Origin of the sequence: Pseudonocardia sp. Ae505_Ps2, from assembly GCF_001932425.1 — a bacterium.
Classification (GTDB): domain Bacteria; phylum Actinomycetota; class Actinomycetes; order Mycobacteriales; family Pseudonocardiaceae; genus Pseudonocardia.
In genome coordinates, this window is sequence record NZ_MCIP01000001.1 from 4,473,623 (window position 1) to 4,585,025 (window position 111,403).

Consider the following 111,403-nt stretch of genomic DNA (forward strand, 5'->3'; position numbering starts at 1 on the left):
AGGCCAACGTGTGGCGCTGGGTCCCGGACCTGCTGCCGCTGCTCGGCGACGACGACCCGCTCGGCGTCGACCACTTCGCCACCCACCGGGTCCCGCTGGAGGAGGCGGCCCAGGCCTACTCGATGTTCCAGGACAAGAGCGACGGCGCGGTGAAGGTGCTGTTCACCCCCTGAGCACGTCATGATCCTCGTCGTCCGGTGTCGAGCCCGTGCTCCAGCGGCAGCCCCCGGTCGGCGACGACGTCCTTCATCACCAGGGTCGAGGACAGCCGCTGCACGCCGGGCAGCGTGGTGAGGCGCTCGTCGTAGAGCCGCTGGAACGCGGGCAGGTCCCGGGTGATGATCCGCAGCAGGTAGTCCGGGTCGCCGAACAGCCGCTGCGCCGCGACGACCTGCTCGATGTCGTCGACGGCCGACTCGAACGCCTGCACCGTGTCCTGCACGGCCTCGTGCATGGTCACGAACACCAGCGCGTCGAACCCCAGGCCGAGCCGGTGCGCGTCGAGGTGGGCGCGGTAGCCCGCGATCGCCCCGGAGGACTCCAGGGCACGCAGCCTGCGGTGGCACGGCGACACCGACAGCCGCACCCGCTCGGCCAGCTCGGTGACGGTCAGGCGACCGTCGGCCTGCAGCTCGGCAAGAATCTTCCGGTCGATCGTGTCCACGGAGAAGAATCTTGCACCATGCCGGGTGCTCGGTGGGAACAACGGGAACACCTGTCGGCGCCTCGTGCCTAGCGTCGTGGCATGCCGATCGGAAGTGTGCTGGGGTTCTCCGGCCTGTCGTTGCTGCTGGTCCTGACGCCCGGCGCGGACTGGGCGTACATGATCCGCGCGGGGCTGCGCGGGCGGACCGTGCTGCCGTCGCTGGCGGGGCTGCTCGGCGGGCACCTGGCGCTCACCGGGCTGGTCGCGGCCGGGATCGCCGCGGTCGTCGCGCGCCGGCCGGAGGTCCTCACCGTGCTCACCGCCGTCGGCGCGGTCTACCTGCTGGTGCTCGGTGCGACGACACTGCTCCGACCGGCCGGTCCCGCCGTGGCGGCCGTCGACGGCGGGGGGTCCGGGCTCGGCGACCTGGTCCGTGGCGCCGGGGTCAGTGGGCTCAACCCGAAGGCGCTGCTGCTGTTCCTGGCGCTGCTGCCGCAGTTCACCGACCCGGCCGCGCCGGTCCCCGTCGGCGGTCAGATCCTCCTGCTCGGCCTCGTGCACGTCCTCGGCTGCGCGCTCGTCTACACCGGCGTGGGTGTCGGCGCCCGCGCCGTCCTGGCCGCCCGGCCCGCCGCGGCGCGCGTGGTGTCCCGGGTCGCGGGTGCCGCGATGGTGACCCTCGGCGCCGTGCTGCTGGCATCCCAGCTCGCGACGGTGTAATCATGTAAGCATCGATGCGGGAGGTGCGCGATGACAGGACGAGGACGCGGGCGGGGCGGCTGGCAGCAGGCCGACCTCCCCCCGGCCGACGACGCCGCGGCGTGGTTCTCCGGACGGCTGCCCGACGGGTGGTTCACCGGGGCGCCGGAGGTGACGGTCGACCGGGACGAGATCGTCGTGGTGGGGGAGCTGCCCCCGCTCGATGCCGACCACCCCGACACCGACGAGGGGCGGGCCGACGCCGCGGCCGCCGAGGCCGGGCGGATCTCGCGCTTCCGGGAGGAGACCCGGGACCGGCGGATCGAGATCGCCCGCCAGGCCGAGAGCCGCTACCGGCGCAAGGTCGCCTGGGGCGCGCGGATCGGCGGGACCCGCGAGCTGTTCACGACGATCTCGGTGCCGGTGATGACCCGGCTGCGCCAGCCCGAGCGGGCGGTGCTCGACACCCTCGTCGACGCCGGGGTGGCCCGGTCCCGGTCGGACGCGCTGGCCTGGTCGGTGCGCCTGGTCGGCCGGCACACCGACGAGTGGCTGGCCGAGCTGCGCGCGGCGATGGGGCGGGTGGAGGAGCTGCGCTCGCAGGGCCCGGAGTGAGACCGCGCTGAGACAGACGGCGGCAACCGCTCGACCGGACGTCGCGCGGGCCGGGGCCGTCCGTCGCAGCCGCGCCGCCGTCCGTCCCATATCCGGACCGGAGGCGTGTGAACGCGGCGTCGCCGGGAAAGATCCTGGTCATGTCGATCCTCGCGTTCGCACACCGGGCCCTGGCCCGCCGTGCGCGGCCGGGCCGGGCGTCGGACCTGTGCTACTCGTGCATGCGGCCGGTGCAGTTCTGCGCCTGCCCGCCCCGCACCGCCTGCTAGTTCCCGACCGGTCTCATCCGACCCGCAGCACGTCGCGCCGCGGGTCGAACTCCACTGCGCCCGCCGCGTGCAGCTCGCGCAGCCAGCCCGCCATCGGCCACCAACCCCACCGGGTGTGGAACAGCCGGGCGTTGCCGACGATCTCGGCGATCCGGGCCGGGTCGGTACGGGCCGGCGGATGGTGCTGGTGGTAGGCGTGCGCCCCGCCCACCCACACCAGGTCCAGCCCGCAGGACAGCGCGAAGTCGGTGTCCTCGCCGCCGTAGCCGGCATAGTCCTCGCAGAACCCGCCGCCGGTCCGCCACGCGTCGGCGGTGACGGCGAACGACAGCGACCAGAACAGCTCGCGACGCGGTTCGGCCACCAGGGTTCCGTCGGCCGGGGCCGGGCGCGCCGGGTGCGGATCGGTGTGCCGGTGCAGGTCCTGCTCCGGCAGCACCCCCGCCGGCAGGTAGGTGACCGGCCCGCACAGCAGCGCGTCCGGGCGCCGTGCCGCGGCGTGGCGGTAGCCGTCGACCAGGTCGTCACCGGGCAGGCAGTCGACGTCGAGGAACACCAGCAGCGTCGCCCCGTCGGCGAGCGCGGCGACCGCCCCGGCGTTGCGTGCCGCGGCCAGCGGCAACGGGCCCGGTGCGGGGACGGTCAGGACCCGGGTCGGAGGGCCCTCGCCGTCGGTCACGGGGTCCTCGCCCATCCCGACGACGACGTGGCCCACCGGCGGGCCCGCGGCGAGCACACGTCGCTGGCGGGCGAGGTGGTCGGTGCGGCCGCGCACCACGGTGACCACGGCGACCCGCGTCGCGGGCGCCCTCACGCGGCGATCCGGTCGAGGACCGCGGCCGCCCGTTCCGCGGCCCGACCGTCGGACCAGCGCGACCAGCCCGCCCCGCCGCGGGACAGCGCCTCGTCGAGCACCCCCGGCCAGTCGGCCGGGGCGGGCCAGCGGTCGCGGACCGTGGCGAGCCCCGCCGCCCGCAGCACCGCACCGGTGGCGGTCTGCTCGCCGTACGGGCGCTCGGCCGGGACGACGACCGCGGCCCGGCGCGCGGCGGCGATCTCGGCGACGACGTTCTGGCCGGCGTGGCCGACGACGACGTCGGCGTCGGCCAGCTCCGCCCACACCTCGCCCGTCCAGCCGGCGCAGGTGAGGTTCGGCGGGGCGCCGGCCAGCGCGCCGGTGAGGCCGCCGGCGACCCGCCAGGTCCAGTCCGGGGTGGCGGCGGCCGCGGCGGCGAGCGCGGCCGGGTCGGCGCCGCCGTCGCCGCTGCCGGTCAGGACCAACACCCGACGCCGGCCCGGGCTCGGGCCGGCGGTGCGGTCGTCGTAGCGGGACAGGCCGCCCAGGTGCACCGTCCGGCCGGTCAGCTCCGGGCGCCACGGCCGCGGCGGGTCCGCGGGCCACGGCGCGAGGAGCACCTCGGCCAGGTCGTAGGCGGTGCGGTGCGGCCGGTCGAGCCGCTCCCCGGGCTGCGCGACGACGGCGACCGGAACCCCGTGCAGCCGCGCCAGCAGGGCGATCTCCACGGACACGTCGGCCACGAGCAGCCGGGCCGGTCCCGCGGCGAGCAGCGCCGAGACCGCGGCGGTGCGAGCACGCAGACCGTCGTGCCGGCGCGGCACCCAGTGCAGCGTCCCGCCCGCGGTCACATCGGCGGTACCGGTACTGGCGCAGGTGTCGCTGCCGCCGGTGTCGGGGGCAGCTCGTGCCAGGCGCCGGGCCAGCCGGGCGGGGCGGGCCTGCTCCCCACCCCGACGACCGGGGTGCGGCAGTGCGCGGCGATCGCGGCGGCGCGGTGGGCGTGCCCGCTGCCGTGGTGGTGCACGTAGTAGACGATCGTGCCGCCGGTCATGCGGCGGCCAGGGCCCGGTAGATGCGCTCGTAGCCCTCGACCATCACCTCGGCCGAGCAGGTCGCCTCGGCGTGCCGGCGGGCGTCGGTGCGCGACAACAGCGACGCCGCGCGGATCGCCTCGGCCAGACCCTCGACGTCGCCGGGCTCGGCCAGCACCCCGCTGAGCGGGTCGACGATCTCGGGCAGTGCGCCCCTGGCGAACCCGGCGATCGGGGTCCCGCAGGCCAGCGCCTCGGCGACGACCAGACCGTAGGGCTCGTCCCAGCACGGCGACACGACGGCGACGGTCGCGTCCCCGACCAGGCGGGCCAGCGCGCGGTGGTCGAGATGGCCGACGTAGTCGACGCCGTCGCCGAGCAGCGGGGCGACGCAGGAGTCGAAGAACGCCCGGTCCGGGCACGGCCCGGCCAGCCGCAGCCCGGTCCCGGCCAGCCGCGCCGCGCGGATCGCCTCCACAGGGCCCTTCTCCGGCACGACCCGGCCCGACCACACCGGGACCCCGCCACCCGGCCCGTACTCCCAGGCCGCGATGTCGACGCCGTTGCGGACGACCGTCGCGCGGGCTCCGGTCGGCGCCCACGAGCGGGCGGTGTGCGCGCTGACCGCGGCGAACCGCAGCCGGCGTGGGTCGCCGAGCCGCACGGCGGACTCCATCCACGGGGTCGGCGGCGTGTGCAGCGTGGTCAGGACGGGCGCGTCGAGGGTGTCGGCCAGCGCGAGCGGCAGGTAGTGCAGCGAGTTGTTGTGCACCACGTCGAAGCGTCCGCGCTCGCGGGAGAGCGCCAGCAGCAGCTCCAGGTAGGAGTGGTGCTCGGCGAGGAACCACTCCGCCGGCATGCCGACGTCGCTGCGCGCGGCAGGCGAGATCGGCGGCAGCACCGCCATCTCCCGGACCCGCAGCCCCGGATCGGAACCGGGCGCGCCGAACACGGTCACGTCGTGACCACGACGTCGCAGCCGGGACGCGAGCCCGGCGGTGTGGGCCTCCAGCCCACCCGGGAACGGTTCACGGATCGGGTAGCGGGCCGAGGCGATGAGCGCGATCCGGGAGGTTACCGGCGGAAGGCGGACGGGGTCATGGGTCGACACGCTCCGAGGCTCGAAGGACGGAACCGTGCGAGCTGGCGGCTGAACCCGGACGTTCCACCGATCATGCGGCTCCCCGGAGCCCCCCACAACTCGACCATGGTCGCCGGGACCCGGCTACAGCCCCAGAACCTCCAGCGTGTCGGCGTGTCGGGCCAGTCCGGCGTCCACCCATCCGGGGTGCGTGGCGTACCAGGCCCGCTGCGCCGCGGCGACCTCGTCCTCGGCGACCGCCCGGCCGGAGACGCACCAGTGCGGGCGCGGCGGCACGTCCAGTCCGAGGGCGTCGACGACGTCGGCGCGCAGCGGGGCCCGGATCCCGCCCAGCAGGGTGCGTCCGGGGTCACCGACGACGCCCGGCATCCCGGCGGCGTCGAGGATCCGCCCGGCGAGCAGCGTCAGCACCTCGTTGCCGGGGTGGTTGAGGGTGTGCGCGGCCGCCGCGCCGAATCCCGCGATCGCGTCGGACACCCCGACGTCGGTGTCGCGGGCCTCCCGCCGGGCGAGCTCGGCGATCCCGCGCCGGCCCACCTCGCGCAGCGCGTCCGGCGTCGGCGGCGGACCCGCCGGGCGTCCGGCGGCGGCCGCGAGGACCCGCAGGTCGTGGTAGGGCACCCCGGGCGGGACGGCGGCCGGGTCGGACGCGTGGCGCACGATCGCCGACCACGGGTGCAGCGCGGGATGGCGGATCACCGGCCAGCGCACGACGACCGCCCCCGGCGCGAGGCCGGCGGCGATCTGGGCGGTGCCCAGGGGCAGGTCGCGGTAGTCGTCGCGGACCGGCTGGGACGCGAGCAGCCGGGTCCGGGACAGCAGCCGGCGCAGGTGCGGCAGGTCGTCGGCGGTGAGCTCGTGCACCGGCGGGATGCGGACCGGGGTGACCGGCAGGTCGGCGACGGTGGCGAGCAGCACCCGGACCGACTCGGCCTGGCAGTTGCCCCACACCAGGGCGAGCGGTCCCGGCGTCGGGGCGTCGAGGCCGTAGAGGACGCCGTAGTGGCGGCGGCGCGGATCGGTCACCCGGTCATCGTGGCCCGCGCGGTTGATCCGCGCCCGGACGGGCATCCCGGTGGATCCGAGGAGAGGAGCCGTCGCGTGCGCGTGGCATCCGTGCCCACCGCCCATCCCTACGTGGCGTCGCTGCACCACCCCGAGGTGGTCCGGCTCCCGGACCCGCCGGTCCCGGGCGCCCGTCCGGGGGTGTGGTGGCCCTCGCCCTGGCTCGACGCCGAGCACCTGCGCGCGCACGCCGGGGAGGTGGACGTGCTGCACGTCCACTTCGGCTTCGACGACCGCACCCCCGACCAGCTGCGCGCACTCGTCGCGGCGCTGGAGGAGACCGGTGTCCCGCTGGTGCTGACCGTGCACGACCTGCGCAACCCGCACCACGCCGACCCGGCGCCGCACGCCGCGGCCCTCGACGTGCTGGTGCCGGCCGCCGCCGGGCTGGTCACGCTGACCCCGGGGGCCGCCGCGCGGATCCGGGAGCGCTGGGGACGCGACGCGCTGGTGCTGGGGCACCCGGCCGTCGTCGGGCCGGACTGGCTGCGCCGCCCCCGGCCCCGCCGCGCCGACGGGTTCGTCGTGGGCCTGCACGCCAAGAGCCACCGCACCAACGCCGACCCGGTCGGGGTGGCCCGCGCGCTCGCCGCGACCGCCCCGCCCGAGGTGGCACTGCGGGTCGACGCGCACGACGACGCCCGCGGCCGCGCCGTGGCCCACGCCCTGCGCGACGAGCCCCGCCTGGAGCTGCGGGTGCACCCCCCGTTCGACGACGACGCCTTCCACGCCTACCTCCAGGAGCTCGACGTGTCGGTGCTCCCGTACCGGTGGGGGACTCATTCCGGCTGGCTGGAGGCCTGCCACGACCTCGGCACGGCCGCGCTGGTCCCCGAGGTCGGGCACTTCCACGAGCAGGCGCCCTGTTTGACCTACGCCCTCACCGAGGACGGCCCCGACCGCGCCTCGCTCGGCGCCGCCGTCGCGCTGGCCCACCGGACCCGCCCGGCCTGGCGGGCCGACCCCGACGACCGGGAGCGGCTCCGCGCCGAGGTCGCCGACGCCCACGCCCGCGAGTACCGCCGGGTCCTGGCCGGGGTGGCGCGGTGACCGTCACCGTGCGGGTCGTCGCGCCCGGCGCGTCCGGGCCCGGCGTGGTCCGGCACGCCGCTGCCGTCGCCGCCGCGGTGGCTGCCGAGGGCCTCGTCCCGGTCGGCTCCGGCCAGGCCGACCTCTCCCATGCCCAGTTCACCGACGCGCTCTGGGGCGCCGATGTCGCCGCGGCCGCCGACGCCTTCGTCGAGCAGGCGCGGGTCCTGCCCCGGCCGCTGGTCGTGACCCTGCACGACCTCCCCGGCGCCGACCCCGACCCGGCCCGCGACGCCCGCCGCTGCGCCGGGTACCGGCGTGTGGTCGCCGCCGCCGACGCGGTCGTCGTGTCCGCGAGACACGAGGCCGACAAGGCCCGCGCGCTCGGCGCGGTCGACCCGGTGACCGTGGCGCTGCCGCTGCCGGTCGTCGTGCCCGCGGAGCAGGCGCCGGGCTGGGCGGGGCTCCGCACGCTCGGCGTGCTCGGGTTCGTCTACCCCGGCAAGGGGCACGAGGCCGTCATCGACGCGGCCGCGGCGCACCCGGACCGGCCCGCGGTCGTCGCCGCGGGGGCGGTCTCCGACGGACACGACGACCTCGCCCGGTCCCTCGCCGGGCACGCCCGCTCCCGCGGGGTGGAGTGGATCCTGACCGGGCAGCTGGAACCGGCGGCGCTCGCCGCGGCTGCCGCGGCGGTCACCGTCCCGGTCGCGCCGGGCCGCACCGTCAGCGCCAGCGGTTCGCTGCTGGCGTGGCTGGCCCACGGCCGCTACCCGCTGGCGGCGGTGGGCGCCTACGCCCGCGAGGTCGCCGTCGCCGCCCCGGGCTCGGTGGCGCTCTACGACGACGAGGACCGCCGCGACGCCCTCGTCGCCGACGCCCTGACCCGGCCCACCGCCACCCGCGGCCCGGTCCCGGACTGGCCGGACGCCGGGGCCGGGCACGCCGCCCTCTACCGCGGGCTGCTCGCCCGGTGAGCGTGCCGGGCAACCGCTGGGACCTGCTGGCGCCACACACCGGGCCGCCGCCGTTGGTGGGGGTGGTGGTGTGCCACTACCGCCAGCCCGCGCAGCTGGCCCGCACCGTCGCCGCGCTGCAGGGCCAGACGCTCCCGCCGGTGTCGGTGGTCGTCGCCGACGACGGGTCGCCGGAGCCGCCGGACCCGGCCGCGCTCGCCGGACCGGTGCCGGTGCGGGTAGTGACCCAGGACGACCGCGGCTTCCGCGCCGCCGCCGCGCGCAACCGCGGTGCCGCACGGGCCGACGGCGAGATCCTGGTGTTCCTCGACGCCGACACCGTCCCCGGGCCCGGGTTCCTCGCCGCGATCACCGCACGGATCGCGGCCTGCCCGGACGTGCTCGCCGTCGGCCGTCGTCGGCACGCCGACCTGTCCGGCACCGCACCGGGCGACGATCCGGCCGCCGCACCTCAGCTGCCCGACCCGGCCTGGCTCGCCGACGGCTACCGGCGCACCCGCGACCTGCTCGACGCCTCGGGCACGGACTGGCAGCTGGTCATCAGTGCCGTGCTCGCCCTGCACCGCGGCCTGTTCGACGACCTCGGCGGCTTCGACGAGCGCTACGTCGGCTACGGCGGCGAGGACTGGGACCTGGCCTACCGGGCCTGGAACAACGGGGCACTGCTGGTCCACGAACCGGCCGCGGTGGCCTGGCACGACGGCCCCGACTGGGGTGGCCGCCCGGCGGACCACGACACGGTGGGTGGCGGCAAGGACGGTGAGCGGATCCGGATCGCCGCGCTCGTCCCCGACCCGGGCGTGCGCGGTGCACCGCTGCCCGGCGCGGTCCCCGACGTCCTCGCCACCGTCGACGCCGATGCGCGCGGGTGGGAGCTGGTGGAGATCGTCGACGCGGTGCTCAACCAGACCCACCGGGACGTGCGGGTGCGGCTGCCCGGCGGCGACCCACGGCTCGACGAGCTCTACCGCGGTGTCGCCGACCCCGGCCCGTGGAGCCCCGACCGGCTCCGCCGCGCCCGGGCCCGGCTGCACGTCCACGCGCCGCTCCCGCCCGACGTGCTGGCCCGCGCGATGGACCTGCTCACCGGCCACGACCTCGGCCGCGTCGAGATCGCCGGACCCGACCGACGGACCCTCGCCGCACTCGTCTCCACCCGGGCGGCGGGCCGGGCCCGGCGCGGGCGGGTCGACGACGCCGTCGCCCAGCACCGGGAGGGTGTCGCCACCCTGCTGCCCCGGAACGTTGCCCGGGCTGCCGCCAGGGATGCCGTTCGGGTTGCCGTAGCCCTACGGAGGCCCGACCGCCCCGCAGGGCCCTAGCCTCGCCGGCATGACCGCACCAGCTGCCTCCCCGGTCCGCGGGGCCCGCCGCGCGATGATCGTCGCGGTGGTCGCCTCGCTGCTCGTCGCCTCGCTCTGCGGGATCGTCGCCCTGCTCGGCGGCGGCTTCGGTGACCTGCAGGCGCGGATCGTCGCCACCACCCTGATCGTCGCCGCGTTCGGCACCTCGGCGCTCTGCCATCTCGCCGTCGTCACCCGTGCCGTGCGGCTCCTCGGGTTCGCCGGCCTGGCGGCGAGCGTCGTCGCCGCGGGAGCGGCCCTGGGGCTGGTCTGGAGCGGCGACGAACTCTTCGAGGACGACGGCGACGGCTCGGTGCTGAAGACCCTGCTGGTGGCGACGATCGTCGCGATCAGCCTCGCGCACGCGAACCTGCTCCTGCTGCTCGCCGAGCGACGGCGGACCGTGATCCGCACGGGCCTGGTGCTGACCCTGGCCGCGATCGCCGTCGTCGCGACGATGCTGGCGCTGCCGGTGATCACCGACGGCGCGGTCGGCGGCGGCGAGTGGTACTGGCGCTGGTTCGGTGTCGCCGGGATCGTCGACGCGCTCGGCACCATCGCACTGCCGGTGCTGGCCCTGGTCCTGCGCGGCCGAGGGGAGCACGGGCCCGCCTCCACCGGAACCACCTCCACCGGGACCGCCTCCTCTGGGACCACCTCCTCTGGGGCCACTGCCGAGGACGACGGCACCGGCACCCCGGGCGCTGCGCCGGAGGTGGCACCGGACGCGGCACCGGTCCGGATCGTGCTCGACCTGCCGGCCGACCTGGTCGCCCGGCTCGACGCCGCCGCGGACGGAGCGCCGAGGGACGCCGCGGCGCTGCGCGTCCTGCGGAACGCACTCGTCGGGGGCTGACCCGCCCGGGTCCTGGCCGTTGGCGCTGTCCGTTGCCGGATCCAGGGCGGTCGGCGGAGCCGGGGACGCGACCGGTGCGGGTCAGGCCCGGGTGTCGCCGCCACGGTCGCCGCCACGGTCGCCGCCACGGTCGCCGTCGCGGTCGCCGCCGCGGTCGTGGCCACTGGCACGGTCGCGGTCGTCGGCCCGGTCGAGCCGTGCCCGCCGCTCCTGCTCCCGGCGGCTGTACGCGGCCTGACGGACCGCGCCGTCGTCGGCGAACCCGGAACCCAGCGCCCCGGCGACGGTCCCCATGGACGTCGACAGCCAGGCGATCATGATCCAGTCGTCCGGCCCGGACTCGCGCATGAGTTTCGAGGAGAGGTAGTCCGGCGGGATCACGAGGAACGCCGCCACCAGCGCGAGCACGAACAGCAGGGCGAACATCGCGAGCACCCCGCAGGCCACCGTGATCACCGTGGACAGGTTCGACAGCAGCATCTCCTCGCGCAGTGAGCGGTGTCGCCGCGACTCCCAGAGCCGGTTGTCGAGGATCAGCCACGCGGTCATCCCGACCAGGGCGATCAGCATGACCGTCACCTGCCGGGCGGTCCCGAGCGCCGTCGCCAGCTCCCAGATGTTGGAGTAGAAGATCCCGAACGCGGCCCCGGCCGCCGCCGCGGCGATGGCGGGGGACAGGCTCGGCACCAGCCGCCACGGACGGTTCGCGCGGACCAGCCCGGCCAGCAGCCGGACCCGGCCGCGGAGCCCGGTGAGTGCCAGCCGGACGTCGATGTCGTCCTCGACCCCGCCGCTGCCGGCGCCGGAGTCGTCCCCGTCCGCGCCTGCCTGCCCCCGGTCCTGGTCCCGGCCCCGGCGGTCGTCGTCGGACCTGGCTCCCGACCCCGGGTCGATCCGGGTCAGGGGGCCCGCATGGCCGGCGTCCGGCGCTCCTGCCTCTCCGGCGTGCGCGGGGTCGGCGGGCATCAGGTGCCCGGTCACGAGACGGACCACCGTGTCGCGGCACCGCCGGTACTGGTTGATCGCGCCCAGTGCGGGAAGCGACACCAGGCCCACCCGGTGCCCGGTCCCGCCGTCGGCCACGACCGGGTCCGCCCCGGAGCGGCGCGGCAGGTCGGTGAGCAGCACGACGGCGTCGGCACCGTCCCGCTCGCGCACCCGGTCGCCGATGTCGAGAGCGGGCAGCGCGCCGCGCTCGTCCAGCACGATCGGCTCGTCGGCGACGCGGACCTCCCAGCGGGCGTCGTCGTGCGCGCCGAGCGCGGCCGGCAGGTCGCGGACGAGCCGGTGGGCGAGCTCGGTCGGCAACCCGGGGTCGGCGACGAGGTCGAGCACGGTGGTGCGGGTCGCGTCGGTCACGGGGCGTGAGGCTAGTGCCCACAGACCGTGGCGGCACGACGTCGGAGGCGGGCCCGCCGGCGGGCCCGGTGGACCGCGAGCCCGTGGGCAGCGGGGCGGATGGCGGGTGAGGGTTCGGCCGGGTGTCGGACTGTCGGTGCGGCCGTGCGGTCGCACGTTGTGCGGCCGTGTGGCGGACCGATATGGGTGGCGGTGGCAGGAGCGTGCCGGAGCCCGGGGACGGGCCAGCCGCTCAGGAGACCCGCGCAGGAGACCAGGGACGCCTGCCGTGGGCCGGGTGCCGTGCCGTCGCGTTCCGCGGAACGTGGGCGGCGGCACCGGCGCGTCGGGTCAGGCCGCGGCCGTCGATGCCGTATCGGGAGGCAGCAGTGCGTCCAGGATGGGGCCCGGATCGAGGCGGTCGCCGTACCAGTCGGGGGTCAGGGTGTCGCGGTCGATGCGGAGACGGGCTCGGGTGTTGATCTCCAGGAGTGTCTCGGCGCTGCCGTCGAGCGGGGCTCCGGTCGGTCGGACGACGGTGCCGTCGGGGCGGTGGACGGTCCACGTCCCACCGGGCGGGCGGAGGATCACGTAGCCGTGGTCGTGCACGAGCCGGTGGTGGAAGCTGCACAGCAGCACCAGGTTGTCGATGTCGGTGGGGCCGCCGTGCAGCCAGTGCCGGACGTGGTGGGCATGCAGGTGCCGGGTGTGCGCGCAGCCGGGGAACCGGCACCCGGGCCGACCCTCGGCAGCGCCCGCGGCGCTCAGTGCGGCGATCTGGGAGGGACCGGCGAGTCGGCGGGACCGGCCCAGGTAGAGGTGGTTCGCGTGGCGGTCGGTGAGCAGGACGCGGGCGCGCGCGTCGCAGGCGAGCCGCTCGGCCGTCGGCGCGGGGATCTCGGGTCCGCCGTCGAGGCGGGCGGAGCCGGTGGTGGCGTCGTCGACCACCGTGACCCGCGTCCCGGGGCGGGACACGACCGGCCCGCCCTCGTCGTCACCCTCACGCGTGACGAGGTCCAGCAGGGCGTCGGCGCGCCGCGCGGCCAGGGTGTCGACGACGGCGCCCGGGGCGTGCTCGGCGGCCTCGCGGGCCCGTTCGTGAGGGCCGACCCGCGGATCGGGCTCGGTTGACGGTGCCGCGGTCGAGGGGGCGACGGCGACGACGTGTGCCTCGATCGCAGCGACCAGGGCCGCGCCGTCGTCGGGGGTGAGGCGGGCGCGCAGGACGAGCGAGCCGTCGCTGTCGTGGTACCAGCTCACACCACGCAGGGCTGCGGTGGTCGCGGGCGGTGCGAGGCGGCGGCGCGCGGCGCGGACCACGCTCTCGACGTGGCTCGCGGTGCCGGTCAGGGCGAGGTCGAGCAGGACCTGCTCCGCGGGCGGAGGCGCGGATGCCGGCGACGGGCCGTGCGCACCGGGGACGGGTGCGCCGGTCGGGCGTCCGGGCGCGGGTGGGGTGTCGTCGGTGCCATGCACGGCCGGGTCGGTGCCGTCTGTGTGTCCGGCTGGGGACGAGGACACGAGGCCCTGGTGCGAGTCGGTCACCGGGCTGGTCCCGGGGTCGTCGCCGGCGCTGCGGGTGGTGCTGTCGTCGCCGGGTCGAGGGTCGGTGGTGGCGTCGGCGTCGAGGTGGGGCGACGCCGCTGTGGTGCAGGGGGCAGGAGTGTGCGGCATGGCGGCCGGTGTGGGAGTGGGAGTGAGGCGGGCGAGGACGGAGTCCTCGGCGCCGGCGAGGCGGGTGATCGCCCGGACCTTGGAGTAGGAGATCCGGCCGGCCGCGAACGCCTCGGTGATCCGGGGCAGCCGGGTCAGTGCGTGCGCGACGCGCAGGTGCTCGGTCGCGGTGCGCAGGCTCATCCCTGCGCGCCAGGTCAGCCAGTGGGCGCAGGACCGGACGCCGACCCCGCACCAGCCGCCGTGGTCGTCGAACTCGGCGAGCAGTCGCAGGAAGCGGCACTCGGCGGCGGCGATGTGGCCGGCGAGACCGAGGAGCTCGGACTCGAGCTCGTGCAGGTCGAGTGGCAGCGGGCCCGGGTCCGCTGCGGGGGTGATCGGCTCGGCGGACGGTTCCACGACGGCTCCTTCATCGAACGTGTGTTCGCACGAGTGTGGCTGAGGGGTCCGACAGTTCGGATTGACCCGTGGTGGGGCCGGGCCTGTGGGGTGCGTTCCGCGGAACGCGCACGGACGCCCGTCGCGACCACCGCAGGCGCCCCCGGTCAGGAGGCTCCCGGTCAGGAGGTGATCCCGGTCAGGAGGCGATCCCGGGCGGGCGCGGCCCTGGTCAGAGCTGGGCGCGCCGCCACTCCGCGGCGATCGAGGCCAGCGGCTCGAGCTCCTTGTACTCCGCGACCTCCGGCGGCAGCGTCTCCAGGACCGACGCGAGACGGCTGCGCCAGGCCGGGACCTGCGCGACCCCGTCGAGCGGCAGCAGGCGGATCCCGATCAGGAACAGCACCGCCCCGGTCAGCGGGAGCCGCACCAGGTGCTGCACCTCGGTGCGCAGGTGTATCTGTCGGCCGGGGTCGGTGAGATCGAGCCGGGTCCGGGCGGGCTGCCAGTGCGGGGCGGCGTCGAGGGACAGGTCGCGGTGGTCGTCGGGCTGCAGACCCCAGTTCAGGCGGCGGTAGGCCTCGCCGGGGTGCAGCCGCAGCAGGAAGCGTTCGGCGCGCTCGAACACGCCGCCGGGTCCGTTCCCGGGGACCGGCCCGTGCAGCTCCCGGAAGCTCATGCCGGCGTCGAACCCGATCGACCACACGGAGGCGAACGCGACGGCACCGGCGTCGAGCCACAGCGCGTCGTCGCGGGCGCCGAGCACGACCACGTCCTCCGCGACGAGCCGGGACACCCAGCGCAACGGGTGTTCGGGGAGGGTGGCGTCGTCGCCGAACACGAACTCCCGGTCGGTGCCGGTGGCCGTGTCACGGAACCGCCACCCGCCGGCCCGGCCGGGGATGCGGGTCAGGGTGCAGGTGCCGGGCTGCTCGGCGGCGAGCCGACCGAGCAGGTACAGACAGGCGTCCCAGCAGGACGCGCGGGCGTGCGGCGCGGCGACGAACCGGGCGGGCTCGCGGTCCAGGATCGACGCGCGCTCGGCGGCGACGGCGGGTCGGTCCGGGCCGTCGTGCAGGATCCGCCCGCCCCAGGAGCCCGCCTCGCTGCGGCGCTCGACCCCGGCCGGTTCGACGTTCGCGCTGATCCGGTAGGTCGGGTGCGGCAGCGGGAACGGGTAGTCGTCGACGCCGGTCACAGGTCCAGCTCCAGTGTCGCCCCGGCGGCGCGGGACACGCAGAGCGCCATCCGGTCGGCGCGCTCGTCGGCGGTCAGGACCGTGTCGCGGTGCTCGACCCCGCCGTCGACGACGGGGGTCACGCACTCCCCGCAGACCCCGCGCCGGCACATCGCGGGCGCGGTGACCCCGGCTCGGTGCACGGCGTCGAGCAGGGTCTCGTGGGCACCGACCTCGACCGTGCGGCCGCTGCGGCACAGCACAGCGCGGAACGGGGTGCCGGGCTCGGGCTCGCCGACGAACGCCTCGGCGTGGATGCGGGCGTCGACCCAGTGCGCGGCGCGGGCGGTCCGGGCGGTCGCGGCGATCAGGCCGGGCGGGCCGCAGGTGTAGACGTGGCTGCCGAACGGTGCCGTGCCCAGCAGCCGCTCCAGCGCGGCCCGGGCCTCGACGCGGCCGGTCGCCTCGACGAGCCGGTCCCCGCAGAGTGCGCGCAGCGCGTCGCGGTGCGGTGCGGGGCCGGGGCGGTGCACCGTGAGCACGGTGTACGGGTTCCCCCAGAACGCGTGCCAGCGGGCGTGGGACAGGACCGCGGTCACCCCGATCCCGCCCGCGACGAGCAGGTGGTGGCGCGCGGTGTCGACCGGCGGGAACGAGCTGCGCGGCGTCGTCGCCACGACCGCGTCACCCGGGACGAGACCGTGCGCCCACACCGAGCCGCCACGGGAGTCCGGGCGCCGCGCGACCGAGACGTGCCACCGGTCGGGTGCGGGGGACGGCGCGGTCAGCGAGTAGGAGTTCCAGCGGCCCGGCGCCCATTCGACGCCGATGTGGCCGCCGGGCGGCGCCGCGGGCAGTGACCCGGTCCCCGGCGCGGCGGCGAGCTCCAGCGAACGGACGTCGGGCGCGGCGTCGGTGACCGCGACGACCCGCAGGTGCACCCCCGGCCGGGTCACGGCGCCCGCTGCGGCGTGGGTGCGCCGAGGAACGCCCCGAGCCGGCGCGAGTGGTGCCCGGCGACGTGCAGCACGACCCGGCAGCCGGGACAGGCCACGGCGTCCCCGACGGCCGCGTGCACGACGACGTGCCGGTGGCAGTGTCCGCAGTGCACCGTCCGGTCCCGGGTGGCGTGGGCGACGTCGGTCGGGACCAGGACGAGCTCCTCGTCGAGGGCGCCACGGTGCAGCGCAGCGGCGCGCACGGCCTGCACGAGCGCCTCGGGCCCGGTGACCAGGATCCGGGTGCCGGTGACCAGCGTCGCGAGCTCCCGGTCGAGCAGCGTCGCAGCGTCCGCGCCGGCAGGGAGCCGGACCAGGCGGTCGGCGGGCCCGAGGTCGGGAGCGGGCGCGGAGCCGCAGACGACGACCAGGTGCGGTGACCCGCCGCGGTCGGCCGGACCGGCGTAACGCGGCACCGTGGTCCACTCCGGTGCGACGTGCACGGACGGGACGGCCGCGCCGGTGCGCAGCGGGCGGACGGGGTCGGGCATGACGGAGAGTGATCATACGGGCGTCGCGTGAACACCACATGGCGCCCAGCGAATGCGCAGGTCGCCATTTCTGGTGAAACTGTCGCCGAGTCGGTCACGATCTCGGCGCTGGCGCGATGAACTGCGTGAAGCGCCCGCACGTCGGAGAGGGGGACGTCATGGACGGCACGCCGTACCGCCCGCGGCACGCCCTGCGTGAGACCCCGCCCACGATCGCCGTCCCGGCGCAGCGGGGCGCCCCGCGGGCCGAGGCCGTGACCCGGCCGGACTCCGTTACCCGGCCGGACACCGAGACCCGGCCGGACACCGACGAGCAGCACAGCGCGGGTCCGTGGTGGGCGACGGTCCCGGCGCCCCGGGACGGCACCGCGCACCCCGCACCGCCCGCCCCGGCGCCCGAGCGGCCCTGGTTCACCCCGGTCCCGGTCGTCGTCGAGCCCGCGGCCGGGCCCGGCGCCGACGGGAGACTGCCCGGGTTCCCGACCGCGCTGCTGCCGCGCCGCCGTCGTCCGCTGGCGGTCGGTGCGGGCCTGGCCGGCGCGATCGCGGGGATGCTCGTCGTGTTCGCGGTGGTCGTCGGCGCCGCGGGGGCGGCGGGCCGCGGGATCGAGGACGCCGCCACGGCGACGGCCGCGGTCGGCGACTGGCGCGCCGCGGGCGGCCAGGTGCACGTCACCGCGATCACCGAGGCCCTGCGCGACATCGCCCGGGCAGGGTCGGACGGCGGGATCCCGGCCCTGGTCGAGGCCTGCCGCGGCCTGCGCGACGAGGTCGCCTCCGCCCAGGCGTACCCGGCGATCCCCGACGCCGTCGCCCAGACGTACTGGCGCGACGGGCTCGCGGCGGGCGCCGACGCCGCCCGGCACTGCATCGCGGGGGCGTCACTGGGCGACCCCGGACTGCTCGGCGACGCGGCCCGGGAGCTGAACGGGATGAGCTCGCAGCTGGGCGCGGTCGCCGACCGGCTCACGCTGCTGTCCGGCGGCTGAGCGGCGGGCACTCCGCACCCGGTGCGTCCGCGCCGCCGCGCCCCTCCATCGGCTTCGCGGGCCCCTGTGGGCGGTGCTCCACGACCGGCCCGCCGAGTCCCGTCACCTTGCCGACGTCCTCTCGGAGGCCCCTCTGTCCGCGACGCGCGGGCGTGGCGTGTCGTTGCGGCGGGCATCGGAGCCCCTGCGCCGCTAGGGTTCCCGCCGCAGGTCAACCGGGACGAACGGAGTGGGTCATGGATTCGGGGGCGCAACCGGCCGCGCGTGCCGAGGACGGTGGGGCGCGGCGGGACCCGGCGGAGGGCGGACTGCTGAACCCGTCGCCGACGGCCGGGGCCGCGAGCCGCGGCACCCTCATCGGCAACGGGCTCACCTGGGTGGCGGCGTGGAGCCTGCGGGTCGCGCTGATCTCCCTGGGGCTGGTCATCCTCGGCTACGTCACCGGCATGCTGTGGGTCGTCGTCTGGCCGGTGCTGCTCGCGATCCTGCTGGCCACCGTCCTGCGTCCGCCCGCGGCGCTGCTCATCCGGTGGCGGTTCCCACCCGCGGCCGCCTCGGCGCTGGTGCTGCTCGTCGGCATCGCCGCGGTGACCGGCCTGTTCGTGGGCATCGCGCCGTCGATCGCCGGGCAGACCCAGCAGATCACCTCCGGCGTGATCGCGGCGCTCGGCCAGATCCAGCAGTGGATCTCCGGTCCACCGCTGAACCTCGGTGAGAGCCAGATCGGCGACATCATCACCCAGGTCACCCAGCAGCTGCAGCAGAGCGCGACCTCCATCGCCGGCGGCGTCCTGACCGGGGTGTCCACCGTCGCGTCCGGACTGGTCTCGCTGGTGCTGGCCCTGGTGCTGACGTTCTTCTTCGTCAAGGACGGGCCGCGGTTCCTGCCGTGGCTGACCTCGATCACCGGGCGCAGCGCGGGCGGGCACATCGCCGAGGTGCTGCGCCGGATGTGGGACGTCCTCGGCGGGTTCATCCGCGTCCAGGCGCTGGTGAGCCTCATCGACGCCGTGTTCATCGGCATCGGCCTGGTGCTGCTGGGGATCCCGCTGGCGCTGCCGCTGGCCGTGCTGACCTTCATCGGTGGGTTCATCCCGATCGTCGGTGCGGTCGTCGCGGGCTCGCTGGCGGTCCTCATCGCGCTGGTCACGCAGGGTTTCGGCACCGCGGTCGCGGTGGTGGTGCTGGTCGTGGCGGTGCAGCAGATCGAGGGCAACGTGCTGCAGCCCTTCCTGCAGGGCCAGAGCCTCAAGCTGCACGGCGCGGTCGTGCTGCTGGCGGTGACGGCGGGCGGCTCGCTCGCCGGGATCGCCGGCGCGTTCCTCGCGGTGCCGGTCGCGGCCGTCGTCGCGGTGCTGCTGCGCTACCTCGGCGAGCAGATCGACCTGCGGGACCGCCGCTTCTCCGGCGTCGACGACATCGCCGCCGCGGGCCCGCCGGTCGCCGCCGCCCACGACGCGGCACCCGCCGACACCTCCACGGCGGGGGACCCGGACCGGGAGACGGAGGGCGCCGGGAGCGGCCCCGGGAACGGTTCCGTGCCCGCCCCGCCGGACTCCGCCCGTCAGGACGGCGGCTGACCGACCCGTCCGGGCAGCCGGTCGGTCCCCAGCAGCCGGTCCATCACCCGGAACCGGAGCACCACCCACATCACGGCGAACCAGCAGACCAGGGCCGGCAGCACGACCAGGACCACCGGCGGCGCCGCGCCGGTGAGCCCGACGTACGACGACAGCGCCGGGGTCCCGACCACGCCCGCGAACACCAGGGTCAGGCCCAGCACCAGCCAGGCCGGGCGACGGTCGTGCACCGGCGCCGTCCACGCCGCGAGGAACCGGTGCGGTGGCAGCAGGAACAGGATCAGGACGAACGACGCCAGCCCCACGAACGTCGACAGCCCGGTCTGCGCGCCGAGCGTCGCGGCCGCCTCGGCGAAGTCGGCGTCGGTGCCGTAGGTCAGCCCGGTGTAGCTCTGGAACTGGGCGATCACCTGCTCCGGGGTCCGCCCGCTGGTGAAGCCCTGCAGGATGCCCTGGTAGAGCAGCGTGTAGACGACCGTCCCCGCGCCCGCAGTCACCACCGAGGCCGGCACCACGAAGCGGGCGAGGTTGCCCAGCAGGTCCGGGTCCGGCTCGGACGGCGTCGCCCACAGCGTCAGGAACAGCGTCGGCACGCCGACGGTCAGCAGCGTCAGCCCGACCTGGGTGGGGGAGTAGGGGAACCCGAGCCCGAGCATGGTCACGGCCATGATCACCAGGCCCTGGGTGGCGACCCGGGTGAGGAACACGTACATCGACACCGCGATGCCGTCGATGATCCGGCGCCCCTCGCTGCGTGCCGGCAGCAGCGCGGCGAACGAGTCGTCGACGAGCACGATGTCGGCGACGTCGCGGGTCACCGCCGAACCGCTGCGCATCGCGACGCCGACGTGGGCCCGTTTGAGTGCCCGCGCGTCGTTGACGCCGTCGCCGAGCATCGCGACGTGCGCACCGCCCCGGCGCAGGCTCGCGACGATCCGCTCCTTCTGCTCCGGGGCGACCCGCCCGAAGACCGTGGTTCGGGCGACCAGCGCGTCGAGCGCGGCCCGGCGGTCGGCAGTGATGTCGGCAGAGTCGGCGGAGTCGGCGGAGTCGCTGGACTCGGTGGAGTCGGCGAGCTCCGCGGCCTCCGACCCGTCGACCGGCTCGCCGACGTCGAGCCCGGCCTGGGCGGCGAGCGCGGCGACGGTGCGCGGGTCGTCGCCGGACAGCACTTTCACCGCGACCCCGTCCGCGGCGAACCGCTCCAGGGCGTCGGCGACGCCGGGACGCAGCTCGTCCGACAGCGCCACCAGCGCCACCGGGACCAGGTCGGGCAGGGCTGGACGGCCGTCGTCGCCGCGCAGCCCGGCAGCCGGCCGCGCGGACCGGGCCAGCAGCAGCACCCGCAGCCCGGCGGCGGCGCGTGCCGCCACCCGGTTGGCGACGGCGTCCGGGTCGCCCAGGTGCGGGGCGAGCACGTCCGGGGCGCCGAGCACGAACGCCTCGCCGTCGGTGGTGACCTGCCCGGACCAGCGCAGCGACGAGGTGAACGGGACCTCGTCGCGCAGCTCGGACGGGGCGCCGGGCAGCGCGGCGGCGAGTGCGGCGGTGGTGGGGTTCGGGTCGGTCACCGAGGCCGCGAAGCGGGCGAGCGCGGGGCCCGGCTCGGTCCCGTCGAGCGGGTCGACACGGTCCAGGCGCAGCGCGCCGGTGGTCAGGGTGCCGGTCTTGTCGGTGCACACGACGTCGACGTGGGTGACCGCCTCCACCGCGTTGACCCGCTGGACCAGGGCGCCGCGCCCGGCGAGCCGGGCCGCACCCCGGGTGTAGGCGACGGCGATGAGGAAGAACAGGCCGTAGGGGACCAGCCCGGACAGCACCGCGGTGATCTGCACGACCCGCAGCAGCGAGAACCCCTCCAGGAACGCCTGGGCCAGGATCGCGCCGCTCATCAGCACGACCAGCACCATCGTCAGCCGTACGACGAAGTCGATGCGCCGCTGCAGCGGTGTCGCCTCGGTGGTGTCCGCGCGGGCCTGCAGCGTCAGCCGGCCGGCGTAGCTGTCGACGCCGACGGCGGTCGCGCGCTGGCGGGCGGTCCCGGTCACGCAGTGGCTGCCCGAGCGCAGCAGGTCGCCGGGATCCTTGACGACCGGGTCGGACTCGCCGGTGAGCAGCGACTCGTCGGCCTCGGCCCGCCCGGTCAGCACCGGCCCGTCGACGCCGACCTGCTCGCCCGCCCGCACCACCAGCACGTCCCCGACGACGACGTCGGCGGCCGGGACCCGCTGCTCGACACCGTCGCGCACGACGGTGACCTCCGCGGCGTCGAGCAGCTGCAGCCGGTCCAGCTTCCGCTTGGCGCGCATCTCCTGCGCCGCCCCGACGACGGCGTTGACCAGGCCGAGCCCCACGCTGGTCAGGGCGTCGCCGTAGCGACCCAGCACCAGCAGGGCCAGCCCGATCGCGAACAGGATCGTGTTGTAGAAGGAGAAGACGTTGGTGCGCAGGATCCGCCCGTAGCCGCGCGTCCCGGCGCTCACCGGCGCGTTCGTCCGGCCCGCGCGGCGCGCCGCCGCGACCTGCGCCGCGGTCAGCCCGTCGTCGGGTGCCGTCTGGACGGTCTCGGCCGTCGTCACACCGTCCCCTCTCCGCCGTCGATCCCCGTGCGGCGATCGTGGCAGGCCGGGATGTGTGCCGACTGTGCGCGAGCTGAGCGCTCACCAGCGCTGCAGACCCCCGCGCTTGACGAGCTGGGCGGCGATCACGTTGCGCTGGATCTCGTTGGTGCCCTCCCCGACGATCATCAGCGGGGCGTCGCGGAAGTACCGCTCGACGTCGAACTCGGTGGAGTAGCCGTAGCCGCCGTGGATGCGCACCGCGTCGAGGGCGACCTCCATGGCGGTCTCGGAGGCGAACAGCTTCGCCATGCCGGCCTCCATGTCGCACCGCTGCCCGGACTCGTACTTCCGGGCGGCGTGCAGGATCAGGGTCCGCGCAGCGGTGATCTTCGTGGCCATGTCGGCGAGGTGGTTGCCGACCGACTGGTGCTGCCAGATCGGCTTGCCGAACGACTCCCGCTCCTGGGCGTAGGCCAGGGAGTCGGCCAGAGCGGCGTCGGCGACGCCGAGTGCGCGCGCGGCGACCTGGATCCGGCCGGTCTCCAGGCCCTTCATCATCTGGGCGAAGCCGTGTCCCGGCTCTCCGCCGAGCACCGCGTCGGCGGGGACGGCCATGTCGGTGAAGGCCAGCTCGCAGGACTCGACCCCCTTGTAGCCGAGCTTGGGCAGGTCCCGGGACACGGTCAGGCCGGGACCGTGCTCGACGAGCAGCACCGAGATGCCGCGGTGCCGCGGCTCGGCGGTCGGGTCGGTCTTGCACATCAGCGCGATCAGCCCCGAGCGCCGCGAGTTGGTGATCCAGGTCTTGGCGCCGTTCACCACCCACCCGTCGTCCGTGCGACGGGCGTGGGTCGTCATCGCCTGCAGGTCCGAGCCGCCGCCGGGCTCGGTCAGCGCCATCGTCGCGCGCAGCTCGCCGGTGGCCATCCGCGGCAGGTACCGGTCCTGCTGCTCCCGGGTGCCGAAGGCGACCAGCAGCTTCGCCACGACGGTGTGCCCGCCCATCGCGCCGGCCAGGCTCATCCAGCCGCGGGCCAGCTCGGCCGTGACCAGGGCGTAGCAGGGCATCGAGACCGGCGCCTCGCCCCACGGCTCGGGGACCGCGAGCCCGAAGATCCCGAGCTCCTTCATCTGCTCGATGAGCCCCTCGGGATAGGTGTTCGCGTGCTCCAGCTCCCGCACCACCGGGCGGACGTCCCGGTCGACGAAGTCGCGCACCGTCTCCACGACCGTCCGCTCCTCGGTGCTCAACCCCGTGTCCGACCCGGCGCTCTGCCCGTCCATGCGACCGAGCATCGGTCATCGACCGGGGACCCCGCGAGCCGGGGTGACCGGTCGTGTGCGACGGAACATCCGCGGCGGTGGGACCGTTGTAGGTTCCGAGACCCGACACAGGGAGGTTCATCCCCATGACCGAGACCGCGATCCTCGCCGGTGGCTGCTTCTGGGGCGTCCAGGAGCTGCTGCGCGCGCGTCCGGGCGTCGTCTCCACCCGGGTCGGCTACTCCGGCGATCCGAACACCCCGAACGCCACCTACCGGCGCCACGGTGACCACGCCGAGGCCGTCGAGATCGTCTTCGACCCGGAGCGGATCTCCTACCGCGAGATCCTGGAGTTCTTCTTCCAGATCCACGACCCGTCGACGAAGGACCGCCAGGGCAACGACATCGGCCGCAGCTACCGCTCCGCGATCTTCTACACCACCGAGGAGCAGCGGGCCGTCGCCCTGGACACGATCGCCGACGTCGACGCTTCCGGGCTCTGGCCGGGCCGCGCGACCACCGACGTGGAGCCGGCCGGCGACTTCTGGGAGGCCGAGCCGGAGCACCAGGACTACCTGCAGAAGTTCCCCTACGGCTACACCTGTCACTTCCCGCGCCCGAACTGGGTGCTGCCGCGGCGGACGGCCAGCACGGGCTGAGGCCCTCCGCTCCCAGCACGTACGGACCGGCCCGCGACCACGCGTCGCGGGCCGGTCCCGTGTGTGAAGGCGGCAGGGCTCAGAGGTGGCCGCGGCCCTCGGCGCGGTGCCGGCGTTCCACCGACCCGTTCACGACCTGCACCTTGTCCCCGACCTGCAGGGTCTCGAAGAACCGCCGGGCATCGCGGGTGCGGAGCTTCACGCAGCCCGCCGACTCCCGGCTGAGGTCCCCGCCGTGGAAGGCGATCCCGCCGTCGGCGAAGAACACCGACCACGGCATCCGCGCCGGACGGCCGTCCGGGCCCGGGTACTCGCCGCTGCGGTGGTCGGCCTCCTTGCGGTACACCCGGAACGAGTGCCCGACCGGGGTGGCCTTCCCCTCGCCGCCGGTGGTGACCGGGAACGGGCCGTCGGCGACCCTGCCGTCGCGGACCAGCCACGCCTGCCGCGTCTCGAGGTCCACGCAGGCGCGCACCGACGCCGAGCACGGTGTCCCCGGGGCCGCGGGTTCGGCGTGCGCCTGCTGCGCGACCCGGCTCTGCTCCGGGTCGGCGGTGGCGATCGCGGTCCCACCCAGCCCCACCCCGGCCACGAGCACGAGACCGGTCACCAGCACACGGCGACGGCGACGGAGCCGCTCGGTCCGGGACATGCCCACCTCCCACGCCACAGATCACCCACCCGGGTGACAACAGGGCAGACGCCCGTCCGGATGTCGCGGTTGCGCGGGAGCGTCCCGTGGCGGCGAGTGGCCAGCAGTGCACGGCGAACGGGTGGGCGGTGGGCCCGGCGGCGGACCGATGGCCGGTCGACCGCCCGGGTACGGGAGCGGACCGTGCGGCGTCCGGGGGCGTGATCTCCGTCCCGACGGGATGTCACGGCGCGATAACGGGGGTAGGTCTCGGTGATCGCCTCCTCACCCGCGGTGGTGGGGACGCCCACTCGTGACCGACCCCAGGAGGAACGATGCGCGCAGCCGACCGTCCGGGCTCCGAGCCGGGACCTGCCGACCGGCTCCGTCGTCGGGCGTCCCGTCGCGAGGACCTGCTCGCGGTGCTGTGCGGGCTGCTCGCCGCCTGCGGGCTCGTCGTGGCGTGGCTCGCCGGTGCCGCGGCCCACGGGACGGTGCTCGAGCGCGGCGCGGTCGAGGCCCGGCAGCGCGTGCCGGTCGAGGCGACGGTCACCGCGCGGGCGAACGCGGTCGGGGACCTGCAGACCGGGCAGCAGTCGCTCACGCTGAGCTGGACCGGGCCGGACGGACTGCCGCACTCCGGGGGCAGCTCGCTGCCCGGCATCTACGACGTGGGCGACCGGGTGTCGGCCTGGGTCGGTACCGACGGCAGGCTGGCGCCGCCGCCGTCGACCCCGGCCGACGCCGTCACGGTCGCCGTCGCGGCCGGGTTCCTCACCGCCGCCGGGTGGGCCGGCGGGGTACTGGTCGTCGGGCGGCTGGCCTTCGCCTGGAACGGGCGCACGTTCGCCCGCGCCTGGGCGGAGGACTGGGCCGCCGTCGAGCCCGAGTGGTCGGGCCGCCGCACCCCCTGACCCGGGCGACGCGTCAGAACATCAGCCGCCGTACCCGTTCGGGGTGGATCACCAGCCGCACCTGGTCCTCGGCGAGGATTGCCGCGAGGTCCGCGGCCCGCGTGGGGTCGTCGAGGTCCCAGTAGCGCTGCGCCAGACGCTGCGCCAGCGCGTGCGCCCCGTCGGTCTCGACGGTCGTGCCCCCCCTCGACCGCGATCCAACGCTCCCGTTCCCCGACCGGAGCGGCGACGACGAGCGAGGCCCGCGGGTCCTTCCGCCTGCGCCGGATGTGCAGCGACTCCGGTCCGGTGAACAGCTGCACCGTGCCGTCGTCGGTCGCCTCGAACCAGACCGGGCGGGGCTGCGGCGGCACCGGGCCGCCCGCCACACTGAGGAAGCCGTGCAGCGGGCGGGCGAGGAAGGCGCGGTCGTCGTCGGTCAGTGCCGTGCGGATGTCGGTGGTGGGCATGGCGTCCACGACACCAGCACGACGCGGACGACGACATGGGTGAGACACCGGATCTCCTGTCCGATCGTCTAACCTCGGTGCGGTGGACCCCTTCGGCGACCTCGTCCGCGGGTTGCGCTCGCACGGCTCGCTGTTCGGCAGCACCACCCTGACCCCGCCCTGGTCGCTGCACTTCGTCGACGGCGCACCGCTGACCCTGTGCGCGATGCTCACCGGCGCGGGGTGGATCGTCGTGCCCGGCGCCGACCCGGTGCGGCTCACCGCGGGGGAGACCGCCGTCGTACGCGGGCCCGCCGGGTTCCACGTGGTCGACGAGGTCGGCACCCCGGCCGAGCCGATCGTCTGCGGTGTGGACTGCGCGACGCCCGAGCAGGGCGGCACCCGCCACCGGCTCGGCTGGCACGACCCGGCGCCGGCACCGGACGGCGACGCGAGCACCCTGATCACCGCGGCCTCCGTGGCCGGGGGCGAGGTCGGCGCCCGGCTGCTCGACGCGCTCCCGCCGGTCCTGCGGGTCGGCGCCGGGGGCAGCGGGGACACGGTGCTCGACCACGTGGCCGCCGAGGTCGCCGTCGACGCGCCGGGGCAGCAGGTCGTGCTCGACCGGCTCCTGGACTGGCTGCTGGTCTGCACCCTGCGCGAGTGGTTCGACCGGGCCGACGGCAGCCGCCCGCGCTGGTGGGCCGCCCAGCACGACCCGGTGGTCGGGCGGGCGCTGCGGCTGCTGCACGCCGACCCCGCCGCGGCCTGGACCGTCGCCGGGCTCGCCGCCGCCACCGGGGTGTCCCGGGCGACGCTGGCCAAGCGGTTCACCGACCGGGTAGGCGAGCCGCCGCTCACCTGCCTCACCGGCTGGCGGATGACCCTGGCCGCGGACCTGCTGCTCGCCGAGCCCGACGCGACGCTGGCCGGCATCGCGCGCCGGGTCGGGTACGCCGACCCGTTCGGCTTCAGCGCGGCGTTCACCCGGGTCCGCGGCGTCACCCCCAGCGCGTTCCGCCGGGGCGGGTCGCGAGGCGGGCGGCCCGGCGAGCGGGCGGATGCTCCGGACGGGGTGAGCGGCTAGCCTGCAGCGCCGTGACCACCGTCGCCGTCCTGCACCGCGCCCTCGGCCGCACCTCCGGTGTGACCGCCGTCGTCGTCTCCGTCAGCGGCCGGTCGTGACGGTCCCGCCGCACCCACCGTCGGTCCGGCTGGCGAACCTCGACCTCAACCTGCTCGTCTCGTTGCGCGAGCTGCTGCGCGAGCGCAACGTCACCCGGGCCGCCGCCCGGATCGGCATCTCCCAGCCGGCCGCCAGTGCGGCCCTGTCCCGGCTGCGCCGGCACTTCGACGACGAGCTGCTGTCCCGCCATCCCGGCGGCTACGTGCTCACCCCGCTCGCCGCCCAGCTCGTCGACCAGGTGGAGGGCGTCTGCTCGGCCGCCGAGCGGCTGTTCGGCACCGGCCACGGCTTCGACCCGTCGACGGCCCGGCGCGGGTTCACCCTGCTCGTCGCCGACTACACCGTCGCCGTCCTCGGGCCCGCGCTGTCCGCGGCGGCGGCCCGGCGCGCCCCCGGCGTCGAGCTGCGGCTGCGGCTGGTCCGCGAGTCGTTCTCCGCCGACATCGGCGAGACCATCCGGCTCATCGACGGGCTCATCGCCCCGCCCGCCGCCCGCTTCGAACGCCCCGAGCTGCGCTCCACCGCCCTGTTCGACGACCGCTGGGTCTGCGTCGTCGACGCCGCCAACCCGGTCGCTGCCGGGCCGGACCCGACCCTGGACCTCGACGAGCTCGCCGCGATGCCCTGGGTGGTCCCGTTCGCCCCGGACCGGGGCATGTCGGCGGCGGCGCCGATGACCCGCCAGCTCGCCCGCCTCGGCGTCGAGCCCGACATCCGGGTGCGGGTCGAGAGCTACCTGTCGGTGCCGTACATGGTGGTCGGCACCAACCGCGTCGCGCTGCTGCAGGAGCGACTCGCCCGCCAGGTCGCCGACGGCCTCGGACTGGTCGTGCTGCCCTGCCCCGGGGACCCCGGACCGATCCGCGAGCGCCTCTGGTGGCACACCGACCTCGACCCGGACCCGGCCCACCAGTGGTTGCGCGAGCTCCTCGTCGAGCTGTCGGCCACCCTGTAGAGCTGCGACTATTCGTCCGGTCGATGGTCCGGCAGGCGAACGTTCTATTTCCGGGACGGTGCGCGCCGTTCCTAGTGTGTGAGCCATGCCTCACCCGCTGACGCCCCTGCCGGTCCACACCGTGATCCGGGACGCCCCGCTGCAGGCCGGTGACCCGGCCGAGCACGCGGTGACCGCCGACGTCTGCGTCGTCGGCTCCGGCATCGCCGGCCTGTCCGCCGCCGTCGAGTCCGCCCGCCTCGGCCGCGACGTCGTCCTCGTCGACGCCGCCCCCGTCCTCGGCGGGCAGATGGTGAACTCGCTGATCGGGCTGTTCTGCGGGGTCTACGGCAACGGTCCGGAGTTCCGGCAGCTGACCCATGGGCTGTTCGACTCCCTGTTCCCCGAGCTCGAGGCGAGCGGCGACCTGTTCCGCCGCTCCGGCCACACCCTCACCGTCGGCTACGACGAGGTGCGCCTGGGCCGCTGGGTCGAGGACACCGTCCGTGCCCACGGCATCAGGGTCCTCACCAACGCCACCCTCACCGGCGTCGAGCGCGACGGCGACCGTGTCCTCGGCGCCCGCCTCGCCACCCGCTACGGCGCCGTCGACGTCACCGCGGCCGGATTCGTCGACGCCAGCGGCGACGCCGCGCTCGCCTGGGCCGCGGGCCTGGAGTGCCGGCTGCCCGACCGGGAGATCTACGGCAGCCAGCAGCTCGTCGTCGAGCATCTCGACGCCAGTGCCGCCCCCGAGCCGGCCGAGCTCGCCGAGCGGGTCGCGGCCAAGGCGGGCGACTACGGCCTGCTCCGCCGCGACGGCCTGGCTTTCTACTTCCCGGGGCGCGACACGGCCGTGCTCAACATGACCCACATCGAGGCGCCGCTGGACCCGTTCGCCGCCGCCGAGGCCCAGCTGGAGGGGAAGGCGCAGGCCGACCGGGTCGTCGAGTTCCTGCGCGCGGAGTTCCCCGAGGTGTTCGGCAAGGCCGCGGTGCGCTCCTACGGGCTGCCCGGCCGTCGCCAGACCCGCTGGATCGCCGCCGTCCACCAGCTGACCGTCGAGGAGGTGCGCGCCGGGGTCCGCTTCGACGACGCCGTGGCCCGCACCGCGTGGCCGATCGAGCTGCACGACAGCCCCGACGGCTACGTCTGGGAGACCTTCGACGCCGACCACCTGCACTACGTGCCGCTGCGCTCGATGCTGCCGCCCGGCGCGTCCAACCTGGTCGCCGCGGGCCGCTGCATCGACGGCGACGCCGCCGCCCTGTCCAGCGTGCGCGTCATGGGCCCGTGCGCGGCGATGGGCCACGCCGCCGCACACGCCCTCGACCTCGCCGGACCGGCGGGCAGCCTGCACGACGTGCCCGCCGGTGCCCTCACCGACCGGATCCGGGAGAACGTCGACGGCTGACCCGGCCCCCGCCGCCACCACCACGAGGAGACAGGCAACGATGCCCGGAGGCGCTCCGTGATACTCACCGACGACGACCGCAGGATGCTCGACGGGGCCGAGGGTCCCGCCGTCGCCGCCGCGATGGACCTGCTCACCCGCTACGCCGAGGCGCTGGACGCGGAGCGGCTCTGCTCGGTCCGCAACGTGGCCGGGACCGCCACCCAGCCCTCGCCGCTCAAGGCCCGGCTGGTCGCCGAGGGCGGCTGGGACCGCGCCTTCTCCGTCATCAACCTCGACAGCGACACCACGCACGAGATCCCGCCGATGGCGGTGCCCACCTGCCAGCTCCAGCAGGGCTTCGGCGCCGACGCGGCCGCCGTCGCGCCCTACCCCGCGGAGTTCGTGGAGCTGCAGGCCGACGCCGAGACCTTCTACGGCCGTCGCGGCGTCTCCATCCTCGCCACCTGCACGCCGTACCAGGTCGGCAACCTCCCGGTCCGCGGCGAGCACTGCGCCTGGATGGAGTCCTCCGCGGTCGTCTACGCCAACTCCGTGCTCGGCGCCCGCACCAACTGCGAGGGCACCGCGTCCACCGGCGCGGCGAGCCTCACCGGACGCGTCCCGTGCTGGGGCAATCACCACGACACCCACCGCCGCGGCACCCACCTGGTCCGGGTCGACACCCCGGTCGGCGGGTTCCTCGACTGGGGGCTGCTCGGCTACTTCACCGGCGAGGTCGTGCAGGAGGCCCGCCCGGTCGTCACCGGCGACCTCGCCCTGCCCGACCTCACCGACCTCAAGCACTTCGGCGCCGCGGCCGCCTCCTCCGGCGGGGTCGAGATGTACCACGTCCCCGGGGTCACCCCGGAGGCCCCGACCGTCGAGGCCGCCTTCGGCGGCAGCGTCCCGGTCGACGCCGTCGTCTACGGCGCCGCCGAGCGGGCCGCCACCTACGCCCGGCTCAACGACCAGGGCACCAGCGCGTCCGTCGACTTCGTCCTGCTCGGCTGCCCGCACGCCTCGCTCGACCAGATCCGTGACGTCGCCCGGCTCCTCGACGGCCGCCGCCTGCACCACGGCACCTCGCTGTGGATCATGGCGCCGCGGGCGCTGGCCGCGGTCGCCGAGCGCAGCGGCTACACCGCCGTCATCGAGGCGGCCGGCGGACGTGTGCTCACCGACTCGTGCCCGGCCATGTCCCGCCTCGCCCCGCCGGGCACGCGGGTGTTCGCCACCGACTCCGCCAAGCAGGCCCACTACCTGCCCGCGATCCTCGGGATCGAGGCGTGGTTCGGCACCACCGAGGACTGCGTGCACGCCGCGGTCACCGGTCGCTGGTCGGGTGAGCTGCGATGACCGCGACCGTCGGCACCGTCCTGCGCGGCCGGACCGTGGTCCCCGGTGTGGTCACCGGAGAGGCGTTGGTCTCGCCGGAGACGATCTCGGGGTGGGGCGGCATCGACCCGGCCAGCGGGACGATCGTCGAGGCCCGGCACCCGCTGCAGGGTGTCTGCTTCACCGGGCGGATCCTGGTCTTCCCCGGCGCCAAGGGCTCCTCGGGCTGGTCGGCGTTCTTCCAGAGCACCCGGCTGCTCGGCACCGCCCCACTCGGGATGATCTTCACGGTCACCACGACGAAAGCCGCGCTCGGCGCCGTCGTCACCCGCGTCCCCGCACTGGCCGACCTCGACGTCGACCCGGTGCGGGTCCTGCGCACCGGTGACCGCATCCGGCTCGACGCCACCGCGGGCACCGTCGAGCTCCTCGCGCGGGCGGACGGGCACCGGGCGGGGGAGGGGACATGAGGCTCGCCGTGCTCCCCGCCGACGAGCTCGCCCCCCGGGGAGCACCGCGTGGTGCGGGTGGGCACCCGCTCGATCGGCGTCTTCCGGGTCGGCGACGACTACTACGCCCTCGCCGACCACTGCCCGCACCAGGGCGGCCCGCTGTGCCGCGGCTCCGTCGCCGGGGCCCCGGTGGCGACCGGCCCGGCCGACGTGCGGCTCGACGACGACCACGTGCTCGTCGCCTGCCCCTGGCACGGCTGGGAGTACGACGTGCGCACCGGCCGCTCCTACCAGCCCGGCGACGCCCCCGCCCGCAGCCTCCCGGCGTCGGTCGAGCCGGGCCCGCCGGGGATGACACCCGGCCCGTACACCGCCGAGACCTTCGAGGTCACCGTCGAGGACCGCTGGGTGGTCGTCGACACCGGCCGTCGCCCCGCCACCGAGGAGACGTCATGACCACCACCGACTCCGCCACGGCCACCACCCGGGCCCCGGCCCGGCGCCGCGCCCGGACCCCGATCGTCGCCGCCGACATCCACCCGGTCGTCACCGCCGACCGGCTCGCGGCCGCGCTGCCCGAGCCCTGGCGGCGCCGCCTGCACCGGTTCGGGCTGCGCGGCGCGCCGCCGCCCGCGGTCTACCCCCGGGTCCGGCACGGCGGCATGCGCCGCGACGCCCACCCCGACGCGGCCGGCGGCCCCGCCCGGCCGCCCGGCAGCGACCTCGATCTGATGCGCAGCCAGCTGCTCGACCCCTACGACGTCGTCGCCGGGGTGCTGATCCCGATGCAGGGGCACACCGCGGGCGCCGAGGAGCCCGCGTTCGCCGCGGCGCTGTGCCGGGCGTTCAACGACGTGCTCGTCACCGACTGGCTCGACCCCGAGCCGCGGCTGCGGGCCAGCATCTGCATCCCGCACGAGTCGCCGGCCGAGGCCGTCGCCGAGATCGAGCGCCGCGCCGACGACCCGCGGTTCGTGCAGGTCCTGTTCCCCAGCGGCACGTTCCTGCCCTGGTCGGACCCCAAGTACCGGCCGATCTACGCCGCGGCCGCCGCGCACGGCCTGCCGGTCGCGATCCACCTCGGCGGCACCGAGGGCCACCGCGGCGACGGCTGGCCGTCGTTCTACCTGGAGCAGCACGCCTGGTACGGCAACGCGGTCGCGGTCGCGCTGACCGGGCTGGTCGCCGGCGGAGTCCTCGACGCGGTGCCGGACCTGCAGTTCGTGCTCGTCGAGGGCGGGGTGTCCTGGCTGCCGTCGCTGCTCTGGGGCCTCGACGACGCCTGGGAGCTGTGCCGCGACGACGTGCCGTGGCTGACCCGTCCCCCGTCGGAGATCGTGCGCGAGCGGGTGTGGTTCACCACCCAGCCGATCGACGAGCCGCCGGTGCCCGCGCACCTGGCGACGACCTGGGAGCAGACCGGGATGACCGACCGGATCCTGTTCTCCTCCGACTACCCGCACTGGGACTTCGACGACCCGATCACCGCGCTGCGGGTGCTGCCCGCGGCGCTGCGCCGGCCGATGGCGGCCGCCAACGCCGCCCGCCTCTACGGCCTTACCCTGCCCGGGAGCGAGGAATGAGCGCCGAGCCGGCCGAGGAGTTCTTCGACGCCGACACCCACGTCGCACCGGCCTCGTTCGCCGACCTCTCGCCGCTGCTGAGCCCCTACTGGCGCGACTACGCCCTGGGGGCCGCGCTGCGCGTGGACCCCGTCCAGGCCGGTGCCTACCCGCCCGCGATGGTCGAGGGCCCCGCCCCGCACGACGTGGCGACCCTGCGCGCCGCCGTCCTCGACCCACCGGTCCCCGGTGGCGGACGGGTCACCACGGCGGTCCTGACCTGCACCACCGCGTTCGACGTCAGTCGCAACCACGCGTTCGAGGCCGCCCTGTGCCGGGCGGTGAACATCTGGGTCGCGCAGCGGTTCCTCGACCACGAGCCCCGCGCCCGCGGGTCGGTCGCCGTGCCGCTCGGTGACCCGGCGGCGGCCGTCGCCGAGATCGAGCACTGGGCGGACGACCCGCGCTTCGTGCAGGTGCTGCTCCCGGTGCGCGGCCACGACCTGCGCTGGGGTCACCCGGTGTTCCGGCCGGTCCTCGCCGCGGCCGCCGCGGCCGGGCTGGTCGTCACCCTGCACGCCTGGGGCCGGGTCGGCAGCGCCCCGACCACGACCGGGTTCACCCACACCTACCTGCAGGACTACCTGTCCCACGGGCAGGTCGCGCAGTCCCAGCTGGTGTCGCTGGTCGCCGAGGGCGCCCTCGGGGCGCTGCCCGGACTGCGGGTGACCGTCGCCGAGTGCGGGTCGTCCTGGCTGCCGCCGCTGCTGTGGCGGCTGGACAAGGAGTGGCGCGGCATCCGCCGCGAGGTGCCGTGGGTGGACCGGATGCCGTCGCAGTACGTCCGCGAGCAGGTCCGGTTCACCACCGCGCCGGTCCATCTGCCACGCGACCCCGGCGAGCTGCGCGACGCCCTGGACGTCCTCGGCGCCGCCGAGATCCTGCTCCACGCCGGTGACCACCCGCACCGCCACGGCGACGGGGCGGCCCGGCTGCTCGCCGCCCTCGACCCGGCCGCCCGGGCCGCGGTCCGCCACGGCAACGCCACCGCGTGGTACCGCGGCAGTGACACCGCGTGGTACCGCGGCGCCGATACCGCGTGGTACCGCGGCCCGGACACCGCCGCCACACCGTCGCCGTCCTTCGCGTCGACCCACCACGTACCGGAGGTCCCCCGATGACCCGCACGACGACCCGGCTCGCCGCGGTCCTGCTCGCCGCCTGCCTCGTCCTCGCCGGATGCGGGTCGGGCGGCGGCGGCGAGGACGGCCGCGACCGGATCACCTTCCTCAACATCCTGCCGATGGAGTCGCTCGGCTACGCCGCCGAGATGGTCGCCGACACCAAGGGCTTCTTCGCCGCCCACGGTCTCGACGTGACCTTCGAGGCCACGCAGGGCTCCGCGCCGGCCATCCAGACCCTGCTCGCCGGGTCCGCGGAGATCTCCCGGATCGGCGACATCGAGACGATGGTCGCCGCGGGGGAGCGCGGCGCACCGCTGGTCGCGATCGGCGGGGTGGTGCACGACGGTCCGCTGCGGCTCGTCTCCTCGCAGCGCGCGCCGGTCACCGACGCCGCACAGCTGCGCGGCAAGCTGGTGGGGACACCGTCGGAGGGCGGCACCAGCTCCATCACCCTGGACCTGGTCGCCGGTTCGGCCGGGATCGCCCCCGACGAGCTGCGTCGCCAGGTCGTCGGGCTCAGCCCGGGCGTGTTCGACCTGGTGGACACCGGCCGCGTCGACGCGTTCATCGTCTCGCTCGACACCGCGATGCTGCTGCAGGCGACCCGGCCCGAGGCCGTGGTCTACGACCCCAACGACGCGATCTCCGCCGGGTCGCAGATCTACGCCACCTCGAAGGCCACCGCGGCCGACCCGGCCGAGCAGGACAAGCTGCGCCGCTACCTGGCCGCGATCGCCGACGCCACCGCCTTCATCGCCGCCGACGAGGCAGCCGGCTTCACCGAGACGATGCAGCTCATCGGCTCGAAGTACCAGGTCTCGACGCTGGACCGGCCCGAGGTCGCCCGCGCCGCGCTCGCCGCCTACGTCGACGGCTACGCGGCGGGCCGGGGCCCGACCGGTATCGAACCGCAGCGCTGGCAGGCCACCTACGACGAGGTCTCCTCGGTCGGTCAGGTCCCCGCCGGCCAGGACCCGGCGCAGTGGCTCGACGCCGGTCTCAACGGCGCCCAGGGCGCCCCATGAGCACCCCGACGACACGACGGTCCCCGGCGACGGAGCAGGAGACGGACATGACCCAGCAGACGGCGACCCAGCAGCAGACGGCGGCCCGGCGGACGACCACCCGGTCCTCGCCGCCTGCGGCCCCGACCGGTGGCGCGGTCGGCCTGCGGGTGTCGGGTGTGGACAAGGTCTATCCGACCCGTCGGGGGGAGGTGCACGCGCTGTCGGGGATCGACCTGGACGTCGCCCGCGGCGAGTTCGTCTCGCTGGTCGGGCGCTCGGGCTGCGGCAAGACGACGTTGCTGCGGATCCTGTCCGGTCTGCTCGCCCCGTCCGCGGGGCTGGTCGAGGCCGGTGGCCGGCCCGCCTGGGCCGCCGGCCGTCGCGACGACGCGGTCTTCGCCGAGTTCGGGCTGGTGTTCCAGGAGGCGAACCTGTTCCCGTGGTTCACGATCACCGACAACGTCGCGCTGCCGCTCAAGCTGCGTGGGGTGCCGCGCGCCGAGCGGCGGGCCCGGGCCGCGGAGCTGTGCGCCACCGTCGGCCTCGGCGGGTTCGAGGACTCCTACCCGCGCGAGCTGTCCGGCGGGATGCGCCAGCGGGCGGCGATCGCCCGCGCGCTGGCCTGTGATCCGTCGGTACTGCTGATGGACGAGCCGTTCGGTGCGCTGGACGCCCTGACCCGCGACCGGATGAACCTGGAGCTGCAGCAGATCCACGCCGTCTCCGGCGCCACCGTCGTGTTCGTGACCCACTCGATCCCCGAAGCCGTGTTCCTGGCCGACCGCGTCGTGCTGCTGACCCCGCGCCCGGGACGGATCCGGTCGGTCACCGCGATCGACCTGCCCCGCCCGCGGTCCGCGGCGACCGAGACGACACCGGAGTTCGGCGCGCTGGTCGCCGGGCTGCGCACCGAGCTGGACCGGGAGGACTGAACCGATGACCACGACCGAACGTCCCGCCGCGGCGACCGAACCCACCACCCCCGTGACCGACCCGGGCGGCCCGGAGAAGGAGTCGCCGTGGTTGCGGCGCCTGCCGTGGATCTCCGGACCGGTGCTCCTGCTGCTGCTCGTGGGGGTCTGGCAGTTCACCGTCTCGGTGGTCGGGGTCTCGGAGTTCATCCTGCCGGCGCCGGCCGCCGTCGTCGGGGCGCTGAGGGAGCTGCTGGCCGACCCGGAGATCTGGGGCCACATCGGCGTGACGCTGCTGGAGGTCCTCGTCGGGTTCGGCGCCGCGCTCGTCGCGGGCGTCTGCGTCGGCGCGGTGCTCGGGCGCATCGAGTGGCTGCGCCGCGCGGTGCAGCCCGCCCTGGTCGCGCTGCAGGTCGTGCCCAAGGTGGCGTTCGTGCCGATCTTCGTGATCTGGTTCGGCTTCGGCCCCACCTCGAAGATCATCATGGCCGGGCTGCTCGCGTTCTTCCCGATCATGCTCAACGTGATGCTGGGGGTGCGCTCGGTCGAGCGCGGGCACCGCGACGTCATGACCGGGCTGGGCGCCTCGCGCTGGGCGACGTTCCGGAACCTGGAGCTGCCCGCGACCCTGCCGTACGTGTTCGCCGGCGCCGAGGTCGCGATCGTGTTCTCGGTGATCGGCGCGATCGTCGGTGAGTACCTCGGCGGCAGCGCCGGGCTCGGCTACCTCGTGGTGTCGAGCCTCAACGCCCTCGACGCGCCACGGCTGTTCGCGGTGATCGTGCTGCTCGCGGTGCTGGGGTCGCTGCTCTACATGATGGTGACGACCGCGAAGCGCCTGGTCATCCCGTGGCACGAGTCGGTGAACACCGGGGTCTGACCGGCCGCGGCGGCACGGCGACCCGAGCACGGCGGCCTTCAGCACGGCGGCCTTCAGCACGGCCACCTACAGCACGGCGGCGCCGCCGGGGTCACGCCCCGGCGGCGTCGCGGGCCCAGTCGGTCAGCACCGGCACGACGACGGCGAGTGCCTGCGGCTCGCGTGCCCACCCGATGTGCGGGCGCGCCCCGGGGACGTCGAGGTGGTGGCGGCTCCGGGTCGCCGCGCCGAACATGGTCAGCAGCGCGTCGACCGAGGCGGGCGGGGCGAACCCGTCGCGTTCGAACCCGATCCCGAGGACCGGCAGGTGCACCGCGGCGATCGACGGCGTGTGGTCGACCCTCGGCGTGCCGAACTCGAGCCGCCCGGTGCGGGCCCACCGGCCCCAGTCGCACATCTGCCCGCGGGCCTCCCGCCCGGCGAAGCCGATCCGGTCGCCGGGGAAGTGCCCGATCAGCGTCGACGCGGCCACGACGGCCTGGGTGCGCAGCAGGTGCGCGAGCCCCCAGACCCGCCAGTCGACGCTGCCCGACGCGACCAGGGCGACACCGTCGATGCGGTCGGGGTGCCGTGCGGCATGGGCGGCGGCGAGGTGCCCGCCGAGGCTGTGCCCGACGACGAACACCGGCGCGCCCGGCCGCGCGGTGCGCACCTCCTCGACGGCGGCGGCGAGGTCACCGACGAGGTCCTCGTAGCCGAAGTCGTTGCGGCGTCCCGGCGGGGGAGCAGGGCGGGCCTGGTGCCCGCGCAGCTCGGTGACCGCGGCGGCGACACCGGCGTCGGTCAGCGCGGTCATCAGCGGGGCGTAGAACGACGCCCGCAGCCCCATCGCGGGCACGACCAGCAGCACGGGCGCACCGGGGTCGAGCACCGGGTGCAGGGTCAGCTCCAGCGGGGCCGGGGCCGGACGGTCCAGGACGATGGTGACGGGCACGCCGGTGATCCTCTCCCGGCCGCCCGCGGGGTCAGGCCGGGACCCCCGCCAGCGCGCGCAGGCCGGCGTCGAACACGGCCATGACCTCGTCCACCAGCTGGGGCAGCGTCGGCGAGCGCGGGTCCACGCCGTGGTCGCCCAGCCAGTGCTGCACCGCGACGCGCAGCCCGGTCACCGCGGCGGCCGCGGCCAGGGTCGGGTAGAGGTCGCGGGCCGGGTCGGACCCGGTCCGGGTGACGACGGCCTCGGCCAGCGCCCGCTCCTGGGCGGCGAACACGGCCAGCTGGTGCGCGACGATCGTCGGGTGCCCCCGCAGCGCCCGCAGCGCCTGCACCCGGTCGAGGTAGCCGGGGTCGGTGACCACGGCGCGCAGTGCGTGCCGCAGCGACTCGGTGACCGGCTCGTCGTCGGGGCGGGCGGTGAACGCGGTCAGCAGGGTGTCCGCCGCCGACTCGTTGGCCGCCACGACCGCCTCCTCCTTGGAGGTGAAGTAGTTGAAGAAGGTGCGGGGCGCGACGTCGGCGGCGTCGGCGATCTGCTCGACGGTCACCGCGTCCAGCCCGCGGGCGCTGCACAGCCGCAGCGCGGCACCGGCGAGCGCGGCGCGGGTGGCGGCCTTCTTGCGCTCGCGACGCCCGGGGGCGGTCTGCTCAGCCACGGTCGGCTCCGGTCCGCTCGCGCTCGGGCGCCTCGATGACCGAGACGAGCTCGTGGCGGCCCGGTTGCCCGCCGGTCCGTGCCGTGCCGTCGGCCGTGCCGTCGGTGGGGCCGTCGACGGGTGTGCCGGTCGGCAGGTCGACGTCGAGGCGGAGCCCGTCCGAACCGACGGTGACCCGGCGCGCGGCGGGGCGGCCCTCCCAGCGGTACACGGTGGACACGATCCCGGTGGCGACGCAGATGCGGTAGTGCCCGTCGGCGTCGGCGCGGGTCCGGCCGAGCTCGTCGCCGGTGGGGTCGAGGACGGTCAGCACGGCACCGCCCGCCGGGGCTCCGTCGGCCCGCACGAACCCGTGCAGCACCGGACCGGACGGACCCGACGGACCGGTCGGCGGGACCGGGGTGACGGTGGCCCCGGCGGCGGGGTCGGCCGGCTTCTCGATGTCGAGGGTGTCGCGCAGCGGCACCTCGCGCAGGGCCAGGATCGCCAGCAGTGCCAGTGCGGCGAGCGGCGCCGCCACCAGGAAGATCATCGAGGTGGCGTGCCCGTAGGCCTCCATGACGATCGAGCGCACCGGCTCGGGCAGGTCGCCCAGGTGCGGAACCTGGCCGCCGCCGACCGCCGCCCCGCCGTCGACGCCGGCCTCGGCCAGCCCGGCCGCGGTCCGGGAGCCGACCACGGAGGCGAGCAGCGCGCCCAGCCCGGCGACACCGGCCGAACCGCCCAGCGAGCGGAAGAAGGTCACCGTGGAGCTCGCGGCGCCCATGTTCCGCAGCGCGACGGTGTTCTGCACGGCGAGCACGAGGTTCTGCTGGGTGCTGCCGACGCCGATGCCGACCAGCGCCATCGCGACCGCGACCAGCCAGTACGGCGCGGTCGAGGAGATCACCGCGGCGCCGAGCGACAGGCCCGCGGTCAGCGAGACCGCACCGCCGACGAGGTAGCGCTTCCAGACACCGGTGCGGCTGATGAGCTGGCCCGCGATGTTCGACGCGCCGAACATGCCGACGATCATCGGCAGCGTGAGCAGCCCGGCCTCGGTGGCCGTGGCACCCCGGGCGAGCTGGAAGTACTGCGACAGGAAGATCGTGGAGCCGAACATCGCGACGCCGACGAACAGGCTCGCGACGGTGGCGAGCACGACGGTGCGGTCGCGGAACAGGAACGGCGGCACGACCGGGTCCTTCGCCCGTCGCTCGACGACGATCGCGGCCACCAGCAGCACCAGGCCGGCGCCGATCAGGCCGAACGAGGTGGGCGAGGCCCACGCGAACTGCTTGCCGGCCAACGAGGTCCACAGCAGCAGCGCCGACACCGCGGCGGCGATGAGGGTGGCACCCAGGTAGTCGATGCTGACGCGCTCGCCGTCGGCACGGACGGGGGTGGGCACGTTCAGGGTGCGCTGCAGCACGAGCAGCGAGAGCGCGGCCAGCGGGACGCCGACGAAGAAGCACCAGCGCCAGCCCAGCGGCGAGTCGACGATGATGCCGCCGAGCAGCGGCCCGCCGACGACGGCGATCGACATGATCCCGGAGAGGTAGCCCATGTAGCGGCCGCGCTCGCGCGGGGTGATGATCGCCGCGATCACGACCTGGGTCAGGGCCTGCAGACCGCCCATGCCGAGGCCCTGCAGGACCCGGAAGCCGATGAGCTGTCCGGTGGAGACCGCCAGCCCGCAGAGCAGCGAGCCGACCAGGAAGATCCCGATCGCGGCCTGGACCAGCAGCTTCTTGGAGTAGAGGTCGGCGAGCTTGCCCCAGATCGGGGTCGAGGCCGTCATCGCCAGCAGTGACGCCGAGACCACCCACGTGTACTCGGCCTGCGTCCCGCCGAGGTCGCCCAGGATCCGGGGCAGCGCGTTCGACACGATCGTGCTGGACAGCACGCCGACGAACAGCGCCATCAGGAGGCCGGTCAGGGGGAGCAGTACGTCGCGGCGGTGGGCCGCGGCCTCCTCGGGGGTGCGCGCGGGGCGGGTAGTTGACGTCACGCAACGATTCTGACGCAAAGATGCAGACTGTGCAAGTTTGCCGATCGTGCGGCGGCGCACACTCTGCACCGATGCGGCCCGGCCGGCCCGAGCCGCCCGTGCCGCCGCGTGAGCTCCGCGCCGGGAGCCCGCGCGCCGGGGGCGGACCCGGGCGGCGACGGGCTCAGGCGGTGGCGGGCTCGTCCGGCCGGACGGCCAGCTTGGCCAGGCGCTTCTCGGTCGGCCAGCGGACGTTCCACGCCCAGCCCAGCTTCTCGAACAGCCGGATCGTGCCGGCCGAGATGTCGATCTCGCCGCGGCCGACACCGTGCCGGGCCGAGGTGGGATCGGCGTGGTGCAGGTTGTGCCAGGACTCGCCCATGCTGGGGATGGCGAGCAGCCAGACGTTGGTGGAACGGTCCCGTGCCTTGTACGGCCGCTCGCCGACGAGGTGGCAGATCGAGTTGGTCGACCACGCGACGTGGTGCGAGACCGCGACCCGGACCAGCCCGGCCCAGAAGAACGCGGTGAACGCTCCCCACCAGGACCAGGTCACCAGGCCGCCGACGACGCCGGGCCCGAACACGGACAGGATCGTCAGGACCGTGAAGCCGCGGTGCACCCGGTCGATGTCGGGATCGGCGAGCAGGTCCGGGGCGAAGCGGCGCTGGTCGGTCAGCGACCGGTCGAAGATCCAGCCCATGTGGGCGTGCCAGAAGCCGCGGACCAGTGCGGCGGGGGAGGTGCCGTAGCGCCACGGCGAGTGCGGGTCGCCCTCGGCGTCGGCGTAGGCGTGGTGACGACGGTGGTCGGCCACCCAGTGCCGGACCGGCCCCTGCACGGCGAGGCTGCCGGCGACGGCGAGCGCGATCCGCAGGGGCCGGTTCGCGGTGAACGAGCCGTGGGTGAAGTAGCGGTGGAAACCGACGGTCACCCCCAGCATCGACACGACGTACAGGCCGAGCGCGAGGCCGGCGTCGAGCCAGGTCAGCCCCCAGCCCCAGGCGAGCGGGACGGCGGCGACGAGCGCGACCGCCGGGACGATCGCGAACGCGTAGACGAACAGGTGCGGTACGGGATGGCGGAGCCGGTCGGAGAAGTCCGAGCGCGGCGCGGGCCGGGTGTCGGTCACGCCCACGATGGTTCCGGCTCGCACCAGAACGGACAGTGGGGACAACCCCCCTCACGTAACCTGAGTGAGGACTTCTCAGGTCTGGCCGGGGGGCCGGCGCGGGACACCATCGGAGCTCGACGAAGGGACCTCGCCGTGGCGGACCTCCTCGGCCGACCCGGGAACCGGCGGGCCCGGCTGCGTGCCCTGCTCGACGCCGGCACCCCGGTGCTCGCCCCCGGCGCGTACGACGCGCTGTCCGCGCGGCTGGTCGAGCAGGCCGGGTTCGACGTCGTCTACATGACCGGGTTCGGGACGACGGCCGGGCTGCTCGGCCGCCCCGACGTCGGGCTGCTCGGAGGCGCGGAGATGGCCGCGCACGCGGGCAGGCTGGCCGACGCCGTCGACCTCCCGCTGATCGCCGACGCGGACACCGGCTACGGCAACCCGCTCAACGTCATCCGGACCGTCCGCGACTACGAACGGGCCGGGGTCGCCGCGCTGCACCTGGAGGACCAGGTCATGCCCAAGCGGTGCGGGCCGAGGGCGGCCGCACCCCGCCGCTGTCGCGCGACCGGCTCGCCGAGCTCGGATTCGCCCTGGTCCTGTTCCCGGTGGGCACCCTGCTCGCGGCGACGGCCGGGATGCGGGAGCTGCTCGAGCGGCTGCGTGCCGAGGGCACACCGGTGTCGCTGATCGACCGGCTCGGCGGTCTCGACGCGTTCGCCGAGCTCGCCGGGCTCGGGGAGGTCCGCGAGCTCGAGCAGCGCTACCGCGCCGACGGCGGCTGACCGGTTCCCCGGCCGCCGCCCGCCGCACACATTCCGCCGCGGAGAGGTTGGCACTACACGGTCACGAGTGGCGGGGCGATATGTCGTCCACCACACTTGGTGCAGATGACCTTGCCGACCTGCGGACGTCGACCGGAACGGGGCGCGCCGGCAGGGTCCCGGAATCGCCCCAGGCGGTGGATCGTGCAGCAGAACACTCCCCGGCTCCGCATCTGCGAACGATGCTGGTCGTCGGTCGCGGACGGCTCGGTCTGTCGGATCTTCCGGCACTCCGACCCCACCGCGCCGCTGGAGAAGCCCGCCTTCTCCTACCGTCACCTCGACGGTGACCCGGCGTGCAGCGGGGCGCAGCAGCCCGAGCTGGAGACGAGGTGGGTCGCATGAGCGCGCTCCCCGTGCCGGGACGCACGCTGCGCCCGGTCCCCGCGCCGGTCGCGCGCGCCCGGACCGTGCCGCCCGGCCGGCCCGCACCGCATGTCCGAACCGCGCCGCCCGCCCGGACCGTGCTCCCGCCGGCCGACCCGCTTCCGGTGTCGTCGGCCGACCTGGAACGGCTGCGCGAGAACCTCCGACGCGTGCTGGCCGGTCTGCGCTGGCCCGCCCATCGCTGGCAGATCCTCGCCGAGGCCGAGGCGTGGGGGGTGAGCGGCCTGGTCCGCGAGCAGCTCGTCCCGCTGCCGGACGGGCGGTACCCGTCGTTCGAGGCCGTGGTCGAGCTGCTCACGGCCGCGGCGCACGACCGGCTGCGCCCGGCGCCGGTCCGGCCCGCGGTCGGCGCCGACCGGCTGCACCCCCTGGAGTCGGCCAGGGAGTCGGCCCTGGGGTCGGCCGGTGTCCCGCGACACCTGCGGCGCGCCGTGGGCGGGCCCGCACCCGGCACCGGGCACCGCCCGGCCTGAGTCCCGACGGGCGGTGCGATCGCCCCGCCCGTGCGGCCCGTGTCGGCCGGGGTCGGCGGTCCCGAATCCGCCGGCCCCGGCCGGGGCGACCACCCGTCCGCTCCCCAGCGACGGGTGGTGGGTCCTCGGGCTGCGTGGCCCGCGACGGGGCTGAGGCTGCCGGTGCCGACCGGCCGGCCACGCGAGGTGATGTATATCACGTGGGGTGGCCCGGTTGGTCCGCTTTCCCCGAACCGGGCGACGGTATCGATCCAGCCGGCGGTGCGCGTGTAGCCCGTGGATCACCGGGAAGGTCGCTGGTGCCGGTCCCACGGTGGGCCCGGCACGAGCGAGGAGGCGGACGTGGCGGGGCAGACGGCGATCGGGCTGGCGGTCGAGACGGCGGGGCCGGGGGTGCGGCTGGTCCGGGTGTCCGGGTGGCTGGACCGTCCGGGCGTGGAGGCACTGGCCCGGATGCTCGACGCCCAGACCCGGTGCGGCCGGATCCCGGGCCATCTCGTCGTCGACCTCGCCGGGGTCAACGCCTTCGACGGGCCCGCCACCGAGCTGCTCGGTGCGGTCGTCGCCCGCTCGCGTGCCGACGGCGTGCGGCTGCACCTGGCCGGGTGCGGCGGCCGGGCGGAGCTGTTGCCGCTGCGTGCCCGCCAGGTCCTGCAGCGGTGCAGCGCCTTCCCCTCCGCCGAGGTCGCCGTCCGGACACTGACCGCGGCCCGCCCCGGCGCCGCTGGCGAGGGCGGGACCGTGCCCGGACCGCGCCGGGCCGGCGACGACCGCACGGGGGACCGCAGGGACCGCACGGACGACCGGCCGGTCTCCTCCGCCACCTGACCGCGACCGGCCCGGGGTCGGGCCGGGGCCCTCAGCCCGCCGCGTCGTGGGCGCGGCGCACGGCGGCCGCGCCGTCGTCGTCGAGCTCGCCCCAGCAACGCAGCCGGGACAGCCCGCCGTCGGGGAACACGTCCAGGCGCAGGTGGGTGGCCGCGGTGGCGCCGGGCAGCAGGAACCGGTGCCGGGTGTCGGGCTGCACCCGCTCGCGGTCCCGCAGCACCGTCCACGACCCGCCGGTGCGCTCGTCGCGGGTGCTGATCGAGACCCAGCCCGGCGCGTTCCCGACGAACCAGGTCGTGTCGACCTCCACGTGCCGCGGCACCCCGCCCGCGGCGAGGGCGAACTCGACCCAGTCGTTGCCGCCGTCGCGGCGCCGGGCGTTCTCCCAGCCCTCGCCCATGTGCCGCGCCTTCCCGGGCAGCAGCAGGTTGCCGGGGGAGGAGTAGAACTCGTCGGAGCAGCCCGTGACGTGCCCGCCGTTCTCCGCCGCGAGCAGGTCCACGGTGCCCTCCAGGAACCGCGGGTCGGGCAGCACCCGGCCGAGCACCCGGAACCGGGCGATCCCGCCGTCGGGGTGCATGATCAGGCGCAGGTGGGTGGCCCGGCGGGTGTCGGTCACCGGGTAGACGTTCGCCGTGTGCCCCGCGCAGGCCGAGCGCGGCACGATCTCGTGCCAGGGCGCCTTCTCCAGCTCGTCGGGCGAGGGGTGGCCGTCGACGGCGGTCGCCTCCACCGCGATCTCCGGCGGGTAGTTGCCCTTGAACCAGGACGTGTCGACGACGACGTGGTCCACCACGCCCGGCGCGCCCAGGCGGACCAGCGCCCAGTCGTGGCCGGGCTCGCGGCGACGGCGGGTCTCCCAGCCGTCGTAGACCTTGCCCTTGAGGCCGAACTCGTCGGGGTCGAAGCGGGGCGGCGCGGCGGTGATGAGGTTCTCGCGCTGGGCGAAGAACTCGTCGTTCGCGGCGACGACGGAGCCGCCGAGCGCGCGGGAGGCCAGGTCGATGAGCGAGGGGTCGGTCACGGTCTGCTCCTGATCATCGGACGGGTGGGGGACGGGTGGTCGGCGGCGATCCGGGCGCCGAGCAGGCGCAGGAGCTCGGCGGCACGGTCGACGGCGTCGTGCTGGTCGCGCGCGGTGTCGGTCAGGGCGTAGGCCCCGGCGAACCCCGCGGTCCGCAGCGCGGCCGCGTCCAGCGTGACCTGCCCGGCGACGGCGACGACCGGGACCCCGGCTGCCCGGGCGGCCGCGGCGACCCCGGCCGGGGCCTTGCCGTGCAGGGTCTGGGTGTCCAGCCTGCCCTCCCCGGTGACGACGAGACCGGCGCCGGCCAGCTCGTCGTCGAAGCCGGTCAGCTCCAGGACGGTACCGACGCCGGGGACGACCCGCGCACCGCAGACCGCGGTCAGCGCGAGCCCGGCGCCCCCTGCGGCACCCGCCCCCGGCGCGGCGGCCAGGGTGGCCGGGTCCCCGCCGGTGGCGGCGTCGAGCACGCGCACCCAGCGGGCCAGCGCGGCGTCGAGCGCAGCGACCCCGCCGGCGTCGGCGCCCTTCTGCGGACCGTAGACGGCCGCGGCGCCGTGCGGGCCGAGCAGCGGGTTGTCGACGTCGGCGGCGAGCCGGACCCGGACGGCCGGGTCCCGCAGCCGCGGGTGCAGCCCGGACAGGTCGAGCCGGTCGGCCCGGGCCAGCGCCGCGCCACCCCGCCCGACCTCGGCGCCGTCGGCGTCGAGCACGCGGGCGCCGAGCCCGCGCAGCAGCCCGGCGCCGCCGTCGGTGGTGGCGCTGCCCCCGAGCCCGACGACGACGTCGGTGCACCCGGCGTCGAGCACCGCGGCCAGCACGGTCCCCAGCCCCTCGGTGCCCGCGCCGCCCGGGTCGCGCACCCCGCCGGGCAGGACCGCGAGCCCGGCCGTCGACGCCAGCTCCACCAGCGCGGACGCCCCGGCCCGGGCCCAGACGGCCGTCAGCGGAGCCCCGGTGGGTCCGGTCGCGATGGTCGCGACCGGCTCCCAGCCGGCGGCCAGTGCCGCGGCGACCGTGCCCTCCCCGCCGTCGGCGACCGGGCAGCGACGCACCGGGCGGCCCGGGTCGGCGTCGGTGATCCCGGCCGCCAGCGCGTCGGCGACGGCGGCGGCGTCCAGCGAGCCCTTGAACTTGTCCGGAGCCAGCAGGATCGCGCTCACCTGAGGTGGGCCAGCGCGGTCGGGGCGTCGGCGGGGGTCTGCGCGAGGTCCTCGAACTCGGTGACGGCGTCGATCTCGGTGCCCATCGCGATGTTCGTGACCCGCTCCAGCACCACCTCGACGACGACCGGCACCTTGTGCTCACGGGCCAGCTGCGACGCCCGGCGCAGGGTCGTGGCGAGCTCGTCGGGGTCGGTGACCCGCAGCCCCACACAGCCCAGACCCTCCGCGACGCGGACGTGGTCGACGCCGTAGCCCTTCGGCAGACCGGTGAGCTCCTCGTCGGCGTGCATGTTGTCGAAGGCCAGCGAGACCTCGAAGTCCATGTCGAACGCGCGCTGTGCCTGCCGGATCAGCCCCAGGTAGGAGTTGTTGACCACGACGTGCACGTAGGGCAGCCCGAACTGGGCGCCGACGGCGAGCTCCTCCAGCATGAACTGGAAGTCGTAGTCGCCCGAGAGCGCGACGACCGGGGTCGACGGGTCGGCGACGACGGCGCCCAGCGCCGCCGGGATGGTCCAGCCCAGCGGTCCGGCCTGGCCGCAGTTGACCCAGTGCCGGGGCCGGTAGACGTGCAGGAACTGACCGGCCGCGATCTGGGACAGCCCGATCGTCGTCACGTAGCGGGTCTCCGGGCCGAACACCCGGTTCATCTCCTGGTAGACCCGCTGCGGCTTGATCGGCACGTGCGGGAAGTCGGTGCGCCGCAGCAGCGTCGCCTTCCGCTCGCGGCAGGACTCGGCCCAGGCGCTGCGGTCCGGCAGGGTCCCCGCGTCGCGACGGCGGCGGGCCTCGGTCAGGAGGGCGCGCAGCGCGGCCCCGGCGTCGGAGACCACGCCGTAGTCGGGGGCGAAGACCCGCCCGATCTGCGTCGGCTCGATGTCGACGTGCACGAACCGGCGCCCGCGCCGGTAGGTGTCGAGCCCGCCGGTGTGCCGGTTGGCCCACCGGTTCCCGATCCCGACGACGACGTCGGAGTCCAGGAACGTGGCGTTGCCGTAGCGGTGCGCGGTCTGCAGGCCGACCATCCCGGCGGCGAGCGGGTGGTCGTCGGGGATCGTGCCCCAGCCCATCAGGGTCGGGACCACCGGCACGCCGAGGATCTCGGCCAGCTCGACGAGCTCGGCCGAGGCGTCGGCGTTGACGATCCCGCCGCCCGCGACGATCAGCGGCCGCTCGCCCTCGGCGAGCAGATCCAGCACCCGCGACGCCTGCGGGCCGGTCATCGCCGGACGGTGCACCGGCAACGGGGCGTAGGTGTCGGGGTCGAAGTCGATGACGGTCTGCTGCACGTCGATCGGCAGGTCGATCAGCACCGGCCCCGGCCGGCCGGACCGCATGAGGTGGAATGCCTGCGCGAACGCGCCCGGCACCTGCGCGGCCTCGCGCACGGTCATCGCCATCTTGGTGACCGGTGCGGCGATGGCCGCGATGTCGACGGCCTGGAAGTCCTCCTTGTGCAGCCGCGCGACCGGCGCCTGTCCGGTGATCGCCAGGATCGGGATCGAGTCCGCCGACGCCGAGTACAGCCCGGTGACCATGTCGGTGCCCGCCGGGCCGGACGTGCCGATGCAGACGCCGATGTTGCCCGGACCGGACCGGGTGAAGCCCTCGGCCATGTGCGAGGCGCCCTCGACGTGGCGGGCCAGGACGTGGCCGATCGTGCCGCGGGCGCGCATCGCCGCGTAGAAGGGGTTGATCGCCGCGCCCGGGACGCCGAACGCCTGCGTGGCGCCCTCGGCCTCCAGGATGCGGACGGCGGCCTCGGCCGCGGTCATCCGGGTCATGACAGGTCCCCGTTCAGGCGGCGGACGGTGCGGTGCAGGGCGGAGTGGTCGAGCCCGCCGTCGCCGGCGGCACGGGTCGCGGCGACGAGCTGGGCGACGAGCGCGGCCACCGGGGCGACCACACCGGCCTCCCGGGCGGAGTCGGCGACGATGCCCATGTCCTTGTGGTGCAGGTCGATCCGGAAGCCGGGGGCGTAGTCCCCGGCGAGCATCGTCGGCGCCTTCTGGTCGAGGACCTTCGACCCGGCGAGGCCCCCGCCGAGCACCTCGACGGCCGCGTCGAGGTCGGCGCCGTGCGCCTGCAGGAACACCAGGGCCTCGGCGAGCAGGGCGATGTTCCCGGCGACGATCAGCTGGTTGGCGGCCTTGACCGTCTGCCCGGCCCCGGACGGGCCGACGTGCACGACGGTCTTCCCGACGACGTCGAGCAGCGGTCGGGCCGCGGCCACGTCCGCCCCGTCGCCGCCGACCATGACCGACAGTGCGGCGTTCTCGGCGCCCGCCTGGCCGCCGGAGACCGGGGCGTCGAGCATCCGCAGGCCGCGCTCGGCGGCACGGGCGGCCAGGTCCCGGGCGACGTCGGGCCGGATCGTCGAGAAGTCGACGACCAGGGTGCCGGGCTCGGCGGTGTCGAACACCCCGCCGTCGCGGGTGCAGACGTCGACGACGTCGGGGGAGTCGGGCAGCATCAGCGCCACGACCTCGGCCTTGGCCACCGCGTCGGCGACCGTCGCCGCGGCGCGGCCGCCGTCCGCGGCGAGCGCCTCGGCCTTGCCCGGGCTGCGGTTGTGGCCGACGACGTCGTGCCCGGCGCGCACGAGGTGGCGGGCCATCGGGCCACCCATGATGCCGAGCCCGATGAACGCGACGGTGCGGGTGTCGGTGCTGCTCATGCGGACGCTCCCTGTCCGACCAGCCAGCCGAACGGGTCGGCGGTGACGGGCTTGTACTCGAGGCCGACCGGCCCGTCGTAGCCGGCGGCGACGACCCGGGCGAGCAGGTCGGTGATCGGCAGGTCCCCGGTGCCGGGCTCGCCGCGGCCGGGGGAGTCGGCGATCTGGACGTGGCCGATCCGGTCGGCGTGTCGGTCGATCGCGGCCGCGGGGTCGTCGCCGTTCACGGCCAGGTGGTAGACGTCGAGCAGCAGCCGCAGGTGCGGCGACCCGACCCGGTCGAGCACGGCGACGGCGTCGTCGGCGGTCCGCAGCGGGTAGGCGTCGACGCCGCTGACCGGCTCGAGCAGCGCGACCGCGCCGATCCGGGCGGCCGCGTCGGCGGCGAGCGCGAGGTTGCCCCGCGCCGTCTCGTCCTGGACGCGCGGGTCCAGGTCGTCGCGACGGTTGCCGTAGAGGGCGTTGAAGCCCAGCGTGCCGAGCCGCTCGCCGATGCCGACGGCGACGGCGACGTTGTCGGCGAACTCCCCCGTGCGGGCGGGGTCGGACAGGATGCCGCGCTCCCCGGCGGGCATGTCGCCCGCGGAGAAGTTGAGCCCGGTGAGGGTGACGCCGGCGTCGGCGACGGCGGTGACGAAGGCGTCGACCTCGCGGTCGCCGGGCACGGAGGCGGCGAAGGGCCACCAGAACTCGACGGCGTCGAAGCCGGCCGCCGCGGCGGCCGCGGGACGCTGCAGCAGCGGCAGGTCACCGAGGACGATGGAGCAGTTGACGGTGTAGCGCACGAAGGGGCCTCCTCGTTGAGGACGGGCGGTGCGGTTCTCAGGCGGGCTCGGGCAGTCCCTTGTAGGCACGCCAGCCGCCGTGGGTGGTGATGTCGGTGAGCTCGTCGCGCTGGCGCTCCAGCACGCCGGGGCGCAGCCCGACGGCGAGGACGTCGCGTCCGTCGTCGAGCTCGATCACGGTGAGCTCGAGCTCCGGCGGCTCGTCGGGCAGGAAGTCGGTGCGGATCGCCCGGAGCGGGACGTCGTAGATCTCCCCGGCCAGCGGTACGCCGCCGGCGGGGTCCTCCAGCAGGGCCGGGAACTCGTCGCGCACCGAGTACATGCGGTAGTGCGGAGCGGTCCGGACCTGGCCGAGGAACGGGTGGGCGGACACGTTGTGGTGGAGCCGGCCGCCGCGCATCGCGTCACCGGAACAGAAGAGGGCAGTCACCGGAGCCTCCGATCCTTCCGCAATGCGGAATAGTGATTCCGTTGTGCGGCATGAATCGGACCACGGCATCCGGGGGGTGTCAAGCATCGCTGTCGTCGGTGACCCCTTGACGCTTGCGTGACAGGCGCCATAGCGTGATTCCGCACCGCAAGAGATCCGTTTCACATCGCGGAAACCAGCGCGTCACATCCGACGCGCCACGACGTGGGAACCGAGGTGGCCCCGATGACGGGACCCGGAACGAGCGACCGGTCCGCAGCAGCCCCGACCGACGACCAGGTGACCGCCGTGCCCGTCGCGCCGGGCGGCGCGGACGCACCGAGCCCACGGCTCTACAACCGCGACCTCGCGCCGACCACCGTCGAGGGGCGGTCGTGGAAGGCCTACAACATCTTCACCCTGTGGGCCGTCGACGTGCACAGCCTGGGCAACTACGGCTTCGCCCTCGGCCTGTTCGCCCTCGGTCTCGGCGCCTGGCAGATCCTGGTCTCGCTCGGCATCGGTGCGCTGGTGCTGTTCGTGCTGCTCACCGTCGCCGGGTACATGGGCTACCGGACCGGCCTGCCGTTCCCGGTCATGAGCCGGATCTCCTTCGGCGTCCGTGGCGCGCAGCTCCCGGCCCTGGTCCGGGGTGCGGTCGCGATCGCGTGGTTCGGCATCCAGACCTACCTGGCCACCCAGGTGCTCGTCGTGATGGTCCTGGCCGTGGCGCCGTCGGCCGGTGGGCTGGAGCAGGTGTCGTTCCTCGGTCTGTCGGTGCTGGGCTGGATCTGCTTCCTCGTGCTGTGGGTCGTGCAGGTGGCGATCCTGCTGCGCGGCATGGACGGCATCCGCCGCTACGAGGCGGTGGCCGGGCCGATCGTGCTGGTGACCCTCGCCGTGCTCTCCGGATGGGTGCTGTGGCAGACCGGCGGGGAGATCGCCTGGTCGGTGCCCGACCCACTGACCGGCGGCGCGATGTGGGTGCAGATCCTGGCCGGTGCGTCGTTGTGGACGGCGATCTACGGCACCTTCGTCCTCAACTTCTGCGACTTCACCCGCGGCGCGGTGTCCACCGGCGCGGTCCGGCGCGGCAGCTTCTGGGGGATCCTGCCGAACACCCTGTTCTTCGGCGTCGTCGTGGTGCTCGCGGGCGGGCAGCTGCGGATCGGCGGGCAGGTCATCTCCAGCCCGGCCGACGTCGTCAACACCATCCCCAACACCCCGCTGCTGCTGCTCGCCTCGGCGGCGCTGCTGATCCTGACGATCGCGGTCAACCTGATGGCGAACTTCGTGGCCCCCTGCTACGCCCTGTCCAACCTGTTCCCGAAGGTCCTCGACTTCCGCCGGGCCGGGGTCGTCAGCGCGCTGATCGGGCTCGTCATCCTGCCCTGGAACCTCTACGACTCCCCGCTGGTGATCACCTACTTCCTGGGTGTGCTCGGCGCGCTGCTCGGGCCGCTGTTCGGGATCGTGATGGCCGACTACTGGCTGGTGCGGCGCGGCCGGATCGACGTCCCCGCGCTGTACTCCGAGGCGAGCGGGGCGGCCTACCACTACCGGGGCGGGGTCAACCGGCGGGCGGTCGCGGTGTTCGTGCCGTCCGCGCTGGTCGCCGTCGCCGTCGGGTTCGTGCCCGCGCTGGAGCCGGTCGCCCCGTTCAGCTGGTTCCTCGGCGCCGGGCTCGCCGCGCTGCTGACCGTGCTCGTCGCCCCGCGCGGACGGACCTACCGCGCGGTGTCCGGGGAGCCCCTGGCCGTCGCACCCACCGGGGGGCACTAGTGCGCATCGTCGTCGTCAACGTCAACACCACGGCCTCGGTCACCGAGGCCATCGCCGCCTCGGCGCGTTCGGTCGCCGCGCCCGGCACCGAGATCGTCGGGCTCACGCCGCGGTTCGGCGCCGAGTCGGTCGAGGGCAACCTGGAGAGCTACCTGGCCGCGGTCGGGGTCGCCGACGCCGTCGCGCGGTACGCCGCGGCCGGCGAGTCGTTCGACGCGGTGATCCAGGCCGGCTACGGCGAGCACGGCCGGGAGGGTCTGCAGGAGATGCTCGACGTGCCCGTCGTCGACATCACCGAGGCCGCCGCGACCACCGCGATGTACCTCGGCCACCGCTACTCGGTGGTGACCACGCTGGACCGCACCGTGCCGCTGATCTCCGACCGGCTGCTGCTGGCCGGGCTGGAGCGGCGCTGCGCCTCGGTGCGCGCCTCCGGGCTGGCGGTGCTGGAGCTGGAGCAGGACCCGGACCGGGCGGTCGCCGCGATCGTCGAGCAGGCCCGGCTGGCCGTCGAGCACGACCACGCCGAGGTGATCTGCCTGGGCTGCGGCGGCATGGCGGGCCTGGAGGAGAAGGTGCGCGCGGAGACCGGGGTGCCCGTCGTCGACGGGGTGCAGGCCGCGGTGACCGTCGCCGAGTCGCTGGTGCGTCTGCGCCTGAGCACCTCGAAAGCCCGCACCTACGCGGCCCCCCGAACCAAGAAGATCACCGGATTCCCCCTGGAGATGCCATGACCAGCTACGACCTGGTGGTCCGCGGGCAGCGGATCATGACCACGGCGGGCGAGCAGCCCCGCGAGATCGGTGTGACCGGCGGGCGGATCGTCGCCATCGAGCCGCTCGGCAACGGCCTCGACGGTGCCCGGGTGATCGACCTCGTCGAGGACGAGGTGCTGCTCCCCGGCCTCGTCGACACCCACGTCCACGTCAACGAGCCCGGCCGCACGGAGTGGGAGGGTTTCGCCTCGGCGACCCGGGCCGCCGCGGCGGGCGGGGTCACCACGATCGTCGACATGCCGCTCAACTCGATCCCGCCGACCGTCGACGTCGCCGCACTCGAGGTGAAGCGCAAGGTCGCCGAGCACCAGGCGTTCGTCGACGTCGGGTTCTGGGGCGGGGCGGTGCCGGGCAACCTGGGCGACCTGCGCGGCCTGCACGACGAGGGCGTCTTCGGCTTCAAATGCTTCCTGCTGCACTCCGGGGTCGACGAGTTCCCGCCGCTCGACGCGGACGAGATGGAGCGCGACATGGCCGAGCTGGCCACGTTCGCCGCCGTCATGATCGTGCACGCCGAGGACTCCCGGGCCATCGAGAAGGCCCCCACCCCGCACGGCGCGAAGTACGACACCTTCCTGCGCTCGCGCCCGCGCGGCGCGGAGAACCTGGCGATCGCCGAGGTCATCGAGCGGGCCCGCTGGACCGGGGCGCGTGCGCACGTCCTGCACGTGTCGTCCTCCGACGCGCTGCCGATGATCGCGACCGCGCGCCGCGACGGCGTCCGGATCACCGCCGAGACCTGCCCGCACTACCTGACGCTGTTCGCCGAGGAGATCCCCGACGGCGCCACCACCCACAAGTGCTGCCCGCCGATCCGCGAGGCGTCCAACCGGGAGCTGCTCTGGGAGGGGCTGCTCGACGGGACGATCGACTGCATCGTGAGCGACCACTCGCCGAGCACCGCCGAGCTGAAGCTGCTCGACTCCGGGGACTTCGGGCTCGCCTGGGGCGGGGTGTCGTCGCTGCAGCTGGGGCTGTCGCTGGTGTGGAGCGAGGCCCGCCGGCGCGGCATCGGGTTGGCGCAGGTCGTGCAGTGGATGGCCTCGAAGCCGGCCGACCTGGTCGGGCTGCGCTCCAAGGGCCGGATCGCGCTGGGGTACGACGCCGACCTCGTCGTCTTCGCACCCGACGCCGCGTACGTGGTGGACCCGGAGCGGCTGCACCACAAGAACAAGGTCAGCGCCTACGCCGGCCGGTCGCTGTCCGGCGTGGTCCGGCGCACCGTCCTGGGCGGCCGCGACGTCGACGTGGCCGGCGAGCCGCACGGGCGGCTGTTGCGCCGTGGCTCGGTGGAGCGGGTGACCGGTGCCCCCGGCGCCCCGGAGACCCCCGGCGCCCCGGAGGCCTCCGAGGTCCCGGCCGCACCGCCCGAGCAGGGCTAGACTTCCGTCATGCGGAAGAACGATCCCGACAGTCGCGTCGGTGCCGCCGCGGACGTCGCCGCGGCCGCACCGGCCCGCTCGGGGAGCGTGCAGTCCGTGGAGCGGGCCGTGGACCTGCTGGAGGCGATGGCCGACGCGGGCGGGACGGTCAGCTTGTCCCACCTCGCGGCCACCTCCGGGCTCCCGTTGCCGACCATCCACCGGTTGGTCAGGACCCTGGCCGGGCGCGGCTACGTCCGCCAGCAGTCCTCGCGCGAGTACGCCCTCGGCCCCCGCCTGGTGCGCCTCGGCGACACCGCGGGACGCCTGGTGGGCATGTGGGCCCGGCCCCGGCTCGCCGCGCTGGTCGACGACCTGGGGGAGAGCGCGAACCTGGCGCTGTTGGAGGGCAACCAGGTCGTCTACGTGGCCCAGGAGCCCGGCCGGCACTCGATGCGGATGTTCACCGAGGTCGGACGACGGGTGTCGCCGCACTGCACCGCCGTCGGGAAGGCGCTGCTGTCCCGGATGCCGGTCGAGCGGGCGCGGGAGATCCTGCGGCACACCGAGTTCGTGCGGCACACCGACAACACGATCACCTCGCCCGAGGAGTACTTCGCCGAGCTCGACAAGGTCCGCGCCGCCGGGTACGCCGTCGACGAGGGCGAGCAGGAGCTCGGGGTGCGGTGCGTGGCCGTCGCGCTCGACGGGCCGCTGCCCGCCGCGGTGTCCATCTCCGGGCCCACGACCCGGATGACCGACGCGCTGCTCGACTCCGCGGTGCCGAAGCTGCAGGCCGTCGCCGACGCGCTGGTGGCCGAGCTGGCCCGGCAGGACGCGGCCGGGGTCTGACCCACCCGGTGCCGAGGCCCAGGCGCCGCACATCCCGGGCGCCCGCCCGGCATGCTGCGCCGAGCAGGCATGGCCGCGACCGGGCGCGCCTGCCCGGCCTGCTCCGGCCGCCCCGGCATGATCGCGACCGGGCGCGACGGCTCGGCCTGCCTCGGGCGCCCCGGCATGATCGCGACGAGCGAGGGATTCCGTGCCACATCCGGCACCGGACCCCTCGCCCGTCGCGATCACCAGGTGTCCCGCCCCGGGGCTCGCCGTTCGCACCCGCGAACCGGGGCCGCCGTTCGCCTCCGGGAGCCGGGCCGGTCCACCACCCTGCCCCGATGGCTGATCCGACCAATCCGACCGATCTGGAACGGCTGCTGGTCCGGCAGGGCGGCCTGGTCACCCGGACCCAGGCGATCGCCCACGGCGTCCCGGCCCGGACCGTGGCCCGGCGGGTGTCCTCCGGTGCCTGGCGGGCGCGGCACCCCGGGGTCTACCTGGTCGCCGGTCACCGGGTCACCGACGAGACCCGGGTCCGGGCGGCGTGGCTCTGGGGCGGCGCCCGCTGCGTCGTGACCGGGCCCGCGGCCGCGTACTGGCTGGGGCTGCGCCCCGGTGCCCCGGCCGAGGTGCTGCTCGCCGTCCCGCCGACGGTGCAGCGGGCCCGGCGGCCGGGGGTGCGTCTGCGTCGCCGCAGCCTGGACCCGGCCGACCGGGTCGTCCACCGGGGCATCGTCGTGACCGCGACGCCGCTGACCGTGCTGGAGGCGGCCGCGGCGCTCGGTGGCACCGACGGGCCCGCGTTCCTGGACCGGGCGCTGCAACGGTGGGTGTCCCACGACGAGCTGTACGCGGCGTACTGCCGGGTGGCCGGCACCCCGGGCATCGCGGCCGCCGTGCGGCTGCTCGTCGCGGCGGGGGACCGGGCGGACTCGGCCCTGGAACGTCGGCTGCTGTGGCTGCTGCGCGAGGCCCGGCTCCCCGGGCTCGTGCGGGCGATGCCGTTCGGGCCCTGGACGGTCGACCTCGCGTTCCCCGCGGCGCGGGTGGCGGTCGAGGTCGACGGCTGGGCCTGGCACAGCGACCCGGAGCGGTTCCGCACCGACCGGCGCAAGCAGAACGCCCTGGTCGCGGCCGGGTGGACGGTGCTGCGGTTCACCTGGTCGGACGTGCACGACCGGCCGGGCGAGACGGTGGGGCGGATCCGGCGGGCCGTCGGTGATCGCGCCGCCTGAGGGGTCCGGTGCCGGATCCGGCACCGGACCCCTCGGAGGAGACGATCACTCGTCGCGGACCTGGGTCCCCGGCTTGGCGGTGACCGGCTCGTAGGAGTCCGGGCCCAGCACCTCACCGGAGGACAGGATCCGGATCTCCCCGGTCTGCACGAGCACCGGCGGCCCCGCGGCGACGATCGACGGTGCCGACGGCCGCCCGGGGGCGAGCACGTTGAAGAACAGGTTGAGCAGCACCGCGACGATCGCCGCCGAGCTGATGCCGGAGTGGAAGATCGTCGCGAACCACTCCGGGAAGTTCGCCCAGAAGTCCGGCGACACCACCGGGATCAGGCCGAACGCCACCGCCGCCGCGACGATCACCATGTTGTTGGTGTTGCGGTACTCGACCGAGGCGAGCGTCCGGATGCCGCTGGCGGCGACCGTGCCGAACAGCACGATCCCGGCCCCGCCGAGCACCGGCTGCGGGATCGCCGAGAACACCGCCGACGCCATCGGCGAGAGCCCCAGCACCAGCAGGAGCAGCCCGCCCGCGGCGACGGCGAACCGGCTCCGGATCCCGGTCAGCGCGACCAGGCCGACGTTCTGGGCGAACGCTGTCGCGGGGAAGGAGTTGAACACCGGCGCGAGCGCCGAGGCCGCCATGTCCGCGCGCAGGCCGTCCCCGACCCGGCGGGAGTCCACCTCGGCCCCGACGACCTCGCCGACCGCGAGGATGTCCGCGGTCGTCTCCACCATGACCACCAGGATGACGATGACCATCGACACGATCGCGCCGATCTCGAACAGCGGCCCGCCGAACGCGAACGGCGTCGGGATGGCGGCCACGCTCGCCTCGCCCACCTTCGCGAAGCTGCTCAGCCCCAGCACCAGGGCGACGACGGTGCCCACCAGCAGGCCGAGCAGCACCGAGAGCCGGGAGACGACCCGGATCTTGCTGGCGACGATCACGACCAGGAAGGTGAACGCGGCCAGCGCGATGTTCGGCAGCGAGGCGAACGCGGGGTTGGGCACCGTCGCGCCGGCGACCGTGACCGTCTCCCGGCCGGTGATCCACCCGGTCGCCACCGGCATCAGCGACAGCCCGATGACGGTGATGATCGACCCGGTGACCACCGGCGGGAACAGCCGTACCACCTTCGCGAAGAACGGCGAGATGAGCAGCCCGACCAGCGCGGCCACGATCACCGCGCCGAAGACGACGCGCAGGCCGTCGGTGCCGTCGTCGCCGACGATCGCGATCATCGTCGACACCGAGGCGAAGGAGGTGCCCTGAACCAGCGGCAGCTGGGAGCCGAAGAACGGCAGCCCGAGCGTCTGCAGGAGCGTTGCGAGCCCGCTCACGAACAGCCCGCTGGCCACCAGGACGGCGCTCTGCGCGGGGTCGAGCCCGGCCGCGCCGCCGATGATGATCGGGACGGCGATGACGCCGCCGAACATCGCGAGAACGTGCTGTACGCCGTAGCCCACCGTGGGTCCGAGGCCGAGCCGGTCGTCCTCGGGGCGGGGGGCTGTCGTGGCGGTCGTGCGTCGGCCGGTCGTCGCCGGCGCGTCCGCGTCGTCGGTGCTCATGGGCGTCCCCTCGGTGCGGAGGTGGTGGGATGGGTCAGACCGACGACGGGACGTCGGTCCACGCCTCCGGCGCCGGGGTCACGCCGTCGCGGACGACGGTGCCCTCGATCAGGCCGTAGGGGCGGTCCGCGGCGTAGAACACCTCGTTCGGGTTCTTGAGGCCGAACGGGGAGAGGTCGGACAGGAAGTGGTGCTTGTTGGGCATCGCGAACCGGATCTCGGCGACGCCGTCGCACGCCTCGATGCCGGCGCGGCCCATCTCGTAGAGCGACTGCTGCAGTGCGAGCGAGTGGGTGGTGGCGAACGCGGACAGCATCGCCGCGCCGATCGTGTCGTAGGCGGCGTTGTAGTCGATCCCGGCGGCGACGGCCTCGGGCAGGTAGCGCCAGCGCGCGGTGACCGAGGTGGCCAGGATCCGGTCGTCGGTCTCGACCAGGGTCGTGTAGCGGTCCCGGGGGAAGCCGTGGAACTCGCTGCCGGTGGACTTCAGCACGGTGAGGTCCTTCAGCCCCGCGGTGACGTGGGTGGCCCCACCGACCTTCTGCACGGTGGCGAGCCGGGTGGCGCGGCCCTTGCGGACGAAGGAGTGGTCGTGCCCCGCGCCGTCGACGACGATCCGCTCCCACTCGTAGAGCTCGGCCTGCCACAGCCCGCCGGTGATCCACTCGAACTCGCCGGTGAAGTGGTCCCCGAGCAGCATGAGGAACTCCTCGGGGGAGGTGATCCCGTGCTCGGCGGCGAAGGCGTAGACGACGTTCTTCTGGGTGTCGGTGGCGACGACCTTCGAGTTGTCCCCGGTCAGGTAGCTGCTCTCCAGGGCCGCGCCGCGCAGCTGGCTGGTGACGTTGAGATCGGTGATCTCGTGCCGGGCGGTGTCGCGCACGACCCGCACCACGCGGACCTCCGCCTTGCCGTACTTGTTGTCGCCGAGGTGGACCGAGACGGACATGTCAGCTCCCGAGGTAGGTGGAGTAGGAGTAGGGCGACAGCAGCAGCGGGACGTGGTGGTGGCGGTCGGTGCGCTCCGGCCGGAACGCGATCGACACCTCCGGGAAGAACGGGCTCGGCGTCGTGAACGTGATCCGGTGCAGCACCCCCGCGGTGAGCGCGGCGGAGTCCGGGGCGCGCCAGCGCCCGTCGTCGTCGGTGGTGCCCGAGGCCAGCACGGTCCCGTCGGCGCCGGTCAGGGTCACCGGGACACCGGTGGCCGGGCGGCCCGCCGCGGCGTCGAGGACATGGGTGGAGAAGCTGCTCATGCCAGCACCTGCCGCATCCGCAGCGCGGTGATCTCGGCCAGCTGCCCAGCGGCCTCGGCGCGCTCGGTGGCCGGGTCGTTGCCCAGCCTGCGCTCCAGCTCGGCCAGGATCTGGTCCGCGTCGCGGCCCGCGGCGCGGATCAGGAAGACGTGGCCGAACCGCTGCTCGTAGGCGGCGTTGCCCGCGGCGAGCCGGGCCGCGGTGTCCGCCCCGGAGTCCACGCCGGACTGCTCGGAGCGGGAGAAGGCGGCACCGTCGGCGTGCGCGCCACCGGGGCGCTCGCCGATCCGGGGGTGCCCGGCGAGGGCGGCGTCGATCTGCGCGGCGTCGAGGGCGAGCACCGCCTTCTCCGCCGCGGCGACGGCGTCGTCGACGCGGGCGTAGGGCCGGCCGGCGAGGAACCGGTCGGCCCAGGCGGACGAGGTGACGCAGGCCCGCAGGACGGGGCGCAGCTCGTCCGGCGGCGCGGTGTTGAGATGATCGAGGGACAGTGCGTCCGACATGGGCCCTGCTTCCGTGCGGTTCCGCACATTTCATGATGCGGAATCGTGATTCCGAACGATGTCAGTGTTGGTGTCGGGAAGACGCGGTGTCAAGGCTCACCGTGCGGTGTCCGGACACGGTGGAGGTCCCGATGTGCCGGTCCCGGCACCGGGTGTCGTCGGATCCCGGTGGGGCGCAGGGGGCTCCGGGCCTCCACGGTGGCCCGTGTCGGCGGCGTGGCGCACCCGCCCCGCCCCGAACGTCACGCAGTCGTCACCGCCGGTGATCTCTCGTCACGTGATGTCCGGAACATCCGGTTCATCGGTCTGCGCCGTCACACAGTCGTCACATCCGGGCAACCGTGCGCGACGGGTGCGCGACGGAGCATTCGTCCCCGGCGGCCCCCGACCCGGCTGCCGAAGGAGCGGAGATGACCCAGGAGATGAGCTCGCCGGCGACGACCGACGGCGCGCCGACCGCCGTCGGCGCGGCGCGCGAGACGCTCGAGGACTACACGCTGCGGTTCGCGCCGCGCAGCTACCGGCGTTGGTCGCCCGGGGTGGTCGGGGTGACCGCGCTCGGCGGGATCGCCTACCTCGCCGACTTCGCGATCGGGGCCAACATCGGCATCGCCTACGGCACGACGAACGCGTTGTGGGGGATCCTCGTCTTCGCCCTGGTGGTGATCGCGACCGGCACGCCGGTGGCCTACTACGCCGCGCGCTACAACCTCGACCTCGACCTCATCACCCGCGGCAGCGGCTTCGGCTACTACGGCTCGATCCTCACCAACGTCATCTTCGCGACGTTCACCTTCATCTTCTTCGCCCTCGAGGGCTCGATCATGGCCCAGGGCCTCGAGCTCGGACTGGGCATCCCGGTCTGGCTCGGCTACGCGCTGTCCACCGTGGTGATCTTCCCGCTGGTCGTCTACGGGATGTCGCTGCTGTCGAAGCTGCAGCTGTGGACGACCCCGTTGTGGCTGGTCCTGATGGTGCTGCCCTTCGGCTACCTGCTGTTCGCCCACCCCGACTCGGTGTCGACCTTCCTGGCCTACCAGGGCGAGGACGGGATGGGCGCGCCGAGTCTCGGTTCGGTCATGCTCGCCGCCGGGGTCTGCCTGTCGCTGATCGCCCAGATCGCCGAGCAGATCGACTACCTGCGGTTCATGCCGCCGAAGACCCCGGAGAACGCGCGCCGCTGGTGGACCGCGACGCTGCTCGCCGGGCCGGGCTGGGTGCTGTTCGGCGCGGCGAAGCAGGTCGTCGGGCTGTTCCTGGCGGTCTACTTCATCGCCAACGTCGCCGGCGGTGCCGAGGTCGCGAACGAGCCCGTGCAGCAGTTCCTGCTCATCTACCAGGACCTCATGCCGGGCTGGCTGGCCATCACCCTGGCCGTCGTGCTGGTCGTCATCAGCCAGATCAAGATCAACGTCACGAACGCCTACTCGGGCTCGCTGGCGTGGACGAACTCCTTCACCCGCATCACCGGGCACTACCCGGGTCGGCTGGTGTTCCTCGGGGTCAACCTGCTGATCGCGCTGGTGCTGATGGAGGCGAACATGTTCGACTTCCTCAACACCATCCTGGGCTTCTACGCCAACATGGGCATCGCCTGGATCGTGGTCGTCGCGACCGACATCGTCGTCAACAAGTACCTGCTGAAGATCTCGCCGAAGGTCCCGGAGTTCCGCCGCGGCATGCTCTACGCGGTGAACCCGGTCGGCTTCGGGTCGGTCGTCGTGGCGGGCGGGCTGTCCATCGCGACGTTCTTCGGCGCGCTCGGCAGCGCGGTCCAGCCGTTCTCGCCGGTGGTGGCGATCGTCCTCGGGTTCGTCCTGCCGCCGGTGCTCGCGGTGGCGACCCGAGGCCGCTACTACCTGCGACGCACCGACGACGGCATCGACGAGCCGATGTTCGACGAGCACGGCAACCCCTCCGCCGCCGTCCTCAACTGTCGCTCGTGCGGACAGGACCTGGAGCGCCCGGACATGACGGCGAGCGCGGCGGGTGGGCACGTCTGCTCGCTGTGCCTGGCGACCGACCGGACGAAGGAGCACGTGCTGCCCGCGCAGCCCTGAGGTCCGCGGCCGGGAGCGGTCACACCGGCGCGGGGACCGGACCCGCGGCGGCCACGGCGGCCGCGAGCCGGCGGCCCGCGGTGACGGCGTCGTGCCCGACGGCGGTCGCGAGCACGCCGCGCACCGCCAGCGGGGACAGGCTCCAGCCCGGCCCGGTGGCCGCGGCCACCGGGCCCGGAGCGTCGACGAGCACCTCGGTGCCCAGCACCCGGTGCCCGCCGAGATGGGCGGGGGAGCCGTCGAGCAGCGGGTCGCCGATCTCCTGGCTCTGCACCAGCAGCGGCCGGCCGTCCTGGGTGATCCGCACGGTGCCGCGGTAGCGGCCGGGCCGCTCGCCGGTGCGGCCGCCGACCAGGATGTCGCGGGCGTGCAGCGACGCGGTCGCGGCCAGCTCCACGTCCAGGACGGTCTCGTGGTGGGCGCGGGCGGTGACCACCGTCGGCTCGGGCAGGTGGGTCAGCGAGCCGCCCTCGCCGACGGTGCAGCGCAGCACCGTCCGGCTCGGTCGGCCGGGTCCACCGCCCGGCAGCGCGACGGCGGCGGCGACGCCGCACAGCGTCAGGTGCGCCCCCGGCCCGACGGTGACGACGAGCTCGACGTCGTCACCGGCCAGCGGGGTCGACGCCGATCCGACCAGGTGCACCACCGCACCGTCGGCCCCGGCCCCGGCGGCGCCCCGGCGGGGGATCAGCGCGAGCGGGGACTGCGCCCGCAGGCGCCGGACGACGGTCCGGCCGTCGTGCTCGGCGACGACCAGCTCGGCGCGTGCCCGCACCTCAGACCGTGGCGCGGACGGCGGCGACCTGCTCGCACACCCACGCCCCGACCTCGGTCGCGCCCGGGTCCTCCACCAGCGACTGCGCGATCACCGGCAGCTCCCCGCGGATCCGCGCGGCGTCGCCGGTCATGACCCCGAGGTCGGCGCCCACCAGCGGCGCCAGGTCGGTCTTGTTGATCACCAGCAGGTCGGCGGTGGTGACGCCCGGGCCGCCCTTGCGCGGCACCTTGTCCCCACCGGCGACGTCGACGACGAAGATCTGCCGGTCCACCAGCCCGCGGGAGAACACCGCGGTCAGGTTGTCTCCGCCGGACTCGACCAGCACGAGCTCGAGCCCGCCGTCGACGTCGGCGAAACGCTCCTCCAGCAGCTCGACGGCGTCGAGGTTGGCGGTGATGTCGTCGCGGATGGCGGTGTGCGGGCAGCAGCCGGTCTGCACGGCCTCGACCCGCTCCGGCGCGAGGACGGCGTTGCGGCGCAGGAAGTCGGCGTCCTCGGTGGTGTAGATGTCGTTGGTGACCACGGCGAGACGGACCCGCCCGGCGAGGCTGCGGGCCAGCGCGGCGACCAGCGCGGTCTTGCCGGAGCCGACCGGGCCGCCGATGCCGATGCGCACCGCGCGACCGCCGGCGGGGGCCGGGGCGTGGTGGTCGTGGTCGGTGACCGTCGGGTCGAAGCTGATCACGTGGCCGTGACCGTGGCCGGTCGTTGCGGACTCAGGAGGCAAAGAGACGCACCCTCTCGCGGTGGTGGTGGACGTGGGACTCGGCCATGAGGTCGAGCAGCGGCGCGCCGGGCGCCGGGAGATCGGCGGGGTCGCCCCCGGCCAGGGCCGCGGCCTCGGCGGCCAGGGCCTCCAGCTCGTCGCCGAGGGCGACGACGGCGGTGTTGACGGCGAACGGGTCCAGCCCGAGCAGCCGCACCGCCGCCGACGCGGGCCCGGACACGGCGAGGTAGCCGACACAGCGGGCCGCCGCGGCCGGCGGCTCCCCGGCCGCGCCGACGACGACCCCGACGAGCAGCGGGTGGTGCGGCCGCCGGTGGACCGCGACCAGGGCGTCGAGGGCGGCCGACGGCCACGCCGAGCGGACCGCGCGCAGCGACGCCCGGCCCTGGGACCGGGACGCCTCCCGCTGGGCCGCCGAGGGGGTCCGCGCGTCGAGTGCGGCGTCGAGCTCCGCCCACCCGGCGCCAGTCCCCGCAGCGAGGTCGGCGGCGGCCGCGGCGGCGCAGGCGGCGACCCGGCCCGCGGTGCGCAGCCGCCCCCGGAGGAAGGAGTGCAGCGACGCGACGTCGGTGACCAGGCCGCGGTCGGCGGCCTCCTCCAGACCTCCGGAGTGCACGTGCCCGCCGCCGGGGAACCGGGCGTCGGACAGGACGAGCGAGGCCAGCATCAGAACAGGAAGTACCGCTGCGCCATCGGCAGCTCGGCGACCGGGGCGGGCTCGACGACGTCGCCGTCGATCGTCACGGTGAACGAGTCCGGGTCGACCCGTACGTCCGGGGTCGCGTCGTTGAGCAGCATCCCGGTCTTGCGCACCGAGCGCGTGTCGGCCACCGGCACCGCGGGGGTCGCCAGACCGAGCCGGTCGGGGACGCCCTCGTCGAGGGCCGAGGGGGCCATGAACGTCAGCGAGCCCAGCGCCGCGGGGGTGTGGGCGTAGCCGAACATCGGCCGGCCGTACACCGGGCCCGGGGTCGGGATGGAGGCGTTCGCGTCGCCCATCTGCGCCCACACGGCGAACCCGCCCTTCAGCACGACCTCGGGGCGCACCCCGAAGAACTTCGGCTCCCACAGCACCAGGTCGGCGAGCTTGCCGACCTCGACCGACCCGATGTGCTCGGCGGCGCCGTGCGCCAGCGCCGGGTTGATCGTGTACTTCGCGACGTAGCGCCGGGCACGCAGGTTGTCGGCGCGCTCGGAGTCGCCGGGCAGCGGGCCGCGGGCGGCCTTCATGACGTGCGCGGTCTGCCAGGTCCGGATGACGACCTCGCCGATGCGGCCCATCGCCTGGGAGTCCGAGCTCATCATCGAGATCGCGCCCAGGTCGTGCAGCACGTCCTCGGCGGCGATGGTCGTCGGGCGGATCCGGGACTCGGCGAACGCCAGGTCCTCGGGCACCGACGGGTTGAGGTGGTGGCACACCATGAGCATGTCGAGGTGCTCGTCGAGGGTGTTGACGGTGTGCGGCCGGGTCGGGTTCGTCGACGACGGCAGGACGTGCCCCGTGCCGACGACCTCGATGATGTCCGGGGCGTGCCCGCCGCCCGCACCTTCGGTGTGGAAGGCGTTGATCGAGCGGCCGTCGATCGCGGCCAGCGTGGACTGCAGGAACCCGGCCTCGTTGAGGGTGTCGGTGTGGATCGCGGCCTGCACGCCGGTCTCCTCGCACACCCGCAGGCAGGCGTCGATCGCCGACGGGGTGGTGCCCCAGTCCTCGTGCAGCTTGAACCCGCCCGCTCCGGCCCGCAGCTGCTCGTGCAGTGCCTCGTGCGACGTGGTGTTGCCCTTGCCCATCAGGAGCAGGTTCACCGGCTGGTGGTCCATGGCCGCCAGCATCCGGCCGATGTTCCAGGGGCCGGGGGTGACGGTGGTGGCCTTCGAGCCGTCCACGGGCCCGGTGCCGCCACCGAACAGCGTCGTGACGCCGGAGGCGAGCGCGGTCTCGACCAGCTGCGGGCAGATGAAGTGGACGTGCGCGTCGACCGCGCCGGCGGTGAGGATGCGGCCGTTGCCGGCCAGCACCTCGGTGCCGGGCCCGATGACCAGGGCGGGGTCGACGCCGTCCATGGTGTCGGGGTTGCCGGCCTTGCCGATGGCGACGATCCGGCCGTCCTTCACGCCGACGTCGGCCTTCACCACACCCCAGTGGTCCAGCACGACGGCACCGGTGATCACGAGGTCCGGGCAGTCCGCGGCGAGGACGGCGGCCTGGCCCATCGACTCCCGGATCACCTTGCCACCGCCGAACAGCACCTCGTCGCCGGACGCCGGGCCGCGGGAGCGGTCCTCGGTGACCTCGATCAGCAGGTTCGTGTCCGCGAGCCGGATCCGGTCGCCGACGGTCGGGCCGTACAGGTCGGCGTAGCGCGCTCGGTCGATGCTCACTGCTCGTAGCTCCGCTCGTCGAGGGCGCCGGCCCGTTCGGGGCGCAGACCGGGGACCCGGCGTGCCCCGGCGATCGGCACCAGTGTCACCTCGCGCTCCACCCCGGGCTCGAACCGCACCGAGGTCCCGGCGGGGACGTCGAGCCGGTGCCCCCAGGCGGCGTCGCGGTCGAAGGACAGGCCGGGGTTCGCGGCGGCGAAGTGGTAGTGCGAGCCGACCTGCACCGGGCGGTCCGCGGCGTTGACCACGGTCAGGGTCAGCCGGGGGCGGCCGGGGTGCAGCTCGACCGGCTCCTCGCCGACGAGGATCTCGCCGGGGGTCACGCGATCGGCCCGTGCACGGTGACGAGCTTCGTGCCGTCCGGGAAGGTGGCCTCCACCTGTACCGAGTCGAGCATCTCCGGGACGCCGTCGAGGACGTCGTCGCGGGTCAGGACCTCCCGGCCGCTGCTCATCAGCTCGCTGACGGTGCGGCCGTCGCGGGCGCCCTCCAGGACGTGCTCGGTGATCAGGGCGACCGACTCCGGGTAGTTCATCCGCAGACCCCGCTCGCGGCGCCTGCGGGCGACGTCGGCGGCGACGTGGACGAGGAGCTTGTCGCGCTCGCTCGGGCTGAGGTGCATGCCCCGCATTGTGTCCGGTTCCGGGTTTCGACGGGATGACCGGGAGGTTCCGAACGGTGTCCCGCCGGGGTCCCGATGTCCGGGTCGACTGTCGGAACCTACGAAAGCCCCGCGGCGAGCGGCCCGGGGTTCGTCGGGGACGGCGGTGCCGGGGGGTCCCGGCCCGGGCGCATGGTGATGCAGGTCGCAATCCGGCCCCTCTGCGCGCCCTGCCCCGTCATCCCCCTCCGGCTCTCATCGAGGTCACCGATGCGCCTGCGCCGATCCACCAGCGCCACCGCCGATCCCGCCCGTCCCGTCCACCCGGTCGACCGGGTGCCGCCCGCCGGACGGCTCGCCGTCTACGGCATGCAGCACGTGCTGGCGTTCTACGCCGGTGCCGTCGTCGTGCCGATCCTGCTCGCCAACGCCATCGGCCTCGACGAGCGCCAGCTCATCCATCTGATCAACGCCGACCTGTTCACCTGCGGCATCGCCTCGATCCTGCAGTCGGTCGGGATCGGCCGGATCGGGGTGCGGCTGCCGCTGCTGCAGGGCGTCACGTTCACCGCGGTCTCCCCGATGATCGCGATCGGGCTCGCCGCGGGGGGCGGGACGCAGGGGCTGACCACCATCTACGGCGCGGTGATCGTCGCCGGGCTGGTGACCTTCTTCGCCGCGCCCTACTTCGCGCGGCTGCTGCGCTTCTTCCCACCGGTCGTCACCGGCACGGTGATCACCGTGATCGGGCTGGCGCTGCTGCCGGTCGCCGCGACCGACGCCGTCGGCGGCTCGAACGCCCCCGACCCCGGCAACCCGCTCTACCTCGGGCTCGCCCTCGGGACGCTGGCGGTGATCGTGCTGATCCAGCGGCTGTTCCGCGGGTTCCTCGCGACGGTCGCCGTGCTGGCCGGGCTCGTGCTCGGCACGCTCGCCGCGGTGCCGTTCGGTCTGGTCGACCTGTCCGCGGTGGGGGAGTCGGACTGGGTCGGGGTCACCACGCCGTTCCACTTCGGCTGGCCGCAGTTCTCGATCGCCGCGATCCTGTCGATGATCGTCGTCATGATGATCACCGCGGTCGAGACGACCGGTGACGTGATCGCCACCGGCGAGATCGTGGACAAGAAGGTCGGGTCGGACGACGTCGCCCGCGCCCTGCGCGCCGACGGCGCCGCCACCACCCTGGGCGGTGTCCTCAACTCCTTCCCCTACACCTGCTTCGCCGAGAACGTCGGCCTCGTCCGTCTCACCCGGGTCTCCAGCCGCTGGGTGGTGGCCGCCGCGGGCGGTTTCATGATCCTCATCGGGTTGGTGCCGAAGGCCGGGGCGCTGGTCGCGGCCGTGCCGCACCCGGTGCTGGGCGGTGCGGCGCTGGCGATGTTCGCGACCGTCGCCGTCGTCGGGATCCAGACGCTGTCGCGGGTCGACTTCCGCGACCACCGCAACGTCGTCGTGGTCGGGTCCGGGCTCGGGGTCGCGCTGTTCGTGACCGTGCAGCCGGACGTGGCGCAGGCCCTGCCGGAGTGGGCGGGCATCGTGCTCGGCTCCGGGATCACCGCGGGCAGCGTGGTCGCGATCGGGCTCAACCTGCTCTTCTTCCACACCGGGCGCCGCCGCGACATCGCACCCGCGACGCCCGGCGGGGACACGGTGACCTTCGACCGGCTCGCCTCCGCCGACGCCGGCGAGTTCTCCGCGGTGCTCGGGCGGCTGTTCGAGGGCCCGACCGCGGTGCCCGCCCGGGTGCACGCCCGCGGCCCCTTCGCCGACGCCACCGCGCTGCGCGCCGCGGTGCAGGACGAGCTGTTCGCCGCGCCGCCCGAGGAGCAGCGGGCGCTGATGGGCCACTACCCCGACCTCGGGGGGCTCGCCGGCGCGGGCGGCTCCGGCGCCCCGGCCCCCCGCCGCCGCCCCGACGGCGTCGGCCCGGTCGGTGGCCCCGTCGGTGGCACCGCCGCGGCGGCGCTGCGTGACCGGGCCGGGCTGGCCCTGCTCGGCAACGACGACCGCGCCGAGCTCTGCGTCGTGGCGGCGGCCTACCGGGAGCGCTTCGGGTTCCCGCTGATCGTCTGCCTGCGCGACGCGGGGGACACCCGCACCTTGCTCGCCACCGCGCGGCGGAGGCTGGAGCACCCGCCCGCGCAGGAGCACGCGACGGCCCTGGTGGAGATAGCCAAGGTCGCGGGGCGCCGGTTCGACGACCTGGTGTCCGGCTGACCCGGTGACGGGCGCAGGGCCCGGCGGCCGGCGCGGGAGGTCCGCGCCGGCCGCTGCGGGTGTCCGGCGCCGGTACGGTGGGCGGCGTGGACCTCGGGATCGGACGGCGCGCGCGGGCGGGGGCGGCCCTGCTGGTCGCGTCGCTGCTCCTGCTCGTGCCGGTCCTGCTGCCCGCCGAGGTCGAGACCGGGCTCGTCGGCGCCGTGGTCGCGCTCGCCGTCCTCGTGTGGGCCGGGCACCGCGAGCTCGGCGCGATCCACCTCGTCGCCACTGCCGCGACCACCCCGGTCCGTGAGGCCCGCCGGGTCCGGCACCGGGCCGGGATCGTCCGCCAGACCGATCCCGACGCGGCGGGCCGTCCCCGGCCGCGCGCTCCGGGACCGCTCCACCCGGAGCAGGTTCCCGGCGTCGTCGCGGCCGCCTGACGCGCCGCGCCGCGCGCCGGTGCGGTGTGCGCACCGGCCCGTCGTCGTCCCTGCTCCGGGACCCGTCCTGCCCCTCGGACGTCCCCGGAGTGAGAAGTGCTCGACTTCCTGTACTACCCCGTGTCCTTCGTCATGCGCCTGTGGCACGAGCTGTTCGGCGCCCTGTTCGGACCGGCCACCGGCCTGTCCTGGGCGCTGTCGGTGGTGTTCCTCGTGCTCACCGTCCGGACGCTGCTGGTGCGCTCGGCCTGGACCCGGATGCGCGCCGCCCGGATCGGTCGCGCACTGGCCCCGCAGGTCGCCCGGCTCCGCGAACGCCACCGCGGCGACGCCCGGGCACTGGCCGAGGCGACCGCCGCGCTGCACCGCACGCACGGCTCGTCGCCGGTCGCCGGGCTCGGGGTGGTGTTCCTGCAGATCCCGGTGTTCGTCGCGCTGCTGCACGTGCTGCGCTCGTTCAACCGGCCCGGCCTGACCTTCGAACAGAACGCCGCACTCGCCAACTACGCCTTCCCGCCCGACCAGGTCGCCTCGTTCCTGCAGGCCCGGCTGTTCGGGGCGCCGCTGTCGGCGTGGCTGCGGATGCCCGCCGAGCAGCTCGCCGCGTTCGGCGGGACCCCCGTCGACGGGGCGGCGGTCGCCGCCGTCGTGGTGGTGCTGGCCGTGCTCGCCGCGGTCTGCACCCACCTCAGCATGCGCTACGCCCGGGTCGACCCGGGTGCCGTGCCGCAGGGCGCCACCCGGATCCTCGCGGCCCTGCCCTGGATCGCGCCGGTCGGTGTCCTCGCCGGTGGGCTGCTCTACCCGGCGCCGGTCGCGCTGCTGCTCTACTGGATGACCGGCAGCGTCGCGACCCTGGTCCAGCAGCTCGTGCTCACCCGGCTGCTCGACCGCAGGCCACCGGTCGTCGTCGCCCCGCCGGCGCCGGAACGCAGCCGGGCGCCACGGCCGGGCGCCAAGCCGGTGCGCCGCCGCGCCGCCGGCGCCCGCCGCCGGGCCGCCGTCAGCGCGAGCGCAGCGCCAGGTAGAGGTCGACGCGGTCGGTGAACGAGGACGGGTCCCGCCCGGTCAGCTCCGCCACCCGGCCGATCCGGTACCGGACGGTGTTGACGTGCAGGTGCAGCCGGGCCGCGGTCCGGTTCCACGACCCGGACTCGTCGAGGAACACCTCCAGGGTCTCCACCAGCCCGGTGCCCGACCGCGCGTCGTGGTCGAGCACCGGGCCGAGGACCTGGGCGGCGAAGCCGCGCCGGACGTCGTCGGGGACCCCGGCCAGCAGCGCCACGTGCGAGGTGATCTCCCCGGCCCGCACCGAGGTCACCGGGCCGACCCGGGACGCCGCCAGTCCGGCGGCGTGCCCGGCCTCGGCGAGCGCACCCGACAGCGCCTCCGCCGTCGACGGCCGCGACACCCCGGCCGACAGCCGTCCGCCCGCCAGGCCGGGGCCGAGCCGGTGCACCGCGCCCAGCACCACCTCGACCGGGTCCGGGGTGTCCGCACGCCCGGGCACCGCGACGACGGCGACCGCGTCGCCACCCAGCACCCCGACCGCGGCCGGGCCGGTGCCGACCAGCGCGTCGAGCAGCACGGTGTGCGCGGTGTCGGCCGGGTCCGCGACGCCCGAGGCCCGCAGCACGACCACGGCGAGGGTCCCGTCCGGCTCCACCCCGGCCTGGCGCAGCCGTACCCGGGTCTCCGGCCGGTCGCCGGTGTCGGCGGCGATCCGGGCCAGCGCGTCGTCGGCGATCGGGCGGGCCACCGCCGCGCCCTCGCGGCGCCGGGACCGGTCCAGCGCGGCGATGGCGGCCAGCTCCCCGACGGCGTCGACGGCCTCGGTGCCCGCCTGTGCGGTGCCCGGCGGCAGCTGCGCGGCGACCAGCCAGCCGGTGGCCCGTGCCGTTCCCGGTGCCGCGGGGACCACCAGGTGCGCGGCACCGTCCCGACCGGCCGGGACGGTCACCGGCAGCCGGCCCGCGGTGAGGAACCCGGCGACGACGGCGTCGCGCTCGGCGTCGGGCAGGGCCGGCCCGGCCAGCAGGCCGCCCGCGGCGGTGAGCACCCGGCAGACCAGCCCGGTGCCCGCCGAGACCGACCCGGCCAGCTCGGCCAGCTCCGCGCCGCCGGCGAACGCGGCGAGCAGCCGCCGGTGCCGGCCCAGGGTGTGGGCGAGCCGGTCCCCGCGGGCCGCGGACAGCGCCCCGATCACCACCTCGGTGACCGCGCCGAACGACACGTCCACCGGGACCGCGATGAGGACGAGGTCGTGGCGGCGGCAGGCGTCGACGACGTCGGCCGGGATGTCGCCGAACACGGCCTCGCCGGCCACCAGCGCCGCCGCGCCGGACCGGGCGACGGCCGCGACGAACCGCTCCGAGTCCGCCGGCGTGCGCCGCCACACCAGCCCGGACACCACCAGCTCGCCGCCGCCCAGGTAACGCGACGGGTCGGGCAGGTCGGTCGGGTACACCCAGCGCACGGACCGGTCCAGATCGGCCGCCGAGCCGTGCAGGACCCGCAGCCGCAGCTCCGGTCGCGCGACCAGCTCCGAGAGCAGCATGGGAGGAACCTACAACTCGGTGCACCCGGCGGGACCCCGATTCGTCACAGTGGTGCCTTCTCCTGGTGACCGTCACACGGTGCACTGGGGTCCATGCAGCAGCCGAACGCCGGGCGGACCGCCAGCCGGGTCGCCAGCCGGATCGCCATCGAGGGTGCCCACGTCGTCACCGTCACCGGGGAGGAGATCCCCGGCGGGCACGTGGTCGTCGAGGGGGAACGGATCGCCGCCGTCGGGCCCGGCCCCGCCCCGGCGGGGTCCTACGACCGCAGGGTGGACGCCCGCGGCTGCCTGCTCACCCCGGGGCTGGTCAACACCCACCACCACCTCTACCAGTGGGTGACCCGCGGACTCGCCGTCGACCACACGCTGTTCGAGTGGCTGACCACGCTCTACCCGGTGTGGGCCGGCATCGACGAGCACGCCGTGCACACCGGCGCCACCGGGGCGCTGTCGGCGCTCGCGTTGTCGGGATGCACGACCACCACCGACCACCACTACGTCTTCCCCCGGGAGGGCGGCGACGTGCTCGGCGCCGAGATCCGGGCCGCCCAGCAGGTGGGCCTGCGGTTCCACCCGACCCGCGGGTCGATGGACCTGGGGCGCAGCGCGGGCGGGCTGCCGCCGGACCACGTCGTCTCCGACCGCGACGAGATCCTCGCCGCCTCCGCCGACGCCGTCGCCCGCTGGCACGACCCGTCACCGGGGTCGATGCTGCGGATCGCGCTGGCCCCCTGCTCGCCGTTCTCGGTGACACCGGAGCTGATGAGGGAGTCCGCGACGCTGGCCCGCGAGCTCGGCGTGCGGCTGCACACCCACCTCGCCGAGACCGACGACGAGGAGGCGTACTGCCGGGAGCGCTTCGGCGCCACGCCCACCGAGTACGTCGCCGACCTGGGCTGGACCGGGCCCGACGTGTGGTTCGCCCACACCGTGCACCTCGACGACGAGGCGGTGAAGACCATCGGCGCCACCGGCACCGGCGTCGCGCACTGCCCCACCTCCAACGGCCGGCTCGGTGCCGGCATCGCGCGGGTCCGTGACCTCGTCGACGCCGGCGCCCGGGTCGGGATCGGCGTCGACGGCGCCGCCTCCAACGAGGGCACCCACCTGCTGGAGGACGTCAAGCACGCCGTCCTGTTCGCCCGCGCCGCGGGCGGCCCCCGCGCCCTGTCGGTGCGCGAGGCCCTGGAGCTCGGCACGCTCGGCGGCGCCCGGGTGCTCGGTCGCGAGGACGAGATCGGGTCGATCGAGACCGGGAAGCTCGCCGACCTCGCGCTGTGGCGCCTCGACGGGTTCCGGCACCGCGACGTCGCCGACCCGGTGGCCGCCCTGGTCCTGGGCACCCCGCCGCCGCTGGAGCTGCTGCTGGTGCACGGTCGCCCGGTCGTGGAGAAGGACACGGTCCTCACCGTCGACACCGACGCCGTCGCCGCCGAGTGCGCCGCGGTGCACCGCGACCTCGTCTCGCGGGCCGGGTGAGCGGATGGACCTGCACACCGTCACCGGGTTCCGGCGCGCCCGCGAGCGCGCCGACCTGGCGCTGGCGCCGGGGGAGCGGATCCTCGCCGGCGGGACCTGGCTGTTCTCCGAGCCGCAGCCCGGCGTCACCGGCCTGGTCGACCTGACCACGATGGGCTGGGAGCCCCTGGAACCGCTGCCCGACGGCGGCCTGTCGGTGGCGGCGACCTGCCCGATCGCCGACCTCGCCGGGTACGGGGAGCGCACCGGGGCCCCGCTGTTCGCCCAGTGCGCGCACGCCCTGCTGGCGTCGTGGAAGATCTGGCACACCGCGACCGTCGGCGGGAACGTGTGCCGTGCCTACGCCGCCGCCGGGATGGTCGCGCTCGCCGCGACGCTCGACGGCGTCGCCGTCGTCTGGACCCCCGACGGCGCCGAGCACCGGGTCCCGGTCGCGACGCTCGTCACCGGGAACGGCACCACCGCGCTGCGCCCCGGCGAGGTCCTGCGCGCGGTCGAGCTGCCCGGTGCCGCACTGCGCGCCCGCACCGCCTTCCGCAAGATCGCACTCGCCGAGCTCGGCCGCTCCGGCGCCGTGCTCACCGGGCGGGTCGACACCGCGCGCGACGGCGGCGCGGCCACGTTCGTGATCACCGCCGCGACCGAGGCACCCACCGTCCTGCGCTACCCGGCCGGGGTGCCCGACCCGGACCGGCTGCGCGCCGACGTCGACGCCGTCGACGGCTGGTACACCGACCCGCTCGGTTCCGCGGACTGGCGCCACGGGGTCAGTGCGGTGCTGCTGGAGCAGATCCGGGAGGAGCTGTCGTGAAGCTGCACATCAACGACACCGAGCTGGAGGCCGAGCCCGCCCCGGGGCAGTGCACCCGCACGTTCCTGCGCGAGCACGGGCACCTGGAGGTGCGCAAGGGCTGCGACGCCGGGGACTGCGGCGCTTGCACAGTCCTGCTCGACGACCGGCCCGTGCACTCCTGCCTGATCCCCGCCCAGCGTCTCGACGGCGCGCGGGTCACCACCGTCGCCGGGCTGGCCGGGCCGGACGGGGAGCTGCACCCGGTGCAGCAGGCGTTCGTGGAGAAGTTCGGCTACCAGTGCGGGTTCTGCACGGCCGGGCAGATCGTCACCGCGTCTGCCCTGACCGCCGAGGACCTCGACGACCTGCCGCGGCGGATGAAGGGCAACCTGTGCCGCTGCACCGGCTACCGCAGCATCCGGGAGGCGATCGAGACCGGCGTCCGTCGTCGGTGCGCCGCCGACGGTCCCCGCGCCGCGGAGGGCACGGTCGGCTGCTCGGCCCGGCCCCCGGCGGCCGAGCGCATCGTCACCGGCGCCGAGCCGTTCACCTTCGACGTCGACCTCACCGGTGCCCTGCACCTGCGGATCCTCGGCTCCCCGCACGCCTACGCCCGGATCCGGTCGATCGACACCACCGCGGCCGCGGCCGCACCGGGCGTCGCGCTGGTGCTGACCCACCACGACGTGCCGGACCTGCGGTACTCCACCGCCCGGCACGAGCACCGCACCGACGACCCCGACGACACCCGGATGCTCGACGACGTCGTCCGGCACGTCGGGCAGCGGGTCGCGGCCGTCGTCGCCGAGACCCCGGCACAGGCCGAGGCCGCCTGCGCCCTGATCGCCGTCGACTACGAGGTGCTGCCCGCCGTGCTGGACCCGGAGGCGGCCCGGCGGCCCGGCGCGCCGCTGGTGCACCCGGACCGGACCCCGGCCGACCGCGTCGACGAGGCGTCCCGCAACGTCGTGCTCGCCCTGCACGGCGGACACGGCGGCGACGTCGACGCCGCGCTCGCCGGGTCCGCGCACACCGTCACCGGCACCTGGCGCACCAGCCGCGTCTCCCACGCCCAGCTCGAGTGCCACGGGGCCATCGGCTCCCTCGACGACGACGGCCGCCTCGTCGTCCGCGCGGGGACCCAGGTCCCGTTCCTCACCCGCGCCGAGCTCGCCCGCGTGCTCGACCTGGACCCCGACCGGGTCCGGGTGCACACCGCGCGGGTCGGCGGCGGGTTCGGCGGCAAGCAGGAGATGTTCGCCGAGGACCTCGTCGGGCTCGCGGTGCTGCGGACCGGGCGCACCGTCGTCCACGAGTTCACCCGGACCGAGGAGTTCACCCGCACCGCGCTGCGCCACCCGATGCGGGTCGCGGTCACGCTCGGCGCCGACGACGACGGCCGGCTCACCGCGATGAAGCTCGACGTCCTGTCCGACACCGGCGCCTACGGCAACCACTCCCGCGGGGTGCTGTTCCACGCCGTCGCCGAGTCGGTCAGCGTCTACAACTGCCCCGTCAAGCACCTCGACGCCGAGGTCGTCTACACGAACAACGTCCCCAGCGGCGCGTTCCGCGGCTACGGCCTGGGCCAGGTGATGTTCGCCGTCGAGTCCGCGATGGACGAGCTGGCGATCGTCGCCGGCCTCGACCCGTTCGACCTGCGGCGGCGCAACATGGTCCGCGCCGGGGACCCGCTGCACGTCGCCCACCACGGCGACCCCGAGCACGACCTGCACTGGACCAGCTACGGCATGGACCAGTGTCTCGACCTCGTGCAGGACGCACTGGCCGACGGTAGCGGCGACCCCGTGCCGGACGGTCCGACGTGGCGCGTCGGCGAGGGCACGGCACTGGGCATGATGACGACGATGGCCCCGTTCGGCCACGCCGCCACCACCACGGTGACCCTGTTGCCCGGTGGGCGCTACCGGCTCGGTGCCGGCACCGTCGAGTTCGGCAACGGCACCACGACGACCCATCGCCAGGTCGTCGCGACCGTGCTCGGCACGACCGCGGACCGGGTCGACGCCCACCACGGGGACACGGACGCCTGCGGCTACGACACCGGGGCGTTCGCCTCGGCGGGCACCACCGTGGCGGGCAAGGCCCTGCACGCCGCGGCCACCGCGCTGCGGGCCCACATCCTCGCGGTGACCGGCGGCGGAGAGCTGCACGCCGACGGCGTCACGACCCCCGACGGCGAGTGGTCCCTCGACGAGGTGCTGGCCGCCGCGTCGGCGCCGGGGGGACTGTCGGCGACGGGGGAGGAACCCGGCACCGCGCGGGCGATCACCGCGAACTGCCACGGCGTGCGGGTCGCGGTGGACACCGCCACCGGCGAGGTCCGGGTGCTGCGCTCGGTGCAGGCCGTCGACGCCGGCACCGTCCTGAACCCCGAGCAGCTGCGTGGGCAGGTGGAGGGCGGTGCCGCGATGGGGCTGGGCAGCGCCCTCTACGAGGAGGTGTACGTCGGGGAGTCCGGGGAGATCCTCAACCCGGTGTTCCGCACGTACCGGGTGCCGCAGATGGCCGACGTCCCGGTCACCGAGGTGCGCTACGCCCGGACCCACGACGCGCTGGGCACCTACGGCGCGAAGTCGATGAGCGAGGCGCCCTACAACCCGGTGGCGCCCGCGGTCGCGAACGCGATCCGCCGGGCGCTGGGGGTGCGGCCGTACCACCAGCCGTTCAGCCGCGACCGGGTGTGGCGGCTCGCGGCCGGTGGCACGGCGCCGTGAGCTGCGTGGTCAGCCGCGGCGGCGGGCGTGCTCCAGCAGCGCGGTCGCGGTGCGCCTGCCCAGCTCGTTCGCGGCCAGGGGGCTGTCCCCGGTGATGACGTTGCGGTCGGTGGTGCAGCGGCCGGTCATGTCGTCGTTGACCACGCGGACGCCCTCGTCCTGGAGTGCCTTGCCGAGCAGCCACGGCATCTCGCCGGGCAGGTAGCCGATGTCGATGTTGGCGCCGGCGTCGAGCGCGTCGGGGAACACGCACATCTCGTAGCCCTCGAAGACCGACCGCCCGCGGCCGATGCGGGTGGAGAGGAACGCCGCGGGCCCGTGGCACAGCGACACCACGAGCCGGTCGGTGCGCATGGCCCACTCCAGGGTGTCGCGGACGTCGGTGGAGAACGGCAGCCCGGACAGCGCACCGTGCCCGCCCGGGACGAACACCGCCAGGTAGTCCGAGTCCTCGCCCAGCTCGCGGTCGACGACCTCGGCCAGCGACTTCGGGGCCCGCCACTGCGCGAGCAGCTTCTCGCGGGCGCTGCCGACCGCCTCGTCCTCGCCGGGGTAGGCCCACCACTCGAACTTCGCCGGGTTGCCGGTGAGCGTCGCGATCTCGACGCCGAACCCGGCCTCCAGCACGTGGTGCAGGGGGAGCAGGGTCTCCACCGGGTGGTTGCCGGTGGAGAAGAAGGTGCCGTTGCCCATGCGCAGGTAGCGTTCGTCGGTGGCCAGGACGAGCACCTTCCAGCGGCCGCCGGACCAGGCGTGCCGCTCGGTGGCGAGACCGTCGAAGTCCGTCCTCGGCGCGGTGTAGGCGTCCAGCGAGTACGGCGACGGGAAGTACGCATCGTGCTCCGCCGGGTCCGCGGTCGGATCCTTGCTGAGCGTGCTGTCGGACATCGGGGTGCCTCCGGGTCGTTCGTGCGGTGCCCGAGCGGCCTACCCCCGCCCGGTGCCCGCGAACCGCGCCGCCGGACCCCGCCGTGGGAAGGACGGTTCGTGCGGTGAACGGTGGCGGGCGTCGTCGTCCGGGTCAGAAGTCGTGGCTCGCCTCCGGCGGTGCCCCGGTGATCCGCTGCAGGTGCACCCGGCGGGCGAGCCGGATCACCGGTCGGATCATCAGCTCGATCGAGCCGAGGAGGAACAGCCATGTCCCCGCGTAGCTGGTGGCCTCGGAGAAGAACAGCACGCTGCCGATCACGAACCACAGCGCCACCAGGATGTCGTTGACGATGCTGAGCACCTCGTAGCGCTTCCGGACGACGAGCTCCTCGTGCCCGATGGTGAACGTCAGCGGTCGGTCGTGCGGGGTCGGTCCCATGCCGTGGTGGGTACCCCCTCGACCGGCCGTCCGCACGCCGGGAAGGGTGAGCACGTGCACACGACGCCCCAACGCCGGATCGGCACCGGCGACGCCGTCGTCCTCGGGATCGGGTCCATGCTGGGCGCCGGGGTGTTCGCGGTCTTCGGGCCCGCCGCGGCCGTCGCCGGGACGGCCCTGCTGCCCGCGCTCGCCGTGGCCGGCGCGGTCGCGGTCGCCAACGCGATGTCCTCGGCGTGGCTCGCCGCCCGCCACCCCGAGTCCGGTGGGGCCTACGTCTACGGCCGCCGCCGGCTGGGGGAGACGTGGGGGTTCCTCGCCGGGTGGGCGTTCGTCACCGGCAAGACCGCGTCGTGCGCCGCGATGGCCCTCACCCTGGGCTCCTACGCCTGGCCGGACCACGCCCGCGCGGTCGCGGCGGCGGCGGTGGTCGCGATGGTCGCGGTGAACCTGCGTGGCGTCACCCGCACCGCGCTCGCCACCCGGGTCCTGGTCGGGTGCACCCTCGCGGTGCTGACGGCGGTGGTCGTCGCCGCGTTCTCCCGCCCCGCCGTCGCCGCGCCGCTGCAGGGCTGGACCGACGCCGGTCCGCTCGCGGTGCTGCAGGCCGCCGGGCTGCTGTTCTTCGCCTTCGCCGGGTACGCCCGGATCGCGACGCTCGGCGAGGAGGTCCGCGACCCCGCACGCACCATCCCGCGGGCGATCCCGCTCGCGCTCGGCCTGGTGCTGGTGGTCTACGCGGTGGTCGCCGTCGCCGCGCTGCGGGCCGCCGGGCCGGACGCGCTCGCGGCGTCCGCGGCGCCGCTGGCCACCGCGGCCGGGGACGGGACGGCACCCCTGGTGCGCATCGGGGGCGCCGTCGCGTCGGCCGGGGTGCTGCTCGCGCTGGTCGCCGGGGTGGGGCGCACCGTGCTGGCCATGGCCCGGGACCGGGAGCTGCCGGGCGCACTCGCCGCGGTCCACCCGCGGTTCGCGGTGCCGCACCGCGCCGAGCTCGCCGTCGGCGCGGTCGTGCTGCTGCTGGTGGTCACGGCCGCTCCGGTCACCGCGATCGGCCTGTCCGGGTTCGCGGTGCTGCTGTACTACGCCGTCGCCAACGCCGCGGCGCTCACCCTGCACCGCGACCGGCCATGGCGCCGCGCCCTGTCGGGGTTCGGGCTGCTCGGCTGCGTGGTGCTCGCGACGCTGCTGCCGCGGGTGTCGGTGCTGGCGGGGGCCGTGGTCCTGGCGGCCGGGACGGCGGTGCGGGCGCTCGTACGGGCCGGGCGGGTCCGCCGTGGCGGCACCTGCACCGGCGACGACCGGACGGATCCCGTCGGGCGGTGAGCCGCGGCCGCCCCGCCCGCGGTGGCCCCGGGCCCGCTCGGTCCGCCGCGACCGTTCCCCCCCCCCGCCCGCCCCGGCCCGCGCCCCGGCAGGGCCCGGACGGAGGCTGCTCCGGTCGTGGGCGGCCGGGCTCAGCAGCGGCGGTCCCCGTCGGCCCCGTCGCGCAGGACGGCGAGGATGCGGGCCAGCTCGGCGCGGTCGTCGTCGGACAGCCGTGCGAACAACGCCTCGGCCCCGTCGGCCCGTGCGGCCCGCACGTCGCGCGCGGTCGCCGCGCCCGCGTCCGTGACCCGCACCAGCACCGCCCGCCGGTCCGCCGGGTCAGTCGCCCGTTCGACGAGCCCGAGTCCGGCCAGCGCGTCGACGACCTCGGTCGCCGACCGCGGCGTGATCCGCAGGTGCCCGGCCAGCGTGCCCGGGCGCATCTCGCCGTGCCGGACCAGCGTGCCCAGCGCCCGCGCCTGCGACGGCGTCAGACCCCAGGCCGCCAGCCGCTCGGCCGAGGCGTGGCGCAGTGAGCGCGCGACCGACCAGAACGCGTCGACGAGGTCGCCGCGCGACTGGCTGGGTGGTTCCCGGTCCGGCACGGGAACAGACTAGCGCAGGACGCTGTTGCTGCCTCATAGTGAGGCAACCACAGTAATCGGCCCGGAGGAGACCCCTTGGACACCCGACCCCCGAACCGGCCCGGACGGCCGGACACCCGCACCGCCACCCCCGAGGAACGGGAGCAGGCGCGCGCGGTCTCGCTGCGCCGCATCGGCGCACTGTTCGCCCCGCACCGGGGCCCGCTCACGGTCGTCGTCGTGACGATCGTGGCGTCCTCGATCGTGGGAATGGCCTCGCCGTTCCTGCTCCGCGAGGTCATCGACGTCGCCCTGCCCGAGCGCGACGTCACCCTGCTCGCCTGGCTGGCCGCGGGCATGGTCGCGGTCGCCGCGGTCACCGCCGCCCTCGGCGTCGCCCAGACCTGGATCTCCACCCGCATCGGGCAGGAGGTCATGCACGGGCTGCGCACCGGCGTCTTCGCCCACCTGCAGCGCCAGAGCCTGGCGTTCTTCACCCGCACCCGCACCGGGGAGGTGCAGTCGCGGATCACCAACGACATCGGCGGCATGCAGTCGGTGGTCACCAGCACCGCCACCTCGGTCGCGTCGAACCTGACCACCACCGTCGCCACCCTGGTCGCGATGACCGCGTTGTCCTGGCAGCTCACACTGGTGTCCCTGGTCGTGCTGCCCCCGGCGATCCTGCTGACCCGGCGGGTCGCCCGCACCCGCCGCGCGATCACCGCGGCCCAGCAGCGCGAGCTCGCCGACCTGAGCGTCGCGGTCGAGGAGAACCTGTCCGTCGACGGGATCGCCCTGTCCAAGACCCTGGGCAGCGGCCCGGAGCTGAGCCGCCGGTTCGCCGAGTCCTCGTCCCGGCTGATCGGGCTGGAGCTGCGCTCCCAGCTCGCCGGACGCTGGACGATGGCCGTCACCCAGGTCGTGTTCGCCGCCGTCCCGGCCGCCATCTACCTCGCCGCCGGGCTGCCGTTCGCCGCCGGGACGATGAGCATCGGCACCCTCGTGGCGTTCACCGCGCTGCAGGGCGGGCTGTTCCGCCCGGTCATGGGCATGCTGAGCGTCGGCGTGCAGATCGTCGCCTCGCTGGCGCTGTTCGAGCGGATCTTCTCCTACCTCGACCTGACCACCGACGTGCCCGAGCCCGAGCATCCCGTCGCTGTCGACCACGACCGCGTCCGCGGGCACGTGCGGATCGAGGACGTCACCTTCGTCTACCCGGGCAGCGACGCCGCCGCCGTCGCCGGCATCGACCTCGACGTCCCCGCGGGCACCACGCTGGCCCTGGTCGGGGAGACCGGGTCGGGCAAGACCACCCTGGCCGGGCTCGTGTCCCGGCTGCACGACCCGACCGCGGGCCGGGTGACCATCGACGGGATCGACCTGCGCGACATGGCCGCGGCCGACCTGACCCGGATCGTCGGCGTCGTCGGGCAGGACACCTACCTGTTGCACGCCACCGTGCGGGAGAACCTGCGCCACGCCCGCCCGGACGCCACCGACGCCGAGATCGAGGCCGCCGCCCGCGCCGCGCAGGTCCACGACCTGATCGTCTCGCTGCCCGAGGGCTACGACACCGTCGTCGGCTCACGCGGGCACCGGTTCTCCGGCGGGGAGAAGCAGCGGATCGCGATCGCCCGCACGCTGCTGCGCGACCCGAAGGTGCTGGTCCTCGACGAGGCCACCAGTGCGCTGGACACCCGTACCGAGCGGGCGGTGCAGGCCGCGTTCGACGCGCTGGCCCACGGCCGCACGACGATCACCATCGCGCACCGGCTCACGACCGTGCGCGACGCCGACCGGATCGCCGTCGTCGACCACGGCCGGATCGTCGAGTCCGGCAGCCACGACGAGCTGCTCGCCGACGCGGGCCGCTACGCCGCGCTCGCCGCGGTGTGAGGGACGGCGCCGGCCCTACGCCGGCCTACGCCACGCCCGGCGCCGTCACGACCTCGATGAGCCGGGGGCCGTCGTCGGCGAAGGCCTCCTTCAGCGCCGCCGCGGCGGAGGCGGCGTCCCGCACCGACACCGCGGGCACGCCGTAGCCCTCGGAGATCCGCACGAAGTCGATCCCGGGGACGTCCAGGCCCGGTGTCTCGCCGGTGCCCAGCAGCTCGGCGAAGCCGCGCAACGCACCGTAGGTCCCGTTGCGCAGGATCACGACGACCACCGGCACCCGGTACTGCGCCGCCGTCCAGAGCGCGGTGATGCCGTAGTTGGCGGACCCGTCGCCGACGAGTGCGACCACCCGGCGCGCGTCGCCGTGGGCCAGCTGCGCGCCGACCGCGGCGGGCAGCCCGAACCCGAGACCACCGGACGCGGGGAACAGGTAGCTGCCCGGCTCGGTCAGGTCGGCCTGGGTGACGAAGTCGTCGATCGTCGAGGTGGACTCGCACACGTGCACGGTCCCGGCCGGTGCCGCGTCCCGGACCAGCGCGAACAGCTGCTGCGGCGGGACGTGGTCCGCGGCGCCCTGCGGGGCGGGCGGTGCCGGCCGGGGCGGCAGCGGCACCCGCCCCGAGGCGGGCACCCGCCCGGCGAGCGCGGCCAGCGCCGGACCGACCGGGCCGACCCAGGCCTCGCCCATCGGGGCCGGCGCGGCCTCGGCCGGATCCGCGGTCAGGTGCAGCAGCCGGGAGCCCGCCGGCAGCAGGTCACCGGGGACCCACTGGTGGTAGCGGAACACCGGCGCACCCGCGACGAGCACGACGTCGTGCCCGGCCAGCCGGTCGGACACGTCGCGCACCGACGCCGGGAGGATCCCGCGGAACGCCGGGTGCCGGGTCGGGAACGGACAGCGCGACGCCGACGGCGCGATCCACACCGGGCAGGCGAGCCGCTCGGCCAGGGCGACGGCGTGGCCGTTCGCCCGGTCCGCGTCGACCTGCGGACCCAGCACCAGGACCGGGTTCGCCGCCCCGGCCAGTGCCCCGGCCAGCTCGGCGACCGCCCGTTCACCCAGCTCGGCGGCGGTGGTCGTGCGTCGCGACGGCAGGTGCGCGGCGTCCGGGCCGGCCTCGCGGGACCAGTCGTCGTAGGGGATCGAGAGGTAGACCGGGCCTCGTGGGGCCAGCAGCGCGGTGTGCACCGCCTGGGACAGCGCCCGCGGGACGTCCTGGGCCGACGCGGGTTCGGCGGAGTACTTGACCAGCGGACGCGGCAGGGCGGTGGCGTCCACGTTGGTCAGCATGACCTCCTGGCCGACGGTCGACCGCACCTGCTGGCCCGCGGTGAGCACGAGCGGGGAGTGGGAGTAGACGGCGTTGGTGAGCGCGCCCATCGCGTTGCCCGACCCGGACGCCGCGTGCAGGTTGACCAGGGCCGGGCCGCCGGAGGCCAGGGCGTAGCCGTCGGCCATGCCCAGCACCGCGCCCTCGTGCAGACCCAGCACGTAGCGCACCCCGTCGGGCATCGCCGCCAGGAAGGGCAGCTCGTTGGAGCCGGGGTTGCCGAACACGGTGTCGATGCCGTGGGCGGTCAGCACCTGCCAGCCGGCTTCACCGACGGTCGTCATGGGGCTCCTCGGGTCGCGGACCCCCACCGTAGGTCGCCTCAGCGGCGCGCGGCGACCCGCTCGTCGTGGGCACTGCGCCGCAGGTGGGCGACGACCAGCGGCCGGACGGCCAGCGCGGCGGCGGCCAGGACCAGGGTGACGGAGGTGGGGGCCAGCGACACCGAGACGATCGTGGCGACGGCCAGCAGGACCATCAGCACCCCGGCGAGCACGACCGCGCGCACCTCGGTCGTCCGCGACTGCGGAGCGGCTCGGAACATGGCGTCCACCTCCTGGTCGGCGCCCGTGCCACCGACTCGCACAGTACGCCCCGAACCCTGGAGTTCGGTCCGGCTAACTCTACGCCTCGGCACGCCTGAACAACAGCGTCGGGTCGCCACGGGATCGGTGATCACCTATCGTGCACGCAGCGTCACACCCGCCGGGGGACCGAGGGGACGCCATGACGGGGGTGATGTGTGACCGCACCGGTACGGGTCCCGCACCGACACGTGCTGACCGTGCCGGTCAGCGACGAGCAGCTCGCCGAGGACGTCGCCGCGTTCCTGGCCGAGGGGCTCGCGGCGGGGGAGCGGGTCGTCTACCTCGACGACGACACCGCAGGTCTGGTCCTCTCCCGCCTGACCGACGACGGCGTCGACGTCACCGGCCCGCTGCGGTCCGGGCAGTTCCGGCTCGTCCCGGGCGAGGTCACCCGCGCCGCCCTGCGCGGCCCGCTCGAGGAGCTGACCGGGCTGGTGGCGCACCACCTCACCTCCGCCCTGGACGACGGCTGGGCGGGGCTGCGGGTCAGCGGCCAGACCGACCACGGCCTGCGCCGGCCCGGCGGGCAGGTGCTCGACGAGTACGACCGCAGGCTCGACGACGCCGTCCGCGACCAGCCGCTGCGCGTGCTGTGCGTCTACGACCACCTGCGCTACCCCGACGAGCTCATCGCGACGATGCGCGCCCGGCACCCCGCCGAGCTGACCGCCACCCCGCTCCACGACGACAGCCTGCTGCGCGTCACCGAGACCGGGCCGGCCCGGATCCGGCTGGCCGGCGAGGTCGACCACGCCAACCGCCCCCAGGTCCGCCGCGTGCTGGCCGGACTGATCGACCAGGTCGTGCGCGGCGACGTCGGGGAGGGCACGCTGACCGCGGACCTGTCCGCGCTGCGGTTCGTCGACGTCGCCGGTGCGGTCAGCCTCGTGCACGCCGCCGACGAGCTCCCGGCCAGTGTGCGGCTGCGGCTGGTGAACCTCCGCCCGGGTGTGGCCCGGCTGCTCGAACGCTGCGGTGCGGGGTTCGCCCCGCAGCTGGAGATGAGCATCCGCGAGCGGCACGCCCTGCGCCCCGCCGAGGCGCTGGACCTCGCGGCGGGTGCGGCCCAGCGAGCGGACCGGTCCACGCCCGGCGCCGACACGGCGGCCGCGATCTGACCGACCGGCCCCTGGGCCCCGGTGGCCTCAGCGCGTGTCGAGTGCGTGGAAGGACTCCACGAGCCGACCGGGCGGGAACCCGGCCCGCTTCGCCAGCGACTCGGACCACTGCCCGATCATGTCCTCCAGGTCGTTCATGTGGGCGGTCTGGCTCTCGTGCGCGCGCAGCGCCGCGATCTTCACGTCGATGGTGTCGGTGATGTCGACGTGCCGCGCCCCCTCCGGGTCGTCGGCCGGGGCCGGGCCCATGATCCACACCTCGCCGACCGTGTGCGCCTCGTACCCGGCCTCGGCCAGCTCGGGGAAGGCGTAGGGGTTGCGCGCGTCGGGGTAGACCGCGCACAGGGCGGCCTCGCCGGTCGCGGTGTGGTCGGGGTGGCTGCCGTACATGCTGCGCAGGTCGCGCACCGGCTGCGGCACGAGGACCCGGTCCGGGCGGACCTGCCGGATCACCCGCGCCAGGTCGCGGCGCAGCTCCAGGGTGACGGTCAGCCGCCCGTCGGGGTGGCCGAGGAACACCAGGTCGGAGACGCCCACCACGGCGGCCGCGGCGGTCTGCTCGGCCCGGCGGATGCCCGCGATGTCGCTGCGCGGCACGGCCGGGTCGAACCCGCCCGCGTCGCCGTCGGTCACCAGGCAGTAGGTCACCGCGACGCCGGCCGCGGTCCACACCGCGACGGTGCCGCTGCAGGAGAAGTCGATGTCGTCGGGGTGCGCGGCGATCACCAGCACGCGCTCCACCCCCGTGTGCGCGCGGTCGTCGGCCGCCGTGCGCTCGTCCTCGGTCGCAGTCACCCGGTCATCCTGGGTCACGCGCCCGGGGCGGTCACCGGCAGGACCCCTCCACGGGCGCCGTCCGATTCCGGGATGAACGGCGGCCGCGTGCGTGCCAGGCTGCCGGAGTGATCACCACCCCGATCGGGCCCGAGCTGCTGCACGGCGTCCTCGACGCCGTCGACGGCGAGCGTGGCCTGCTCCCGCAGCGGCTCCCCGCCCCCGCCCGCGCCCGCAACGGCGACCCGCAGCTGGCCGGGGCGCAGAGCCAGCCGTCCGGGGTCCGTGTCGTGTTCCGCACCGCCGCGCGGACGGTCGAGCTGGAGACCCTGCGCACCCGGATCGGGCTCGTCGGAGCCCCGCTGCGGCCCGACGGCGCCTACGACCTGCTCGTCGACGGCCGGCCGATGGGCAGTGCCACGACCTCCGGCGGGAAGCTCCTCATGACCGACCCGGCGACCGGACAGGTCACGGTCACCGACGGCGCACCCGGCCCGGTGCGGTTCACCCTGCCCGGCCACGACGCGATCGTCGAGATCTGGCTGCCGCACAACGAGATCACCGAGGTCGTCGCGCTGCGCACCGACGCGCCGGTCGCCGTCGTCCCGCCCGGTGGGCGCCCGGTGTGGCTGCACCACGGGAGCTCGATCAGCCAGGGCAGCAACGCCGCGGGGCCCAGCACCACCTGGCCGGCGCTCGCCGCTCGCGCCGCCGGTGTCGAGCTGGTCAACCTGGGGTTCTCCGGCAGCGCGATGCTGGACCCGTTCGTCGCCCGCGCTCTGCGCGACGCCCCGGCCGCGATGATCAGCGTCAAGATCGGGATCAACATCGTCAACGCCGACCTCATGCGCCGGCGTGCGTTCGCACCGGCCGTGCACGGGTTCCTCGACACGATCCGCGACGGCCACCCGGACACCCCGCTGCTGGTGGTGTCGCCGGTGCTGTGCCCGATCCACGAGCACACCCCGGGCCCGGGGGCGCCGGAGGTCGTCGACGGGCGGCTGCTGTTCCGCGCGACCGGCGACCCGGCCGGGGTCGCGGCGGGGCAGCTGACGCTGTCGGTGATCCGCGAGGAGCTGGCCCGGATCGTGGCCGACCGCACCCCGGAGGACCCGGCACTGGCCCTCCTCGACGGCCGGGAGCTCTACGGCGAGGACGACGCGGCCGAGCTGCCGCTGCCCGACCGGCTGCACCCGTGTCCGGAGGCGCACGTGCGGATGGGGGAGCGGTTCGCCCGGCTGGCGTTCGGTGCGGGGGGTGCGTTCCACGCGGCGGCGCGTTCCACACCGCGAACCGCGGGCCCGCCTGACCGGTGACCGGCCGGGGGCCCGCGGGAACGGGCTCAGTTGCCGTCCTGGTCCAACTGCCCCTCGAGGCGGCCCTCGAAGTCCTGCTGGCACTGCGCGATCGCGGACTGGTCGTTGCCGGCCTGCTGCACACAGCTGACGTACTCGCTACCGCCGACCTGGTTGAACACGCTCACGCCGAACGCGACGACGGCGATCGCGATGACGATGCCGACGACGCCGAGGACGAGCCCGGCGATCGCGACACCGCGGTTGGTGGCGGCGCCCTTGGACGCCCGGCTGATCCCGAGGATGCCCAGCGCGACCGCGACGACACCGAACAGGGCACCGATCAGGAAGAACCCGAGCAGCACGGCCAGGATGCCGAGCACCAGCGCGGCGATCCCGACGCCGTTGCGCGGTGGGGTCGCCGGCGCCCCGCCCTGCGGCCACCCCGGGGGCCCGGCGGCCGGGCGGTCCGGGTAGGCGGCCTGGTCGTGGCCCTGTGCGCCGTAGGGCTGCTGGCCGTACTGCTGGTCACCGTACTGCTGCTGGCCGTAGGGCTGTTGCCCGTACGGCTGCTGGCCGTACTGCTGCTGACTCTGCTGCTGCCCGCCGTAGGGCTGGGCGCCGGGGTGCTCGCCGTGGGGCTGGGCGCCGGGGTGCTCGCCGTGGGGCTGCCCGTCGTAGGGCTGGTTCTGCCGGGTCGGCTGGTCCAGGTTGTTCGGGTCCTGCGGGTCCCCGGGCTGACCCGGGTACGGGGGTGGGCTGCTCACGCTCGTCCTCTCCTCACCGACGCACCGGGTGGTCCCCGATGCCGGCGGTGTCGTCCGGCGGAGTCGCCGTGACCGTCCTCGCCGTCGTGTCCGGTTCGATGATCCCCAGGTGCCCGTGTCCGGTCCAGGCAAAACACCCAGGGGAGCGGCGCGGGAACCCCGGTCGTGATGGGATCGGTGCCCGTGAGCGGCATCGACGAGATCGAGGAGTGGGCCCGGGCGCAGCGCCGGGTCGTCGACCTGGTGCGGGACCTGCCACCCGAGCGCACGGAGCTGACCGTCCCGGCCTGCCCGGACTGGACGGTGCGCGACCTGTTCTCGCACATGGTCGGTCTAGGTGCCGACGTGGTGCGCGGCGACGAGCCCGACGACCACAACGAGGAGTGGACGAGCCGGCAGGTGCGGGAACGGCGCGACCACGACGTGACCGCACTCGTCGCGGAGTGGGAGTCGCTGACCGGCCCGCTGCGCGACTGGATGGCGGCGAACACCACCCGCCCGCTCGGCGACGTGATCATCCACGAGCAGGACCTGCGCGGTGCGCTGCGCGAGCCCGGCGGACAGCACACCCCCGGCCTCTACGCGGTCATGGACCGGTTCCTGGACCGGTTCGCCGCCGCGCTCGGCGACCGGGCACCGATCGCGCTGATCGGCGACGGCCGCCGCTGGGTGTCCGCAGGCGACGAGGCGGGGGCCGCGGTCGTCGTGCGGGCCCCGGACTTCGAGCTGGCCAGGGCCCTGATGACCCGCCGGTCGGCGGCGCAGCTGCGGGCCTGGACCGAGCGCGGTGACGTCGAGCCCTACCTGGACGCGTTCGCCCTGCTCGGGCCGTTGCCCGACACCGACCTCACCGAGTCCTGACCGCGGTCGTCACCGAAGGGGCCGGCACCGGTCAGCACCGTCGACGTGACACGGTCCTGACAGTGGGTCCAGACTGGGCCGGTGAGCGTGCACCCCACCCACCCCGTCCCCGCCCTCGACGACGCGCTGACCGCGCGCGCCGTCGACCGTGTGCGCCGCTGGACCGCGCGCACCGGCACCTCCCCGTCCACCGGCGCCGGCCGCGGTACCGACCCGACGCAGCGGCTGGCCGCGTTGATGCACGACCCCGCAGGCGTCGACTTCACCCTGCGCTTCGTCGACCGCGTCGCCCGTCCCGCCGACGACCGGGTTGCGGCCCGCGAGCTGGCCCGGCTCGCCGGGGCGGGCGCCGCACTGCCGGCGTTCGTCGCCGGTACCGACCGGCTGCTGCTGCGGGCCGGCGGCCGGCTGGCGACGGCGCTGCCGCACGTCGTCGTGCCCGCGGCGCGGTCGCGGCTGCGCAGCCTGGTCGGGCACCTGATCGTCGACGCCGGCGGGCGGGGCCTGGACCGGCGGCTCGCCGCGGCCCGCCGCGACGGACACCGGCTGAACCTCAACCTGCTCGGCGAGGCGGTCCTCGGCCGCGACGAGGCCGACCGTCGCCTCGCCCGCACGATCGCGCTGGTGCGCCGGCCTGGCGTGGACCACGTCTCGGTGAAGGCGTCCTCGGTCGTCGCGCAGCTCGTGCCGTGGGACCTCGGGGGCAGCCGGGACCTGCTCGTGGACCGGCTGCTGCCGCTCTACCGGGCCGCCCGCGAGCACGGCGTGTTCGTGAACCTCGACATGGAGGAGTACAAGGACCTCCATCTGACCATCGCGCTGTTCACGACGCTGCTGGCACGCCCGGAGTTCCACGACCTGCCCGCCGGCATCGTCCTGCAGGCCTACCTGCCCGACTCCGTCGCCGCGCTCGACGAGCTCGGGGAGTTCGCCACCCGCCGCGCCGCCGCGGGCGGAGCCCCGATCAAGGTGCGTCTGGTGAAGGGCGCGAACCTGGCCATGGAACGGGTCGACGCCGAGCTGCACGACTGGCCGCAGGCCCCCTACGCCACCAAGGCCGAGGTCGACGCCAACTACGTCCGGCTCCTCGACCGCGGCATCGGCGGCCCGCACGCCGACGGGATGCGCCTGGGCATCGCGTCGCACCACCTCCACCACGTCGCGCTCGCGCTGGAACTGGCCGAGGCCCGCGGTGTCCGGCCCCAGCTGGACCTGGAGATGCTGCAGGGCATGGCCCCCGCGTTCGCCGACGCCGTCGCGGGTGACCTGCCGGAGTCCGGGCCGGGCTCGCAGCTGGTGCTCTACACCCCCGTCGTGCACCGCGGTGACTTCGACACCGCGGTGTCCTACCTGGTCCGGCGGCTGGAGGAGAACGCCTCGCCGGAGGGATACCTGTACACACTTTTCGCCCCCGACTCCGGCGGCCCAGCGAGCTACCAGGAGCGGTTCCTCGCCTCGGTGCGCGACCGCGACGCCGTCGCCGCCACCCCGCGCCGCACCCAGGACCGCACCGTGTCCGCGCCGGTCGGTACCGACGGCCCGCTGCCGGGGGACCCCGTGCCGCGCGGGTTCCGCGCCGAGCCCGACACCGACCCGTCGCTTCCCGCGAACCGCGAGTGGGCCCGCCGCGCCGCGACGACCGTCGTCGCGCGCTCGGAGGTCCCGGTCGTCACCGACCCGGCCGCGGTCGACGCCGCGGTCGAGCGCGCCCGCACCTGCGGCTGGCGCGAGGTCCCCGCCGCGGAGCGGGCCGCGACGCTGCGCCGCGCCGCCCGCGCACTGGCCGCAGCCCGCGGGACGCTGCTGTCGGTGATGCTGCACGAGGCGGGCAAGACCGTCGCCGAGGCCGATCCCGAGATCTCCGAGGCCGTCGACTTCGCCGCCTACTACGCCGAGCGCGCTGCCGAGCTCGACGGCGCCGCGTTCACCCCGGACCGGGTCGTCGCGGTGACCCCGCCCTGGAACTTCCCGGTCGCGATCCCGCTCGGTGGCTGCCTGGCCGCGCTCGCCGCCGGCGCCCCGGTGCTGCTCAAGCCCGCCCCGCAGGTCCGCGCGTGCGCCGAGGCAGGGGTGGCCGCGCTGCACCGCGGCGGGATCCCGCGCGACGCGCTGGCGCTGCTGCCCACCGACGAGGCCGACGCCGGACGCCGGCTCGTCACCCACCCCGCGATCGACCGGGTCGTGCTGACCGGCTCCTCGGAGACCGCCGCGCTGTTCCGGTCCTGGCGGCCGGACCTGAACCTCCTCGCGGAGACCAGCGGCAAGAACGCGCTGGTCATCACCCCCGCCGCCGACCCGGACCTCGCCGTCGCCGACCTCGTGCGCTCGGCGTTCGGCCACGCCGGGCAGAAGTGCTCCGCGGCGGCGCTGGCCATCCTGGTCGGTCCGGCCGCGACCGGCTCGGCCGTCGGGAGGCGGCTGCGCCGTCAGCTCGTCGACGCCGTCAGCACCCTGCGCGTCGGCCCCGGCACCGACCTCGCGACGACCATGGGCCCGCTGATCGAGGCGCCCTCGGCGAAGCTGCACCGCGCGCTCACCACGCTGGAGCCGGGGGAGCGGTGGCTGGTGCGCCCACGCCGGGTCTCCGAGACGGTGTGGACGCCGGGCGTGCGGGCCTGGGTCTCGCCGGGCAGCTGGTTCCACCGCACCGAGTGCTTCGGCCCGGTGCTCGGCCTGATGGCCGCCCGCGACCTCGACGAGGCGATCGCCTGGCAGAACGACACCGGCTTCGGTCTCACCGGCGGCATCCACTCCCTCGACGACGACGAGATCGCGCACTGGCTCGACCGCGTCGAGGTCGGCAACGCCTACGTCAACCGGCACATCACCGGCGCGATCGTGCAGCGCCAGTCCTTCGGCGGCTGGAAGGGCTCGGTGCTGGGCCCGGGCGCCAAGCCCGGCGGACCGAACTACGTCGCCCAGTTCGGCACCTGGCACGACGGCGACCTCCCCGCACCGGGCCCGACCTCCGGCCCGGCCGCCGACCGCGTGCTGGCCGCCGCGGCCGACCTGGACCCGGCCGCCCGCGACCGTCTCGCCCGCGCCGCCGCCGCCGACGCCCGCGCGTGGGACACCGAGTTCGGGGTCGAGCACGACCCGACCGGGCTGGCCGCGGAGTCCAACGTGTTCCGCTACCGGCCCGCCCCGTCGGCGACGCTGTGGTGCGGCACCGGCACCGCCCGCGCCGACGTCCTGCGGGTGCTGCTCGCCGCGGCCACGGCGGGGGTGCCGGTACGGCTGCACGGGCCGGGGATCCCGCCGGGCGAGGTCCCCGGCGGGGTGTACGGCGGCGACGGCCTCGTCCCCGTCGCGGGCGAGCGGATCCGGGCCCTGGGCACCGTGCCCGAGGGTCTGCGGGCGGCCGCCGCCGAGGTGGGCGCCTCCGTCGTGGACACCCCGGTGGTGCTCGACGGCCGCCGGGAGATGCTCACCGTGCTGCGCGAGCAGGCGGTCAGTCGCACCCGGCACCGGTTCGGCCACCTCGAACGGTGAACGATGGCGGACGCGACGCCGCCGTGGTTACGGTGCGTCCATGGTGGTGCGTGCTCGTGATGTCATGACCGAACGCGTCGTCACGATCTGGGCGGACGCACCGCTGGCGCGGGCGCAGGAGCGGATGGCCGAGTCCCGGTTCTCCGCCCTGCCCGTCGTCGACCGCCGGTTCTCCCTGGTCGGGGTGATCTCGCTGGTGGACGTGCTGCGGCACCGCGACGACCCGCACGCCGTCGTCGGCGACGCGATGACCGAGCAGGTCGTGTCGGTGCTCCCGACGACGAACGTCTCGATCGTCGCGCACCGGATGCGCGTCTACGGCGAGCTGCGGCTCGTCCCGGTCGTCGACAAGGGAGTCCTGGTCGGCGTGATCACCCGCAGCGACCTGCTGCGGCACCGGCACTCCGGGGGACGGCTGCGGCGCACCGCCCGCCGGATCGGCGGTGTCCTCCCGGTCGCACCGCTGCCCGAGGCGATGGCCCCGCGCGGGGCCGGCCGGGTCGGCGGCCGGCCGACGTCGTCGCTGCGGGTCTCGGACGTGATGACCGACGGCGGGCTGGTCGCGATCCCGCCGGAGCTGGCCCTCGACGAGACCGCCGAGGTCCTGCTGTCCTACCGGTTCACCGCCGTCCCGGTCGTCGACGACCGGGACCACCTGCTCGGCATCGTCTCCGAGGCCGACCTCATGCACGGCTCCCTGGACGGGGGCCGGCGGCTGCGGGCCCGCACCGTGTCGGAGGTGATGACCCGCGACGTCGAGACGGTGCAGCCGGACGACCCGCTCACCGACGCCGAGGACCTGCTGTCCCGGCGCGGGTTCCGGGTCGTCCCGGTCGTCGACGCCGACGACGTGCTGGTCGGGGTGCTCAGCCGCAGCGACCTGCTCTGACCCGCGGTCAGGCCCCCGCCACCGGGGCGGTGGGCGCGGCCGGTGTGGCCGGTGCGCGGACGGCGTCGCACTCCTGGGCTGCCTTGGTGACCAGCGCCGAGAACGCCACCGGGTCCGCCAGCGACTGCGCCGGCAGCGCCCCGAAGTCCAGGTACTTCTGCAGACAGGCCAGCTGCGCGGCCTGGTCGGCCGGGGTCAGCGGCGGCTCGGTGGGCGGGGCGGGCTGCGCCGACGCGGTCCCGGCGGTCACGGCGGCCAGTGCGAGTGCGGCGGCGACGGCGCCTGCCGCGGTGGTGGCGGCACGCAGGGCGGTCCTCACGATGTGCTCGCTTCCTGCGCCGGGAACCGGCGCGGTCGGGGTCCTACCGCCCTCCGCGTGGCGTCCCGGCCCGGCCGGTGTCCGCGGTGCGACGATCGTGCGGCCCCGCGGCCACCCGGCGCGCCCCGACGAGGGCGGATCGACCCGGAGGTGTGACCCCCGGTCGGGGTGGGCGTGGGATCGTGGCGGGGTGCCCCACGACCACACCCCCGCCCGCGAGCTGCTGTGCACGTGGTCCCGCCGGATGGTCCGCGACGGCCTGGTCGTCGGCACCTCGGGGAACCTGTCGCTGCGCACCGGCGACCTGATCGCGGTCACCCCGTCCGGAGTGGACTACGAGACGATGACCGCGGCGGACGTCGTGCTCGTCGACGGGGCGGGCACGGTCGTCGCGGGCACCCGGGAGCCGACCAGCGAGCTGGGGCTGCACGTGGCCGCGCAGGCCCGGCCGGGGACGGGCGCCGTCGTCCACACCCACTCCCCGGCGGCGGTCGCCCTGTCGACGCTGTCCGACCACGTCCCGGCCGTGCACTACCAGCTCGCGATGTTCGGCGAGGGCGTGCGGGTGTCGGAGTACGCGCCGTTCGGTAGCCGCGAGCTGGTCGACAACGCACTCGCCGCGCTGGGGGAGTCCACCGCCGTCGTCCTCGGCAACCACGGCACGCTCGTGCTCGGCGAGACCCTCGGTGCCGCCTACGACGGCGCCCGCCAGCTGGAGTGGCTCTGCGACGTCTGGCTGCGCGCCCGCGCCGTCGGCGAGCCGCGGCTGCTGCCCGACGCCGAGATCAGCGCGGTGCGCCGGCGGTTCGCCGCCCAGCGGGCGAGGGTGCGGGCGACGACCCCGGCCCCCACGCCCGCTCCTCGGTGACGATCGCGGTCACCAGGTCGAACGGCGTCACGTCGAACGCCGGGTTGTAGACCGGGGTCCCGGGCAGGGTGAGCAGGGTGCCGCCGTGCTCGCGGACCTCGTCGGCTCCCCGCTGCTCGACGACGATGTCCGCGCCGGTCGGGGTGTGCGGGTCGATCGTCTCCTCCGGCGCGACCACCAGGAACGGGACCCCGGACCGGGCCGCGGCGCAGGCCAGCATGTAGGTCCCGATCTTGTTCGCGACGTCGCCGTTGGCCGCGATCCGGTCGGCCCCGACGAACACCGCGTCGACCAGTCCCGAGGCGATCGCCGCGGGGCCCGCCGAGTCGACGCACAGCCGGTGCGGCGCCCCGGCCGCGGCGAGCTCCCACACGGTCAGCCGCGCGCCCTGCAGCAGCGGGCGCGTCTCGCACGCCAGCACCTCGGCCAGCGCGCCGCGCTCGTGGAGCCGCAGGATCGCCCCCAGCGCGGTGCCGCCGTCGCCGGTGGCCAGCGGGCCGGTGTTGCACACGGTCAGCGCCCGCAGTGGGCGGTCCGGGCACAGCTCCTGCGCCAGGTCCGCGGCCCGGTCGGTCGCCGCGGCGTTGACCCGGGCGGCCTCCGCAGCCACGGCCCGTGCCCGTGCCAGCACCGCGGCCGGTCCGCCGTCGAGCGCCTCCAGGGCGCTCGCGACCCCCAGTCCCAGCGGGACGGCGGTGGGCCGGGCGACCGCGATCCGCTCGGCCGCGGCCCGTACCGCGGCGACGGCGACCGGCGTCGCGGTGCCGTGCAGGTGCGCGGCCAGCGCGACCCCGTAGGCGCCGGTGATGCCCAGGCTCGGGGCGCCGCGCACGGCCAGCGACCGGATCGCCTCGATCAGCTCGTCGACGGTGCGCAGGTACAGGTGCCGGGTCGCGGCGGGCAGCGCGCGCTGGTCCAGCAGGACCACCGTCGGGCCGCCCTCGTCGTCGCCGGCCCAGTCCACGATCCGCATCCGCCCGCACCCCCCGGGCATCCGCCCTCGGGTGCCCGGCAGAACCTATCGCGGTGCCGGAGACGGCCGGGGCCGACTGCGGCCCCGGTCACGGCGGGCACTCACCGTCCGGGCGGGGCCACCCGGTAGACCGCACCGGCGTCGTCGTCGGTCACGTAGACCGCTCCGTCCGGCCCGGCGACGGCCGCGACCGGCCGGCCCCAGCGCGCTCCCGACGGGTCCTGGAACCCGCCGACCAGGGTCTGCTGCGCGCCCAGGGCACCGTCCCGCCACGGGAAGAACGACACCTCCGGTGCCCGCGGCGGGTCCGCGTTCCAGGAGCCGTGCACCCCGGCCAGCGCTCCGGCCGCGTACGGCGCGGGCAGTACGCCCTCGGTGAAGGACAGCCCCAGCGGAGCCGAGTGCGCCGGGAACGACTGCTCCATCGGGGCCAGCGCCGCACAGTCCATCGCGCGCCCGCCGGGGTTGAGCTCGGCGTCGGCGACCAGTGCGACGTCGGTGAAGTCCTGCGCGGACCCCGCGACACCCGGGTCGGTGTCCGGATCCGGGTTGCAGAACGGCCAGCCCAGCTCGCGGCCCGGGGTGAGCCGGGCCAGCGGCTCGGCCGGGTGGTCGGTCACGTAGGCGTCGACGACCTTCCCGAAGGACGAGCCGGTGTCGTCGCCGTAGGGCCGGTCGTAGGGGTAGGGCACGTTGTCGCGGCCGTTCACCGCGGTCCAGACCGAGCCGTCGGGGGCGGTGGCCCGCCCGGTGCCGTTGCGGACGCCGGTCGCGAACGGCGCGGCGGGCCCGCCGGTGGGCGGCATCCGCAGGATCGACGCGCGCGGGGGAGTGGCGTCGCGGTCGGCGACCGAGATGTTGCCGGTCGAGCCGACCGAGACGTAGACCGCGCCGTCCGGGCCGACGGTGACCGACTTCAGCTCGTGGCCGTAGGCGCCGCGCAGGTCGGGGGAGTTGGCGTCGGGCAGGCCGGGGACGACGACCCGCCGCCCGGTCGCCGCGCCGCCGGCCCAGGTGAAGGCGGACACCTGGTTCGACTCGGCGACATAGAGGGTCGTGCCGTCCGGGGAGAACGCCAGCCCGTGCGGCTGGGTGAGCCCGGTCAGCAGCGGCCGCTGCGCACCGGTGCGCGACAGCGCCAGCACCCGGCCGTCGTCGGGCACCGAGACGAGCAGCTCACCGTCGGGGCTCCACACGGCCAGCCGGGCGTTCGGGACGCGGGCGAACACCGACATCGTCCAGCCGGCCGGGACGAGTGCGTCGCGGGGTTCGTCGAACGGGGCGGTCGCGGCCCCGGGCGGCACCGACACCGGGACCGGCACCAGGCCCGCACCCGCCGCGGCGACCGGGGCCTCGGCGCCGGACAACGCGTTGGTCACCGGGTTGGGGCCGGTGTCGCAGGCGGCGAGCAGGGGCAGCGTGACCAGGGCGGCCAGCCAGGGGGCGATCCGCATGAACCCGACGCTACGGCCGGAACGGGTCCGTCGCGCGGCGGGGCGCGCGGCCGCCGGACGAGCCCGGACCCGGCCGACCGGGCCCGGGCCCGACCGGCCCGGGCCCGGGCTACCGGGTGCCGGCGCGGGTGTCGCCGGGGATGCCGGCCTGCTGTCCCGCCCGGGCGAGGTGGTCCAGGGCCAGCGTCGCGAACGCGGCGGGCACCTCGATCTGGGGCATGTGCCCCACCCGGCCGAACACGTGCGTCGTGACCTGCGGGAGCCGGCTCGCCGCCCGCAGCTGGGCCGCGGGCAGGATCAGGTCCCGCTCGCCCCACACGACCAGCGTCGGCTTCGGCGCGCGGGCGAACGCGTCGAGCAGCGCCCGCCGCCAGCCCGGGCGGACGCCGCGGACGGTGCCCAGCTCGGCCGCGACCTCGGCGAAGGTCTGCGCGAACTCCGGCCGCCGCGCGATCTCCACGGCGCGGGCGACCCGCTCGTCGGTGACCAGGGAGCCGTCGACGAACAGGGACCGCTCCGAGCGTCGGGCGGCCGCGGCGTCGAGGTGGCCCAGCAGGAACCGGCCGAGCAGCGGCACCCCGATGACCCGCAGCGCGGGCGTCACCTCGGCCCCGAACCCGGCCGGGTCGGCCAGCACCAGCGAGACGACGCGCTCCGGGTGCCGGGTGGAGATCAGCAGCGCGACGGCGCCGCCGAGCGAGTTGCCCATGACGTGCGCCGGCCGGGTCTCGCCGAGCGCGTCGAGGGTGGCGAGCGCGGTGTCGGCGAGCTTCTCCAGCGTCGCCGGGCCGGGCACCCGGTCGGAGTGACCGAACCCGGCCAGGTCGACCGCGACCACCCGGTACCGGGACAGGAACTCGTGCTGCGGGTCCCAGTCCTCGAGGCTCCGGCCGATCCCGTGCAGCAGCAGGACCGGCTCACCGGCCGGGTCACCGGACTCGCGGACCCGGATCCGGGTGCCCCCGACGTCGACGAAGCGGGGCTGCGGGACGGTCATCGCGCCCCCGCCGATCGCGCCGACTTCGCCGCCTTCGCGTTCCCCGAGGCACCGACGATCTTCGCGAAGATCCGGATGCTGTTCGCCGGGGCGAGCCGGGCCAGCAGGTCCGGGACCTTGGCGCTGATCCCGATGAGCAGCCGCGGGCGGCGCTTCTCGATGGCGTCGACGATCAGCTCGGCGGCCTTCTCGGCGGGGAAGGTCAGCAGCTTCTCGAAGTCCTTCTTCCCCCGCTCGGCCTCCTCGGCCGGGATGTTCACCCCGACCCGGGCGCTCGCGGCGATCCCGGTCCGGATGCCGCCCGGGTGCACCGTGGTGACGCTCGCGCCGACCTGGGCGAGCTCGGCGCGCAGCGCCTCGGAGAAGCCGCGGATCGCGAACTTCGACGACGAGTACGCCGACTGCCCCGGCGGGGCGATCAGCCCGAACAGGCTGGACACGTTGACCACGTGCGCGCCGGGGCGCGCGGTCAGCGCGGGCAGCAGGGCGTGGGTCAGCCGCACCGGGGCGCGGAAGTTGACATCCATGACCCAGTCGAACTCGTCGAGGGTCAGCCGGGCGAAGTCCCCGCCGAGCGCGACGCCGGCGTTGTTCACCAGCAGCCTGATCTCCGGGTGACCGGCCAGGATCCGGGCCGCCAGCGCGTCGACGGCCTCGCGGTCGGCCAGGTCGACGGTCTCGGTGGTCACCGACAGGCCGGGGTGCTTCGCGCGGATCGCGGCGGCGACGGTGTCGAGCCGGTCGCCGTCGCGGTCGACGAGCACGAGGTCGCTGCCGCGTTCGCCCAGGAGCTTCGCGACGTGCTCGCCCATGCCACCGGCGGCGCCGGTCACGACGGCGGTGCCCTCGGCGAAACGGAACGGTGAGCGGGCCATCAGGAAGCCACCTCCTGCTGTGCGGCAGCCGGGGCGGCGGTGCCGGATCCGGTGCCGGTCGTGGCGTCGGCGGCGATGCCGGCCGCGGTCGGGGTGGGGACGCGGGCCTCGCGGGCGCCCAGCGCCGAGGCGGGGGTGAGGATCATGTCCCGCTTGAGGTCGGCCCGGCCGAGCCCGACGGCGTCGAGGAAGAAGTTCTGGTGCAGCCGCCACGGGTCCTTGCGGCCCTGGCGGGGGAACAGGTGCTCGGAGCGCTTCACGTAGTTCGACTCGATGTCGAGCAGCGGGCGGTCCGGCGAGACGGTCGGGGCCGGGGTGGCGATCGCGATCCGCTCGCGGTCCATCAGCGCCAGCAGCTTCGGCACGTAGCGGGCGACGAGGTCGGCGCGCAGCGTCCAGGACGCGTTGATGTAGCCGATGCAGAACGCCAGGTTCGGGATGCCCGAGAGCATCAGGCCGCGGTAGGTGACGGTCTTGCCGATGTCCACCTGCTCGCCGTCGACGTGGATCGTGATGCCGCCCAGCGGGCTCAGCGACAGCCCGGTCGCCGACACGATCACGTCGGCCTCCAGCTCCTCGCCGGAGCGCAGCCGGATGCCGTTGGCGGTGATCCGGTCGATGTGGTCGGTGACGACCGAGGCGTCCCCACGGTTGATCGACTTGTAGAAGTCGCCCTCCGGGATGACGCACAGGCGCTGGTCCCACGGGTCGTAGCTCGGGGTGAAGTGCTGGTCGACGTAGGCCTCGTCCTTGAGGAACTTCAGGGCGAGCCCGCGCAGGACCTTCTTCACCCGCTCCGGGCGGCGCCGGGCGAGCTGGTAGAACGCCTGGGTCAGCGTCACGTACTGCAGGCGCAGGATGGCGTGCGCGAGCTTCGCGGGCAGGAAGCGGCGGAGCTGGTCGGCGACCGGGTCCTTGCTGGGCAGCACCGTCAGGTACGACGGCGAGCGCTGCAGCATGGTGACGTGCCCGGCCCGGGCGGCCAGCGACGGGATCAGGGTGACGGCGGTGGCGCCGGAGCCGATGACGACGACCTTCTTGCCGGTGTAGTCCAGGTCCTCCGGCCAGAACTGCGGGTGCACCCAGGTGCCGGCGAAGTCCTCCCGGCCCGGGAACTCGGGCTGGAAGCCCCGGTCGTAGTCGTAGTAGCCCGAGCACATGAACAGGAACGAGCACGTGTAGCGCTTCGGGCCGTCGGCGGTGGTGGTCTCGACGGTCCACCGCGCGGTGGTGGAGTCCCAGGAGGCGTCGACGACCTTCGTGCCGAACCGGATCCGCTCGGTCACGCCGTACTCGCGGGCGGTCTCGGTGATGTAGCGGCGGATGTCGGCGCCGTCGGCGATCGACTTCGGCTCGCGCCACGGCCGGAACGGGTAGGCCAGGGTGAACATGTCCGAGTCCGAGCGGATGCCCGGGTAGCGGAACAGGTCCCAGGTGCCGCCGATGTTCTCGCGGCCCTCCAGGATCACGTAGTCCTTGCCGGGCAGCTCCTGGTGCAGCCGGGCCGCCGCACCGATACCGGAGAGCCCGGCCCCCACGATGATCACGTCGCGGTGCTCGACGGCGGTGCCGTCCGGAGCGGGTGTCGTACCGGCCTGGGTCATGTGGTCCTCCTCATCGGGCGCGTCCGCGCTGACTACCTCTGTCGACCGGGGTCCAGTGTGCCCCAAACCTACCCGGAGTAACTTGACCTGGCGCGACAACAACTTACCCTCGGGCGACATGGGAACCGGATCACTCACCCGGGCGAGGGCGTTGCGCGGGTTCGTCGCGCTGGTCGGGGAGCTGGGCGGCGACGGCGCCGAGCTCTTCGCCCGGTTCCGGATCCCGATCGACGCCGTCGAGGGCAACGACCCGGACGCACTGGTCCCGACCCGCTCGGTCGCCAGGGTGCTGGAGACCGCCGCCGCCGAGCTGGGCTGCGGCGACCTCGGGCTGCGCCTCGCGCAGCGGCAGGGCCCGGAGATCCTCGGCCCGCTGGCCGTCGCCGTCGAGGCGTCCCCGACGCTGGGGGCCGCCCTGGACTGCGCCTCGCGCTACCTCTACGTGCACAGCCCGGTGCTGACCGTCGGCGCGGTGCCCGACCCGGAGGGCGTGCCGGGGGTGACCGGCGTGGCGTACGGCAGCACCGAGCCGCTCCCGCCGCAGGTCGCCGACCTCGGCACGGGGGTGCTGCACCGGATCGTGAGCCTGCTGGCCGGCGGGCCCTACGGCCTGCGCTCGGTGCACCTGCCGCACGAGGCACCGCCTGCCCCGGAGCGGTTCCGCGAGTTCTTCGGGGCCGAGGTCCGCTTCGACCGGCCGGCCGCGGTCCTGCGGGTGCCCGGCGACCTGCTGCGAAGGCCGGTGGCCGGCGGGGACGAGACCGTCCGGGCCATCGCGATCGAGTACCTGGAGACCCATTTCGCGCGCCCAGGCCGCACCGTCACCGACCGGGTGCGAGCCGCGGTCGACCGGTCGCTGGGCACCGGGCCGGTGCGCATCGGCTCGGTGGCCCGGCTGCTGCGGGTGCACCCACGGACCCTGCAACGCCACCTCGCGGCCGAGGGCACGACCTTCGAGACCGTCGTCGACGAGGCGCGTCGGGACACCGCCGAGCGGCTCATCCTGCGGACCGACCTGCCGTTCACCCAGGTCGCGGCCATGGTGGGGCTGGCCGAGCAGTCCGCGCTGTCGCGGGCGGCGCGGCGCTGGTTCGGCGAGTCGCCCCGCGCACTGCGCCGGGCCGGCCCGGGCGGGCTGCCGGCGCCCCCGGTGCCGGCCGCCCACGGGTGACCATCATCCGCGGGGGTGGCAGGGTGCTCACCACGGTCGCCCGACGATGGGCCCGACGAAGGGGGTACGCGTGTCCGACGCGGTGCTGCTCACCCGGCTCGACGGCCCGGTGCTCACCCTCACCCTGAACCGCCCGCACCGGCGCAACGCGATCGACCGGGCGCTGTGGGACGCCCTCGGCGAGGCGCTGCACCGGGCCACCGTCGACGAGGCGGTCCGCGCGGTCGTCGTCACCGGCGCCGGTGGTGCCTTCTGCGGCGGCGCCGACCTCGACCCGGCTGCCCGCGGGGCGGACGCCGAGCACCCGACCCGGCTGATGCGGCGGATCAACGACGTCGCGCTGGCGCTGCACGAGCTGCCGGTGCCGTCCGTCGCGGTCGTCGACGGTGTCGCCGTCGGTGCCGGGTGGAACCTCGCGCTGGGCTGCGACCTCGTCGTCGCCACCCCCGCGGCGCGGTTCTCCCAGATCTTCGCCCGCCGCGGCCTGTCGGTGGACTTCGGCGGGACCTGGCTGCTGCCCCGGCTGGTGGGGATGCAGCAGGCCAAGCGGCTCGCGCTGCTCGCCGAGACGATCGGCGCCGAGGAGGCGCACGCGCTCGGCCTGGTGACCTGGGTCGTCGACGGCGACGAGCTGCCCGCGTTCGTCGCCGACATCGCCGGCCGGCTCGCGGACGGACCGCCGGTCGCGCTGGCCAGGGACAAAGCGATGCTGCACGCCGCGACCCGGTCGTCGTTCGCCGAGGCACTCGACGCCGAGGCCACCTCGCAGGCGATCAACTTCGTCACCGACGCCCCCGAGGGGATCGCCGCGTTCGTCGAGCGCCGCGACGCCGGGTTCGACGGGCGGTGGCGGTTCGAGCGGACCTAACGCGCCCGCAGCGCGTAGCGGCGCTCGGCGTAGTCGAGGTCGTCGCGCCACAGCTTCGTGGCGGCCGCGGCCATCGCCGGGCGGATCGCCGGGGCGAGCCGGGTCGCCACCGCGAAACCGGGCCGGTCCGACCCGGCGACGACGGCCTCGATCACCGCGGTGCGCGGCCGCCCGTCGGGGCCGGGGCCGAGCGGGGTCGCGTGGGTCTCGACGACCGACCCGACACCCTCGCCCTCCACGATCCGCATGACCACGGTGCGCGGCTCCGGGCACACGAACTCCGCCCGCACCGGCACACCGAGCCCCGGCCCGACCTTGAAGGTGACGCTCACGAGGAACCGGTCGTCGTCGGGGGCGACGTCGGTGACGGCGGGCGCGGAGTCCACCGTCAGCCGCTGGAACGAGTACGGGTGGAACCAGGCGCCGTGCCACGGGTCGAGCCGGTTGGCGACGATGTCCTCCGGCTCGCACACCCCGGTCAGCGTGGTGACGGCGTCGAGCACCGCGCCGGCCGGTCGGGCCGGGACGACGGGGGCGTCGGTCGGCTCCTCGCCGCCGAGGTCGTCGAGCCGCACCCAGACCAGGACCCCGTCGTCGTGGACGGGCAGCACCGCCCAGCCCGGGCCGGACCGTGCGCCCAGGCGCAGCCCGTGCCAGCGGCACACCAGCTCGCCGCAGTCGACGGCGGCCAGCGCCATCGGCGCACCGAGGTGCGGGCAGGCGCCGGGACCCACCCGGACCGTGCCGTCCTCCTCCCGCCACGCGACGAGCTCGGTCCCGCCGACCCGGACGCCGTGCGGCCGGTCGCGGCGGATCTCGCGGCTCGCGGCGACGACGAACCAGTTCCCCGACGGACGTGCCTGCGCCCGCTCCAGCGCGGCCGAGATCAGCTTCGGGTCCGCGCCGGCGTAGGTCGGCTTCTGCGCCGCCCACCGCTGCGACGGCAGCGGCTGCAGCGGCCAGTGGGACGGCCAGTTCTCGGTGAGCCGGGAGAGCAGGGTCATGGCGTGGTGTCCTTCGGAGGTCAGGTGCGCATCGCGTACTCGGCGGCGCGCCGCAGCGGGCCGAGGCGGCCGCTGGTGGGGACGGTCTCGAGGGGGTGGCCGGCCAGACCCCAGCCGGCGAGCAGCCGGTTCGCCGCCTGCCAGCCTGTGCTCGCCGCCCGCTCCATGAGCGCGACGGGCAGGTCGATCCGGATGCCGTCGCCGGCCAGCACCAGGCCGTCGACGGGGGTGGCGACCGTGGGCCGCCGCGCGAAGTCGCCGATGCCGAGCATCGGGCAGTCCGCCCGCCACTGCACCAGCTCGCCGACCACCCCGGCACCCGCGGTCTCGGGGTAGAGCTCGTGCAGCCGGGCGACCGTGCGACGGCGCAGCTCGGCGGTCCAGGCGTCCTCGCCCGTGCCCGTCGGCGGCGCCGCGGAGTAGGCGTGGAGCTCCACGACGGACCCGCCGTGGTGGGCCGCCCAGCCCGCGGCGTCGCGCTCGTAGCGGTCCAGCACGGAGATGTTGTCGAGCGGGTCGAGCCCGCCGGTGCCGAGGAACGGCGGGCGGGCGGCGTCGACGGGCCGGTCGAGCCACAGCCGTTGCACGAGGAACGGCGGGGCGCTGCCCAGCGCGGCGACGTCGGCGCGCCAGCGGGCGAGCGCGTCCGGCCCGTCGACGGCCGAGACGGGGTCGCCCAGACCGGGGGAGGCGGCGACGATGTCGCGCAACCCGCGCACGTCCGGGGCCAGCACGACCGCGTCCGCCTCGCTGCTGCCGCCGGTGCCGCCGCCGTCGTGATGATTCACGTGGAACCGTCCACTGCCGACACCGTCCGCCGGGGAGCGTCCTGCCGGGGATCGTTCGACCGAGGAGACCGTGACCCCGGTCCGGAACGTGACGCCGCGGGTGGTCAGGTAGTGGCGCAGCGGTTCCCACAGCGCGGTGTCGAAGCCCGCGTCGGGCACGTCGAACATCAGGCCCTCGGAGGAGCCGAGGAAGTAGATGTGGAACATCGTCGCGAGCTCGGCGGCCGACATGGTCGAGGGCGGTGCGAAGAAGCTGCGGGAGAACACCTCGAACGCCAGGTGCCGGGCCGCGGGCGGGAAGTTGATCGACTCGACGAAGCTCTGCGCGTCGACGTGGTCGATCGCCTCGTAGATGCCGGGCACGCTGACCGCGGCCAGCGGCGCGGCGGCGCGGGCGTCGAGGCGCAGCAGGTCCGACGGGCGGAAGGTGGGGCTGCGCAGGGCGAACAGCACCGCGTTCCACGGCGGGGTGCGCGGCAGTCCGCGGAAGGTGTCCCGGCGCCCGTCGGCGTCGACGAGCGGGTAGTCCTCCAGGGGCACCAGCCGCTCCAGCCCGGGGTCGCCCCGGCGCAGCAGCGCGCGCAGGTTGTAGTACTGGCGGAAGAACGCGTGGAAGCCGCGGCTCATCGACACCGGGGTGCCGTCGGGCAGCGGCTCCGACCAGCCGCCGACCCGCCCGCCCAGGTAGGGCTCGCGCTCCAGCAGCTCGACGACGACCCCGCGCTCGGCGAGCCCGGTCGCCGCGGCCAGCCCGGCGATCCCGCCGCCGACGACGACCACCCGCGGTCGCCGCCCCAGCTGCCCGGCGTCGCCGAGGCCGCCGGCGGGCTCGTGGCGGACCCGGCGCGGGTCGGTCGGGCGGGCGGTCACGACCGCGTCCCGAGCACGGTGTGCACGACGCCGTTCTGCCAGCCGGTCATGGTCTCGGAGTGCACGGCGTCGAACCCGGCGCCGCGGACCCGGTCGCGCAGGCGGCCGATGCCGTCGAAGGTGTTCACGCTGCGCCACAGATGCCGGTACAGCGCGGTCTCACCGGTGGTCATCCGGCCGAGCGGCACGATGATCCCCCAGCAGACCGCGTGCCAGGACAGCCGGGCGCGGGGCGAGTCGGCCACCGAGTACTCGTGCAGCGCGAGCACCCCACCGGGGCGCAGCAGGTCGTGGAAGCGGCGCAGCTGGGCGTCCGGGTCGTCCAGGTTGCGCAGCAGGTAGGCGGCGAGGATCCCGTCGAACGGGCCCTCGACCCCGTTCTCGGCGAGGGCCTCGGCGGTGGAGTGCACGAACCGCACCGACGCCGGCCACGGCTTGGTGCGGGCGCGCTCCAGCATCCCGGCCGAGGCGTCGACGGCGACGATCTCGGCGCGCGGGGCGACCCCGAGCAGTGCCGCGGTGGAGGCCCCGGTGCCGCAGCCCGCGTCGAGCAGCCGCAGTCCGGCGCCGTCCCGGGGCAGCCGCATCCGGGCCGCGGAGGCGCGCAGGTGGTCGTGGTAGCCGGGGTTCATCCCGACCAGCCGGTCGTAGTCGGCTGCGCCGTCGTCGAAGTGCGACGGCACCTGCTCGCGCGGCAGACCCGCACGGCCGACGGTTCCGGGGCGGGCGGGGCGGGACGGGGAACGGTCGGCCATGTCCGCGAGCCTAGGACCGCCCACGGCGCCCGGCGCGTCGGGTCGCATCCTGGTGCACCGCAGCCGTTCGCGGGGCGGGCCCGGTCAGGAGACCCGGTCGGCGCAGCGCACGGCCATCCCCCGCAGCACCGCGGCGACGTCGTCGCCGAGCAGCCCGCCGTCGACCGCACCGTCCACCAGCCGCAGCGCGCCCTGCACCCGGGTGGCGATGAGCTCCTCGATGCGGCGGCGGGCGCCGGTGGACTCGATCGCGACCCGCGCCGCGGCGACGTCGACCGGACCGTCGGTCTCGTCGGAGCCGTGCAGCAACGCGTCGAGTGTGTCCCGGGTGGCCGGCCCGGCGACCTCGCGGGCCAGCACGACCAGGCTGGTGGCCTTGCGCTCGGCCAGGTCGTCGCCCGCGGTCTTGCCGGTGGCGTCGGTGCCGAACACGCCCAGCACGTCGTCGCGCATCTGGAAGGCCTCGCCGACCATCGTCCCGTAGTCGCCGAGGGCGGTGAGCAGCTCCGGCCCGGCGCCCGCCATCGCGGCACCGAGCTCCAGCGGGCGGCGCACGGTGTAGTTGCCGGACTTGCGACGCAGCACGTCCATCACCTCGTCGAGGGTGGGGACGCGGCGGGCCTCGTTGAGCAGGTCGGCGAACTGGCCGACGGCCAGCTCGGAGCGCATCTCGTCGTAGCGTGGCCAGCCGCGGTCCAGCGCGGCGCGCGGCAGCCCGCTCTCGCGCATCGCCTGCTCGGCCCAGACCAGGCACAGGTCGCCCAGCAGGACCGCGCCGGACTCGCCGAACCGCTCCGCGGAGCCGGACATGCCCTGGCCGCGATGCCAGGAAGCGAGCTGGACGTGCACCGTCGGCCGGCCGCGACGCAGCTGCGAGCGGTCCATGACGTCGTCCTGCAGCAGCGCGAACGCGTGCAGCAGCTCCAGCCCGGACACCGCGGCCAGCGCGGCGGGGGAGTCCGGGGCGGCGGCCCGCCAGCCCAGGTAGCCGAACATCGAGCGCAGGTACTTGCCGCGACCGACGAAGTCGCTCAGCACCCCGGTCACGACGTCCGCCCCGCGCATCGAGTGGACGTGCTCGGCGCAGCGACGGCGCACCGTCTCCGCGACCTGCTCACGGACCCGGTCGCGGATCTCCTCCGCCCAGCCCGGATGGGTGGGACGAGCTCGGGGCGCCCGGGCTGTCTGGTCTGCACGGAGGTGGTCTTCACAGAGCCGGTCTGCACGGACGTGGTCGTCACCGACGTGCTCTTCACGGACGTCACGCGGCCTCCCGTCGGGTCGCCTGGGGTGGTGGGCGGCCGGACGTCGGCGTCCGGACCCGGTCGGGAGCCGAGGGCGCCGCCGGGCCGGGTCCTGTCGAGGGTATGGGGGGTACCGTCATCGCGCGCGCCGAACCGGACGGACCACCCCGGTAGTGTTCGGACGGACGCGTCCGCATGGTTCGGGTGACCCCCGTCACCGACCCGGGCCGGTCAGCCGGCGCGGAGGAACGACCACGCGGCCAGCCACACCGATCCGGCGACCAGCGCCATCGCCCCGGGCACGTGCACGACCAGGCCCGGGATGCTCCCGAACCACGCCTGGACGAAGGTGAACGCGAAGACCGCGACGGCGAGCACGGACGGCCACCACGACCCGGCCGTGACGACCCGCAGCCACACCGCGGCCGCCGCGGCGAGCCCGGTGACGACGTGCAGCACGATCGCCCCGGCGCCGTGCGGACCGACGTCGCCGCCGGTGAACAGGCCGGCGGCTGTCACGAACTGCCAGGCCAGGACCACGACCGAGGCGGTGGCGAGCACCCGCAGGGCCAGGACGGGCGTGGAGCGGACGGCGTCGGGTGCGGCGTGGCGGTGTGGGACGGTCATTCTTCCAGTCTGCCGAACCGGCCGCAGGTGTACGAACCGGGCGTTCACGCCATCGCAGGTGCGAGTGCCCGCACGCCCACGACGGCCGACCACGCCGGGAGGAAGTGCCGCGCCGGGTCGAGCGCCCGGACGCCGGTGACCGGCACGAAGTGGTGGTCCACGAACGCGCGCAGCGCCGCGGAGTGGCCGCACGGGCCCGGCACGTACGCCACGTCGTCACGCCAGCCGCACTCGCAGGCCGCGCGGTAGGCGACGGCCGGTGCGCGACGCGCGTCGGCCCAGATCCCCGTCGCGCGACCGTCGGCGGTGTCCGCGCTGACGAAACCCTCGTGGTCGTCCGACCCGGGGATCTCCACCGGTCCGATGTAGAGCACGTCGGTGATCCTCCCCGGGAGCCGGACGTGCGCAACGCCGGGGGGCCGGGAGGGCGCCCCGGTTCGCCCGGCGGTCGCCGACCGGTCCCGCGTGGCAGGCTGGACCGGTGACGGACGACGCTCGGGGCGAGGCGGTGCTGGGCGCGGCGACCGACGCGGCCCGCCGGGAGTTCGGTGACGACCTGGTGGCGGCCTACACCCTCGGCAGCCTCGCGCACGGAGGGTTCACCCCCGCGGTCAGCGACGTCGACCTGGCCCTGGTGCTGTCGGAGACCGGCGGCGGCACGGCGTCGCGGGTGCACGACGTCGTCGCCGCGGCGCGGGACGCCGCCGCGGGCACCGACGGGCTGGCCGAGCGGCTCTCGGTGTTCTGGGCCGACCCGCACACCGTCCGCCACGGCCCCGGTGACCGGCCGGCCCGGCTGCCCGCCGTCGACCGGCTCGACCTGCTCGACTCCGGGGTGCTGCGCCACGGCACCGACGTGCGTGACGGCGCCGTGCGACCCACCCACGACGAGCTGGTCCGCGGCTCGGCCGGGTTCCTCGTCGAGCGGGTCGACGACGCCTGGCTCGCCGGGATCGCCGACCCGGCGGCACTGCTGTCCCGCGGGCCGCGGGCGGTCACCAAGACGGTGCTGTTCCCCGTCCGGTTCCTGCACACCCTCACGACCGGGGAGATCGGCCGCAACGACGCCGCCGTCGCGTCCTACGACGGCGAGCACGGCGCTCTGGTGACCGCGGCCCTGCGGTGGCGCGGCGGGACGCTCGGCGACCGGGTCGCCGCCTGGTCGCTGCTGACCGACCACCTGGCGGGGCTCTACCGGGAGTGCGTCGACGCCCACCTCGCGGCGCTGCCCGATGCCGACCCCGTCGTCGCCGGGCTGCGGGCCCTGCGCGACGCCGTGGCGCTTGTCGGTGCTCCACGGGCCGTGCCGAGGGGCCGGCTCGGTGCTTCGCCGGCCGTGCCGAGGGGCCGGCTCAGTGCTTCGCCGGCCGTGCCGAGGAGCCGGCTCAGTGCTTCGCCGGCTTCCGCCCCACGAACGCCCCGATCCCCGTGACCGCACGCCCCACGACCAGGGTGTTGATCTCCTTGGTGCCCTCGTAGGAGTAGAGGGCCTCGGCGTCGTTGAAGAAGCGGCCGACCTTGTTCTCCAGCAGGATGCCGTTGCCGCCGAACACCTCCCGGGCCCGCGCGACGGCGTCGCGCAGCATGATCGTCGCCTGCCGCTTGGCCAGGGCCGCCTGCTCGTCGCGGAAGGTGCCGTCGTCCTGCATCTGCGCGACCTTGACCGCCATCCCGAGCGAGGCCACGACGTCGCCCAGGATCGACACGAGATGGTCCTGCACCAGCTGGAACGACGCGATCGGCTGCCCGAACTGGACGCGCTCGACGGCGTAGTCGCGGGCCAGCTCGTACACCCCGGCCATCGCGCCGACCGCGTTCCAGGCGACCCCGCCGCGGGTCACCCGCAGCACCCGGTTGGTGTCGCGGAAGGACTCCGCGCCCGGCAGCCGGTTCGCCTCGGGCACCCGCACACCGTCGAAGGTGAGGTCGGCGTTCTGCACCGAGCGCAGTGCGAGCTTGCCCTCCATCTTCGTCGCGGTGAAGCCGGGCATGTCCTTCTCGACGACGAAGCCCTTCACCGGGCCGCCGGTGGGGTCGTCGGTCACGTCGCGCGCCCACACGACCACCAGGTCGGCGAAGGTGCCGTTGCCGATCCAGCGCTTCGCGCCGTCGATCACCCACACCGCGTCGGCGCCGTCCCCCTCGCGCCGCGCGGTGGTCTCCAGCCCGCCCGCGACGTCGGAACCGCCGTGCGGCTCGGACAGCGCGAACGCCCCGATCAGCTCCATCCGCCGCATGGCGGGGAGCCAGCGCTGCTTCTGCTCCTCCGAGCCGCACAGGTCGATCGAGGTGAGCGCGAGCCCGGCGTGCACGCCGAAGAAGGTCGCCATCGAGGGGTCGACGCGGGACAGCTCCATCGACACGAACGACGTGAGCAGCCGCGAGTACGCGGGCCGGTCCGGCCACTCCCGGGCCAGGCCGACGACGTCGAGCTCGGCGAAGCCGGGGATGAGCTCGTACGGGAACTCGGCGCGGTCCCAGTAGTCGTCGGCGATCGGGGCGATCCGGGTCTCGGCGAACTCGCGGACCCGGGCGAGGATCTCCCGCTCCTGCGGGCCGAGCAGGTCGACGTAGCCGAAGAGGTCGGCGGGCAGAGGTGCGGTCATGACTGCTCCAGAATGTCGTCGAGGGCGGCGAGCACGGCGGTCTCGGCGCGGTCGCGTCCGGTGGTCAGTGCCTCGCGGCTGGGGCCGTAGGCGTCCTCGGTGGCGCTGCTGATCGCCTCGACGGTGTCGGCGTCGAGTGCGGGGTTCCCCAGGTCGGCCCAGCGGCGCGCCATGCCCGGGCCGAGGTGCTCGAGCAGGTGGCGCAGGCCGCCGTCACCGCCGCCGAGGTGGAAGGACAGGAACGGCCCGCCGGTCGCCCAGCGCGGGCCGAGCGCCCCGGTGACGACGCGGTCGAGCTCGGCGGGGGAGACCACGCCGTCGCGGACCAGGGACACGGCCTCGCGGAACAGCGCCGACTGGAGCCGGTTCCCGACGAAGCCGTACACCTCCTTGTGGATCTCGACCGGGTCCTTGCCGACGCCGCGCAGGAACACCGCGGCCCGCTCGACGGCGTCCCGCCCGGTCCGCCGCCCGGCGACGAGCTCGACGAGCGGCAGCACGTGCGGCGGGTTGAACGGGTGCGCCACCAGCAGCCGCGCGGCGGCGTCGTCGGGCAGCTCGGCGGCGATGTCGCTGGGCAGGATCCCGGAGGTGGAGCTGAGCAGCAGCGCCCCGGCAGGGGCGTGCGCCGCCACCGTCGCCCAGATCTCCCGCTTGACCGCCAGGTCCTCCGGGCCCTGCTCCTGGACGACGTCGGCGCCCGCGACGGCGACGGCGAGGTCGGGCTCGCACACGACCCGGTCGAGCAGGTCCGGCGAGCCGAAGCGCGCCACCCCGGTCTCGACGACGTCGGCCAGGTCCGGCCGCGGGTCGGTGACGACGACGTCGTGCCCGGCCGCGGCCAGCAGCACCGTCCAGGAGACGCCGATCGTGCCGGCGCCGATCTCGGTGATCCTCATGTCAGCGCTCCAGGTAGTCGTGCACGGTCTCGACCGGCGCCAGGGTGAGGTCGGTGAGCACGTGCGATGCGGAGACGACCTCGCGCACCGGCAGGTCCGCCAGCGGTGCGAGGACGTGGTGGAACAGCTGCAGCCGCGCCGGGCCGGTGAAGGCGCGCTTCACGGTCAGGTCGGTGATCCGGGTGCGGACCAGGCGGGCGTCGACCGGGCCGGAGCGGCCGGGGACGAGCTTGACCATGAACGTCGGGACGCCGATCTGCGCGGCGGCCTCGGCCGGGTCGAGCGGGGCGTGCTGGTAGGCCATCGTGGCGACGGCGACCGGCAGCGACCCCTTGTGCAGGGTCCCGACCAGCGCGCCGTCCTCCACGGCCAGCCTCGGGGTGCCGAACGCCTTGGGATAGGCGCTCTGCTCGCGCCCGGCGAAGGTGGCCGGCGAGTTGTCCAGCCACATCCCGTGCAGGTACTCGCCCTGCTCGCCGTCGAAGGAACAGGCCAGCGCCTGACCGGACTCGGTGTAGGGGCCGAACCCGTCGACGTCGCCCATGTGCATGACCTCGAACCGGACCAGCGGGTCACCGGCCACCAGCGGCTCGGGCAGGGCGTGGCGGAACGCGTCGGGGTCGGTGCGGTAGACGACGTTGAGGTACTCGCGGTCGGTGAACCGGTGTGCCCCGGGCGGGAACGCCGGCGCGGTGAGCGGGGTGGTCCCGGCGGCGAGGACGTCGGCGGCCCTCATCGGACCAACACCCCCTCGGCGACGAGCGCGTCGATCTCGTCCTCGGTGCGCCCCAGCTCGCGCAGCACCGCGGCGCCGTCGGCACCGAGCGCGGGGGCGGGGGTGCGCATCCCGGCCGGGGTGGCCGAGAGCCGGACCGGGAAGCCGATCGAGCGGTAGCGGCCCTCGGTGGGGTGCTCGGCCTCGGTCAGCAGGCCGCCGGAGGTGACGTACGGGTCGGTCTCGGCGTCGTCGACGGCGAGCACCGGCGCGAACGGGATCGAGTGCTCGGCGCAGAGCGCCGCCCACTCGTCGGTGGTGCGCTGCGGGGCGAGCTCGCCGATCAGTGCGTACAGCTCGGGCTGGTGCGCCGCCATCGCCGGCGAGGTGGCGAACCGCTCGTCGGCGGCCAGGTCCTCACGGCCGGCCGCGGCGAAGAAGTCCGCGATGTTGCGCGGGGTGTAGGGCAGGATGCACGCCCAGCCGTCCTTCGTCGCGACGGCCTCGTGCCCGGCCGCCATCGACCGGTTGAACCCGGTCGGGCCCTCCGCGGGCACGAAGGTGTGCCCGGACAGGTGCTCCACCAGGTTGAACGCGAGCAGCGTGTCGGTCATCGGGACCTCGACCAGCTGCCCCTCACCGGTGGCCCGCTGATGGATCACCGCGGCCAGCGTGGAGTAGGCGATGGTCAGCGCGCACACCTTGTCCGCGAGGATCGTCGGCGCGTACGACGGGGTGCCGGTCGCCCGCCGCATCAGGTCCACCATCCCCGAGGACGCCTGCACGATCTCGTCGTAGGCGGCCCGGTCGGCCAGCTCGGAGTCGCTGCGGAAGCCCTGCGCCCGCACCTGAACCAGACGCGG

The 111,403-nt window shown here is 75.3% G+C and carries 107 protein-coding genes and 1 pseudogene (2 of these 108 cut by a window edge); 49 read left to right on the forward strand and 59 right to left on the reverse strand.

Annotated elements, in window-relative coordinates; translation table 11 throughout:
- On the forward strand, positions 1–173 hold the 3' end of the coding sequence (locus Ae505Ps2_RS20970) for an alcohol dehydrogenase catalytic domain-containing protein (protein ID WP_075306616.1). 1,012 nt of this gene lie to the left of the window's left edge; the window shows 173 of its 1,185 coding nt (coding positions 1,013–1,185); its start codon lies beyond the left edge, outside the window; its stop codon occupies positions 171–173.
- Between the two features lie 5 nt (positions 174–178).
- Here Ae505Ps2_RS20970 and Ae505Ps2_RS20975 read toward each other — a convergent pair whose 3' ends face one another.
- Positions 179–664, reverse strand: a complete 486-nt coding sequence (locus tag Ae505Ps2_RS20975; protein WP_075306615.1) for an Lrp/AsnC family transcriptional regulator — start codon at positions 662–664, stop codon at positions 179–181.
- An 81-nt stretch (positions 665–745) separates the two neighbouring features.
- Here Ae505Ps2_RS20975 and Ae505Ps2_RS20980 point away from each other — a divergent pair, with 81 nt between their 5' ends.
- Positions 746–1,366: a LysE family transporter gene (locus tag Ae505Ps2_RS20980; protein ID WP_043276884.1), complete on the forward strand. Its 621-nt coding sequence runs from the start codon at positions 746–748 to the stop codon at positions 1,364–1,366.
- 30 nt (positions 1,367–1,396) lie between these two features.
- Positions 1,397–1,960, forward strand: coding sequence for a hypothetical protein (locus Ae505Ps2_RS20985; protein WP_075306614.1), 564 nt, complete (start codon positions 1,397–1,399; stop codon positions 1,958–1,960).
- Between the two features lie 282 nt (positions 1,961–2,242).
- Here Ae505Ps2_RS20985 and Ae505Ps2_RS20990 read toward each other — a convergent pair whose 3' ends face one another.
- The 5 genes from Ae505Ps2_RS20990 to Ae505Ps2_RS21005 all read right to left on the reverse strand — a co-directional run bounded on the left by Ae505Ps2_RS20990 (position 2,243) and on the right by Ae505Ps2_RS21005 (position 6,187).
- On the reverse strand, positions 2,243–3,043 hold the full coding sequence (locus Ae505Ps2_RS20990) for a hypothetical protein (protein ID WP_075306613.1): 801 nt from the start codon (positions 3,041–3,043) through the stop codon (positions 2,243–2,245).
- On the reverse strand, positions 3,040–3,849 hold the full coding sequence (locus Ae505Ps2_RS20995; protein WP_212567656.1) for a glycosyltransferase: 810 nt from the start codon (positions 3,847–3,849) through the stop codon (positions 3,040–3,042). The genes Ae505Ps2_RS20990 and Ae505Ps2_RS20995 overlap by 4 nt, the downstream gene beginning before the upstream one ends.
- 23 nt (positions 3,850–3,872) lie before the next feature.
- On the reverse strand, positions 3,873–4,079 hold the full coding sequence (locus Ae505Ps2_RS32735) for a hypothetical protein (RefSeq protein ID WP_212567657.1): 207 nt from the start codon (positions 4,077–4,079) through the stop codon (positions 3,873–3,875).
- The gene (locus Ae505Ps2_RS21000; protein WP_075306612.1) at positions 4,076–5,170 is read right to left on the reverse strand and encodes a glycosyltransferase; all 1,095 of its coding nucleotides are present in this window, start codon (positions 5,168–5,170) and stop codon (positions 4,076–4,078) included. The genes Ae505Ps2_RS32735 and Ae505Ps2_RS21000 overlap by 4 nt, the downstream gene beginning before the upstream one ends.
- Positions 5,171–5,284: 114 nt before the next feature.
- Positions 5,285–6,187 carry a WcbI family polysaccharide biosynthesis putative acetyltransferase gene (locus tag Ae505Ps2_RS21005; RefSeq protein WP_139318725.1) on the reverse strand — a complete coding sequence of 301 codons (903 nt, stop codon included), beginning with the start codon at positions 6,185–6,187 and terminating at the stop codon, positions 5,285–5,287.
- 75 nt (positions 6,188–6,262) lie between these two features.
- Between Ae505Ps2_RS21005 and Ae505Ps2_RS21010 the strand changes: the two genes are divergently transcribed.
- Genes Ae505Ps2_RS21010 through Ae505Ps2_RS21030 form a run of 4 tightly spaced genes read left to right on the forward strand, consistent with a single transcriptional unit; the run spans position 6,263 to position 10,431 of the window.
- Positions 6,263–7,276 (forward strand): glycosyltransferase, encoded by a 1,014-nt coding sequence (locus tag Ae505Ps2_RS21010; RefSeq protein WP_075334245.1) that lies wholly within the window; start codon positions 6,263–6,265, stop codon positions 7,274–7,276.
- Positions 7,273–8,232, forward strand: a complete 960-nt coding sequence (locus Ae505Ps2_RS32105; protein WP_075553907.1) for a hypothetical protein — start codon at positions 7,273–7,275, stop codon at positions 8,230–8,232. Before Ae505Ps2_RS21010 ends, Ae505Ps2_RS32105 begins: the two co-directional genes overlap by 4 nt.
- Positions 8,229–9,554 carry a glycosyltransferase gene (locus Ae505Ps2_RS30540; protein ID WP_158071488.1) on the forward strand — a complete coding sequence of 442 codons (1,326 nt, stop codon included), beginning with the start codon at positions 8,229–8,231 and terminating at the stop codon, positions 9,552–9,554. Before Ae505Ps2_RS32105 ends, Ae505Ps2_RS30540 begins: the two co-directional genes overlap by 4 nt.
- Before the next feature lie 10 nt (positions 9,555–9,564).
- On the forward strand, positions 9,565–10,431 hold the full coding sequence (locus Ae505Ps2_RS21030) for a hypothetical protein (protein ID WP_139320202.1): 867 nt from the start codon (positions 9,565–9,567) through the stop codon (positions 10,429–10,431).
- An 81-nt stretch (positions 10,432–10,512) separates the two neighbouring features.
- Here the strand turns inward: Ae505Ps2_RS21030 and Ae505Ps2_RS21035 are convergent, their stop codons facing one another.
- From Ae505Ps2_RS21035 to Ae505Ps2_RS33610, 5 genes are all read right to left on the reverse strand, one after another.
- Positions 10,513–11,790, reverse strand: a complete 1,278-nt coding sequence (locus Ae505Ps2_RS21035) for a hypothetical protein (RefSeq protein ID WP_075553909.1) — start codon at positions 11,788–11,790, stop codon at positions 10,513–10,515.
- Between the two features lie 330 nt (positions 11,791–12,120).
- Positions 12,121–13,842, reverse strand: a complete 1,722-nt coding sequence (locus Ae505Ps2_RS21040; RefSeq protein WP_075553910.1) for a DUF222 domain-containing protein — start codon at positions 13,840–13,842, stop codon at positions 12,121–12,123.
- 211 nt (positions 13,843–14,053) lie between these two features.
- Complete coding sequence (locus Ae505Ps2_RS21045; RefSeq protein ID WP_075553911.1) at positions 14,054–15,019, reverse strand: heme-dependent oxidative N-demethylase subunit alpha family protein; 966 nt, start codon at positions 15,017–15,019, stop codon at positions 14,054–14,056.
- A complete protein-coding gene (locus Ae505Ps2_RS33605) occupies positions 15,016–15,954 on the reverse strand; it encodes a PDR/VanB family oxidoreductase (RefSeq protein ID WP_075306606.1) in 939 nt (312 codons plus the stop codon). Before Ae505Ps2_RS33605 ends, Ae505Ps2_RS21045 begins: the two co-directional genes overlap by 4 nt.
- Entirely contained in the window at positions 15,951–16,487 is a 537-nt protein-coding gene (locus Ae505Ps2_RS33610) for a dimethylamine monooxygenase subunit DmmA family protein (protein ID WP_075306605.1), read from the reverse strand. The genes Ae505Ps2_RS33605 and Ae505Ps2_RS33610 overlap by 4 nt, the downstream gene beginning before the upstream one ends.
- Before the next feature lie 158 nt (positions 16,488–16,645).
- Between Ae505Ps2_RS33610 and Ae505Ps2_RS32110 the strand changes: the two genes are divergently transcribed.
- Positions 16,646–17,476 carry a hypothetical protein gene (locus Ae505Ps2_RS32110; RefSeq protein ID WP_170917069.1) on the forward strand — a complete coding sequence of 277 codons (831 nt, stop codon included), beginning with the start codon at positions 16,646–16,648 and terminating at the stop codon, positions 17,474–17,476.
- A gap of 236 nt (positions 17,477–17,712) precedes the next feature.
- The gene (locus Ae505Ps2_RS21065; protein WP_075306603.1) at positions 17,713–19,056 is read left to right on the forward strand and encodes an AI-2E family transporter; all 1,344 of its coding nucleotides are present in this window, start codon (positions 17,713–17,715) and stop codon (positions 19,054–19,056) included.
- Here the strand turns inward: Ae505Ps2_RS21065 and Ae505Ps2_RS21070 are convergent.
- The gene (locus Ae505Ps2_RS21070) at positions 19,041–21,635 is read right to left on the reverse strand and encodes an HAD-IC family P-type ATPase (protein ID WP_075553913.1); all 2,595 of its coding nucleotides are present in this window, start codon (positions 21,633–21,635) and stop codon (positions 19,041–19,043) included. The genes Ae505Ps2_RS21065 and Ae505Ps2_RS21070 overlap by 16 nt on opposite strands.
- Positions 21,636–21,716: 81 nt before the next feature.
- The gene (locus Ae505Ps2_RS21075; protein WP_075554288.1) at positions 21,717–22,901 is read right to left on the reverse strand and encodes an acyl-CoA dehydrogenase family protein; all 1,185 of its coding nucleotides are present in this window, start codon (positions 22,899–22,901) and stop codon (positions 21,717–21,719) included.
- Positions 22,902–23,026: 125 nt separating this feature from the next.
- On the opposite strand from Ae505Ps2_RS21075, the gene msrA reads away from it, so the two are divergent.
- Positions 23,027–23,539: a peptide-methionine (S)-S-oxide reductase MsrA gene (msrA, locus tag Ae505Ps2_RS21080; RefSeq protein WP_020624599.1), complete on the forward strand. Its 513-nt coding sequence runs from the start codon at positions 23,027–23,029 to the stop codon at positions 23,537–23,539.
- Between the two features lie 79 nt (positions 23,540–23,618).
- Here msrA and Ae505Ps2_RS21085 read toward each other — a convergent pair whose 3' ends face one another.
- Positions 23,619–24,191 carry a L,D-transpeptidase gene (locus Ae505Ps2_RS21085; protein WP_075306601.1) on the reverse strand — a complete coding sequence of 191 codons (573 nt, stop codon included), beginning with the start codon at positions 24,189–24,191 and terminating at the stop codon, positions 23,619–23,621.
- Positions 24,192–24,505: 314 nt separating this feature from the next.
- Here Ae505Ps2_RS21085 and Ae505Ps2_RS21090 point away from each other — a divergent pair, with 314 nt between their 5' ends.
- Positions 24,506–25,084, forward strand: a complete 579-nt coding sequence (locus Ae505Ps2_RS21090; protein WP_075333372.1) for a hypothetical protein — start codon at positions 24,506–24,508, stop codon at positions 25,082–25,084.
- A gap of 13 nt (positions 25,085–25,097) precedes the next feature.
- Here Ae505Ps2_RS21090 and Ae505Ps2_RS21095 read toward each other — a convergent pair.
- Positions 25,098–25,533 (reverse strand): annotated as a pseudogene (locus Ae505Ps2_RS21095) (pyridoxamine 5'-phosphate oxidase family protein).
- Positions 25,534–25,615: 82 nt separating this feature from the next.
- Between Ae505Ps2_RS21095 and Ae505Ps2_RS21100 the strand changes: the two are divergent.
- The 11 genes from Ae505Ps2_RS21100 (at position 25,616) to Ae505Ps2_RS21150 (ending at position 36,359) form a co-directional block, all read left to right on the forward strand.
- Positions 25,616–26,599, forward strand: a complete 984-nt coding sequence (locus Ae505Ps2_RS21100) for an AraC family transcriptional regulator (protein WP_075553914.1) — start codon at positions 25,616–25,618, stop codon at positions 26,597–26,599.
- 94 nt (positions 26,600–26,693) lie between these two features.
- Positions 26,694–27,653 (forward strand): LysR family transcriptional regulator, encoded by a 960-nt coding sequence (locus Ae505Ps2_RS21105; RefSeq protein ID WP_020624605.1) that lies wholly within the window; start codon positions 26,694–26,696, stop codon positions 27,651–27,653.
- A gap of 85 nt (positions 27,654–27,738) precedes the next feature.
- Positions 27,739–29,046 (forward strand): FAD-dependent oxidoreductase, encoded by a 1,308-nt coding sequence (locus Ae505Ps2_RS21110; RefSeq protein WP_075333373.1) that lies wholly within the window; start codon positions 27,739–27,741, stop codon positions 29,044–29,046.
- Between the two features lie 57 nt (positions 29,047–29,103).
- Positions 29,104–30,384: an aconitase X catalytic domain-containing protein gene (locus Ae505Ps2_RS21115; RefSeq protein WP_075306598.1), complete on the forward strand. Its 1,281-nt coding sequence runs from the start codon at positions 29,104–29,106 to the stop codon at positions 30,382–30,384.
- Positions 30,381–30,833, forward strand: coding sequence for a DUF126 domain-containing protein (locus Ae505Ps2_RS21120; RefSeq protein ID WP_020626400.1), 453 nt, complete (start codon positions 30,381–30,383; stop codon positions 30,831–30,833). The genes Ae505Ps2_RS21115 and Ae505Ps2_RS21120 overlap by 4 nt, the downstream gene beginning before the upstream one ends.
- Before the next feature lie 48 nt (positions 30,834–30,881).
- On the forward strand, positions 30,882–31,271 hold the full coding sequence (locus Ae505Ps2_RS21125; protein WP_075553915.1) for a Rieske 2Fe-2S domain-containing protein: 390 nt from the start codon (positions 30,882–30,884) through the stop codon (positions 31,269–31,271).
- On the forward strand, positions 31,268–32,398 hold the full coding sequence (locus tag Ae505Ps2_RS21130) for an amidohydrolase family protein (RefSeq protein WP_075553916.1): 1,131 nt from the start codon (positions 31,268–31,270) through the stop codon (positions 32,396–32,398). Before Ae505Ps2_RS21125 ends, Ae505Ps2_RS21130 begins: the two co-directional genes overlap by 4 nt.
- The gene (locus Ae505Ps2_RS21135) at positions 32,395–33,558 is read left to right on the forward strand and encodes an amidohydrolase family protein (protein WP_075306595.1); all 1,164 of its coding nucleotides are present in this window, start codon (positions 32,395–32,397) and stop codon (positions 33,556–33,558) included. Before Ae505Ps2_RS21130 ends, Ae505Ps2_RS21135 begins: the two co-directional genes overlap by 4 nt.
- Positions 33,555–34,586 (forward strand): ABC transporter substrate-binding protein, encoded by a 1,032-nt coding sequence (locus Ae505Ps2_RS21140; RefSeq protein WP_075306594.1) that lies wholly within the window; start codon positions 33,555–33,557, stop codon positions 34,584–34,586. Before Ae505Ps2_RS21135 ends, Ae505Ps2_RS21140 begins: the two co-directional genes overlap by 4 nt.
- A 47-nt stretch (positions 34,587–34,633) precedes the next feature.
- A complete protein-coding gene (locus Ae505Ps2_RS21145) occupies positions 34,634–35,500 on the forward strand; it encodes an ABC transporter ATP-binding protein (RefSeq protein ID WP_075553917.1) in 867 nt (288 codons plus the stop codon).
- 4 nt (positions 35,501–35,504) lie between these two features.
- Positions 35,505–36,359 carry an ABC transporter permease gene (locus Ae505Ps2_RS21150; protein ID WP_083695883.1) on the forward strand — a complete coding sequence of 285 codons (855 nt, stop codon included), beginning with the start codon at positions 35,505–35,507 and terminating at the stop codon, positions 36,357–36,359.
- 91 nt (positions 36,360–36,450) lie between these two features.
- Here Ae505Ps2_RS21150 and Ae505Ps2_RS21155 read toward each other — a convergent pair whose 3' ends face one another.
- The 4 genes from Ae505Ps2_RS21155 to Ae505Ps2_RS21170 form a co-directional block, all read right to left on the reverse strand.
- Positions 36,451–37,293, reverse strand: a complete 843-nt coding sequence (locus Ae505Ps2_RS21155; protein ID WP_075306592.1) for an alpha/beta fold hydrolase — start codon at positions 37,291–37,293, stop codon at positions 36,451–36,453.
- 31 nt (positions 37,294–37,324) lie between these two features.
- Positions 37,325–37,951 carry a TetR family transcriptional regulator gene (locus tag Ae505Ps2_RS21160; protein WP_075553918.1) on the reverse strand — a complete coding sequence of 209 codons (627 nt, stop codon included), beginning with the start codon at positions 37,949–37,951 and terminating at the stop codon, positions 37,325–37,327.
- Entirely contained in the window at positions 37,944–39,941 is a 1,998-nt protein-coding gene (locus Ae505Ps2_RS21165; RefSeq protein ID WP_233147528.1) for an MFS transporter, read from the reverse strand. The genes Ae505Ps2_RS21160 and Ae505Ps2_RS21165 overlap by 8 nt, the downstream gene beginning before the upstream one ends.
- Before the next feature lie 163 nt (positions 39,942–40,104).
- Positions 40,105–40,986 (reverse strand): acyl-CoA desaturase, encoded by an 882-nt coding sequence (locus Ae505Ps2_RS21170; RefSeq protein ID WP_198932294.1) that lies wholly within the window; start codon positions 40,984–40,986, stop codon positions 40,105–40,107.
- 201 nt (positions 40,987–41,187) lie between these two features.
- Here Ae505Ps2_RS21170 and Ae505Ps2_RS21175 point away from each other — a divergent pair, with 201 nt between their 5' ends.
- From Ae505Ps2_RS21175 to Ae505Ps2_RS21190, 4 genes are all read left to right on the forward strand, one after another.
- Positions 41,188–41,727, forward strand: coding sequence for an isocitrate lyase/PEP mutase family protein (locus tag Ae505Ps2_RS21175; protein ID WP_233147529.1), 540 nt, complete (start codon positions 41,188–41,190; stop codon positions 41,725–41,727).
- Between the two features lie 278 nt (positions 41,728–42,005).
- Positions 42,006–42,206 (forward strand): hypothetical protein, encoded by a 201-nt coding sequence (locus Ae505Ps2_RS21180; protein WP_075306589.1) that lies wholly within the window; start codon positions 42,006–42,008, stop codon positions 42,204–42,206.
- Positions 42,203–42,721 carry a hypothetical protein gene (locus tag Ae505Ps2_RS21185; protein ID WP_075306588.1) on the forward strand — a complete coding sequence of 173 codons (519 nt, stop codon included), beginning with the start codon at positions 42,203–42,205 and terminating at the stop codon, positions 42,719–42,721. Before Ae505Ps2_RS21180 ends, Ae505Ps2_RS21185 begins: the two co-directional genes overlap by 4 nt.
- 342 nt (positions 42,722–43,063) lie before the next feature.
- Positions 43,064–43,549, forward strand: coding sequence for an STAS domain-containing protein (locus Ae505Ps2_RS21190; protein WP_075306587.1), 486 nt, complete (start codon positions 43,064–43,066; stop codon positions 43,547–43,549).
- A gap of 31 nt (positions 43,550–43,580) precedes the next feature.
- Here Ae505Ps2_RS21190 and alc read toward each other — a convergent pair whose 3' ends face one another.
- Genes alc through Ae505Ps2_RS21220 form a run of 6 tightly spaced genes read right to left on the reverse strand, consistent with a single transcriptional unit; the run spans position 43,581 to position 49,631 of the window.
- Entirely contained in the window at positions 43,581–44,573 is a 993-nt protein-coding gene (gene alc / locus Ae505Ps2_RS21195; protein ID WP_075306586.1) for an allantoicase, read from the reverse strand.
- On the reverse strand, positions 44,570–45,736 hold the full coding sequence (locus Ae505Ps2_RS21200) for a glycerate kinase (protein WP_075553919.1): 1,167 nt from the start codon (positions 45,734–45,736) through the stop codon (positions 44,570–44,572). The genes alc and Ae505Ps2_RS21200 overlap by 4 nt, the downstream gene beginning before the upstream one ends.
- Complete coding sequence (gene gcl, locus Ae505Ps2_RS21205; protein ID WP_075306584.1) at positions 45,733–47,523, reverse strand: glyoxylate carboligase; 1,791 nt, start codon at positions 47,521–47,523, stop codon at positions 45,733–45,735. Before gcl ends, Ae505Ps2_RS21200 begins: the two co-directional genes overlap by 4 nt.
- The gene (locus tag Ae505Ps2_RS21210; RefSeq protein WP_075306583.1) at positions 47,520–48,416 is read right to left on the reverse strand and encodes an NAD(P)-dependent oxidoreductase; all 897 of its coding nucleotides are present in this window, start codon (positions 48,414–48,416) and stop codon (positions 47,520–47,522) included. Before Ae505Ps2_RS21210 ends, gcl begins: the two co-directional genes overlap by 4 nt.
- Positions 48,413–49,201: a TIM barrel protein gene (locus tag Ae505Ps2_RS21215; protein WP_075306582.1), complete on the reverse strand. Its 789-nt coding sequence runs from the start codon at positions 49,199–49,201 to the stop codon at positions 48,413–48,415. The genes Ae505Ps2_RS21210 and Ae505Ps2_RS21215 overlap by 4 nt, the downstream gene beginning before the upstream one ends.
- A 37-nt stretch (positions 49,202–49,238) precedes the next feature.
- Positions 49,239–49,631 carry an amidase gene (locus Ae505Ps2_RS21220; protein WP_020623886.1) on the reverse strand — a complete coding sequence of 131 codons (393 nt, stop codon included), beginning with the start codon at positions 49,629–49,631 and terminating at the stop codon, positions 49,239–49,241.
- 225 nt (positions 49,632–49,856) lie between these two features.
- On the opposite strand from Ae505Ps2_RS21220, the gene Ae505Ps2_RS21225 reads away from it, so the two are divergent.
- From Ae505Ps2_RS21225 to Ae505Ps2_RS21245, 5 genes are all read left to right on the forward strand, one after another.
- Positions 49,857–51,392 carry an NCS1 family nucleobase:cation symporter-1 gene (locus tag Ae505Ps2_RS21225; RefSeq protein ID WP_075554289.1) on the forward strand — a complete coding sequence of 512 codons (1,536 nt, stop codon included), beginning with the start codon at positions 49,857–49,859 and terminating at the stop codon, positions 51,390–51,392.
- Positions 51,392–52,126, forward strand: a complete 735-nt coding sequence (locus Ae505Ps2_RS21230; protein ID WP_075306580.1) for an aspartate/glutamate racemase family protein — start codon at positions 51,392–51,394, stop codon at positions 52,124–52,126. The genes Ae505Ps2_RS21225 and Ae505Ps2_RS21230 overlap by 1 nt, the downstream gene beginning before the upstream one ends.
- Positions 52,123–53,550, forward strand: a complete 1,428-nt coding sequence (allB, locus tag Ae505Ps2_RS21235; protein ID WP_249265315.1) for an allantoinase AllB — start codon at positions 52,123–52,125, stop codon at positions 53,548–53,550. The genes Ae505Ps2_RS21230 and allB overlap by 4 nt, the downstream gene beginning before the upstream one ends.
- Positions 53,551–53,559: 9 nt before the next feature.
- Positions 53,560–54,381: an IclR family transcriptional regulator gene (locus tag Ae505Ps2_RS21240; RefSeq protein WP_075306579.1), complete on the forward strand. Its 822-nt coding sequence runs from the start codon at positions 53,560–53,562 to the stop codon at positions 54,379–54,381.
- Between the two features lie 323 nt (positions 54,382–54,704).
- Positions 54,705–55,601: a type IV toxin-antitoxin system AbiEi family antitoxin domain-containing protein gene (locus Ae505Ps2_RS21245; RefSeq protein WP_075553920.1), complete on the forward strand. Its 897-nt coding sequence runs from the start codon at positions 54,705–54,707 to the stop codon at positions 55,599–55,601.
- A gap of 45 nt (positions 55,602–55,646) precedes the next feature.
- On the opposite strand, the gene Ae505Ps2_RS21250 is transcribed toward Ae505Ps2_RS21245, so the two are convergent.
- The 4 genes from Ae505Ps2_RS21250 to uraD are packed head-to-tail and all read right to left on the reverse strand — an operon-like array spanning position 55,647 to position 58,929.
- Positions 55,647–57,170, reverse strand: coding sequence for a nucleobase:cation symporter-2 family protein (locus tag Ae505Ps2_RS21250; protein ID WP_075306577.1), 1,524 nt, complete (start codon positions 57,168–57,170; stop codon positions 55,647–55,649).
- Positions 57,171–57,204: 34 nt separating this feature from the next.
- Entirely contained in the window at positions 57,205–58,119 is a 915-nt protein-coding gene (gene pucL / locus Ae505Ps2_RS21255) for a factor-independent urate hydroxylase (protein ID WP_020623895.1), read from the reverse strand.
- 1 nt (position 58,120) lies between these two features.
- Positions 58,121–58,426, reverse strand: coding sequence for a hydroxyisourate hydrolase (locus tag Ae505Ps2_RS21260; protein ID WP_020623896.1), 306 nt, complete (start codon positions 58,424–58,426; stop codon positions 58,121–58,123).
- Positions 58,423–58,929, reverse strand: coding sequence for a 2-oxo-4-hydroxy-4-carboxy-5-ureidoimidazoline decarboxylase (gene uraD / locus Ae505Ps2_RS21265; protein ID WP_075306576.1), 507 nt, complete (start codon positions 58,927–58,929; stop codon positions 58,423–58,425). The genes Ae505Ps2_RS21260 and uraD overlap by 4 nt, the downstream gene beginning before the upstream one ends.
- Before the next feature lie 410 nt (positions 58,930–59,339).
- On the opposite strand from uraD, the gene Ae505Ps2_RS21270 reads away from it, so the two are divergent.
- Positions 59,340–60,989: a hypothetical protein gene (locus tag Ae505Ps2_RS21270; RefSeq protein WP_139318722.1), complete on the forward strand. Its 1,650-nt coding sequence runs from the start codon at positions 59,340–59,342 to the stop codon at positions 60,987–60,989.
- A gap of 19 nt (positions 60,990–61,008) precedes the next feature.
- Here Ae505Ps2_RS21270 and Ae505Ps2_RS21275 read toward each other — a convergent pair whose 3' ends face one another.
- The 6 genes from Ae505Ps2_RS21275 to Ae505Ps2_RS21300 are packed head-to-tail and all read right to left on the reverse strand — an operon-like array spanning position 61,009 to position 65,498.
- Positions 61,009–61,764: an urease accessory protein UreD gene (locus Ae505Ps2_RS21275; protein WP_075306575.1), complete on the reverse strand. Its 756-nt coding sequence runs from the start codon at positions 61,762–61,764 to the stop codon at positions 61,009–61,011.
- Position 61,765: 1 nt separating this feature from the next.
- Positions 61,766–62,494 (reverse strand): urease accessory protein UreG, encoded by a 729-nt coding sequence (gene ureG / locus Ae505Ps2_RS21280; RefSeq protein ID WP_075306574.1) that lies wholly within the window; start codon positions 62,492–62,494, stop codon positions 61,766–61,768.
- Positions 62,484–63,164, reverse strand: a complete 681-nt coding sequence (locus Ae505Ps2_RS21285) for an urease accessory UreF family protein (RefSeq protein WP_075554290.1) — start codon at positions 63,162–63,164, stop codon at positions 62,484–62,486. Before Ae505Ps2_RS21285 ends, ureG begins: the two co-directional genes overlap by 11 nt.
- Positions 63,161–64,876: an urease subunit alpha gene (locus Ae505Ps2_RS21290; protein ID WP_075306573.1), complete on the reverse strand. Its 1,716-nt coding sequence runs from the start codon at positions 64,874–64,876 to the stop codon at positions 63,161–63,163. The genes Ae505Ps2_RS21285 and Ae505Ps2_RS21290 overlap by 4 nt, the downstream gene beginning before the upstream one ends.
- Positions 64,873–65,199: an urease subunit beta gene (locus tag Ae505Ps2_RS21295; RefSeq protein WP_075333380.1), complete on the reverse strand. Its 327-nt coding sequence runs from the start codon at positions 65,197–65,199 to the stop codon at positions 64,873–64,875. Before Ae505Ps2_RS21295 ends, Ae505Ps2_RS21290 begins: the two co-directional genes overlap by 4 nt.
- Complete coding sequence (locus Ae505Ps2_RS21300) at positions 65,196–65,498, reverse strand: urease subunit gamma (protein ID WP_020622559.1); 303 nt, start codon at positions 65,496–65,498, stop codon at positions 65,196–65,198. The genes Ae505Ps2_RS21295 and Ae505Ps2_RS21300 overlap by 4 nt, the downstream gene beginning before the upstream one ends.
- A gap of 249 nt (positions 65,499–65,747) precedes the next feature.
- Between Ae505Ps2_RS21300 and Ae505Ps2_RS21305 the strand changes: the two genes are divergently transcribed.
- The 3 genes from Ae505Ps2_RS21305 to yidC all read left to right on the forward strand — a co-directional run bounded on the left by Ae505Ps2_RS21305 (position 65,748) and on the right by yidC (position 69,166).
- Entirely contained in the window at positions 65,748–67,694 is a 1,947-nt protein-coding gene (locus tag Ae505Ps2_RS21305; RefSeq protein ID WP_075553921.1) for a solute carrier family 23 protein, read from the forward strand.
- Positions 67,695–67,780: 86 nt separating this feature from the next.
- On the forward strand, positions 67,781–68,119 hold the full coding sequence (locus Ae505Ps2_RS21310; RefSeq protein ID WP_198932171.1) for a DUF6412 domain-containing protein: 339 nt from the start codon (positions 67,781–67,783) through the stop codon (positions 68,117–68,119).
- A gap of 96 nt (positions 68,120–68,215) precedes the next feature.
- A complete protein-coding gene (gene yidC, locus Ae505Ps2_RS21315; RefSeq protein WP_075553922.1) occupies positions 68,216–69,166 on the forward strand; it encodes a membrane protein insertase YidC in 951 nt (316 codons plus the stop codon).
- On the opposite strand, the gene Ae505Ps2_RS34040 is transcribed toward yidC, so the two are convergent.
- The gene (locus Ae505Ps2_RS34040) at positions 69,123–70,676 is read right to left on the reverse strand and encodes a PucR family transcriptional regulator ligand-binding domain-containing protein (protein WP_075306569.1); all 1,554 of its coding nucleotides are present in this window, start codon (positions 70,674–70,676) and stop codon (positions 69,123–69,125) included. The two genes, yidC and Ae505Ps2_RS34040, sit on opposite strands and share 44 nt — an antisense overlap.
- A 93-nt stretch (positions 70,677–70,769) precedes the next feature.
- On the opposite strand from Ae505Ps2_RS34040, the gene Ae505Ps2_RS21325 reads away from it, so the two are divergent.
- The 3 genes from Ae505Ps2_RS21325 to Ae505Ps2_RS21335 are packed head-to-tail and all read left to right on the forward strand — an operon-like array spanning position 70,770 to position 75,689.
- On the forward strand, positions 70,770–72,158 hold the full coding sequence (locus Ae505Ps2_RS21325; protein ID WP_020625463.1) for an 8-oxoguanine deaminase: 1,389 nt from the start codon (positions 70,770–70,772) through the stop codon (positions 72,156–72,158).
- Positions 72,159–72,162: 4 nt separating this feature from the next.
- Complete coding sequence (locus tag Ae505Ps2_RS21330) at positions 72,163–72,969, forward strand: FAD binding domain-containing protein (RefSeq protein WP_075306567.1); 807 nt, start codon at positions 72,163–72,165, stop codon at positions 72,967–72,969.
- A complete protein-coding gene (locus Ae505Ps2_RS21335) occupies positions 72,966–75,689 on the forward strand; it encodes a molybdopterin-dependent oxidoreductase (protein WP_075306566.1) in 2,724 nt (907 codons plus the stop codon). Before Ae505Ps2_RS21330 ends, Ae505Ps2_RS21335 begins: the two co-directional genes overlap by 4 nt.
- 9 nt (positions 75,690–75,698) lie before the next feature.
- On the opposite strand, the gene hchA is transcribed toward Ae505Ps2_RS21335, so the two are convergent.
- Together hchA and Ae505Ps2_RS21345 are read right to left on the reverse strand one after the other, a co-directional pair.
- Entirely contained in the window at positions 75,699–76,577 is an 879-nt protein-coding gene (hchA, locus tag Ae505Ps2_RS21340) for a glyoxalase III HchA (protein ID WP_075306565.1), read from the reverse strand.
- Positions 76,578–76,710: 133 nt separating this feature from the next.
- Entirely contained in the window at positions 76,711–76,998 is a 288-nt protein-coding gene (locus tag Ae505Ps2_RS21345) for a YrhK family protein (RefSeq protein WP_075306564.1), read from the reverse strand.
- 54 nt (positions 76,999–77,052) lie between these two features.
- Here Ae505Ps2_RS21345 and Ae505Ps2_RS21350 point away from each other — a divergent pair, with 54 nt between their 5' ends.
- Positions 77,053–78,324, forward strand: coding sequence for an APC family permease (locus tag Ae505Ps2_RS21350; protein ID WP_075334250.1), 1,272 nt, complete (start codon positions 77,053–77,055; stop codon positions 78,322–78,324).
- Positions 78,325–78,455: 131 nt separating this feature from the next.
- Here the strand turns inward: Ae505Ps2_RS21350 and Ae505Ps2_RS34045 are convergent, their stop codons facing one another.
- Positions 78,456–78,911 carry a MarR family transcriptional regulator gene (locus Ae505Ps2_RS34045; protein WP_020623805.1) on the reverse strand — a complete coding sequence of 152 codons (456 nt, stop codon included), beginning with the start codon at positions 78,909–78,911 and terminating at the stop codon, positions 78,456–78,458.
- Between the two features lie 75 nt (positions 78,912–78,986).
- Here Ae505Ps2_RS34045 and Ae505Ps2_RS21360 point away from each other — a divergent pair, with 75 nt between their 5' ends.
- Positions 78,987–80,789 (forward strand): ABC transporter ATP-binding protein, encoded by a 1,803-nt coding sequence (locus tag Ae505Ps2_RS21360; protein WP_020623806.1) that lies wholly within the window; start codon positions 78,987–78,989, stop codon positions 80,787–80,789.
- Positions 80,790–80,814: 25 nt separating this feature from the next.
- Here the strand turns inward: Ae505Ps2_RS21360 and mdlC are convergent, their stop codons facing one another.
- Together mdlC and Ae505Ps2_RS21370 are read right to left on the reverse strand one after the other, a co-directional pair.
- Complete coding sequence (mdlC, locus tag Ae505Ps2_RS21365) at positions 80,815–82,404, reverse strand: benzoylformate decarboxylase (RefSeq protein ID WP_075553923.1); 1,590 nt, start codon at positions 82,402–82,404, stop codon at positions 80,815–80,817.
- Between the two features lie 38 nt (positions 82,405–82,442).
- Positions 82,443–82,664 (reverse strand): hypothetical protein, encoded by a 222-nt coding sequence (locus tag Ae505Ps2_RS21370; RefSeq protein WP_139318721.1) that lies wholly within the window; start codon positions 82,662–82,664, stop codon positions 82,443–82,445.
- A gap of 198 nt (positions 82,665–82,862) precedes the next feature.
- On the opposite strand from Ae505Ps2_RS21370, the gene Ae505Ps2_RS21375 reads away from it, so the two are divergent.
- Positions 82,863–83,825, forward strand: coding sequence for an MEDS domain-containing protein (locus Ae505Ps2_RS21375; RefSeq protein ID WP_075306562.1), 963 nt, complete (start codon positions 82,863–82,865; stop codon positions 83,823–83,825).
- A 27-nt stretch (positions 83,826–83,852) separates the two neighbouring features.
- Here the strand turns inward: Ae505Ps2_RS21375 and Ae505Ps2_RS21380 are convergent, their stop codons facing one another.
- Entirely contained in the window at positions 83,853–84,620 is a 768-nt protein-coding gene (locus tag Ae505Ps2_RS21380) for a PIG-L deacetylase family protein (protein ID WP_075306561.1), read from the reverse strand.
- Between the two features lie 107 nt (positions 84,621–84,727).
- Between Ae505Ps2_RS21380 and Ae505Ps2_RS21385 the strand changes: the two genes are divergently transcribed.
- Entirely contained in the window at positions 84,728–85,915 is a 1,188-nt protein-coding gene (locus tag Ae505Ps2_RS21385; protein ID WP_075306560.1) for an SGNH/GDSL hydrolase family protein, read from the forward strand.
- Between the two features lie 26 nt (positions 85,916–85,941).
- On the opposite strand, the gene Ae505Ps2_RS30545 is transcribed toward Ae505Ps2_RS21385, so the two are convergent.
- Positions 85,942–86,661 carry a DUF4190 domain-containing protein gene (locus Ae505Ps2_RS30545; protein WP_084786371.1) on the reverse strand — a complete coding sequence of 240 codons (720 nt, stop codon included), beginning with the start codon at positions 86,659–86,661 and terminating at the stop codon, positions 85,942–85,944.
- 183 nt (positions 86,662–86,844) lie between these two features.
- Between Ae505Ps2_RS30545 and Ae505Ps2_RS21395 the strand changes: the two genes are divergently transcribed.
- The 3 genes from Ae505Ps2_RS21395 to Ae505Ps2_RS21405 all read left to right on the forward strand — a co-directional run bounded on the left by Ae505Ps2_RS21395 (position 86,845) and on the right by Ae505Ps2_RS21405 (position 91,903).
- Positions 86,845–87,522: a maleylpyruvate isomerase family mycothiol-dependent enzyme gene (locus tag Ae505Ps2_RS21395; RefSeq protein WP_233147531.1), complete on the forward strand. Its 678-nt coding sequence runs from the start codon at positions 86,845–86,847 to the stop codon at positions 87,520–87,522.
- A gap of 81 nt (positions 87,523–87,603) precedes the next feature.
- A complete protein-coding gene (locus Ae505Ps2_RS21400) occupies positions 87,604–91,014 on the forward strand; it encodes a bifunctional proline dehydrogenase/L-glutamate gamma-semialdehyde dehydrogenase (protein WP_075553924.1) in 3,411 nt (1,136 codons plus the stop codon).
- A 40-nt stretch (positions 91,015–91,054) separates the two neighbouring features.
- Positions 91,055–91,903 carry a CBS domain-containing protein gene (locus Ae505Ps2_RS21405; protein WP_084786373.1) on the forward strand — a complete coding sequence of 283 codons (849 nt, stop codon included), beginning with the start codon at positions 91,055–91,057 and terminating at the stop codon, positions 91,901–91,903.
- A 7-nt stretch (positions 91,904–91,910) separates the two neighbouring features.
- On the opposite strand, the gene Ae505Ps2_RS21410 is transcribed toward Ae505Ps2_RS21405, so the two are convergent.
- Positions 91,911–92,222: a hypothetical protein gene (locus Ae505Ps2_RS21410; protein ID WP_075306557.1), complete on the reverse strand. Its 312-nt coding sequence runs from the start codon at positions 92,220–92,222 to the stop codon at positions 91,911–91,913.
- 190 nt (positions 92,223–92,412) lie between these two features.
- On the opposite strand from Ae505Ps2_RS21410, the gene Ae505Ps2_RS21415 reads away from it, so the two are divergent.
- Complete coding sequence (locus Ae505Ps2_RS21415; protein ID WP_075306556.1) at positions 92,413–93,090, forward strand: class II aldolase/adducin family protein; 678 nt, start codon at positions 92,413–92,415, stop codon at positions 93,088–93,090.
- Here Ae505Ps2_RS21415 and mtnA read toward each other — a convergent pair.
- The 5 genes from mtnA to Ae505Ps2_RS21440 form a co-directional block, all read right to left on the reverse strand.
- A complete protein-coding gene (gene mtnA, locus Ae505Ps2_RS21420) occupies positions 93,008–94,063 on the reverse strand; it encodes an S-methyl-5-thioribose-1-phosphate isomerase (protein ID WP_083695889.1) in 1,056 nt (351 codons plus the stop codon). The genes Ae505Ps2_RS21415 and mtnA overlap by 83 nt on opposite strands.
- Before the next feature lie 101 nt (positions 94,064–94,164).
- Positions 94,165–95,517, reverse strand: coding sequence for an SMP-30/gluconolactonase/LRE family protein (locus Ae505Ps2_RS21425; protein WP_075553926.1), 1,353 nt, complete (start codon positions 95,515–95,517; stop codon positions 94,165–94,167).
- A 109-nt stretch (positions 95,518–95,626) separates the two neighbouring features.
- A complete protein-coding gene (locus Ae505Ps2_RS21430) occupies positions 95,627–96,514 on the reverse strand; it encodes an alpha/beta fold hydrolase (protein WP_075306554.1) in 888 nt (295 codons plus the stop codon).
- Complete coding sequence (locus Ae505Ps2_RS21435) at positions 96,511–97,389, reverse strand: SDR family NAD(P)-dependent oxidoreductase (protein WP_075553927.1); 879 nt, start codon at positions 97,387–97,389, stop codon at positions 96,511–96,513. The genes Ae505Ps2_RS21430 and Ae505Ps2_RS21435 overlap by 4 nt, the downstream gene beginning before the upstream one ends.
- Complete coding sequence (locus Ae505Ps2_RS21440; protein WP_075306552.1) at positions 97,389–98,993, reverse strand: NAD(P)/FAD-dependent oxidoreductase; 1,605 nt, start codon at positions 98,991–98,993, stop codon at positions 97,389–97,391. Before Ae505Ps2_RS21440 ends, Ae505Ps2_RS21435 begins: the two co-directional genes overlap by 1 nt.
- Before the next feature lie 118 nt (positions 98,994–99,111).
- On the opposite strand from Ae505Ps2_RS21440, the gene Ae505Ps2_RS21445 reads away from it, so the two are divergent.
- Entirely contained in the window at positions 99,112–100,164 is a 1,053-nt protein-coding gene (locus tag Ae505Ps2_RS21445) for an AraC family transcriptional regulator ligand-binding domain-containing protein (protein ID WP_075306551.1), read from the forward strand.
- A 70-nt stretch (positions 100,165–100,234) separates the two neighbouring features.
- On the forward strand, positions 100,235–101,032 hold the full coding sequence (locus Ae505Ps2_RS21450) for an enoyl-CoA hydratase-related protein (RefSeq protein ID WP_249265316.1): 798 nt from the start codon (positions 100,235–100,237) through the stop codon (positions 101,030–101,032).
- Here Ae505Ps2_RS21450 and Ae505Ps2_RS21455 read toward each other — a convergent pair.
- From Ae505Ps2_RS21455 to Ae505Ps2_RS21485, 6 genes are all read right to left on the reverse strand, one after another.
- Positions 101,029–102,036 carry a DUF5914 domain-containing protein gene (locus Ae505Ps2_RS21455; protein ID WP_020622461.1) on the reverse strand — a complete coding sequence of 336 codons (1,008 nt, stop codon included), beginning with the start codon at positions 102,034–102,036 and terminating at the stop codon, positions 101,029–101,031. The two genes, Ae505Ps2_RS21450 and Ae505Ps2_RS21455, sit on opposite strands and share 4 nt — an antisense overlap.
- A gap of 20 nt (positions 102,037–102,056) precedes the next feature.
- The gene (locus Ae505Ps2_RS21460) at positions 102,057–103,694 is read right to left on the reverse strand and encodes an FAD-dependent oxidoreductase (RefSeq protein ID WP_075553928.1); all 1,638 of its coding nucleotides are present in this window, start codon (positions 103,692–103,694) and stop codon (positions 102,057–102,059) included.
- The gene (locus tag Ae505Ps2_RS21465) at positions 103,691–104,449 is read right to left on the reverse strand and encodes a class I SAM-dependent methyltransferase (RefSeq protein WP_083702343.1); all 759 of its coding nucleotides are present in this window, start codon (positions 104,447–104,449) and stop codon (positions 103,691–103,693) included. The genes Ae505Ps2_RS21460 and Ae505Ps2_RS21465 overlap by 4 nt, the downstream gene beginning before the upstream one ends.
- 84 nt (positions 104,450–104,533) lie before the next feature.
- Positions 104,534–105,547, reverse strand: a complete 1,014-nt coding sequence (locus tag Ae505Ps2_RS21470; protein ID WP_249265317.1) for a polyprenyl synthetase family protein — start codon at positions 105,545–105,547, stop codon at positions 104,534–104,536.
- Between the two features lie 377 nt (positions 105,548–105,924).
- Positions 105,925–106,320 (reverse strand): hypothetical protein, encoded by a 396-nt coding sequence (locus Ae505Ps2_RS21480; RefSeq protein ID WP_075306548.1) that lies wholly within the window; start codon positions 106,318–106,320, stop codon positions 105,925–105,927.
- Between the two features lie 44 nt (positions 106,321–106,364).
- Complete coding sequence (locus Ae505Ps2_RS21485) at positions 106,365–106,694, reverse strand: hypothetical protein (protein WP_020626529.1); 330 nt, start codon at positions 106,692–106,694, stop codon at positions 106,365–106,367.
- Between the two features lie 107 nt (positions 106,695–106,801).
- On the opposite strand from Ae505Ps2_RS21485, the gene Ae505Ps2_RS21490 reads away from it, so the two are divergent.
- On the forward strand, positions 106,802–107,752 hold the full coding sequence (locus Ae505Ps2_RS21490; protein ID WP_075553930.1) for a hypothetical protein: 951 nt from the start codon (positions 106,802–106,804) through the stop codon (positions 107,750–107,752).
- Here Ae505Ps2_RS21490 and Ae505Ps2_RS21495 read toward each other — a convergent pair.
- The 4 genes in view from Ae505Ps2_RS21495 to Ae505Ps2_RS21510 are tightly spaced (at most 1 nt apart) and all read right to left on the reverse strand, a layout consistent with a single transcriptional unit that may run on beyond the window.
- Positions 107,706–108,926 carry an acyl-CoA dehydrogenase family protein gene (locus Ae505Ps2_RS21495; protein WP_075306546.1) on the reverse strand — a complete coding sequence of 407 codons (1,221 nt, stop codon included), beginning with the start codon at positions 108,924–108,926 and terminating at the stop codon, positions 107,706–107,708. The genes Ae505Ps2_RS21490 and Ae505Ps2_RS21495 overlap by 47 nt on opposite strands.
- Positions 108,923–109,825: a 3-hydroxyacyl-CoA dehydrogenase NAD-binding domain-containing protein gene (locus tag Ae505Ps2_RS21500; protein WP_075553931.1), complete on the reverse strand. Its 903-nt coding sequence runs from the start codon at positions 109,823–109,825 to the stop codon at positions 108,923–108,925. The genes Ae505Ps2_RS21495 and Ae505Ps2_RS21500 overlap by 4 nt, the downstream gene beginning before the upstream one ends.
- Position 109,826: 1 nt before the next feature.
- On the reverse strand, positions 109,827–110,561 hold the full coding sequence (locus Ae505Ps2_RS21505) for an acetoacetate decarboxylase (protein ID WP_075306544.1): 735 nt from the start codon (positions 110,559–110,561) through the stop codon (positions 109,827–109,829).
- Positions 110,558–111,403, reverse strand: the 3' portion of a protein-coding gene (locus tag Ae505Ps2_RS21510) for a CoA transferase (protein WP_075553932.1). 345 nt of this gene lie beyond the right edge of the window; the window shows 846 of its 1,191 coding nt (coding positions 346–1,191); the start codon falls outside the window, past its right edge — the gene reads right to left on this strand; its stop codon occupies positions 110,558–110,560. Before Ae505Ps2_RS21510 ends, Ae505Ps2_RS21505 begins: the two co-directional genes overlap by 4 nt.

Excerpts from the sequence above, each read along its gene's own strand:
- Ae505Ps2_RS21210 (WP_075306583.1), bottom strand. The coding sequence starts at position 48,416 with ATGAGCAGCACCGACACCCGCACCGTCGCGTTCATCGGGCTCGGCATC.
- Ae505Ps2_RS21110 (WP_075333373.1), top strand. The coding sequence starts at position 27,739 with ATGCCTCACCCGCTGACGCCCCTGCCGGTCCACACCGTGATCCGGGAC.
- Ae505Ps2_RS21090 (WP_075333372.1), top strand. The coding sequence starts at position 24,506 with ATGCGCGCAGCCGACCGTCCGGGCTCCGAGCCGGGACCTGCCGACCGG.
- Ae505Ps2_RS21345 (WP_075306564.1), bottom strand. The coding sequence starts at position 76,998 with ATGGGACCGACCCCGCACGACCGACCGCTGACGTTCACCATCGGGCAC.
- mtnA (WP_083695889.1), bottom strand. The coding sequence starts at position 94,063 with ATGCGGATCGTGGACTGGGCCGGCGACGACGAGGGCGGCCCGACGGTG.
- Ae505Ps2_RS21425 (WP_075553926.1), bottom strand. The coding sequence starts at position 95,517 with ATGCGGATCGCCCCCTGGCTGGCCGCCCTGGTCACGCTGCCCCTGCTC.
- Ae505Ps2_RS21135 (WP_075306595.1), top strand. The coding sequence starts at position 32,395 with ATGAGCGCCGAGCCGGCCGAGGAGTTCTTCGACGCCGACACCCACGTC.
- hchA (WP_075306565.1), bottom strand. The coding sequence starts at position 76,577 with ATGTCCGACAGCACGCTCAGCAAGGATCCGACCGCGGACCCGGCGGAG.
- Ae505Ps2_RS32735 (WP_212567657.1), bottom strand. The coding sequence starts at position 4,079 with ATGACCGGCGGCACGATCGTCTACTACGTGCACCACCACGGCAGCGGG.
- Ae505Ps2_RS21500 (WP_075553931.1), bottom strand. The coding sequence starts at position 109,825 with ATGAGGATCACCGAGATCGGCGCCGGCACGATCGGCGTCTCCTGGACG.
- Ae505Ps2_RS21455 (WP_020622461.1), bottom strand. The coding sequence starts at position 102,036 with ATGACCCTGCTCTCCCGGCTCACCGAGAACTGGCCGTCCCACTGGCCG.
- Ae505Ps2_RS21270 (WP_139318722.1), top strand. The coding sequence starts at position 59,340 with ATGACCCAGGAGATGAGCTCGCCGGCGACGACCGACGGCGCGCCGACC.
- Ae505Ps2_RS21225 (WP_075554289.1), top strand. The coding sequence starts at position 49,857 with ATGACGGGACCCGGAACGAGCGACCGGTCCGCAGCAGCCCCGACCGAC.
- Ae505Ps2_RS21445 (WP_075306551.1), top strand. The coding sequence starts at position 99,112 with ATGGGAACCGGATCACTCACCCGGGCGAGGGCGTTGCGCGGGTTCGTC.
- Ae505Ps2_RS21240 (WP_075306579.1), top strand. The coding sequence starts at position 53,560 with ATGCGGAAGAACGATCCCGACAGTCGCGTCGGTGCCGCCGCGGACGTC.
- Ae505Ps2_RS21250 (WP_075306577.1), bottom strand. The coding sequence starts at position 57,170 with ATGAGCACCGACGACGCGGACGCGCCGGCGACGACCGGCCGACGCACG.
- Ae505Ps2_RS21480 (WP_075306548.1), bottom strand. The coding sequence starts at position 106,320 with ATGACCGTCCCACACCGCCACGCCGCACCCGACGCCGTCCGCTCCACG.
- Ae505Ps2_RS21440 (WP_075306552.1), bottom strand. The coding sequence starts at position 98,993 with ATGACCCAGGCCGGTACGACACCCGCTCCGGACGGCACCGCCGTCGAG.
- Ae505Ps2_RS21245 (WP_075553920.1), top strand. The coding sequence starts at position 54,705 with ATGGCTGATCCGACCAATCCGACCGATCTGGAACGGCTGCTGGTCCGG.
- Ae505Ps2_RS34040 (WP_075306569.1), bottom strand. The coding sequence starts at position 70,676 with ATGCTGCTCTCGGAGCTGGTCGCGCGACCGGAGCTGCGGCTGCGGGTC.
- Ae505Ps2_RS21120 (WP_020626400.1), top strand. The coding sequence starts at position 30,381 with ATGACCGCGACCGTCGGCACCGTCCTGCGCGGCCGGACCGTGGTCCCC.
- Ae505Ps2_RS21505 (WP_075306544.1), bottom strand. The coding sequence starts at position 110,561 with ATGAGGGCCGCCGACGTCCTCGCCGCCGGGACCACCCCGCTCACCGCG.
- Ae505Ps2_RS33610 (WP_075306605.1), bottom strand. The coding sequence starts at position 16,487 with ATGCCCGACCCCGTCCGCCCGCTGCGCACCGGCGCGGCCGTCCCGTCC.
- uraD (WP_075306576.1), bottom strand. The coding sequence starts at position 58,929 with ATGTCGGACGCACTGTCCCTCGATCATCTCAACACCGCGCCGCCGGAC.
- Ae505Ps2_RS21140 (WP_075306594.1), top strand. The coding sequence starts at position 33,555 with ATGACCCGCACGACGACCCGGCTCGCCGCGGTCCTGCTCGCCGCCTGC.
- Ae505Ps2_RS21030 (WP_139320202.1), top strand. The coding sequence starts at position 9,565 with ATGACCGCACCAGCTGCCTCCCCGGTCCGCGGGGCCCGCCGCGCGATG.
- Ae505Ps2_RS20985 (WP_075306614.1), top strand. The coding sequence starts at position 1,397 with ATGACAGGACGAGGACGCGGGCGGGGCGGCTGGCAGCAGGCCGACCTC.
- gcl (WP_075306584.1), bottom strand. The coding sequence starts at position 47,523 with ATGACCCGGATGACCGCGGCCGAGGCCGCCGTCCGCATCCTGGAGGCC.
- Ae505Ps2_RS21405 (WP_084786373.1), top strand. The coding sequence starts at position 91,055 with ATGGTGGTGCGTGCTCGTGATGTCATGACCGAACGCGTCGTCACGATC.
- Ae505Ps2_RS21305 (WP_075553921.1), top strand. The coding sequence starts at position 65,748 with ATGCGCCTGCGCCGATCCACCAGCGCCACCGCCGATCCCGCCCGTCCC.
- Ae505Ps2_RS21085 (WP_075306601.1), bottom strand. The coding sequence starts at position 24,191 with ATGTCCCGGACCGAGCGGCTCCGTCGCCGTCGCCGTGTGCTGGTGACC.
- pucL (WP_020623895.1), bottom strand. The coding sequence starts at position 58,119 with ATGTCCGTCTCGGTCCACCTCGGCGACAACAAGTACGGCAAGGCGGAG.
- Ae505Ps2_RS21465 (WP_083702343.1), bottom strand. The coding sequence starts at position 104,449 with ATGGCCGACCGTTCCCCGTCCCGCCCCGCCCGCCCCGGAACCGTCGGC.
- Ae505Ps2_RS21330 (WP_075306567.1), top strand. The coding sequence starts at position 72,163 with ATGGACCTGCACACCGTCACCGGGTTCCGGCGCGCCCGCGAGCGCGCC.
- Ae505Ps2_RS21495 (WP_075306546.1), bottom strand. The coding sequence starts at position 108,926 with ATGACCGCACCTCTGCCCGCCGACCTCTTCGGCTACGTCGACCTGCTC.
- Ae505Ps2_RS21150 (WP_083695883.1), top strand. The coding sequence starts at position 35,505 with ATGACCACGACCGAACGTCCCGCCGCGGCGACCGAACCCACCACCCCC.
- mdlC (WP_075553923.1), bottom strand. The coding sequence starts at position 82,404 with ATGACGACCGTCGGTGAAGCCGGCTGGCAGGTGCTGACCGCCCACGGC.
- Ae505Ps2_RS21260 (WP_020623896.1), bottom strand. The coding sequence starts at position 58,426 with ATGAGCAGCTTCTCCACCCATGTCCTCGACGCCGCGGCGGGCCGCCCG.
- Ae505Ps2_RS21130 (WP_075553916.1), top strand. The coding sequence starts at position 31,268 with ATGACCACCACCGACTCCGCCACGGCCACCACCCGGGCCCCGGCCCGG.
- Ae505Ps2_RS21325 (WP_020625463.1), top strand. The coding sequence starts at position 70,770 with ATGCAGCAGCCGAACGCCGGGCGGACCGCCAGCCGGGTCGCCAGCCGG.
- Ae505Ps2_RS20980 (WP_043276884.1), top strand. The coding sequence starts at position 746 with ATGCCGATCGGAAGTGTGCTGGGGTTCTCCGGCCTGTCGTTGCTGCTG.
- Ae505Ps2_RS21145 (WP_075553917.1), top strand. The coding sequence starts at position 34,634 with ATGACCCAGCAGACGGCGACCCAGCAGCAGACGGCGGCCCGGCGGACG.
- msrA (WP_020624599.1), top strand. The coding sequence starts at position 23,027 with ATGACCGAGACCGCGATCCTCGCCGGTGGCTGCTTCTGGGGCGTCCAG.
- Ae505Ps2_RS21185 (WP_075306588.1), top strand. The coding sequence starts at position 42,203 with ATGAGCGCGCTCCCCGTGCCGGGACGCACGCTGCGCCCGGTCCCCGCG.
- Ae505Ps2_RS21075 (WP_075554288.1), bottom strand. The coding sequence starts at position 22,901 with ATGGACGGGCAGAGCGCCGGGTCGGACACGGGGTTGAGCACCGAGGAG.
- Ae505Ps2_RS21430 (WP_075306554.1), bottom strand. The coding sequence starts at position 96,514 with ATGACCGTCCCGCAGCCCCGCTTCGTCGACGTCGGGGGCACCCGGATC.
- Ae505Ps2_RS21370 (WP_139318721.1), bottom strand. The coding sequence starts at position 82,664 with ATGTTCCGAGCCGCTCCGCAGTCGCGGACGACCGAGGTGCGCGCGGTC.
- allB (WP_249265315.1), top strand. The coding sequence starts at position 52,123 with ATGACCAGCTACGACCTGGTGGTCCGCGGGCAGCGGATCATGACCACG.
- Ae505Ps2_RS21300 (WP_020622559.1), bottom strand. The coding sequence starts at position 65,498 with ATGCACCTCAGCCCGAGCGAGCGCGACAAGCTCCTCGTCCACGTCGCC.
- Ae505Ps2_RS32110 (WP_170917069.1), top strand. The coding sequence starts at position 16,646 with ATGGACGGCACGCCGTACCGCCCGCGGCACGCCCTGCGTGAGACCCCG.
- Ae505Ps2_RS21435 (WP_075553927.1), bottom strand. The coding sequence starts at position 97,389 with ATGGCCCGCTCACCGTTCCGTTTCGCCGAGGGCACCGCCGTCGTGACC.
- Ae505Ps2_RS21065 (WP_075306603.1), top strand. The coding sequence starts at position 17,713 with ATGGATTCGGGGGCGCAACCGGCCGCGCGTGCCGAGGACGGTGGGGCG.